The organism is Gordonia sp. IEGM753, from assembly GCF_050321825.1.
Classification (GTDB): domain Bacteria; phylum Pseudomonadota; class Gammaproteobacteria; order Pseudomonadales; family Pseudomonadaceae; genus Aquipseudomonas.
The window spans coordinates 2,378,158-2,491,638 of sequence record NZ_JBNQGB010000001.1; the positions used below are offsets into that span (position 1 = coordinate 2,378,158).

106 protein-coding genes and 2 pseudogenes (2 of these 108 cut by a window edge) are annotated in these 113,481 nt (G+C 58.9%); 48 read left to right on the plus strand and 60 right to left on the minus strand.

What is annotated here, in order from left to right; all coding sequences use genetic code 11:
- The 3 genes from ACQR3R_RS10645 to ACQR3R_RS10655 form a co-directional block, all read left to right on the plus strand.
- A protein-coding gene (locus ACQR3R_RS10645; protein ID WP_428272082.1) for an extracellular solute-binding protein crosses the window boundary here: on the plus strand, positions 1-173 show its 3' portion. It extends 931 nt beyond the left edge of the window; only the last 173 of its 1,104 coding nucleotides appear in the window; the start codon falls outside the window, past its left edge; the stop codon is at positions 171-173.
- 45 nt (positions 174-218) lie between these two features.
- The gene (locus tag ACQR3R_RS10650) at positions 219-1,334 is read left to right on the plus strand and encodes a P1 family peptidase (protein ID WP_428272083.1); all 1,116 of its coding nucleotides are present in this window, start codon (positions 219-221) and stop codon (positions 1,332-1,334) included.
- Between the two features lie 99 nt (positions 1,335-1,433).
- Positions 1,434-2,279 (plus strand): NAD-dependent protein deacetylase, encoded by an 846-nt coding sequence (locus tag ACQR3R_RS10655; protein ID WP_428272084.1) that lies wholly within the window; start codon positions 1,434-1,436, stop codon positions 2,277-2,279.
- On the opposite strand, the gene ACQR3R_RS10660 is transcribed toward ACQR3R_RS10655, so the two are convergent.
- Positions 2,265-3,164: a LysR substrate-binding domain-containing protein gene (locus ACQR3R_RS10660; protein WP_428272085.1), complete on the minus strand. Its 900-nt coding sequence runs from the start codon at positions 3,162-3,164 to the stop codon at positions 2,265-2,267. The genes ACQR3R_RS10655 and ACQR3R_RS10660 overlap by 15 nt on opposite strands.
- 150 nt (positions 3,165-3,314) lie before the next feature.
- On the opposite strand from ACQR3R_RS10660, the gene ACQR3R_RS10665 reads away from it, so the two are divergent.
- Genes ACQR3R_RS10665 through ACQR3R_RS10675 form a run of 3 tightly spaced genes read left to right on the plus strand, consistent with a single transcriptional unit; the run spans position 3,315 to position 5,905 of the window.
- Positions 3,315-4,013, plus strand: coding sequence for a 3-oxoacid CoA-transferase subunit A (locus ACQR3R_RS10665; protein ID WP_428272087.1), 699 nt, complete (start codon positions 3,315-3,317; stop codon positions 4,011-4,013).
- Between the two features lie 33 nt (positions 4,014-4,046).
- On the plus strand, positions 4,047-4,712 hold the full coding sequence (locus ACQR3R_RS10670; protein ID WP_428272088.1) for a 3-oxoacid CoA-transferase subunit B: 666 nt from the start codon (positions 4,047-4,049) through the stop codon (positions 4,710-4,712).
- An 11-nt stretch (positions 4,713-4,723) separates the two neighbouring features.
- Positions 4,724-5,905, plus strand: a complete 1,182-nt coding sequence (locus ACQR3R_RS10675) for an acetyl-CoA C-acetyltransferase (protein ID WP_428272089.1) — start codon at positions 4,724-4,726, stop codon at positions 5,903-5,905.
- 189 nt (positions 5,906-6,094) lie between these two features.
- On the opposite strand, the gene ACQR3R_RS10680 is transcribed toward ACQR3R_RS10675, so the two are convergent.
- The 3 genes from ACQR3R_RS10680 to ACQR3R_RS10690 all read right to left on the minus strand — a co-directional run bounded on the left by ACQR3R_RS10680 (position 6,095) and on the right by ACQR3R_RS10690 (position 8,562).
- The gene (locus ACQR3R_RS10680; protein WP_428272090.1) at positions 6,095-7,414 is read right to left on the minus strand and encodes an Nramp family divalent metal transporter; all 1,320 of its coding nucleotides are present in this window, start codon (positions 7,412-7,414) and stop codon (positions 6,095-6,097) included.
- Between the two features lie 76 nt (positions 7,415-7,490).
- On the minus strand, positions 7,491-8,018 hold the full coding sequence (locus tag ACQR3R_RS10685; RefSeq protein WP_428272091.1) for a DUF3833 family protein: 528 nt from the start codon (positions 8,016-8,018) through the stop codon (positions 7,491-7,493).
- Positions 8,019-8,028: 10 nt separating this feature from the next.
- On the minus strand, positions 8,029-8,562 hold the full coding sequence (locus ACQR3R_RS10690; protein ID WP_428272092.1) for a chalcone isomerase family protein: 534 nt from the start codon (positions 8,560-8,562) through the stop codon (positions 8,029-8,031).
- Between the two features lie 165 nt (positions 8,563-8,727).
- On the opposite strand from ACQR3R_RS10690, the gene ACQR3R_RS10695 reads away from it, so the two are divergent.
- Both ACQR3R_RS10695 and ACQR3R_RS10700 read left to right on the plus strand, forming a co-directional pair.
- On the plus strand, positions 8,728-9,498 hold the full coding sequence (locus tag ACQR3R_RS10695; RefSeq protein ID WP_428272094.1) for a hypothetical protein: 771 nt from the start codon (positions 8,728-8,730) through the stop codon (positions 9,496-9,498).
- Between the two features lie 109 nt (positions 9,499-9,607).
- The gene (locus tag ACQR3R_RS10700) at positions 9,608-10,198 is read left to right on the plus strand and encodes a hypothetical protein (protein WP_428272096.1); all 591 of its coding nucleotides are present in this window, start codon (positions 9,608-9,610) and stop codon (positions 10,196-10,198) included.
- A gap of 6 nt (positions 10,199-10,204) precedes the next feature.
- Here the strand turns inward: ACQR3R_RS10700 and ACQR3R_RS10705 are convergent, their stop codons facing one another.
- From ACQR3R_RS10705 to ACQR3R_RS10715, 3 genes are all read right to left on the minus strand, one after another.
- Positions 10,205-10,921, minus strand: a complete 717-nt coding sequence (locus ACQR3R_RS10705) for an alpha/beta hydrolase-fold protein (RefSeq protein ID WP_428272097.1) — start codon at positions 10,919-10,921, stop codon at positions 10,205-10,207.
- Between the two features lie 85 nt (positions 10,922-11,006).
- A complete protein-coding gene (locus tag ACQR3R_RS10710) occupies positions 11,007-12,119 on the minus strand; it encodes a succinylglutamate desuccinylase/aspartoacylase family protein (RefSeq protein ID WP_428272099.1) in 1,113 nt (370 codons plus the stop codon).
- Positions 12,120-12,293: 174 nt separating this feature from the next.
- Positions 12,294-13,073: a lysine/arginine/ornithine ABC transporter substrate-binding protein gene (locus tag ACQR3R_RS10715; protein ID WP_428272101.1), complete on the minus strand. Its 780-nt coding sequence runs from the start codon at positions 13,071-13,073 to the stop codon at positions 12,294-12,296.
- A gap of 162 nt (positions 13,074-13,235) precedes the next feature.
- Between ACQR3R_RS10715 and ACQR3R_RS10720 the strand changes: the two genes are divergently transcribed.
- Positions 13,236-13,895, plus strand: coding sequence for a glutamine amidotransferase-related protein (locus ACQR3R_RS10720; protein WP_428272102.1), 660 nt, complete (start codon positions 13,236-13,238; stop codon positions 13,893-13,895).
- Positions 13,896-13,946: 51 nt separating this feature from the next.
- Here ACQR3R_RS10720 and ACQR3R_RS10725 read toward each other — a convergent pair whose 3' ends face one another.
- Positions 13,947-14,381, minus strand: a complete 435-nt coding sequence (locus ACQR3R_RS10725) for a rhodanese-like domain-containing protein (RefSeq protein ID WP_428272103.1) — start codon at positions 14,379-14,381, stop codon at positions 13,947-13,949.
- Positions 14,382-14,481: 100 nt separating this feature from the next.
- Here ACQR3R_RS10725 and ftrA point away from each other — a divergent pair, with 100 nt between their 5' ends.
- On the plus strand, positions 14,482-15,456 hold the full coding sequence (gene ftrA / locus ACQR3R_RS10730) for a transcriptional regulator FtrA (RefSeq protein WP_428272104.1): 975 nt from the start codon (positions 14,482-14,484) through the stop codon (positions 15,454-15,456).
- Between the two features lie 6 nt (positions 15,457-15,462).
- Here ftrA and cobF read toward each other — a convergent pair whose 3' ends face one another.
- Complete coding sequence (gene cobF / locus ACQR3R_RS10735; RefSeq protein WP_428272106.1) at positions 15,463-16,218, minus strand: precorrin-6A synthase (deacetylating); 756 nt, start codon at positions 16,216-16,218, stop codon at positions 15,463-15,465.
- Entirely contained in the window at positions 16,215-16,790 is a 576-nt protein-coding gene (locus ACQR3R_RS10740; protein WP_428272108.1) for a histidine phosphatase family protein, read from the minus strand. Before ACQR3R_RS10740 ends, cobF begins: the two co-directional genes overlap by 4 nt.
- 467 nt (positions 16,791-17,257) lie before the next feature.
- On the opposite strand from ACQR3R_RS10740, the gene ACQR3R_RS10745 reads away from it, so the two are divergent.
- From ACQR3R_RS10745 to ACQR3R_RS10755, 3 genes are all read left to right on the plus strand, one after another.
- Positions 17,258-18,274, plus strand: coding sequence for an arginine N-succinyltransferase (locus ACQR3R_RS10745; RefSeq protein ID WP_428272109.1), 1,017 nt, complete (start codon positions 17,258-17,260; stop codon positions 18,272-18,274).
- 61 nt (positions 18,275-18,335) lie between these two features.
- A complete protein-coding gene (gene astA, locus ACQR3R_RS10750; protein ID WP_428272110.1) occupies positions 18,336-19,361 on the plus strand; it encodes an arginine N-succinyltransferase in 1,026 nt (341 codons plus the stop codon).
- Between the two features lie 158 nt (positions 19,362-19,519).
- Complete coding sequence (locus ACQR3R_RS10755) at positions 19,520-20,389, plus strand: isocitrate lyase/phosphoenolpyruvate mutase family protein (RefSeq protein ID WP_428272111.1); 870 nt, start codon at positions 19,520-19,522, stop codon at positions 20,387-20,389.
- A gap of 44 nt (positions 20,390-20,433) precedes the next feature.
- Here ACQR3R_RS10755 and ACQR3R_RS10760 read toward each other — a convergent pair whose 3' ends face one another.
- A complete protein-coding gene (locus ACQR3R_RS10760) occupies positions 20,434-21,507 on the minus strand; it encodes a diguanylate cyclase (RefSeq protein WP_428272113.1) in 1,074 nt (357 codons plus the stop codon).
- A 193-nt stretch (positions 21,508-21,700) separates the two neighbouring features.
- Here ACQR3R_RS10760 and ACQR3R_RS10765 point away from each other — a divergent pair, with 193 nt between their 5' ends.
- The 3 genes from ACQR3R_RS10765 to hglS all read left to right on the plus strand — a co-directional run bounded on the left by ACQR3R_RS10765 (position 21,701) and on the right by hglS (position 25,625).
- Positions 21,701-23,155: an NAD(P)-binding domain-containing protein gene (locus ACQR3R_RS10765; protein WP_428272115.1), complete on the plus strand. Its 1,455-nt coding sequence runs from the start codon at positions 21,701-21,703 to the stop codon at positions 23,153-23,155.
- A gap of 22 nt (positions 23,156-23,177) precedes the next feature.
- Entirely contained in the window at positions 23,178-24,134 is a 957-nt protein-coding gene (locus tag ACQR3R_RS10770; RefSeq protein WP_428272116.1) for an alpha/beta fold hydrolase, read from the plus strand.
- 111 nt (positions 24,135-24,245) lie between these two features.
- Positions 24,246-25,625: a 2-oxoadipate dioxygenase/decarboxylase HglS gene (gene hglS / locus ACQR3R_RS10775; RefSeq protein ID WP_428272117.1), complete on the plus strand. Its 1,380-nt coding sequence runs from the start codon at positions 24,246-24,248 to the stop codon at positions 25,623-25,625.
- 59 nt (positions 25,626-25,684) lie between these two features.
- Here hglS and ACQR3R_RS10780 read toward each other — a convergent pair whose 3' ends face one another.
- A complete protein-coding gene (locus ACQR3R_RS10780; protein ID WP_428272118.1) occupies positions 25,685-26,362 on the minus strand; it encodes a DJ-1/PfpI family protein in 678 nt (225 codons plus the stop codon).
- A 389-nt stretch (positions 26,363-26,751) separates the two neighbouring features.
- Between ACQR3R_RS10780 and ACQR3R_RS10785 the strand changes: the two genes are divergently transcribed.
- Positions 26,752-27,273 (plus strand): type VI secretion system tube protein TssD, encoded by a 522-nt coding sequence (locus ACQR3R_RS10785; protein ID WP_428272119.1) that lies wholly within the window; start codon positions 26,752-26,754, stop codon positions 27,271-27,273.
- A 371-nt stretch (positions 27,274-27,644) separates the two neighbouring features.
- On the opposite strand, the gene ACQR3R_RS10790 is transcribed toward ACQR3R_RS10785, so the two are convergent.
- From ACQR3R_RS10790 to ACQR3R_RS10815, 6 genes are all read right to left on the minus strand, one after another.
- The gene (locus ACQR3R_RS10790) at positions 27,645-28,223 is read right to left on the minus strand and encodes a hypothetical protein (protein ID WP_428272120.1); all 579 of its coding nucleotides are present in this window, start codon (positions 28,221-28,223) and stop codon (positions 27,645-27,647) included.
- A gap of 85 nt (positions 28,224-28,308) precedes the next feature.
- The gene (locus tag ACQR3R_RS10795; RefSeq protein ID WP_428272121.1) at positions 28,309-28,476 is read right to left on the minus strand and encodes a hypothetical protein; all 168 of its coding nucleotides are present in this window, start codon (positions 28,474-28,476) and stop codon (positions 28,309-28,311) included.
- A gap of 11 nt (positions 28,477-28,487) precedes the next feature.
- Positions 28,488-28,730: a hypothetical protein gene (locus tag ACQR3R_RS10800; RefSeq protein WP_428272122.1), complete on the minus strand. Its 243-nt coding sequence runs from the start codon at positions 28,728-28,730 to the stop codon at positions 28,488-28,490.
- Positions 28,731-28,792: 62 nt separating this feature from the next.
- Positions 28,793-29,860: a lipocalin-like domain-containing protein gene (locus ACQR3R_RS10805; protein ID WP_428272123.1), complete on the minus strand. Its 1,068-nt coding sequence runs from the start codon at positions 29,858-29,860 to the stop codon at positions 28,793-28,795.
- Positions 29,850-32,321 (minus strand): FtsX-like permease family protein, encoded by a 2,472-nt coding sequence (locus ACQR3R_RS10810; RefSeq protein WP_428272124.1) that lies wholly within the window; start codon positions 32,319-32,321, stop codon positions 29,850-29,852. Before ACQR3R_RS10810 ends, ACQR3R_RS10805 begins: the two co-directional genes overlap by 11 nt.
- Position 32,322: 1 nt before the next feature.
- On the minus strand, positions 32,323-32,991 hold the full coding sequence (locus ACQR3R_RS10815; RefSeq protein WP_428272125.1) for an ATP-binding cassette domain-containing protein: 669 nt from the start codon (positions 32,989-32,991) through the stop codon (positions 32,323-32,325).
- A gap of 445 nt (positions 32,992-33,436) precedes the next feature.
- Here ACQR3R_RS10815 and ACQR3R_RS10820 point away from each other — a divergent pair, with 445 nt between their 5' ends.
- Positions 33,437-34,438, plus strand: coding sequence for a polysaccharide deacetylase family protein (locus ACQR3R_RS10820; RefSeq protein ID WP_428272126.1), 1,002 nt, complete (start codon positions 33,437-33,439; stop codon positions 34,436-34,438).
- A 16-nt stretch (positions 34,439-34,454) separates the two neighbouring features.
- On the opposite strand, the gene ACQR3R_RS10825 is transcribed toward ACQR3R_RS10820, so the two are convergent.
- Together ACQR3R_RS10825 and ACQR3R_RS10830 are read right to left on the minus strand one after the other, a co-directional pair.
- Entirely contained in the window at positions 34,455-35,261 is an 807-nt protein-coding gene (locus ACQR3R_RS10825; RefSeq protein WP_428272127.1) for a methyltransferase domain-containing protein, read from the minus strand.
- Between the two features lie 96 nt (positions 35,262-35,357).
- Positions 35,358-36,254 (minus strand): LysR substrate-binding domain-containing protein, encoded by an 897-nt coding sequence (locus tag ACQR3R_RS10830; protein ID WP_428272128.1) that lies wholly within the window; start codon positions 36,252-36,254, stop codon positions 35,358-35,360.
- Positions 36,255-36,563: 309 nt separating this feature from the next.
- Here ACQR3R_RS10830 and ACQR3R_RS10835 point away from each other — a divergent pair, with 309 nt between their 5' ends.
- Entirely contained in the window at positions 36,564-36,686 is a 123-nt protein-coding gene (locus ACQR3R_RS10835; protein WP_428272129.1) for a hypothetical protein, read from the plus strand.
- 107 nt (positions 36,687-36,793) lie between these two features.
- On the opposite strand, the gene ycaC is transcribed toward ACQR3R_RS10835, so the two are convergent.
- The 4 genes from ycaC to ACQR3R_RS10855 all read right to left on the minus strand — a co-directional run bounded on the left by ycaC (position 36,794) and on the right by ACQR3R_RS10855 (position 41,270).
- Positions 36,794-37,420, minus strand: a complete 627-nt coding sequence (gene ycaC, locus ACQR3R_RS10840) for an isochorismate family cysteine hydrolase YcaC (protein WP_428272130.1) — start codon at positions 37,418-37,420, stop codon at positions 36,794-36,796.
- Positions 37,421-37,487: 67 nt separating this feature from the next.
- The gene (locus ACQR3R_RS10845; RefSeq protein WP_428272131.1) at positions 37,488-39,326 is read right to left on the minus strand and encodes an amidohydrolase family protein; all 1,839 of its coding nucleotides are present in this window, start codon (positions 39,324-39,326) and stop codon (positions 37,488-37,490) included.
- Positions 39,323-39,937 (minus strand): antibiotic biosynthesis monooxygenase, encoded by a 615-nt coding sequence (locus tag ACQR3R_RS10850; protein ID WP_428272132.1) that lies wholly within the window; start codon positions 39,935-39,937, stop codon positions 39,323-39,325. Before ACQR3R_RS10850 ends, ACQR3R_RS10845 begins: the two co-directional genes overlap by 4 nt.
- Positions 39,938-40,319: 382 nt before the next feature.
- The gene (locus ACQR3R_RS10855; RefSeq protein ID WP_428272133.1) at positions 40,320-41,270 is read right to left on the minus strand and encodes a DJ-1/PfpI family protein; all 951 of its coding nucleotides are present in this window, start codon (positions 41,268-41,270) and stop codon (positions 40,320-40,322) included.
- 211 nt (positions 41,271-41,481) lie between these two features.
- Here ACQR3R_RS10855 and ACQR3R_RS10860 point away from each other — a divergent pair.
- The 5 genes and pseudogenes from ACQR3R_RS10860 to ACQR3R_RS10880 form a co-directional block, all read left to right on the plus strand.
- Positions 41,482-41,777 (plus strand): annotated as a pseudogene (locus ACQR3R_RS10860) (pirin family protein); the annotation flags it as partial.
- Positions 41,757-42,203, plus strand: a complete 447-nt coding sequence (locus ACQR3R_RS10865) for a pirin family protein (protein WP_428272607.1) — start codon at positions 41,757-41,759, stop codon at positions 42,201-42,203. The pseudogene ACQR3R_RS10860 and the gene ACQR3R_RS10865, both read left to right, overlap by 21 nt.
- A 128-nt stretch (positions 42,204-42,331) precedes the next feature.
- Positions 42,332-43,330, plus strand: coding sequence for a zinc-binding dehydrogenase (locus ACQR3R_RS10870; protein WP_428272134.1), 999 nt, complete (start codon positions 42,332-42,334; stop codon positions 43,328-43,330).
- A 272-nt stretch (positions 43,331-43,602) separates the two neighbouring features.
- Positions 43,603-45,456, plus strand: coding sequence for an EAL domain-containing protein (locus tag ACQR3R_RS10875; protein ID WP_428272135.1), 1,854 nt, complete (start codon positions 43,603-43,605; stop codon positions 45,454-45,456).
- A 166-nt stretch (positions 45,457-45,622) separates the two neighbouring features.
- Positions 45,623-46,576, plus strand: a complete 954-nt coding sequence (locus ACQR3R_RS10880) for an alpha/beta fold hydrolase (protein ID WP_428272136.1) — start codon at positions 45,623-45,625, stop codon at positions 46,574-46,576.
- Here the strand turns inward: ACQR3R_RS10880 and ACQR3R_RS10885 are convergent.
- The 3 genes from ACQR3R_RS10885 to ACQR3R_RS10895 form a co-directional block, all read right to left on the minus strand.
- Positions 46,548-48,362, minus strand: coding sequence for an ATP-binding cassette domain-containing protein (locus ACQR3R_RS10885; protein WP_428272138.1), 1,815 nt, complete (start codon positions 48,360-48,362; stop codon positions 46,548-46,550). The genes ACQR3R_RS10880 and ACQR3R_RS10885 overlap by 29 nt on opposite strands.
- 76 nt (positions 48,363-48,438) lie before the next feature.
- Positions 48,439-49,554: a hypothetical protein gene (locus ACQR3R_RS10890; RefSeq protein ID WP_428272139.1), complete on the minus strand. Its 1,116-nt coding sequence runs from the start codon at positions 49,552-49,554 to the stop codon at positions 48,439-48,441.
- A 36-nt stretch (positions 49,555-49,590) separates the two neighbouring features.
- On the minus strand, positions 49,591-50,607 hold the full coding sequence (locus ACQR3R_RS10895; RefSeq protein ID WP_428272140.1) for an AraC family transcriptional regulator ligand-binding domain-containing protein: 1,017 nt from the start codon (positions 50,605-50,607) through the stop codon (positions 49,591-49,593).
- A 168-nt stretch (positions 50,608-50,775) separates the two neighbouring features.
- On the opposite strand from ACQR3R_RS10895, the gene ACQR3R_RS10900 reads away from it, so the two are divergent.
- From ACQR3R_RS10900 to ACQR3R_RS10910, 3 genes are all read left to right on the plus strand, one after another.
- The gene (locus ACQR3R_RS10900; protein ID WP_428272141.1) at positions 50,776-51,627 is read left to right on the plus strand and encodes a 3-hydroxybutyryl-CoA dehydrogenase; all 852 of its coding nucleotides are present in this window, start codon (positions 50,776-50,778) and stop codon (positions 51,625-51,627) included.
- Positions 51,614-52,273, plus strand: coding sequence for a TetR family transcriptional regulator (locus ACQR3R_RS10905; protein ID WP_428272142.1), 660 nt, complete (start codon positions 51,614-51,616; stop codon positions 52,271-52,273). The genes ACQR3R_RS10900 and ACQR3R_RS10905 overlap by 14 nt, the downstream gene beginning before the upstream one ends.
- A 91-nt stretch (positions 52,274-52,364) precedes the next feature.
- Positions 52,365-52,778: a VOC family protein gene (locus ACQR3R_RS10910; protein ID WP_428272143.1), complete on the plus strand. Its 414-nt coding sequence runs from the start codon at positions 52,365-52,367 to the stop codon at positions 52,776-52,778.
- A 424-nt stretch (positions 52,779-53,202) separates the two neighbouring features.
- On the opposite strand, the gene ACQR3R_RS10915 is transcribed toward ACQR3R_RS10910, so the two are convergent.
- The 6 genes from ACQR3R_RS10915 to ACQR3R_RS10940 form a co-directional block, all read right to left on the minus strand.
- Complete coding sequence (locus ACQR3R_RS10915) at positions 53,203-53,418, minus strand: TOBE domain-containing protein (protein ID WP_428272145.1); 216 nt, start codon at positions 53,416-53,418, stop codon at positions 53,203-53,205.
- A gap of 141 nt (positions 53,419-53,559) precedes the next feature.
- Positions 53,560-54,357, minus strand: a complete 798-nt coding sequence (locus ACQR3R_RS10920; RefSeq protein ID WP_428272147.1) for a TonB family protein — start codon at positions 54,355-54,357, stop codon at positions 53,560-53,562.
- Positions 54,358-54,368: 11 nt separating this feature from the next.
- Entirely contained in the window at positions 54,369-54,815 is a 447-nt protein-coding gene (tolR, locus tag ACQR3R_RS10925) for a protein TolR (protein WP_428272148.1), read from the minus strand.
- 13 nt (positions 54,816-54,828) lie between these two features.
- The gene (gene tolQ, locus ACQR3R_RS10930; protein ID WP_428272150.1) at positions 54,829-55,539 is read right to left on the minus strand and encodes a protein TolQ; all 711 of its coding nucleotides are present in this window, start codon (positions 55,537-55,539) and stop codon (positions 54,829-54,831) included.
- Positions 55,540-55,635: 96 nt separating this feature from the next.
- Complete coding sequence (locus tag ACQR3R_RS10935; protein ID WP_428272151.1) at positions 55,636-57,549, minus strand: phytase; 1,914 nt, start codon at positions 57,547-57,549, stop codon at positions 55,636-55,638.
- A 54-nt stretch (positions 57,550-57,603) separates the two neighbouring features.
- Entirely contained in the window at positions 57,604-60,132 is a 2,529-nt protein-coding gene (locus tag ACQR3R_RS10940) for a TonB-dependent receptor (protein WP_428272152.1), read from the minus strand.
- A gap of 369 nt (positions 60,133-60,501) precedes the next feature.
- On the opposite strand from ACQR3R_RS10940, the gene ACQR3R_RS10945 reads away from it, so the two are divergent.
- The 4 genes from ACQR3R_RS10945 (at position 60,502) to ACQR3R_RS10960 (ending at position 64,709) form a co-directional block, all read left to right on the plus strand.
- On the plus strand, positions 60,502-61,416 hold the full coding sequence (locus tag ACQR3R_RS10945; RefSeq protein ID WP_428272154.1) for a diguanylate cyclase domain-containing protein: 915 nt from the start codon (positions 60,502-60,504) through the stop codon (positions 61,414-61,416).
- A 9-nt stretch (positions 61,417-61,425) separates the two neighbouring features.
- Positions 61,426-62,463 (plus strand): AraC family transcriptional regulator ligand-binding domain-containing protein, encoded by a 1,038-nt coding sequence (locus ACQR3R_RS10950; RefSeq protein ID WP_428272155.1) that lies wholly within the window; start codon positions 61,426-61,428, stop codon positions 62,461-62,463.
- A gap of 131 nt (positions 62,464-62,594) precedes the next feature.
- A complete protein-coding gene (locus ACQR3R_RS10955; RefSeq protein WP_428272156.1) occupies positions 62,595-63,653 on the plus strand; it encodes a Rieske 2Fe-2S domain-containing protein in 1,059 nt (352 codons plus the stop codon).
- 105 nt (positions 63,654-63,758) lie between these two features.
- Positions 63,759-64,709 (plus strand): 2Fe-2S iron-sulfur cluster-binding protein, encoded by a 951-nt coding sequence (locus tag ACQR3R_RS10960; RefSeq protein ID WP_428272157.1) that lies wholly within the window; start codon positions 63,759-63,761, stop codon positions 64,707-64,709.
- Positions 64,710-64,721: 12 nt separating this feature from the next.
- On the opposite strand, the gene ACQR3R_RS10965 is transcribed toward ACQR3R_RS10960, so the two are convergent.
- From ACQR3R_RS10965 to ACQR3R_RS11025, 13 genes are all read right to left on the minus strand, one after another.
- Positions 64,722-65,468, minus strand: coding sequence for an FCD domain-containing protein (locus tag ACQR3R_RS10965; protein WP_428272158.1), 747 nt, complete (start codon positions 65,466-65,468; stop codon positions 64,722-64,724).
- Between the two features lie 96 nt (positions 65,469-65,564).
- Positions 65,565-66,818, minus strand: coding sequence for an OprD family outer membrane porin (locus ACQR3R_RS10970; RefSeq protein ID WP_428272159.1), 1,254 nt, complete (start codon positions 66,816-66,818; stop codon positions 65,565-65,567).
- Between the two features lie 151 nt (positions 66,819-66,969).
- Positions 66,970-68,301, minus strand: coding sequence for an MFS transporter (locus ACQR3R_RS10975; RefSeq protein WP_428272161.1), 1,332 nt, complete (start codon positions 68,299-68,301; stop codon positions 66,970-66,972).
- 1,135 nt (positions 68,302-69,436) lie between these two features.
- A complete protein-coding gene (locus tag ACQR3R_RS10980) occupies positions 69,437-70,819 on the minus strand; it encodes a DUF1329 domain-containing protein (RefSeq protein WP_428272162.1) in 1,383 nt (460 codons plus the stop codon).
- A gap of 92 nt (positions 70,820-70,911) precedes the next feature.
- Positions 70,912-72,594 (minus strand): AMP-binding protein, encoded by a 1,683-nt coding sequence (locus tag ACQR3R_RS10985; RefSeq protein ID WP_428272163.1) that lies wholly within the window; start codon positions 72,592-72,594, stop codon positions 70,912-70,914.
- A 57-nt stretch (positions 72,595-72,651) separates the two neighbouring features.
- A complete protein-coding gene (locus ACQR3R_RS10990; RefSeq protein WP_428272164.1) occupies positions 72,652-73,794 on the minus strand; it encodes an acyl-CoA dehydrogenase family protein in 1,143 nt (380 codons plus the stop codon).
- The gene (locus tag ACQR3R_RS10995) at positions 73,791-75,011 is read right to left on the minus strand and encodes an acyl-CoA dehydrogenase family protein (protein WP_428272165.1); all 1,221 of its coding nucleotides are present in this window, start codon (positions 75,009-75,011) and stop codon (positions 73,791-73,793) included. The genes ACQR3R_RS10990 and ACQR3R_RS10995 overlap by 4 nt, the downstream gene beginning before the upstream one ends.
- Before the next feature lie 63 nt (positions 75,012-75,074).
- Positions 75,075-76,244: an acyl-CoA dehydrogenase family protein gene (locus ACQR3R_RS11000; protein WP_428272166.1), complete on the minus strand. Its 1,170-nt coding sequence runs from the start codon at positions 76,242-76,244 to the stop codon at positions 75,075-75,077.
- Positions 76,245-76,254: 10 nt separating this feature from the next.
- Positions 76,255-77,433 (minus strand): thiolase C-terminal domain-containing protein, encoded by a 1,179-nt coding sequence (locus ACQR3R_RS11005; protein ID WP_428272167.1) that lies wholly within the window; start codon positions 77,431-77,433, stop codon positions 76,255-76,257.
- On the minus strand, positions 77,430-77,870 hold the full coding sequence (locus ACQR3R_RS11010; protein ID WP_428272168.1) for a MaoC family dehydratase: 441 nt from the start codon (positions 77,868-77,870) through the stop codon (positions 77,430-77,432). The genes ACQR3R_RS11005 and ACQR3R_RS11010 overlap by 4 nt, the downstream gene beginning before the upstream one ends.
- Positions 77,842-78,975, minus strand: a complete 1,134-nt coding sequence (locus ACQR3R_RS11015) for an acyl-CoA dehydrogenase family protein (RefSeq protein ID WP_428272169.1) — start codon at positions 78,973-78,975, stop codon at positions 77,842-77,844. Before ACQR3R_RS11015 ends, ACQR3R_RS11010 begins: the two co-directional genes overlap by 29 nt.
- Positions 78,976-78,983: 8 nt before the next feature.
- Positions 78,984-79,952, minus strand: a complete 969-nt coding sequence (locus ACQR3R_RS11020) for an OB-fold domain-containing protein (RefSeq protein ID WP_428272170.1) — start codon at positions 79,950-79,952, stop codon at positions 78,984-78,986.
- Between the two features lie 56 nt (positions 79,953-80,008).
- Entirely contained in the window at positions 80,009-80,794 is a 786-nt protein-coding gene (locus ACQR3R_RS11025) for an SDR family oxidoreductase (RefSeq protein WP_428272171.1), read from the minus strand.
- Between the two features lie 140 nt (positions 80,795-80,934).
- Between ACQR3R_RS11025 and ACQR3R_RS11030 the strand changes: the two genes are divergently transcribed.
- Positions 80,935-81,720, plus strand: coding sequence for an enoyl-CoA hydratase-related protein (locus ACQR3R_RS11030; RefSeq protein WP_428272172.1), 786 nt, complete (start codon positions 80,935-80,937; stop codon positions 81,718-81,720).
- A 254-nt stretch (positions 81,721-81,974) separates the two neighbouring features.
- On the opposite strand, the gene ACQR3R_RS11035 is transcribed toward ACQR3R_RS11030, so the two are convergent.
- The 5 genes from ACQR3R_RS11035 to ACQR3R_RS11055 form a co-directional block, all read right to left on the minus strand.
- Positions 81,975-83,702, minus strand: coding sequence for an FAD-binding protein (locus tag ACQR3R_RS11035; RefSeq protein ID WP_428272173.1), 1,728 nt, complete (start codon positions 83,700-83,702; stop codon positions 81,975-81,977).
- Positions 83,703-83,716: 14 nt separating this feature from the next.
- Complete coding sequence (locus ACQR3R_RS11040; RefSeq protein WP_428272174.1) at positions 83,717-85,426, minus strand: FAD-binding protein; 1,710 nt, start codon at positions 85,424-85,426, stop codon at positions 83,717-83,719.
- A 189-nt stretch (positions 85,427-85,615) separates the two neighbouring features.
- Positions 85,616-87,184, minus strand: coding sequence for an amidase family protein (locus ACQR3R_RS11045; RefSeq protein ID WP_428272175.1), 1,569 nt, complete (start codon positions 87,182-87,184; stop codon positions 85,616-85,618).
- A gap of 91 nt (positions 87,185-87,275) precedes the next feature.
- Positions 87,276-88,928 carry a methyl-accepting chemotaxis protein gene (locus ACQR3R_RS11050; RefSeq protein ID WP_428272176.1) on the minus strand — a complete coding sequence of 551 codons (1,653 nt, stop codon included), beginning with the start codon at positions 88,926-88,928 and terminating at the stop codon, positions 87,276-87,278.
- Between the two features lie 54 nt (positions 88,929-88,982).
- Positions 88,983-90,452 (minus strand): aldehyde dehydrogenase family protein, encoded by a 1,470-nt coding sequence (locus tag ACQR3R_RS11055; RefSeq protein ID WP_428272178.1) that lies wholly within the window; start codon positions 90,450-90,452, stop codon positions 88,983-88,985.
- Between the two features lie 163 nt (positions 90,453-90,615).
- On the opposite strand from ACQR3R_RS11055, the gene ACQR3R_RS11060 reads away from it, so the two are divergent.
- The 4 genes from ACQR3R_RS11060 (at position 90,616) to proP (ending at position 95,572) form a co-directional block, all read left to right on the plus strand.
- Positions 90,616-91,599, plus strand: a complete 984-nt coding sequence (locus tag ACQR3R_RS11060) for a flavin reductase (protein ID WP_428272179.1) — start codon at positions 90,616-90,618, stop codon at positions 91,597-91,599.
- A complete protein-coding gene (locus ACQR3R_RS11065) occupies positions 91,596-92,939 on the plus strand; it encodes an MFS transporter (protein ID WP_428272180.1) in 1,344 nt (447 codons plus the stop codon). The genes ACQR3R_RS11060 and ACQR3R_RS11065 overlap by 4 nt, the downstream gene beginning before the upstream one ends.
- Before the next feature lie 108 nt (positions 92,940-93,047).
- Entirely contained in the window at positions 93,048-93,938 is an 891-nt protein-coding gene (locus ACQR3R_RS11070) for a bestrophin family protein (RefSeq protein WP_428272181.1), read from the plus strand.
- Positions 93,939-94,069: 131 nt separating this feature from the next.
- Entirely contained in the window at positions 94,070-95,572 is a 1,503-nt protein-coding gene (gene proP, locus ACQR3R_RS11075; RefSeq protein ID WP_428272182.1) for a glycine betaine/L-proline transporter ProP, read from the plus strand.
- Between the two features lie 35 nt (positions 95,573-95,607).
- On the opposite strand, the gene ACQR3R_RS11080 is transcribed toward proP, so the two are convergent.
- Positions 95,608-95,796 carry a hypothetical protein gene (locus ACQR3R_RS11080; protein ID WP_428272183.1) on the minus strand — a complete coding sequence of 63 codons (189 nt, stop codon included), beginning with the start codon at positions 95,794-95,796 and terminating at the stop codon, positions 95,608-95,610.
- Positions 95,797-95,809: 13 nt separating this feature from the next.
- Here ACQR3R_RS11080 and ACQR3R_RS11085 point away from each other — a divergent pair, with 13 nt between their 5' ends.
- The 3 genes from ACQR3R_RS11085 to ACQR3R_RS11095 all read left to right on the plus strand — a co-directional run bounded on the left by ACQR3R_RS11085 (position 95,810) and on the right by ACQR3R_RS11095 (position 97,403).
- Positions 95,810-96,310 carry a GNAT family N-acetyltransferase gene (locus ACQR3R_RS11085; protein ID WP_428272184.1) on the plus strand — a complete coding sequence of 167 codons (501 nt, stop codon included), beginning with the start codon at positions 95,810-95,812 and terminating at the stop codon, positions 96,308-96,310.
- A gap of 101 nt (positions 96,311-96,411) precedes the next feature.
- Positions 96,412-97,122: a tRNA (adenine(22)-N(1))-methyltransferase TrmK gene (locus tag ACQR3R_RS11090; RefSeq protein WP_428272186.1), complete on the plus strand. Its 711-nt coding sequence runs from the start codon at positions 96,412-96,414 to the stop codon at positions 97,120-97,122.
- A 44-nt stretch (positions 97,123-97,166) separates the two neighbouring features.
- Positions 97,167-97,403 (plus strand): hypothetical protein, encoded by a 237-nt coding sequence (locus ACQR3R_RS11095; RefSeq protein WP_428272187.1) that lies wholly within the window; start codon positions 97,167-97,169, stop codon positions 97,401-97,403.
- A 64-nt stretch (positions 97,404-97,467) separates the two neighbouring features.
- Here the strand turns inward: ACQR3R_RS11095 and ACQR3R_RS11100 are convergent, their stop codons facing one another.
- Entirely contained in the window at positions 97,468-98,838 is a 1,371-nt protein-coding gene (locus tag ACQR3R_RS11100) for an aminotransferase class I/II-fold pyridoxal phosphate-dependent enzyme (RefSeq protein WP_428272188.1), read from the minus strand.
- A gap of 129 nt (positions 98,839-98,967) precedes the next feature.
- On the opposite strand from ACQR3R_RS11100, the pseudogene ACQR3R_RS11105 reads away from it, so the two are divergent.
- The 4 genes and pseudogenes from ACQR3R_RS11105 to ACQR3R_RS11120 form a co-directional block, all read left to right on the plus strand.
- Positions 98,968-100,263 (plus strand): annotated as a pseudogene (locus tag ACQR3R_RS11105) (hydroxymethylglutaryl-CoA reductase, degradative); the annotation flags it as partial.
- 89 nt (positions 100,264-100,352) lie between these two features.
- Positions 100,353-100,823, plus strand: coding sequence for a hypothetical protein (locus ACQR3R_RS11110; protein WP_428272189.1), 471 nt, complete (start codon positions 100,353-100,355; stop codon positions 100,821-100,823).
- A complete protein-coding gene (locus ACQR3R_RS11115) occupies positions 100,820-102,208 on the plus strand; it encodes a tripartite tricarboxylate transporter permease (protein ID WP_428272190.1) in 1,389 nt (462 codons plus the stop codon). Before ACQR3R_RS11110 ends, ACQR3R_RS11115 begins: the two co-directional genes overlap by 4 nt.
- A gap of 45 nt (positions 102,209-102,253) precedes the next feature.
- Positions 102,254-103,276, plus strand: a complete 1,023-nt coding sequence (locus tag ACQR3R_RS11120) for an SMP-30/gluconolactonase/LRE family protein (protein ID WP_428272191.1) — start codon at positions 102,254-102,256, stop codon at positions 103,274-103,276.
- A 27-nt stretch (positions 103,277-103,303) separates the two neighbouring features.
- Here ACQR3R_RS11120 and ACQR3R_RS11125 read toward each other — a convergent pair whose 3' ends face one another.
- Positions 103,304-104,002, minus strand: a complete 699-nt coding sequence (locus ACQR3R_RS11125) for an FCD domain-containing protein (protein WP_428272192.1) — start codon at positions 104,000-104,002, stop codon at positions 103,304-103,306.
- Between the two features lie 215 nt (positions 104,003-104,217).
- Between ACQR3R_RS11125 and ACQR3R_RS11130 the strand changes: the two genes are divergently transcribed.
- Positions 104,218-104,937 carry an RraA family protein gene (locus ACQR3R_RS11130; RefSeq protein WP_428272194.1) on the plus strand — a complete coding sequence of 240 codons (720 nt, stop codon included), beginning with the start codon at positions 104,218-104,220 and terminating at the stop codon, positions 104,935-104,937.
- Between the two features lie 63 nt (positions 104,938-105,000).
- Positions 105,001-106,401 (plus strand): D-galactonate transporter, encoded by a 1,401-nt coding sequence (locus ACQR3R_RS11135; RefSeq protein ID WP_428272195.1) that lies wholly within the window; start codon positions 105,001-105,003, stop codon positions 106,399-106,401.
- Between the two features lie 115 nt (positions 106,402-106,516).
- Here ACQR3R_RS11135 and ACQR3R_RS11140 read toward each other — a convergent pair whose 3' ends face one another.
- From ACQR3R_RS11140 to ACQR3R_RS11160, 5 genes are all read right to left on the minus strand, one after another.
- On the minus strand, positions 106,517-107,299 hold the full coding sequence (locus ACQR3R_RS11140) for a lysine/arginine/ornithine ABC transporter substrate-binding protein (protein WP_428272196.1): 783 nt from the start codon (positions 107,297-107,299) through the stop codon (positions 106,517-106,519).
- Positions 107,300-107,460: 161 nt separating this feature from the next.
- A complete protein-coding gene (locus tag ACQR3R_RS11145; protein WP_428272198.1) occupies positions 107,461-107,814 on the minus strand; it encodes a Rid family hydrolase in 354 nt (117 codons plus the stop codon).
- Positions 107,811-109,211 (minus strand): FAD-dependent oxidoreductase, encoded by a 1,401-nt coding sequence (locus tag ACQR3R_RS11150; RefSeq protein ID WP_428272199.1) that lies wholly within the window; start codon positions 109,209-109,211, stop codon positions 107,811-107,813. The genes ACQR3R_RS11145 and ACQR3R_RS11150 overlap by 4 nt, the downstream gene beginning before the upstream one ends.
- Positions 109,204-109,536: a 2Fe-2S iron-sulfur cluster-binding protein gene (locus ACQR3R_RS11155; RefSeq protein WP_428272200.1), complete on the minus strand. Its 333-nt coding sequence runs from the start codon at positions 109,534-109,536 to the stop codon at positions 109,204-109,206. Before ACQR3R_RS11155 ends, ACQR3R_RS11150 begins: the two co-directional genes overlap by 8 nt.
- Entirely contained in the window at positions 109,526-110,650 is a 1,125-nt protein-coding gene (locus tag ACQR3R_RS11160; protein WP_428272201.1) for an FAD-dependent oxidoreductase, read from the minus strand. Before ACQR3R_RS11160 ends, ACQR3R_RS11155 begins: the two co-directional genes overlap by 11 nt.
- Positions 110,651-110,816: 166 nt before the next feature.
- On the opposite strand from ACQR3R_RS11160, the gene ACQR3R_RS11165 reads away from it, so the two are divergent.
- Entirely contained in the window at positions 110,817-111,722 is a 906-nt protein-coding gene (locus ACQR3R_RS11165) for a LysR substrate-binding domain-containing protein (RefSeq protein ID WP_428272202.1), read from the plus strand.
- Between the two features lie 70 nt (positions 111,723-111,792).
- Complete coding sequence (locus tag ACQR3R_RS11170) at positions 111,793-112,416, plus strand: hypothetical protein (protein WP_428272203.1); 624 nt, start codon at positions 111,793-111,795, stop codon at positions 112,414-112,416.
- A 48-nt stretch (positions 112,417-112,464) separates the two neighbouring features.
- On the opposite strand, the gene ACQR3R_RS11175 is transcribed toward ACQR3R_RS11170, so the two are convergent.
- Entirely contained in the window at positions 112,465-113,073 is a 609-nt protein-coding gene (locus ACQR3R_RS11175; protein ID WP_428272204.1) for a LysE family transporter, read from the minus strand.
- 112 nt (positions 113,074-113,185) lie between these two features.
- Between ACQR3R_RS11175 and ACQR3R_RS11180 the strand changes: the two genes are divergently transcribed.
- Positions 113,186-113,481, plus strand: partial view of a LysR substrate-binding domain-containing protein gene (locus tag ACQR3R_RS11180; RefSeq protein WP_428272205.1) — the beginning only. 568 nt of this gene lie beyond the right edge of the window; only the first 296 of its 864 coding nucleotides appear in the window; it begins with the start codon at positions 113,186-113,188; its stop codon lies off the right edge, out of view.

The following is a 113,481-nucleotide window of genomic DNA, read 5'->3' on the forward strand; positions in this document are numbered from 1 at the left end:
CCGCCAATGCCAACAAGGATGCAACCGCATTGCTCTCGGATGAGGTGCACAAATTCACCAACATCTATCCCTCGCCCGAGGTAGTCGCCAAGGCGTTCACCCTGCAACCGCAGCCCCATGAGATCGAACGTGTGCGCACGCGCTCGTGGAGCAACATCAAGAACGGCAACTAAGCCGCACCCAGCCTTTTTCTGTTTAACCTGCCCGAGTATTTACCCATGCAACCACGTGCCCGCGACCTGAACATTCAGTTCGGCCAACTGCAACCTGGCCCCCTCAACGCCATCACTGACGTGCCCGGTGTGCGCGTCGGCCACAGCAACGTGCGAGGCCGCACCGATGGCGGCCGCGACATCCTGACCGGCGTCACGCTGATCGAACCGCGTGCCAGTTCTACCAGCCTGCACCCTTGTTTCGCCGGGGTGCACGTGCTCAACGGCAACGGCGACGCCACCGGTCTTGAGTGGATTCGCGAAGCCGGGTTGTTGACCAGTCCGATTGCCTTCACCAACACCCACAGCCTGGGTGTGGTGCGCGATGCGCTGATTGGTCTGGACCGTGCGCAACAACCGGACGACGGACGGCTTTATTGGAACATGCCGGTGGTACTGGAAACCTTTGACGGCCTGCTCAACGATATCAACGGCTTCCATGTGAAACCCGAGCATGTTGCCGAAGCGATGCGCGCAGCGACCGACGGCCCGGTAACAGAAGGCTCGGTCGGTGGTGGCAGCGGTATGATTTGTCATGAGTTCAAGGGCGGCATCGGCACCGCCTCACGTCGCCTGAGCAGCGCTGATGGCGGCTGGACAGTAGGCGCTATCGTCCAGGCCAACCATGGCATTCGCAACGAGTTGCGGGTCGACGGTTACCCGGTCGGCCGCTACATGGAGCAGGCTGATTCGCCGTTCCTCAAGGCGTCCTTGCCGCATCCGGGCATGGGTTCGATTGTCGTGTGCCTGGCCACCGACGCCCCTTTGCTACCCCATCAATGCACACGCCTGGCGCAGCGTGCCAGCCTTGGACTGGCCCGCACCGGTGGTGGCAATGAAGATCACAGCGGCGACATCTTCATCGCTTTCTCCACCGGCAATCATGTGCCTGCAGCCGCGTATGAAGGCAAAGGTGCGCCGACCAGCGATCACCTGAGAATGGTCAACAACGATCACATCAGCGAGTTGTTCCTGGCGGCAACCGAGGCTGTCGAAGAAGCCATCATCAATGCCCTGCTGGCAGGCGAAACCACTGAAGGCAATGGGCATGCGGTACCAGGGCTGGATGCCGATACGCTGCTGCAAGCCCTGCGCCGGGCCGGTTGGCCGGGCGCTGTGTAGGCACAGGCTTGCTCGCGGTGATGGGTCAGGTACAGTGATTGTGACTGACACATCCTCGTGAGCACGCGTGCTCCCACACACGTTTGCGGAGTGCCGAACATGCCGGGCAGCCTTATCCAGGAGCAACTCGAACAGCTGCGGCAATTAATGGCCGGGCAGCCATTTGTGGTGCTGACCGGCGCGGGCATCAGCACGCCGTCGGGCATTCCGGATTACCGCGACAACCAAGGCGTACGGCGTGGCCGGCAACCGATGATGTATCAGGAGTTCCTCGCCGCTGCCGACGCCCGGCGGCGCTACTGGGCACGAGCGATGCTCGGCTGGCCGCGAGTGCAACAGGCGCGGCCGAACGTGGCTCACCAAGCCTTGGCACAGCTGCAAGGCGCCCGACAGATCAGCGCGCTGATCACGCAGAACGTCGATACCCTGCACGATCAGGCCGGCAGTCATGACGTGATCGAGCTGCATGGCAGCCTGCATCGAGTGGTGTGCCTGGACTGCAAAAAGCACAGCACGCGCGATTCGATACAGCAGTTGATGGCGGCACAGAATCCGTACCTGGCGGGGGTCGATGCGGTGCAGGCACCCGATGGCGATACGCTGCTTGATCCGGCCTTCGAGGCACGTTTTCAAGTACCGCATTGCCCGTATTGCGCAGGCGACAGGCTGAAACCGGACGTGGTGTTTTTTGGCGAGAATGTGGCACAGGTCACGGCGGCCAAAGCAATGGCCGCCGTTGAACAGGCCTCAGGATTGTTGGTGGTTGGTTCGTCGTTGATGGCTTATTCGGCGTTTCGCTTGTGCCGGGCGATTGCCGATCAGGGCAAGCCTTTGATCGCGATCAATCTCGGAAAAACCCGCGCCGACGACATCCTCGATCTGAAAATCGAAGCCTCGTGCGAGGTGCTATTGCCGCTACTGGCACAACGTTTATCGGATGGATAACTGCTGCCCCAAATGGGCTTCCTTGAACACATCGAACAATGCTTGCGCCGCGGCCGACAACTCGACCCCAGGCTTGGTCAACACGCCAATTGACCTCTCTACCGGGTCGCGCAGGGTAATGCAGCGCGCACCCAACTCTTGCATCTGCCCCGCACACAACGCGGGTACCGCGCTGACACCCAGGCCACTGGCGACCATTCTGCCAACCGTCGCCAATTGATGACTTTCAAACTCCACCGGTAACTTCATGCCTCGCGCCTGCAAGTGTTCTTCGAGCATTACCCGCACCGTCGAAGGTCGTTGCAAGGTAATGAACGGTTCCTTGAGCAAGGTCTGCCAGTCAATGTCCTCCATGTCGGCGAACGCTGAGTCCTGCGGCACCACCGCCACAAACCGATCCATGTACAACGGTGTGAACGCCAGCGAAGTGCTCTGCGTGGGCTCGAACGCCACGCCCAGCTCAACCTGGCGGTCACGTACCATTTCCAGCACCTGCTCGTTGATTACGTCGTTCACCGTGACGTTGACTTTGGGGTAGCGCGCGCGGAAGGTCTTGAGAATCGGTGGCAGCAGGTTACCGGCGAACGACGGCATTGCCGCCAGCGTCACCCGGCCTCGCTGCAAGGTAAAACGCTGGCGCAGTTCATCCTCGGCATTGTCCCAATCGGCGATCAAGCGACGGGCCAGCGGCACCAGCGACTCGCCTTCAGGGGTCAGCGCCACGTTGCGTGTGTTGCGGGTAAACAGCCGTCCACCCAGGCCCTCTTCCAACGCCTTGATGGTCAGGCTCAACGCCGATTGCGACAGATGCAGGCGTTCGCAAGCGACAGCAAAACTCAGGCTTTGGGCCACGGCCAGAAATGCCCTGATCTGCTTGACTGTCATCACCGCTGCCTCCAACATTTTACGAATCATTGATTGGTGAGTTTTATCTATCAATCAACCTTAAAAATCAACTTAACAAATAAATCCACCAGCGCGACACTCTATTCCATACGGCTAGCCAGCCGCCCACAAAGAATAAAAGAGGTGCATATGGCAGGTTTCGACAAGCGCGTGAGTTCCTACGAGGAAGCACTGGCAGGTCTTGAAGACGGCATGACCGTGATCGCCGGTGGCTTCGGCCTGTGCGGGATCCCGGAAAACCTGATCGCTGAAATCAAACGCAAAGGCACGCGCGACCTCACCGTGGTTTCCAACAACTGCGGCGTCGATGGTTTCGGCCTCGGCGTGCTGCTGGAAGACCGGCAGATCAGCAAGGTGGTGGCTTCTTACGTCGGCGAAAACAAGATGTTCGAAGAACAACTGCTGAGCGGCGCCATCGAAGTGGTCCTGACCCCTCAAGGTACCCTCGCTGAAAAAATGCGCGCTGGCGGCGCCGGCATCCCGGCGTTCTTCACGGCCACCGGCGTCGGCACCCCAGTGGCCGATGGCAAGGAAGTTCGCGAATTCAATGGCCGCAAGTACCTGATGGAAGAGTCCATCACCGGTGACTTCGCCATCGTCAAAGGCTGGAAAGCCGACCACTTCGGCAACGTCATTTATCGTCATACCGCCCAGAACTTCAATCCGCTGGCCGCCACTGCCGGCAAGATTACCGTGGTTGAAGTCGAAGAAATCGTCGAACCCGGCGAGCTGGACCCGGCGCAGATCCACACCCCTGGCATCTACGTCGACCGGGTCATTTGCGGCACGTTCGAGAAGCGCATCGAACAGCGCACCGTGCGTAAGTGATCCCCTGCCCCCGGACCTGAAGGAAGAATAACAATGGCACTTTCCCGCGAACAAATGGCTCAACGCGTCGCCCGCGAAATGCAGGACGGCTTTTACGTGAACCTGGGCATCGGCATCCCGACCCTCGTTGCCAACTACATCCCCGAAGGCATGGAAGTCATGCTGCAGTCGGAAAACGGCTTGCTCGGCATGGGTCCTTTCCCGACCGAAGAAACCATCGATGCCGACATGATCAATGCCGGCAAACAAACGGTGACGGCCCGTATCGGCGCGTCGATTTTCTCCTCGGCCGAGTCGTTCGCGATGATCCGCGGCGGGCATGTCGACCTGACGGTACTGGGTGCCTTTGAAGTCGATGTGCAAGGCAACATTGCCTCGTGGATGATTCCCGGCAAACTGGTCAAAGGCATGGGCGGCGCCATGGACCTCGTGGCTGGCGCTGACAACATCATCGTGATCATGACCCACGCCTCCAAGGATGGTGAGTCCAAGCTGTTGGCCGAATGCAGCCTGCCGCTGACCGGTGCCGGGTGCATCAAGCGTGTGTTGACCGACCTCGCTTACCTTGAAATCAAGGACGGCGCGTTCATTCTCAAAGAACGTGCGCCAGGTGTCAGCGTCGAAGAAATCGTCGCCAAGACCGCCGGTAAACTGATCGTTCCCGATCACGTTCCAGAAATGCAGTTCGCTGCCCAGTGAGGAATCATTCCATGCAAGACGTCGTCATTGTTGCCGCTACCCGCACTGCCATCGGCAGCTTCCAAGGTGCGCTGGCGAGTGTTTCTGCGGTTGACCTGGGCGCGGCGGTGATCCGCCAGTTACTGGCACAAACCGGTCTGGACCCAGCATCAGTCGATGAAGTGATCATGGGCCAGGTGTTGACCGCCGGCGCCGGGCAAAACCCTGCACGCCAGTCTGCGATCAAGGCTGGCCTGCCGTTCACCGTGCCGGCCATGACCCTGAACAAAGTCTGCGGTTCGGGCTTGAAAGCACTGCACCTGGCCACCCAGGCCATTCGCTGCGGCGATGCCGAAGTGATCATCGCCGGCGGCCAGGAAAACATGAGCCTGTCCAACTACGTCATGCCAGGCGCGCGCACCGGCCTGCGAATGGGCCACGCGCAAATCGTCGACACCATGATCAGTGACGGGTTGTGGGATGCGTTCAACGATTACCACATGGGCATCACCGCCGAAAACCTGGCTGAAAAGTACAGCCTGACCCGTGAACAGCAGGATGCTTTCGCCGCCGCCTCGCAACAAAAGGCCACGGCTGCGATTGAGGCCGGGCGTTTCGTCGACGAGATCACGCCGATCCTGATTCCTCAGCGCAAGGGCGATCCGCTGTCCTTCGCCACCGATGAGCAACCACGCGCCGGGACCACGGCTGAAGCACTGGGTAAATTGAAACCGGCCTTCAAGAAGGACGGCTCGGTGACTGCCGGCAACGCGTCTTCGCTGAACGACGGCGCTGCCGCGGTGATCCTCATGAGCGCCGAAAAAGCCAAGGCCCTTGGTTTGCCGGTGCTGGCGAAAATCGCTGCTTACGCCAATGCCGGCGTCGATCCAGCGATCATGGGCATCGGTCCGGTGTCTGCAACCCGTCGTTGCCTGGACAAGGCCGGTTGGACTATTGATCAGCTCGATTTGATCGAAGCCAACGAAGCATTCGCCGCCCAATCGCTGGCGGTGGCCAAGGACCTGGAATGGGACTTGAACAAGGTCAACGTCAATGGCGGCGCGATTGCGCTGGGCCATCCGATTGGCGCATCGGGCTGCCGGGTGTTGGTCACCCTGCTGCATGAAATGATCAAGCGCGACGCCAAAAAAGGCCTCGCCACGTTGTGCATCGGTGGTGGTCAGGGCGTGGCACTGGCCATCGAGCGAGCGTAAAGCGTTCAACAGGCAGTGCGGGGACCCACGAAGAACCGTTCACTGCCTGGCAAAACACCCGGTGCGACTCACGTCGCACCGGGTTCTTTTTGCCTGTGTTTTTTGAGGCGACATCGAGGCTGAATGGGCCGCCCGCATCGCGAACAGGCTCGCTCCCACGTTTGGATCGTGGTTGGACACGACGTTGATTTACGTCAGGAACTGAACAATCAGCCAACTGTTCGCCGCACTGATGACCACGAACAATCCCCATGCCAGCACCCGGGTCGGTAACCGATTCACCAATGGCCCCATCAATCGATGATCGTTGGTCATACGAATCAGCGGGTACAACGCGAACGGCAATTGCAGGCTCAGCACCACCTGGCTCAGCACCAGCAACTTGCCGATGGCATTGTCACCCATCAGCCACACGCCGATGAACGCAGGGATCAGCGCCAGCCCGCGTGTGATGAGCCGTCGTTGCCAGCACGGAATCCGCAAGTTCAGGTAACCCTCCATGATCACCTGACCGGCGATGGTGCCGGTGAAGGTCGAACTCTGTCCCGAGGCCAGTAACGCGACACCAAACAGCACGCTGGCCAGCGCGCCACCCACCAACGGGTCGAGCAAATGATAGGCATCCTGGATGTCCACCACATCACTGTGCCCGGTCTTGTGAAACGCCGCTGCCGCGAGAATAAGGATCGCCGCGTTCACCAGCAGCGCCAACGCCAGCGAGCCGATGGTGTCGATGCGCGCCAGTTTCACCGCATCCTGCTTGCTCGCGAGGTCGGTGCCGATCATCCGCGTTTGCACAATCGAGGTGTGCAGGTACAAGTTGTGCGGCATCACGGTGGCGCCGAGAATCCCGATGGCCAGGTACAACGGCGCGGCATCGGTGATGGCTGTAAGCGAGGGCACAAAACCACGGGCCACGTCCGGCCAATAAGGTTTGATCAGCAACAGTTCGACAAAAAAACACACGCCGATGGTGCTCACCAGCCCCAGCATGATCGCTTCGAGCCTACGGAAACCCCGGTTTTGCAGGGCCAGGACCAGCAGTGTATCGAACGCTGTCAGCGCGATACCAACGGTCAGCGAACAGCCGAGCAATAGGTGAAACGCCAGCGCACACCCGAGCACTTCGGCGAGGTCGGTGGCGATGATTGATATTTCCGCCAACACCCATTGGGTTAGCGCTGCCGGTTTGCTGTAGCGCTCGCGCGACAACTGCGCCAGATCACGCCCGGTGGCAATGCCCAGCCGTGAACACAGGCACTGCACCGCCATCCCCGCCAGGCTTGCGAGTAGCACAACGAACAACAGGTCGTAGCCAAAACGCGAACCGGCTTCGATTGCAGTCGCCCAGTTTCCGGGGTCCATGTAGCCGATAGACACCAGCAAACCCGGCCCTGCGAAGCGCAACACCCGTTTGAAGAATGAAGCGCTGGGGTCGACGGCAACGCTGCCCGCCACTTCAGGGGGACAAAACGGCGCGGTGGCAACTGTGGGCAAACTGAATTTCACGCGATGTACCGTCAACAGAGGATGGGTCGCAGTTTAGACGTTTCAAATGACACGCCCAAGAAGCAGATGCCCGGTTTCAAGCACCCTGACGGCGGAAAAACAACGTGACCTGACCCAGTTCGACACCAAACTTGGTCATCGCGGAGCGATTGGCCATGGTGTTTTCGTCGAGCAGGTACATCCAGTCGTCAAAATGCACCTGATAAACCTTGTCATCCACAGGGAGGTTCAGCACGTAGCGCCAGTGCAAGGCATTGCCGGCGACCTCGCCCATCGACTCGCCCACCACGTCACCCGCCGTACCACGCCAGCGCCCGGCACCCTCGGGATGCAGCGTCCATACACGCGTCTGTTTGCTGCCGTCGCTGTAGGTGAAGTCTTCATGCATGATCAGGTTTTTGCCCTCCATGCGGCTGTTGATCAGCACATGAAAGCGCTTGATCACTTCGCCCGAACGCTTCTGAAAAATGCCCCAGCCATCCACTTTGCCAACGAAAAAACCCGGTAAATCGAGCTTCGGGTTTTCTGCACTGTAACGCTGCACATCGACCCCGCTGCAACCCGCCAGGCAGATGAACACGACGAGCAAAAGTCTTTTCAACATGACGGCATCCTTATGGCGTGACGGTGCCCAGCAATTGCTGACGCAGCTCTGGGTTGCGGGTGCGCGGATCCAGCCAGATATCGAAGAAGGCGCGGGCAAACAACGGGTCTTTCACTTCATGCTGCAATTGCTGCCCGACAAAAAAGCGTGCGCCCTGCCCCGGCAAATAGACACCCGTGATGCGGGTGCCGGGTTGCACATCGACAAACGACTGTTGCATCTGCGCCTGCCATGCCGCCAGTTGTTCGGCGCTGACGGCGTTACCGGACAAACGCTTGATTTCGTCGACACTGGCTTGCACCAGGTCGTCACGGGAAATCTTGCGTTGATAAATCAACTCGAGGGCAAACGGTTGGTCACGGGTCAACGGCCGCTGCGCGCTCCATAGTCGGGCGTTGTACACATCAAAACCGTACAGGCTGAACTCGCCAGCGCCGATGATTTGCGCGCCGGGCAGCGCTTCCTGCCAATTGGCGAATGCACTGCCGCCGAGAAATACCAGCAACCACAAGCCGTGCCGTAGCGGTGACCGTTGTCTGTTCATGGCGGTTTTGAGACTTCGTATGTGCCTGATAAAAACTTATACGCAAAAGGTTGTTTTGTACAATTATTTGATAGTTTAGTTTTGTATACAAAAACCATCAATCGGTAGAGCAATCCGTCGCTCGCATGCTAACGTTGGCCTCTAGTTCAGGTCGGAGGTGCGGGCGTGTTGATGCTCAAGTTGCTGGTGATTCCAGGATTTCTACTGCTGATTTCACTGGCAGGTAAACGTTGGGGCCCCAGCGTCGCCGGTTGGCTTTCGGGATTGCCGGTGGTGGTCGGACCGATTCTGTTGTTTCTCGCCATTGAACAAGGCCAGGTATTCGCCGCCCAATCGGCGACGGCAGCATTGTCGGCAATGTTTGCGATGATCGCTTTTTGTGTCACTTACGCGCAGCTCGCACAGCGCGCCCGATGGCCGTGGGCGCTGACGGTTTCGTTGCTGGTGTGGGCGACGGTCGCGGTTGTGCTGTCGTTGCTCCCTTCGTCCCTGGTGTTTTCAGTGATAGCTGCGGCCTCGGCGCTGCTGGCGGCACCCTATTTGTTTCCCGCCGTGCAGCCCGTCATTTCGGGTACCGCACCGAAGTCGGACAAACTGCTGCTGCGCATGATTGCCGGGGCCTTGCTGACCCTCGCGGTTACCTTGTTGGCCAGCACGGTCGGCGAACGCTGGAGTGGTTTGCTCGCGGTGTTCCCGGTCCTGGGCAGCGTAATGGCGGTGTTTTCCCAGCAAACCCGAGGGCCGGCATTCACCGCGGCGCTGTTGCGGGCCACTGCAACTGGCATGTACTCGTTCGCGTCGTTTTGCCTGGTGTTGGCGCTGGCATTGCCGGCCTTGGGCTGGAGCGCTTTTGTGTGGGCGGTACTGGTGTCAGTCGCCATGCTCGGCGTCACCAAACGCTTGCTGGCGAAACCCGCCCGGCCCGCAGCGTGCTGATCAACACCGCGCCAGGGTTGAATCTCAACTTCCGCCACCCGGCACTGGAATGCCGCGCAAACTCCATGGGATGATCGCCACAACGCGTGACCATCCCTGGAGAGTTCGAATGTCGTTAGTGAGTAAGAAAGCTGTTGTCCTGTTGCTGGCGGCAGCTGCAAGCCTGGGTGCCTTGAACGTACAAGCGGCCAAAGCCACGGCTGCCAGCAACAGCGGCTCGGTGCAGAAAGTCTCGATGCTGGGTGGCAAGTTCACCTTCACATTGCCTAAAGGGTTCACCGTCACCCAATTGCCAGCCGGCGACCCTGCCGCAGGCACGGCCGGTGCGACGGGTACCATGTACACCAATACCGAGACCAAAACCGTGGTCATCGCGGCGGAAAACACTATTCCCGGCGGCGCTAACGTCAAAGACAACGACGGTACGTTCCTGGATAACGCCTCGGGCGACTTCATCGCCCAGCAAGCCAAAGCCCTGCCGGACTTCAAGTTGGTGAACGAAAAAGCCTTCTCCAAGAAGAGCCCGGGCCTGGGCCTGCGCCAGATTGACAGCACCGCAACCCAAGGTGGCGGCCCGACGCTCGACACCACGTTGCTGACCGCGTCCGGGACGCGCATGGCACTGGTACAAGTGGTGTCACGCGCCAGCGACAAAACGGGTCACGAAGCGCTGGTCAAGCAGATCCTCGCCGAAAAGTAATCGCTATCAAGGATTGAGGCGCTGCAACCAGGCACTCAAATCCTGTACCTCGGCCGCACTGATGCTGTGGCCGAGGCCTTCATAACCATGAAACTCCGGTTTGAGCGCCAGCTTCTGCAGCAGGCTGTTGGCGTCAGTGCCGTCCTGGTAGGGCAAGCGTTGGTCTGCCGTACCATGGCCGATGAAAATCGCCAGCTGCTGACGTTTATCATCCGGTTTGAGTTCGGACTTGAGCACCGGCAGAATCCGCCCGCTGAGTGCAGCAATCCCGCCCACGGCTTCGGGATGACGTAATCCCACTTCGTAAGACATGATCGCGCCCTGGCTGAAGCCGACCAGGAATACCTTGTTGGCCTCGGTGTGATATTTCTTCGCGGCCTGCGCCACGAAATTCAGCAGCACCTGGCCGCTGCTCTTCAAATCATCGGTCTCGCCGTTATAGGCGCCTTCGCCTTTCTTGCGAAACCATTGATAACTGCCTTCTTCGAGTTTTACCGGTGCCTGAACCGACAGGTAGTTGTAGTTCGCTGGCAAATCATCCTTGATTCCAAACAGATCCGCCTCGTTACTGCCGTAACCGTGGAGGAAAATCACCAAGGGTTGTTGCTTCGAGTCAGGATTGGCCTGCTCCAGGTATTTGAGCGGCAGGTCGTTTTGCAGCGGGGTTTGAGCGTGGACAACGGTGGACGCCAGCAGCGTCAGCAGTGCGAGAAACTTCAGCATAAACCTTCCTTCACAGAGCGCAGGATTCGGGGAGAGCCTAACACTGTGTGAAGGTCGGGGCATTCGGCTGTGGCTGATGCCGACGTTAATCGTTGATCAGTTTGCCGACCCGAATCGGTTCACGTCCCGCGACTTTCGCCTGCCAGGTGCCGGGTTGGGTGTAACGACCACGGTCAATGGCAAACAACACGCCACAGGTCCCGGCGCGCACCGTCGTAACCCGGTCGTGCAACGGGTCTACCACTTCGAACAGCGCATCCCCCTGCTCCACCCATTCACCGGCGTCGCGCAGGAAACTGACTACACCGTGATGCGGCGCAAACAAATATTCGGTGCCTTCGAACGGCATGCCTTCGCAGCATTCGCTGGGCGCCGCAGGCCAGGTGCCGCTGATGAAGCCTTGCTCGGCCAGGAAACCGAGAATCGCCTCGCAGTTGGCTTGAGCCTGTTCGACACGCGTGTCGCCCATGCTGCCCAACTCCAGCGTCGTCGCCAGATTCGCCGGCGGTATCGCAGCGCCAGGGAACGCTCGGGCCAGGCGTAACCACGGTGAAGAACACGACTCATCAAACGAACTGCCGCCAGAATCCTCACAGAGCAACGCCACACCCGCCTTCAACCGCGCCGCCAACGACTGCCATTGAGGCCAGTGTTGCGGCAAGGCATAGAGGTGAATCGCAGCATCAAAGTCGCAGTGCAGGTCCAGCGTGATGTCGGCATCACAGGCGTGGCGCAACAGCAAACGGTGCATGGCTTCCAGTTGCGAGACCGGCGCTGGCAGGCCATCGAGAACCTGGCACATGGTTTGACGAATCAACGCGATGTTGGCGTGGGCATCTGCACCTAATTGATCACCGATCAACGCCGCGACTGGTGTGCTGAGTTCGACGAACGAGCGGTTGAAATTCTTGCCGCTGCCCAGTTCGAAGCGGCCCATGTGGCTGCCTTGAAGGTGCTGATCGAGACCGATCGGGTTGGCCACCGGGACCAGTTCGATCACGCCTTGCAACCGGCCTAGGGTTTCAAGTTCGCCCAGACGCTTCTTCAATTCCCAGGCAGTGCGCATGCCCGGCAGTTCGTCAGCGTGCAGGCTGGCCTGAATGTAGACTTTGCGAGCGCCGGTGCCGTAACGAAACACACTGAGTGTGCGTTCGGTCCCCAGGTGGCTCCAGGGCAATGAATGGTCGATGCGTTGCATGGGAACTCCTCAAAGCTTGAACCGCGAATTCACCCGTGGGAGGTCGACGTGCCGGCGATGGCGATTTTTCCGGACGCCATCGCCGGCAAGCCAGTCTGCTACGGATTGGGGGTAAATGAGCGTGCATAAAAAATGGCAACCGGTTCAATGGTTGCCATTTTCTGAACGACGGTGTTACTCGCCGTAAACGTCAAACTTGAAGTACTTGTCTTGCACTTGCTTGTACTTGCCGTTGGCGCGGATTTCAGTAATGGCCTTATTGAACTGGTCAGCCAGTGCAGTATCGCCTTTACGCACGGCAATGCCGGCGCCGCCACCGAAGTATTTCGGATCGTTGTATTCAGGGCCGACGAAAGCGAAACCCTTACCGGCGTCGGTTTTCAGGAAGCCATCGTCCAGGTTTACCGAGTCGGCCAGCAGCGCGTCTACGCGACCGGAGACCATGTCCAGGTTAGCTTCCTGCTGGGAACCGTAACGCACCAGGATGATACCGGCCGGTTGCAGCACTTCAGTGGCGAAACGGTCGTGGGTACTGGCGCGCAGCACGCCGACCTTCTTGCCTTTAAGATCGGTCAGCGGGTCTTTCACATCGGTGCCTTCCTTCATCACGAAGCGCGCCGGGGTGTGGTAGTACTTGATGGAGAAATCGACGTTCTTCTTGCGATCGTCAGTGATGGTCATGGACGACAAAATAGCGTCGATTTTCTTGACCTTCAGTGCCGGGATCAGGCCGTCGAACTCTTGCTCGACCCAAGTACATTTCACTTTCATCTGCTCGCACAGCGCGTCGCCGATGTCGACGTCGAAACCGGTAAGCTTGCCGTCAGGTGTTTTCATCGAAAATGGCGGGTAACCGGCTTCAATGCCGATGCGGATCGGCTTGGCGTCTTCGGCCACAGCGGTCAGGGACAACAGCGACAGTGCCAGGGCACCGAACATCACTAGCTTCTTCATTTATAACTCCTGTGTGCGGAGGCTTTTATTGGCAGCGTTCGATTGGTAGCTTTCGGCCGGTAGCTTTTTTCTGTGTAAAAGCCGAAGTGGCCGGCAGTCTAGAGCGGCTTCAGGCGGGTAAATTGTGTATAAGCGACAAATACTTACAGAAAGGTGGCGCATGTGACTAGCGTACTTAACAGGTTAAACCTGATCCAGCATCACCCTGCCGAAGGCCCAGGCGCAATTGGCGAATGGGCCGCATCGCGAGGCATCGCACTTGAGGTGTTTCGCGCCGACCTGGGTCAGTTGCCAGCGGTGAGCGCAACACCGCTGATCTTGCTCGGTGGCCCCTACGAATCCAACGCTGGGCCAGCATGGCTGGCGTCTGAACGACAATGGCTCGCGGGCAGCCTGAGCCAAGGCGCACCGGTATTTGCGATCTGCCTTGGGGCCCAGTTGCTCGCGCTGAGTCTGGGCGGAACAGTGCGCCGGATGGCGCGCTCTGAAACGGGTTGGACCACCGTCAGATTCGCCGATGGCCAACAATTGAAGGTGCTGCAATGGCACGAAGATGCAATCGGCCTGCCGCCCACTGCACGTTTACTTGCCAGCAGTGATCAATGTGAGCAGCAAATGTATTGCGTCGGGACGACACGGGTAGGCCTGCAGTTTCATCCCGAGTGGAACGCAGAATCAGTGGCAGTGCTCAATGCGCATTTTGCCGAGGAATCGCCGTTGCCGCGTGGTGAACACGACAGCGCCGCCTACACCGCCGTGTACCACTGGCTGCAGGCAACGCTGGACGAATGGTGGGCACACGCCGCGCCAATACCTGAATAAGCGCACCTGACAGCTGTCGAGGGGAGCGAGGCTGCGCCCCCTCAAATCCATTCAGCATTCACAGCCAATAGCGCCTCTTTCGCCGGATGTCAGCGCAACACTCAATTGGAATCCTTCATCCAGCCACCCCGTCACCCCGCCGATCATCTCCTTTACCGGGTAACCCAGCGCCGCCAGTTTCACCGCGGCCTTGTTGGCACCATTGCAGTGAGGGCCGGCGCAATAGACCACAAACAGGCTGGTTTTGGGGTATGCCGCCAGCGCCTCGCCCGTCAGTGATCGGGTGGGAATATTGATCGACCCCGGCACATGGCCACGCTCGAACGCCAACGGCCCGCGCACGTCAACCAGCACAAAATCAACCTCGCCCGCCGCTTGGCTGCCGTGAACGTCGGAGCAATCGGTTTCGAAGGTCAGGCGATTGCTGAAGTGCATAAGGGCAATGGCTGAGGGAGCGGCAGGGATTTCGCGAACCAGGCTGGTCATTGGCGGTACTCCGGACATCAGTGAATGTGCAAAGACTTTATCCGCCGAGCGCACACCGCTAAAGTGGCGCACAAGACACTTACCGGGAATTTTCCGCCAAATGCAGCCTAACCCTGGATTGGTCGCGATTCTGGCTTACGACGGCCTCTGTACGTTCGAGTTCGGCATTGCCGTGGAGATTTTTGGCCTGGCGCGACCGGAGTTCGACTTTGCGTGGTACACGCATCGAATTGTCGCCGTGGACAAGGGGCCGATGCGCGCCTCAGGTGGCATTCAAGTACTGGTCGACGGCGGCATGGAACTGCTGCAAGTCGCGCGCACCATCATCATTCCCGGCTGGCGCGACCGCAGCGCGCCAGTGCCCGAGGCGTTGCTTGTCGCGTTGCGCCAGGCGCATGCCAATGGCGCACGGTTGCTGTCGATCTGCTCCGGCGTATTTGTATTGGCCGCCAGCGGTTTACTCGACGGCCATGGCGCCACCACACATTGGCGTTACACCCGCGAATTGGCCGAACGCTTTCCCAGGATTCAGGTGGACCCGGACGTGTTGTATGTCGATTCCGGCCAACTCATCACGTCTGCAGGCAGTGCCGCCGGAATTGATGCCTGCCTGCATTTGGTGACGCGGGACTTTGGCACTCAGGTCGCCAACTCGGTAGCGCGACGGCTGGTGATGTCACCACAACGCACGGGCGGTCAGGCGCAGTTTATTCCGACGCCGGTCAGCCCCACGCCGCGCAGCGATCTTTCTCGTGTCATGCAATGGGCTCGCGAGCGCTTGCACCTGCCCCTGCAAGTGCGCGAACTGGCCAACGAAGCGGCCATGAGTGAACGAACGTTCCTGCGCCGTTTTACCGAAGCCAATGGCCAGTCGCCAAAAACCTGGTTGCAGCATGAACGCCTGGCCCGCGCGCGCGAACTGCTGGAAAGCACCCGCGAGCAGACCGAGCAGATTGCCCTGCGCTGTGGTTACAACTCGGTCGAGAGTTTCAGGGTGGCGTTTCGCAGCGTGGTCGGGGTGCCGCCGTCGGTGTACCGGGAGCGGTTCGGGCGTGCGGTAAACGTTATTTCCTGAAGGGCTTCAAGGTTTGCGTAACAGGTAGGTGTCCATGATCCAGCCATTGGCCAGTCGCGCGGCCTTGCGCACTCGCTCGATTTCATCCGCCACGTCCTTCAGTTTGCCGCTGATGAGAATCTCATCTGGCGTCCCCAAATAAGCGCCCCAGTAAATCTCGGTTTGCGGATCAGCCACCTGATGGTAGGAATCCTCGGCATCGAGCATGACCACCAAGGTGTCACTGTCGCTCACCTGCCCGGCCGCCAGGCGTCGGCCAGTGGTGATTTCAACCGAGCGGCCGATGCTGTTCAACGGCACTTTATGCTGCGCCGCCAGCGCTTGAACGCTGGTGATGCCGGGGATGACTTCAAACTCAAAAACGCAATGGCCTGACGCCAGAATCGCCTGCAGGATTCTGATGGTGCTGTCGTACAGCGCCGGATCGCCCCACACCAGAAAACCGCCGCACTGTTCGTCGGTCAACTCTTGGTTGATCAGGCGCTCGAAGGTCTGTTGCTTGGCATGGTTCAGGTCTTCGATGCTGGTGTGGTAGTCCACCTCTGCGCGTTGGCGCTCGGGGCTACGGGCTTCGACAAAACGGTAGTCGGGATCGGCAATGTAGCGTTCGCAAATCTCGCGGCGCAGGTCGATCAGCTTGTCTTTGCTGTGACCCTTGTCCATGAGAAAAAACACATCGACCAGGTTCAATGCCTTCACGGCTTGCATCGTAATGTAGTCGGGGTTGCCGGCACCGATGCCGATCACCAGAAGTTTTTTCATGAACGACGTCCTTCGGGATGAGTGCCGGGTAAGCGTAGCCGCCATCGGCCGTTGAATCGCAACTCGATGATCGCCAGCGGCTCGACGTCGATCTGGTTAAACGCTGAACCGTGCAAAACCTGCATCAGCGCCGCGCGAATAACAAATGGATGAGTGACAGCAACCACGTGGCCCGGCGTCGACGTCAGGGTTGCCAGCCACGCGGCCAGTCGCTCACTGAGGTGCGCCACCGACTCACCGCCGTGGGGCGCAGCGCTTGGGTCATCCAACCACGCACGGAGCGTTTCGGGTTCGGTTTTTTGCAATTCGTCGATCTGCGCGCCGTTCCAGCGGCCGAAATCGCAGTCCTTCAGCGCGCTGACAATTTCGACGTCACTGCCAAATAACGCAGCGGTTTGCAGACACCGCTGCTCCGGGCCGCACACCAGCCGCGGTGCACGCTTGAATTGATCGCTGCGCGACCCCCTGGCTGATTGCCAATCCATCTCCACCGGTTCATCTGTAGGGAAACGCGCGAGCTTTTGCGCGACGGTTCTCGCGTGGCAGATCAGGGTCAAACGGGTCGCCTGCACGGATAATCACTCGGTCAAAAGAAGCAAACGGCCCTGCGCCGTCAGTCAATGCGCAATTGTGCCGTAAGAAAGGTGAACCGGGTGGGTTTCGTTTCGGTTCACAGCGGTGCATTTCGCCCTGCAAATATGACTATTTCTGACACGTAATTCGGATGCGGCCTACAAGGTCGATCCGCATGGCTGTAGCCCAATACCCACGGGCAATTCCTCTGTTTTCAGGCCCCTTCTTGCCAGGCAAAAATTCGCTAGACAGGCTCTGCGCATTGAACAAATACTTGTTAAACGGTGCGTTGAGCCTAATTTTATTGACTCATCCAGCAGGGCGTCTGGAGGCCCTCTTCATCACCCAGAAGAACAAGCGTGGCGACTGATAAGTACTCAGCGAGCACTCGATTCATGCGTGGAAACCGACAGTGATTGTCAGGTTCAGTGTTTGGCGCTGGACCCTTTAATACAGGAGTTGATCCATGCTGGTCCTACGTCCAGTGACGTTAGCCGATTTGTCCCGGTTGCAAAGACTTGCCCGCGAGAGCCTGCCAGGCGTGACGTCTTTGCCAGACGACACCGAGAATTTGCACACGCGAATTCTTGACTCCATCGCCTCATTCAAAAAAGACGTGCAGCAACATGGCCCCGAGAATTACTGCTTTGTGCTGGAGGATTTAAGCAGCGCACGCCTGATCGGCTGCTCACAGATTCTCGCTACCGCAGGCCTTAGCGACCCGTTCTATAGCCTGCGCAATCGCCTCTTCACCAGCGCCTCACGCGAACTGAACATCGAACACGCTGTGCCAGCGCTGTCGCTGTGTCATGACCTCAACGGCCACACCCTGCTGCACGGGTTTCACATTGCCCCCGAATGGGCGGGCACGGAATATTGCGAACTGCTGTCGCGAGCTCGCTTGCTGTTCATCGCCGCACACGGTCATCGTTTTTCAGAGGCGGTGATCAGCGAAACTGCAGGCTTCAGCACCGACGAAGGGCAGTCGCCGTTTTGGGATGCCGTGGGCATGCATTTCTTCGACTTGCCCTACCTCGAGGCACAACGACTGTGCAGCCTGGGAAGCCGCACGTTCCTTGCCGAGTTGATGCCGCAATACCCGATCTACGTGCCGATGCTGCCTAAAGAAGCGCAGGACTGCATCGGCCGAATCCACCCCGATGGCCAGGACGCTTTCAATACCCTCGAACGCGAAGGGTTCGAGACCAATAGCTACATCGACCTGTTTGACGGCGGCCCGATGCTGTATGCACACCTTGCCAATGTCCGCTCTGTGGCGCAAAGCCGAACCGCGCGGGTCGTATCGAGCCCGCTTATCGATGCGCGAGGCCGCTATCTGGTCAGTAACGACTCGGTGGTCGATTACCGGGCGATCGTCGCCGATCTGGATTACAACGACGGGCAACCGGTGGCATTGAGTGCCGACATGTGCGCGGCGCTGAACCTGACGTACGCCAGCCATATCCGGCTGATCGCCCTGTGAGGCTCGACTCCGCAAGCGACAATCGACACTGCCCAACCAGGCGCGAACAGGGAGCGGCCGCATGATTGTCCGCCCGGTGAGCATCACCGACCTGCCGGCATTGTTGCCATTGCTGCAGCAGGCCGGTGCCGGTGCCGGCTCCAGCGCCGTACCTGACCGCGAAGAACGCCTGGCTTACCGGATACGCTGGGCACAGCGCACCTTCGCTGAACAAGTCGAACGCTCCGACGCCGATTACCTGTTCGTGCTTGAAGACGATGATCAGCAAGTGCTGGGAATCAGTGCGCTGGCCGGGGCTGTCGGCCTGCGCGAGCCTTGGTACAACTATCGGGTGGGACTTACGCAGGGGTCATCGATCGACCTGGGCATACGGCGGCAGATTCCGACGTTGTCGCTCAGCAATGAAATGACCGGGCAATCGCAACTGTGCTCACTGTACCTGCGACCGGATCAACGCCTGGGTGCAAACGGCCGCTTACTCTCGCTGGGACGTTTGCTGTTCGTCGCGCAGTACCCGCATCTGTTCGGTGACAAACTGATCGCCGAGTTGCGCGGCAGCACCGACGATAACGGTGGGTCGCCTTTTTGGGACAGTCTGGGCCGACACTTTTTCAAGATGGATTTCAGCCACGCGCAACACTTGTCGAGCCTGGGCAACAAATCATTTATTGCGGAATTGATGCCGCGTCAGCCGCTGTATACGTGCCTGCTTACCGAACAGGCGCAAGCCGTGATCGGCAAAGCACACATCAACACTGAAGCGGCACTGAAGATCCTCACCGCCGAAGGGTTTGCCCATCAAGGCTACATCGACATCTTTGACGCGGGGCCATTCATCGAAGCGTCGGTGGCGAACATCCGAACCGTGCGTGATAGCCAGTTGCTGATGCTGGCCATCGGCAAACCCGACGACCGGGCGCCACGATGGCTGATTCACAATCGACGCCTGGAAAACTGCCGTATCACCGTCGCTGCGGCACAGTTGAGGGGGGATGGCCTGATCGTCGACCGCCTGACAGCCAAACGCCTGCAGCTGCAACCGGGCGATTCGGTGCGCGCCGTGCCATTGCTCAATCAACACCCTTGATCGCGGGCCGGTTGAACGCGAGCGGCGTCCAATAACGGCTCCGTTCAGGCCCCGACTGCAAATTCGTCATCATTATTAAGCCGCTCGCGTGATAGCCTTTTGTTTCTTCGGCGTTGACACTTTTGTTCAGGCCTTTCCATTCCATTGGTGGAACTCATATGTCCAGGCTTTCTCATCAAGATTTGCGCCGTAACTTCCGTGAGCTGTTTGCTTCCAATACCTGCTACCACACCGCGTCGGTTTTCGACCCGATGTCGGCACGCATTGCCGCAGACCTGGGTTTTGAAGTGGGGATTCTTGGCGGCTCCGTTGCGTCGCTGCAAGTACTGGGGGCACCCGATTTTGCCCTGATCACCCTCAGCGAATTCGCCGAGCAGGCCACTCGCATTGGGCGTGTCGCGCAACTGCCGGTGATTGCCGACGCCGATCACGGCTACGGCAACGCGCTGAACGTAATGCGCACCATTGTCGAACTCGAACGCGCCGGCATTGCCGCGCTGACCATCGAAGACACTTTGCTGCCGGCACAATTCGGCCGTAAGTCCACTGACCTGATCGGTGTCGCCGAAGGCGTCGGCAAGATCAAAGCAGCGCTGGAAGCACGGGTCGATTCGGAAATGGCCATCATCGCCCGTACGAACGCGGGGATATTGCCGGTCCAGGAAATCATCAGCCGTACCCAACAGTACCAAAGCGCCGGTGCGGACGGCATTTGCATGGTGGGCGTGCAGGACTTCGACCAGCTAGAGAAAATTGCTGAACATTTGACCGTACCACTGATGCTGGTCACGTATGGCAACCCGGCACTGCGCGACGACAAACGCCTGGCCGAACTGGGCGTGCGGGTTACCATCGACGGCCACGGCGCCTATTTCGCGGCGATCAAAGCCACGTACGACAGCTTGCGCGAACAACGCCAGATCTTCACCCAAGCATCGGATTTGAGCGCCACAGAGCTGACGCATACTTATACGCAGCCTGAAGACTACATTCGTTGGGCTGAAGAGTTCATGCGGGTTAAAGAGTGAATCGGTGGCGAGAGGCACGCCTCTTGCCCTGCTGATTCCAGGCTCTACACCGGGTCCATCATGGATTGATAAGGCAGGCCGCCACCGCTGCAGATGACTCGGTTGCGCCCATTCGTCTTGGCTTCGTACAGCGCCTGATCCGCGTCGTTTAACCACAGGGTCGCGTCGACATGCACAGAGTTGAACGCGGCGAGCCCGATACTCAGGCTGACTTTCAAGGCCGGGCTGTGCTCGTAACCCAGCGTTGCGAAGCGATCACGCAGGGCATCCATGGCATCGGCCGCACTGTTGAGCGGCAGATCCCTGAGAATCACACAGAACTCATCACCACCGTAACGCCCGGCAACGTCCGCGGCCCGCAAGTTTTGCTTGAGTATCTTGCTTAGCTGACGCAGCACGATGTCCCCGGCAACATGGCCATAGGTATCGTTGATGATCTTGAAATGGTCGATGTCGATCAACGCAATCGCCCCGCCCTGGTTCTGCTGTTTGCAACGCTGGAATTCAACTTCCAGCTGATCTTTCCAGGCGCCATGGTTCAGCAGGCCGGTCAGGCTGTCGGTGCGGCTGAGCGCCAGCAGTTCCTTTTTATGCTGGCCCAAAGTGTGCGCCTGACGAAAGCAGATCCAGCCCAGCGCCAGCGGATACAGACATAGCAACGGCAAGCAGGCGTACAACTGCTGTGCACTGGTTTGCGGAATGAACGCCGGGGTGAAAATCAGCGCGCCGACGCCAATCCCCAGGACCTGCGCGACAGTGCCGGCCAGCAGGAACCGCAGGCCGCCGATGGCGACATTGTTCATCGCCATCATCGAAATGGTCGTGGCGCTCGGCAGCGGGTTGAAGTGCATGGCCGCCACCCAGAAGCCACCCAAAAATGCATCTATCAGCAGGTTGCGGTGTTCGGCGTGGTAGGGAACCTTCGACCGGCGCGCCCATTGATAAGCCAGATGCGGCCACACGAGCGCGTTAAGCAGCATCAACAGCCAGACCCAAGGCGCCGGATCCAGCGAATACATCGCCACACTCACGCACAACAACCCCAAAGCTAACCCCAGGGTTCGTGAGGTGTAGAGCCTCCTGGCCAGTGAAAGTCCTTTGCCGGACGCTTTTCCCATAGGGCCTCTGTGCCACTCGATAGAACCTGATAACACCCGGGTTGCGTGTGTGTTGGAAGTCTAACAGGGCAACGGCAAATAGCCATCACCGGCCGGCAGTCTGAATACCCGCACATACGCGTCACGCGGTGGCTAAATGTTTGGCTATACATGATGAGAGGATTGAATTCGCCACGGCAAAAAAAGGAGGCCCATGCAAACCTTTCAAGTGTTGATCATTGGTAGCGGGTTTGGCGGCCAGTGTGCGGCGGTCAATTTGCTCAAGGCCGGCATCGACGATTTCCGCCTGCTGGAACGGCGCGATTTCCTGGGTGGCACCTGGTGCCAGAACACGTACCCGGGCGCGGCAGTCGATGTGCCCTCGCCCCTTTATTCGTTGTCTTTCGCCCCCTATTCCTGGACGCAGATGTTCGCTGACCAGGCAGAGCTGCATCAGTACACCCAACACGTGGTGCAGCACTTCGGCCTGCGAGACAAAGTGCTGCTGGGGACCAATGTCGAGCGTGTCGAATGGGATGAAGATGCCAGGCATTGGGTGGTGCATACCGCCAGCCAAGGGACGCTCCATGCCCAGTTCCTGATCAACGCGACCGGGCCTCTCAGCCAGCCGGTCATCCCGCACTTCGAGGGGCAGGAGCGCTTTGAAGGCATGCATTTCCACACCAACAACTGGGATCACACCTACGATTACCGGGATAAACGCGTGGCCATCGTCGGCAGCGGCGCCAGTGCCGCGCAAGTCATTCCGGCCATTGCACCCGACGTCGAACACTTGCACGTCTTTCAGCGCACCCCGCACTGGGTTTTACCCCGGGCCGATCGCGTTTTTGGTCCTTTCCAGCGTTGGCTGCTGCGCTTCAAACCGGCTTATAAAATGCTGCGCTGGATGATTTACTGGCAATTCGAAACCCGGGTCATCGCTTTCAAATACTCGAAACCAGCCATTCGCCTGGTACAGCGACACGCCCTGCGCTTTCTCGAACGGCAAGTGCCCGACCCCGAAACCAGGCGAAAGCTGACGCCCGACTTCACCATCGGCTGCAAACGGGTGATTGTCTCGAGCACGCTGTACCCGGCATTGGGTCGCAGCAACGTGACATTGCACAGCCGTGAACACGCGATTGCCGCCATCGATGAAACCGGGATCGTTACCCGGGACGGGGAACACATCGACCTCGACCTGATCGTCTGGTCCACCGGTTACGACGCCACCGACGGGGTGATTTCCTATCCGGTCAGTGGCAAAAACGGCACCCTACTCAAAGATGTCTGGGCGCAATACCCACGCGCCTACCTCGGCACCAGCCTGCCGGACTTCCCCAACCTGTTCATCATCACCGGCCCCAACACGGGCATCGGTCACACGTCGGCGCTGTTTATCATCGAATCGCAGATGAATTACATCCTCGACTGCATTCGCACCGTGAAAAAACAAGGCTTGCGCAGCATCGAAGTGCGCCCTGAAGCGGAACGTATCTACACTGAGATGATTCATCGAGAGATGGAGCGCACCGTGTGGAAGTCCGGGGGTTGCCATAGTTGGTATCACAGCAAGAGTGGTCATGTGATTGCCATGTTCCCGGGGTTCAGTTTCAGCTACCACCGGTTGACCAGGGCGCTGAAACCTGAAGACCACATTCTGTCTTGAACACGAACAAGGAAGACATCTGATGCTGATCCTGGTTGTCGCAATCGCGGTTTTTGTCGCCTGGAGCTGGCTGAGTTACCCAGCCATCGGCCATTGGTTGTATGACCTGAGCATGGCCACCGAGGCCAAACTGTATCGGCTGCACAAAATTGTCGTGCCCATCGCCGAGATGACGGTCTCGACCTGGCAGGGCGGCCCGTATGAAGCCTCCAGCAGCGTGCTGATGCTGCATGGATACAGCGCCGACAAGAACATCTGGCTGCGCTTCGCCCGGCATTTTGTGGGGAGCTATCGAGTGATCATTCCTGATATTGCCGGCCATGGTGAAACGGGCTTCAAGGCTGGTGGGGGTTACGACATCGCCGTGCAGGCCAAGCGGATGATCCAGTTACTGGATGTCTGCGGCGTCGAAAAAGTGCATGTAATCGGCAATTCCATGGGCGGTTACATCGCAGCCTGGCTCGCGGCCACTTATCCGGAGCGCATTGCCTCGGTTGCCCTGATCGACCCGGCAGGCGTCACTGCGCCGGCGGCGAGTGACCTCGAGCGGCAATTGGCCAAGGGCCACAACCCTTTTCTAATCAACTCGAAGGAAGAATTTCGGCGTTTTTACGCCATGACCATGGCCGAGCCACCATGGGTGCCCGGCGTGGTGCTGGACGCCATCGCGCAACGTTACGAGCAACAACGCGATGAGCTGGAAGAAATATTCAGGGACTTTCGCGCCAGCCCGCCGATGGAGCCGAAACTGCCCGACATCAAGGCGCCCGCGCTGTTGCTGTGGGGCCGCAAGGATCGCCTGATCGATGTCAGCAGCGTGGCAATCTGGAGCAAAGGCATCGCCGATCTGCGCGTGGAAATCTGGGACGGTATCGGTCATATGCCCATGGTGGAGGAACCGTCGGGCACGGCGCGTTTGTATCGAGAGTTTTTGGCATCTCACCGCGCGCAAAGCCCTCAGGATGAACGCATGCATTGATCAATCAGTCCTTGGCAGACTGAAGTTCAGAAGATTCTTCGTTTGTCGGCGTCGTTAAAGGCTGCGATCTTTTCCCACATCCTTTTACGTCGCCGCGCCAGGAATTTTGCAATGAGCCAGCAACCCTTCGTCAGCCCTGACCTGATCCGCCAACGCTTCTCCAAAGCGATGTCCGACATGTACCGCGAAGAAGTGCCGCTGTATGGCGCGCTGATGACGTTGGTGGAAAACACCAACCGCCACGTGCTGGACAGCGATCCGCAAATAGCCAGGCAGCTGCACAGTACGGGCGAAATCGAGCGCCTGGACCTGGAGCGTCATGGCGCGATTCGCGTCGGCACCGCCACAGAGCTGGCAACCCTGGCCAGGCTGTTTGCGGTGATGGGCATGCAGCCGGTCGGCTACTACGACCTGACCCCGGCCGGTGTACCGGTGCATTCCACGGCGTTTCGCGCCGTGCACGAAACCGCGCTGCAGGTCAGCCCGTTCCGGGTGTTTACTTCGTTGCTGCGACTGGAATTGATCGAAGACCCGGAGCTGCAGGCTTTCGCGCAGTCAGTCTTGAATAAGCGCTCGATTTTTACCCCGATGGCGTTGACCCATATCGAACACGCAGAAAACGCTGGTGGCCTTACCGAACAACAAGCCGAAGACTTTGTAACTCAGGCACTTGAAACCTTCCGCTGGCACCACAGCGCCACCGTGACTGGCGAGCAATATCAGAAACTCAGCGCTCAGCATCGCCTGATTGCCGACGTGGTGGCCTTCAAGGGCCCGCACATCAATCACCTGACCCCGCGCACGCTGGACATTGATCTCGTGCAGGCACAAATGCCTGCACACGGCATAACCCCCAAAGCAGTGATCGAAGGTCCACCACGCCGTCAGTGCCCAATCTTGCTGCGTCAAACCAGTTTCAAGGCGCTGGAGGAGCCGATCGCCTTCACCGATCAAGCCGATATTCGTGGCAGTCACAGCGCTCGGTTCGGTGAAATAGAGCAGCGCGGCGCCGCACTGACGCCCAAGGGGCGAGCGCTGTACGACCGTTTGCTGAATGCTGCACGGGATGAACTGGGCGAATTCCCCAACGAGGCCAATGCGGCACGCTACAACGCGCTGATGACCCAACATTTCAGCCAATTCCCGGACACCTACGAAGGCATGCGCCAACAAGAGCTGGCGTACTTTCGTTACTTCGTTACCGAAAAAGGCCTCGCGGCGGACACACTGCGCGAAGCGTCACTGGAAGATTTGCTCGGCAATGGTTATCTGCGGGTCGAACCGTTGGTGTACGAGGACTTTTTACCCGTGAGTGCCGCGGGGATATTCCAGTCCAATCTGGGCGACGCGGCTCAAACTCACTACGGTGAACATTCCAACCAGAAGGCGTTCGAAAATGCCTTGGGGCGGCCAACGATCGATGAGTTGGCGTTGTATGCCGAGACACAACGGCGCTCGATTGAACACTGTTTCGGGCAACAGGCTCGATAAATCAACACTGACTGCAGGAGACAGGCTCGCCACCACGGCCAGCCTGTCTCCGCAGTTTTTTATTTCAACGCCGCCAACAGTGCTTCGGCGGCGGCTTGCGAGGACGCCGGATTTTGCCCGGTCAGTAGCAAGCCGTCCGCCACGACATAGCTCGCCCAATCATCGCCCTTCGAGTAAATACCGCCCTTCTCCTGCAGCATGTCTTCCACCAGGAAAGGCACAACCTTGGTCAGTTGCACCGCCTCTTCCTCGCTATTGGTGAAGCCAGTGACACGTTTGCCTTTGACCAGCGGCTGACCATCGGTGCCTTTGACGTGACGCAACACTCCCGGCGCATGACACACAGCCGCTACCGGTTTGCCTGCCTTGTTGAATGCCTCGATCAAAGCAATTGAAACCTTGTCCTCAGCCAGGTCCCACAGTGGCCCGTGACCGCCCGGGTAAAACACGCCGTCGTAATCTTCAGGCCTGACCGTGTTCAGCAGAGCGGTCGACGCCAACGCCGACTGCGCAGCCGAATCCTTGCGAAAGCGCTCGGTGGCTTCTGTTTGCGCATCCGGTTCGTCACTTTTCGGGTCCAGCGGTGGCTGGCCACCTTTAGGCGAAGCCAAGGTCAACTGTGCACCCGCGTCCTTGAAGACGTAATACGGTGCAGCGAACTCTTCCAGCCAGAAACCGGTTTTCTTGCCGGTATCACCCAATTGATCGTGGGACGTTAAAACCATCAGGATTTTCATGTCGCTCTCTCACCATTTTCGGTTTTTGGGGCGCTTGTTGCGCATGGACTGTTTGATTGACCGCTCGGTGCGGGTGTTCGTTTCACGCGGATCAGCGTTGGGCCGTTAGCTGCGCAATGTTGTGGCGCAAAACCTGCAGCCCTGCCCTGAGCTGAGTTTTTCAAGGTTGCCTGCCTGCTGCGCAAAAGCTTGCACAGTTCTACGCAGATTGCTGCTCATACGTGCTGTCACACGCGAGAAAAACGATGGGCCTTACGCCCAAAAAACTAATAACCAATTGATTTAAATCACTTTTAACAAGAGTGGCACACGCATTGATAACTGTTGAATACCACTGACGACAAAACCGTCTCAGCGGGAACCTCATCGATCAAGCAAGGAAAGCATTCATGGCCACACCTGCCTACATGTCTATCACCGGAAAACAGTCGGGCCTTATCACGGCCGGGGCATTCACTGCCGAATCCGTCGGGAACACCTATCAGGAGGGTCACGAAGATGAAATCCTGATCCAGGCTTTCGAGCACGAAATCATCATTCCGCGTGACCCGCAGTCCGGCCAGCCAACGGGCAGGAGTATTCACAAACCATTGGTCGTTACCAAAGTTGTCGATAAGGCCTCGCCGTTGTTACTGCAGGCTTTGGTCAATGGCGAGAAAATAACTTCAGCCGTCATAAAGTGGTACCGCACCTCGGCTGAAGGCAAGCAAGAGCACTACTTCACCACGACACTTGAAGACGCACTCATCGTTAACATCAAAGGCAAGATGCATCACTGCCAGGATGATGCAATGAAACACTTCACCCAGTTGGAGGAGGTGTATTTCAGCTATCGAAAAATTTCCTGGGATCATGTCGGCGCCAATACTGTGGGCAGTTATGACTGGAGGGATGAAGAAGGGAACAGCTGATGTAATATCAAACCGTTGATTATTTAAACAAAAAAAAGGACGACCCTGGGGTCGTCCTTTTTTGTTGCCTGCCGCACTGCTAAAACGCATCGACAGACCTGAATCAAGCGTTCGCCCAGTGTAATGGCCTGGCAATCCATGCACCGGTAAAGAGCCCTGACACTGAGCGAACGTTGCGTATATTAATGCAGACTGCAGAATATGTCCGCATCAACAATAATGAAATTTATCGACATAATGTTTAACAAAATGTCACTTGAAATACTATTGATGGAGAATTTGGCAAAACGTACTGACTCGACCATAAACTCGGGGTTGACCTTATACAAAAGCCCTACAAGAGCAACCCACTCGTAGAATTGACGACAAGTTTAATGGGCTGTTGTGACTTTCAAAATGTCGGTGTAGGTAACCACCACACTTTGGCCAACTTTCAAATCCTTCAGTTTCGCCTGAACTTCCGGCTTCACTACGTCGACAGTTTTTGATTGTCCGGCAGGATTTTCAAACGTCACTTGATGTTTTTTCAGATCAATATGGGTGATTTTCAGTTGCACCTGGACCTGACGGTACGCCTCGCCGCCCGGGTTGGGATTATCTTTGGTGGCACGGATGTCACCCGTACGCTCGGTGGTGCCGGGCAGGCCTTTGTCGACATCAGTGTCGAGGTACGCCGCCACTGAATGGGTAACCTGAACGCTGACTTTATCACCCACCTTAAGATTCCCAAGGTCCTTGGCCTGATCGCTCAGCTGCACATGAACCTGCCTTCCTTGCGCACCTTCCAGTACAACCTGATGCTTGTCGGCGTCGACCGCCAACACTTTCGTTGTGACCTGATCCGCCTCAACCACAGCAGACAATGGAATGTCCGCTGCCATGACGCTTAGGCTGGCGGTGGACAGCAGGGTCGCGAGGGTAACGGCTTTGGTCAGTTCGTGGAGTTTCATAGGCAGTACATTCCCTGTGATTGATGGCGGCGAACGGTCCTGAACCAGAATTCAAACCGTCCGTGCCTAGGAGCGTAGCTGCTGATCACGATTTTTTTGCGGTTTCTTGCGCAGTGGAATCGCCACTGCCGGTGCCTTTGCTGTTTTCCTTGCGCCGCTTGGGATCCGTGGGGCGAAGCGCATCGTTGTCGCGCTCGACTTCGCCGGGTGGACGCGGCTCGTCGGGGTGTTTTTCATCCGGCACAGTGTTCATGAAGCCTCTCCTCATGCACGTGGATCGTCGAGTTCCTGGGCGACATTCACGGCGGGTGAGTCGCGGTGGGATTGTTCGGCCTGGTCTTTCAAGCCCTGCCACTGTTGGAGATCAATGGCGCCCTGCCCTAACAAATCGTCGGCTACACGCAGCAATTCGCTGTAATGGGCATCAGGGGATTGTTGCCAATAAGCCTTGTCATCAAACAGGCGTTGCCATGACGCAAGGTCTGGCAGCTTGAGGTCATCGCTCATGACGAACTCCTAAACAGGGGCTGGTTAGCTTAGGAGAGCGCCGCGCAACCGAGAGTTCCGATTCAATAACCGGTCATTTCCAGATACCCCTGGCCGCCATGACTGCCGCTCAATTGCACCGGTCCTTCCCAATACGGGATGCGCAGATCCATCCAGGCATTCGGATTGAGTGCGGTGGTGGTGATATCCAGGTGCTTGCCCGGAATTTTAATCGACCAGCGCACCGGCATCGAACGCCCGGCCACCCGGGCAGTGTCTTGCGGAGTGAGGCTGATGTCGCCGGCACGCAACAACTGCGTTTGCCCGTCGGCGTCAATCCAGGTGCCAGTGAGGTAAGGCTCGCCATCCTTTTGTCGCATTCGATACAGCATCACGTTCTCGCCGCTGTCCAGGTGCAATGAAAACCAGTCCCAACCCGTTTGGTTGACGGTCAGCGGCTGGCTGCTCCACTCGCGGTCGAGCCACGCCGGGCCACTGACCTGCCAGGTTTTGCCGTCAATCTGCAGCGTACCGCTGGCCTGAAAAAAAGGCTGGCTGTAGTAATACGACGCCTGCCCTTGTTCGGATTTCTGGCTGAAACCTTGGTCGCCCTGCAGTACCAGAGGCCGGTTGGAGGTGAGGTGCAATTGGTAACTGAAATGCTGGTCGCGGGCGCTCAGTTGAAGATCGGTCAGCGCATCGGAGCCCTGGCTGGTGAAGTGCCAATCGTCGATCCATGCATTGAACGGCGTGAGGCTGACGCCGGCCTGCCCGACACCACCACGGGCATAACGCTCGGCGGCGTGGTGCACCGTGGCGGCAGTGACCGCCGCGTGCCCGAGCCAGATCGTCTGATTGCCCCAGCCCGGCACTTCAGGCCCTGCTTTCAACGCACTGCGAAACAACGTCCATTGCACACCGAACGCCTGCCCTTTGTCGTCCTTGAGGTTGGCGGTGACGTACCACCATTCAATGCGATAGCCCTCGTGGGCCGCGTGATCCGCCGGGAAGCTGAAGACGCGACCGGGCACCACCGGGGTAAAGGTCGATGCTTGACTGCCCAGTCCGGCGAAGCCTTTTTCGGCGGGTGGCGAATTATCGCAACCGCTGAGCAACCATACGATCAAGCACACGCCGAGTTCAATCTTCATGCGCAAACGTCCTCAGCAGATCGGCCGGTTGTGTGCGATACAGCGAATACAACGGCCACGCCGACGCCAGCAATGTTGCGAGCAAGGCCAATCCCGTCAACTGCAACAGTTGCATCGGGAAAACCCGTAAGGGCAAGCGCCAGCCGAAGGCTTGCACGTTGATCACCGTGTCCAGGCACCACGCCAATGCGATGCCCAAGGGCAACGCCAGCACCAAGGTCAGCACCGCCAACAGCCAGGTCTGGCCCAGGTTGAGCAGCATCAATTGGCGCCGTGTAACGCCTAGCGCCCAGAGCGGCGCGAGCTGTCCGAGACGGCTTTGGCTTTGCGTCAACAGGCTGATGAACAGTGCGACCCCGGCCACGCCCAGGGTCAGGCTGTTCAGCGCCGCCGTGGCGGCGAAGGTCCGTTCGAAGACTTGCGTCGACCAGCCTTTGAGCCGCGCCTGATCAACGATGCGGCTGTCATCCAGGGCAAAGCGAGATTGCAACGCAGTAAGGAATGCGGGAATCGAGGCCGGTTCGATTCGCAGGTTGAAACGGTTGGGCGTCAGTTGCGGCCAGATGCGCAGCAAATGGTTGGCATTCACCAAAACGTGGCCCCTTGGGTTGCCGTAGTCGGCATAGATCCCGACGATTCGCGGCGACCAGACTCCGTTCGCCACGGGAATGGTCAAGTGATCGCCAAGGTGCACCTTCAATCGCCGCGCCAACTGCTCGCTGAGCATCAGGGTGTTGTCCTTGGCGAGTCGGTCCCAAGGGTTACCGCCCACCGCTTCCAGTAACGGCCAATGTTGACGGTAAGTCGGGTGATCGATGACGCCAAAGACATCCGCCGGCCAGCCTTGCAATTCCACCGACACTTGCCAGTTAGGCAGCACCGCGGCGACCGAAGGCTGTTGTTTGAGCCAGGTATACAGCGCTCGCGCCTGCGTCGGGTTTTGTGGATTGAGGTACAGCTCGGCGGTCAGCCTTTGTTCGAGCCAATCGCTGAAAGTCTGACGAAAACCGGCAGTCATGCTACCGGCGCCGATGTTCGCCGCGAGGGCCAACAGCAACGCCATCAATGCCAGGCTCAATGCTGGCAGTTGCTGACGGCAGTCAGCGAGAAACCACTGGCCGAGCACCGAACGCCGACGCTGCAACAACAGGTTCAACAGCGCATTGAGCAGCACCGGCAGCGCCAATGCCGCGCCGATCAACAGCGCGGCCATCAGCACGAAACCGCTGGCCAGGCTGTCTCCCCAGGTCAACGCAAGCAGTGCGATAGCCAGCGCAATCGTGGCCACCCACCCCTGCCGCCGCAGCCAGCGTGCGTGTGCCTGGTGCCACGCTTGCGGGTCCGCCAACGCCAGCAACGGCAAACGTGCTGCCCGTAACAGGCTGTTGGCGCCCGCCAGCAACGCACCCAACACACTCAAACCCACGCCACTGAGCCACCACCCAGGGCTGAGGCTCAACTGCCCCGGCACTTCGGCGCCGTACAAACCGCGCAAACTGGCCGCGACGTCGGGCAACAGCACGCCGGCCAGCAGGTAACCGCTGGCAACGCCAGCCAGGCCACCGATCAGTGCCAACCCACCGAGTTCGACGGCCAGACAAGCAATCAGCATGCGTGCGCTGATCCCGCAAGCACGCAACGTGCGGAGCAAGCCTCGACGCTGCTCCAGCGCCAGACCGATCGCGGCGTGCACGATGAACAGGCCGACCACGAAAGACAAGAAACCCAACGCATCAAGGTTCAGGTGAAAGCTTTCGGTCAGGCGCGACAGGTTGTTTTCTTCGCCACTGGATTTGAACTGCAGCTGCGCCTTGAAGGCATCCGGCACTGGCGCACTGAAATCCTTGGGCAACAACAGCCGCGAAACCTGGCCTGGCAATTCGAGAACCTGCTGGGCAAAACCGATATCTACCAACAACACCCCAGGCGCCATGTCGGTTTGCACGTGCAATGGCGGAACGGTTTGCCCGTTCGCGGTGGTCGGCGTATCGCCCTCGTGCAACCCGAGTGCTTGCAGGGTCTGCGGTGAAATCCAGGTACTGCCCGGCGGGCTGAAAAATTCGACAATGCGCTCGATGGCCAATGCTTGGCCCGCGACGGCAGAACCGGGCGGCAGCGAAACCGGCTCGATCCCCATCAGTTGCAAACGCTGGTCGTCATGCCCCTTGAGCACCACTCGCCCCTGTAACACCGGCGACACCGGCCATCCGGCGCGCCGCAGGTCCACAAACAATTGCTGGGAGAACGTACCGCCGCCGGGCGCACCGAGGCTGGCTTGTGGCTCGCCGCCGATCAACTGGCTGGCCCGCGCGTAACTTTCCCGGGCCTGGCTGTTCAGCGCCTGCACCCCGGTCAGCAAACTGGTGGCCAGCCACAGTCCGGTCAACACACTGAAAAACTGTACCGGGTGCCGCCGCCAATGGCTGAGCAGCGCGCGCATCGCCTGAAGAAAAACCCGCACCTCAGCGCGCGTCCGTGTCGGTCAAGCGGCCACGGTGCAGCACCACTTTTTCTGCCAGGCGATCGGCGACCCGATGACTGTGCGTAACCATCAACAGTGTGGTCGGGCTGTCATCGAGCAATTCCAGCAACAGCTTCAACACCTCATCACTGGTCGCTTCATCAAGGCTGCCGGTAGGCTCGTCGGCCAACAACAATTGCGGTTGCGACGCCAGCGCACGGCCGAGTGCAACCCGCTGCTGCTGGCCGCCGGACAGCTGTTCCGGATAACGCCGCAGCAAGTCTTCCAACCCCAATCGATGCACCAGATGCGCCTGCCAGCGCGGATCATGCCGACCGGCCAGGCGCGCCTGAAACGCCAGGTTGTCTTCGACCCGCAAACTGCCAATCAGATTGAATTGCTGGAATACCAGACCGATTTCGGTCCGCCGCCAACTCGCCAACTGCGACTCGTTCATCAGGTCCAGCCGATGCTCGCCACTGCGGATAGTGCCGCTATCAACCTTGTCCAACCCGGCAATCAGGTGCAGCAAAGTGCTTTTGCCACTGCCTGACTCCCCCATCAACGCCAGGCTGCTACCGGGTTTCAGGCGCAAGTCGATGCCTTGCAGCACCGGTAATGGCCCTTGCGCGGTGGCAAAACTTTTGAAGACATCCTGGACTTCAAGCATGGGGCAACCTGCTAAAGGAAAGTGCGCGAAGAATAGCGGGCCAGACTGTTTTTTGTTGGTTGACGATTGCAGTCGGGTCCAATCACCAGTGCGCGGCGCTGCCGAAAAAAGTGTAAGAAATGCCTGAACCACCACTCAAAAGCCAAATAAATGCCGCCTAAAATATGACAGTGCGTCATCATTACTCTCCGATGGAAATCAGCACTAACAACCGTCTATCGCCTAATAGGACGGGCCAATCTCCCTGCTGAATCGGGTTATTTCATTAGCAGCAAACACTTGATGGCCATTAGCCCCAAGCCAACAAACGTGCCTATCACCGCAACATGTCAGTTTGCTGACACTTTCCACTCAATTTACGCTATACCCCTTTTGACAGTTTGGTTGTTCTGCGGTCGGGCATCACCTGTGATCGATACACCTGGAACCTTGAGAGGGCAGCGTCATGGCGATCAAGCAGTTGTTCAAACGCACCAGCGGCTGGCTCTACCTGAATTCGCCTGTGGGGCGTCATCAATTGCATGGCGCCGGGGTAATTTTGAAGTTGCACCGCGTGCTGGCCAACGACCGGGCGGCAGACTTGCCGCATCGCAACGAGCTCAATGTGGGGCCCAAAGCGTTCGAGCATTTGCTGGTTTGGCTCAGAAAGCACTTCGACTGCGTACCGCTGATGGAGATTCTGCAACCCGGGGCGTTGAAATCGGAACGGCCCAAAGTGGCGCTGACCTTCGACGATGGCTGGCGCGACAACGCTCTGAATGCGTTCCCGCTGCTGCAAAAACATCAAGTGCCGGCGAGCATTTTCCTGTCCACCGATGACATTGGCCGTCGCCAGCGCCTGTGGTGGGAGAGCCTTGGCGAAACGCTCTGGGAAAGCCACGGCGAAAAGGCTCGCAGGCACCTGATCGAATGCCTGCACAGTGTTGGCCGGCCACTGCCGGTGCTGATGGATGACCTGGACGCGCAACGGCGCAGCCTGACGTTATTGCGCTACCTGCAAAACCTGAAAACCCTGGCACCGGAGGTACTCGGCCGATTGATCGATGAGTGCCCACCAGAATCACTACCCCAGGCGCTGGACTGGCAGCAAGTGCGCTCGATGGAAGCGTCGGGACTGGTACGTTTTGGCGCTCGCGGCGCCAGCCATGCAGCGCTTGTTGACCTCGACAATCAGCGTTTGCACGAAGAACTCAGCCGCAGCCGCGATGCACTGTTGAACGGGTGTAACCGACCGCTGCCCGTTTACTGCTACCCCAACGGCGACCATGACGCCCGCGTGCGCCAGCAGGTCGCCGACCACGATTACCCGTTTGCACTCGGCACCGACACAGGCCTCTATCGCGGCGCCGCCGACCCGATGGCCCTGCCACGTTTCGCCGTCCGCCAACATACCGCGCGCAACCCGGAACTGCTGTCCTGGCGCATCCATCGCGGCGCCCGCCCGTGAGTGGGCAGCGCACGCTTCAGGACCTCACTGCCACCCACGTGAAGCACAGTGGCAATTGCGCCTTTTGCTGTTGGTACTGGTCGTAAAGCTCTTCGCGGTTGGAATGCGGGTATTCCTTGAAATGGCTGATCTGTAATCCAGCGTCGATGGCGCCGGTGAACATCGCGCCCAGCGTGTGCACGAACCAGTACGAAGGCGCGGACTTTTGCTCGACTTTGCCTTCATAGACAATCGGTTGATCCTGCACGAAAGGTTCGCTGCGAAAGTAAGCGCTTTGCAACGAAAACGGGTCGGCGGCCTCAGGGTCGAACATCTCCAGGAAAGGATGGGTTTCGTACACCACCAATGCGCCGCCGGGCTTGAGAATTTTCGCAACGTGGCGGAAAAATTCGCTGATGTCCGGCATCCAGTTCAAAACACCGATGGTAATCAGCGCAAGGTCAAACCGGTCGTGCAATTCAGACGGCAGGTGATGCACATCGGCCTCGATGAATTGCGGCGCATGCGGCGAACGGGACGCCAGCTCCCTCGCTTGATCTAGAAAGGCCCGGGATTGATCGATACCCACGACGCTGCGCGCTCCGAGTGCGAACAACGAAAGGCTTTCGCGGCCGTTATTACAACCCACTTGCACCGCGTCTTTACCCTGCACACCCACTTGTTCCAGCACTTGGCGCAGCGTGTCGTCGATGCAGCAAAAATCGCCGTGGCTGACAGCTTTTAGCCGGGCCTGCCATTCAGGGGTGTCTTTGTGGTGCCGGGCGGAGTCGTTCCATGCATCGCGATTGCTGGCGATGGCGTGTTCTTTTGTAGGCATATCCATTGCGCGCTCCAGAGCTCGAGGTCTTGATTGACGGGCACGAGTCTAAGTGAGCGTTTTGCAAAAACCCATTGGGTGTTTGTTTGAATGTTGTAAGCCTTACACGCCGTCCCCGGCCTGATCCAGCCGTTCACGCAAGAACTCGATCAGCGCTTGTACCGGTCGCGAACCCTGGCGATGCTGGGGATAGACTGCCGATAATGTCAGCGCCTCGGGTTGAAACGCTTCCAGCACCGGCAGCAGCCTGCCGTCCTTCAGCGCCTCAGCGACAATGAACGTCGGCAGGTACGTGATCCCCATTCCGGCAACCGCCGCATCGCGCAGCAACTCGCCGTTGTTCACCCGCATCCGTCCCGTGACGTGCACCACCAATGGCTTGCCCTTGCCAACGAAACGCCACTGCACCTGGCGCCCGTGGCCGTAGGGCAGGCAATCATGGTGCTGCAACGCTTCGGGCTGCAGCGGCGTGCCGCGCTCGGCGAGGTACGCCGGACTGGCACAATACACACGCTGGATCGACGCAATGCGACGGGCGATCAATGTCGAGTCTTCAAGCAGGCCGATGCGCAATGCCAGGTCATAACCTTCGCCGAGCAAGTCCACCGGGCGGTCGCTCAAATCCACTTCCACCGTCACGCCGCGATAACGCTGCAGGAACTCCGGCAGCAAACTGCCCAGATGCGCGACCGCAAACGACAACGGCGCACTCACCCTAAGGGTGCCGCGAGGCTCGGTGGTCTGGCCAGCGATGCCCTGCTCCACCTGTTCGATGTCGTTGAGCAGACGCAACGCCGACTCGTAATAACTCTGGCCCAGCGGCGTGACGTCCAGGCGTCGCGTGGAGCGATTGAGCAAGCGCACTCCCAAACGTTCTTCGAGCTGCATCAAGCGCCGACTGACGAATTGTTTGGACAGCCCCAATTGATCGGCTGCCGAAGTGAAACTGCCAGATTCCATCACCTGGCAAAAAATACGCATATCTTCGAACGGATTCATTGTCACAACCAGGTGGACAGTTCACCTGTTTATAGACGTTTTTTGTTTTACCGACACTATTATTCGTCGCTCCAGGACAGACGCCAAACGTTCTGGCGATGGCGATTCCAAAGACGCCATCGCTGGCAAGCCAGGCTCCTACGGTTCGGTGGTGCATGCCGAAATCCGACGGTGCATGCCGAAATCCAACGATTCGGTGGTGCATCCCGACATTAATGGCGGTAACGCAGACCCGTAGGAAACCGACTTGCCGGTGATGGCGATTCCGATGGCGCCATCGCTGGCAAGCCAGGCTCCTACGGATCGGTGGTGAATGCCGACATCCGACGGTTCGACGGTGCATGCCGAATTCCTACGGATGGGTGGTGCATGCCGAAATCCTACGGCTCGCTGACGCATGCCGACATTGATGGCGGTAACGCAGACCTGTAGGAAACCGGCTTGCCGGTGATGGCGATTCCGATGATGTTCCACCAGGCTGGGGGAACATCACGATGGCGCCATCGCTGGCAAGCCAGACTCCTGCAGTCGGTTGCTGATTACTTCGAGGTCAGTGCCGAGTAGCTGTTCATCAGATTGCGGTAATTGGGAATGCGTGGCGACAGCAGGTTGGCAAGGCCTTCCATGTCATTGCGCCAGTCACCCTGTAGCTCGCAGGCAACCGAGAACCAGTTCACCAGTTGTGCACCGGCTGCGGTCATACGGGCCCAGGCCGCTTGCTGCACGGTTTGGTTGAAGGTGCCGGAAGCATCGGTGACCACGAACACTTCAAAGCCTTCGGCCAGCGCCGACAATGTCGGAAAGGTCACGCAAACATCAGTCACTACACCGGCGATAATCAGTTGCTTGCGGCCAGTCGCCTTGACGGCCTTGACGAAGTCTTCGTTGTCCCAGGCGTTGATCTGGCCGGGACGTGGAATGTAGGGCGCATCCGGGAACAGTTCTTTCAACTCCGGAACCATCGGCCCGTTCGGCCCGTTTTCGAAACTGGTGGTGAGGATCGTTGGTAATTTGAAGAACTTGGCCAGATCCGCCAAGGCCAGCACGTTGTTCTTGAATTCGTTCGGCGAGAAATCCTGAACCAACGAGATCAGACCCGTTTGATGGTCGACCAGCAGGACCACTGCATCATCTTTGTTCAGACGTTTGTACGTAACGTTGCTCATGTGAAACTCCTCGGTGGATGGGTCGTACCACTGCGCCGATCAGGAGGCTGCCGGCGCTTTTTTTATGTCAGAAAGCGAAGCATGAGCAGCCAAAGGCGCCCCAGAAACCTGCGAAGTCGCTGACAGGAGCATTCGATAAACGTGCTTTTTCATGATGATGGGAATGCACGCCGCACGGCCCGCTGCAATGGTGAACCTGTGCCTGCATCGGCGACGTCGGACGAAAATGACCCGGCACCTTCACCACCGGCGACCAGTCCGGCAGTACTGGCACGCTGGCCGGCCCCAGTTTTTCGAAATCGCCAGCGGCGTAAACCACTTTGCCGCCGACCACCGTCAATACCGATTCGATCCACTTGATCGCTTCTTCGTCGACATTGAAAAAGTCTGCGCTCAGGGCCGCCACGTCCGCCAATTGGCCGACCTTGATCATGCCTTTCTTGCCTTGTTCGGAAGAGAACCAGGCACTGCCGTGAGTGAACAGCTCCAGCGCCGTCTGCCGCGACAGGCCTTCGGCGTGCAACTCAAGCCCACCCACGGTGCGCCCGCTGACCATCCAGTACAGCGAGGTCCATGGGTTGTAACTGGACACCCGCGTGGCATCGGTGCCGGCGCCCACCGGCACTCCCTCAGCCAGCATGCGCTTGATCGGCGGTGTCGCTTCGGCAGCTTTGGCGCCGTAACGCTCGACAAAATATTCACCCTGGAACGCCATCCGGTCCTGAATCGCGATACCGCCACCCAGCGCCCTAACCCGCTCGATGTTGTGCGGCGTGATGGTTTCGGCATGGTCGAAAAACCAAGGCAAACCGTTAAACGGAATATCGCGATTGACCTTCTCGAACACATCGAGCATGCGGCTGATGGACTCGTTGTAGGTGGCGTGCAATCGGAACGGCCAGCGCTGCTCGACCAAGTGCCGAACCACGGGTTCCAACTCGGCCTCCATGGTGTGCGGCAGGTCCGGACGCGGCTCCAGGAAGTCTTCGAAGTCAGCCGCCGAGAACACCAGCATTTCCCCGGCGCCGTTGTGTCGCAGGTAGTCGTCGCCCTGATGCAGGGTCACGCTGCTGGTCCAGTTCTTGAAGTCGGACAGCTCTTCCTTGGGCTTCTGGGTAAACAGGTTATAGGCGATGCGAATGGTCAATTGCTGGTCCTTGGCCAACTGCTCGATCACCTGATAATCGTCCGGGTAATTCTGGAAACCGCCGCCCGCATCGATGGCACTCGTGAGGCCGAGACGGTTGAGTTCACGCATGAACTGGCGGGTCGAATTGACCTGATACTCCAGCGGCAACTTCGGCCCCTTGGCCAGCGTCGAGTACAGAATCATGGCGTTCGGCCGTGCGACCAGCATGCCCGTCGGCTCGCCATTGGCATCGCGCACAATCTCGCCGCCCGGCGGGTTTGGCGTATTGCGGGTGTAACCGGCAACGCGCAACGCCGCGCGATTGAGCAAGGCACGATCATACAAATGCAGCACAAATACCGGCGTGTCCGGCGCGGCCTGATTCAATTCTTCAATCGTCGGCATGCGCTTTTCGGCGAACTGGAACTCGTTCCAGCCACCGACCACTCGCACCCATTGCGGAGTGGGCGTGCGGTCAGCCTGGTCCTTGAGCATGCGCAGCGCATCGGCAAGAGACGGTACGCCTTCCCAGCGCAATTCAAGGTTGTAGTTCAACCCGCCACGAATCAGGTGCAGGTGCGAGTCGTTGAGGCCGGGAATGACGCAGCGGCCCTTGAGGTCGATGACTTGAGTACCCGAACCTCGCAGGGCCATGGCCTCGGCATCGGTGCCGACCACGACAAAACGTCCGTCGCTGATGGCGACCGCGCTGGCGAGTGGGTTGGCACGGTCAACGGTATGGAATTGGCCATTGAACAAAATCAGATCAGCGTTCATCGCGTTTCCTTGGGCAAAGAGGCATGAGAAAGCCAAGGCGCGAACAGGCGAGTCGCCATCGGCATGAACAGGTACACCACCGACAACACGATGGTCAGCGTGATCAGGAAAGTGGCGACCACGTAATTCGAAAGCATCGCGTTGAGTCGCAGCAGCGGCCCCCAGATCAGCGGTACCAGCAAGGTATGCGGCAGAATCACCAGTAACGTGACGACAGCCTGTTTCCAGCGCGGCGGCGGTGGCGAGGCGGCATCGGCCTGTGGTGCGAACCAGAATTCATTGACCGGGTTGACCTCGGTTTGATCACCGTCCGCCAGCATCGGCATGGCTTCCTTGACCAGTGCCAGCCGTTGCGGCGAATCGAGCCAACGCTGCATCGCGTCAGTGGAGCAAAAACGCAGAACGCAGGTGTACAGGTCGAGCCCGGCGTTTTTACCGCGCATCACGTCCACACCCAAGTGGCCGTCCTGCTGGCCGGCAATGCTGACGATATTGCGCAGCCAGGCTTCGTAAGGCACCTCGAAACCCGACTTGACCCGGTGCTTGATCACCAGGGTCACGACCTCGTCGAAGCCTCGGGCAGGTGTGTCAACTAAGTTCGATTCAGGCATAACGCAACACTCCGGAAAAACACCGGTGACGATGCACCGGAACGTGATTGGATAGTGCTGGGGTAACTGCAGGGAAAATTGAATGTACGTGCTCTTTTTGGCGCAACAGCTTTCAACAGCACATACACCGCAGGTGATAAGCGTAGGGGCCGAATCGCAGCAGCGCATCGCTGTTTAAAAACTCAAGGCAGCTCATGCACATTCACGTGCTGAAAACCGGGCCCGACTCGCGGGGGCGACTCAGTCCCCGACACGAGTCCATCCAGGCTTGCGCAGCGCCATTGCAAAGCGTTCTCAACTATCTTGGCAGGCATTGGTGACGGTACAACTGCGACGGTGGGAGCGTCACGGCCATTGCGGTGCGCACAACGGACAATTTCACCTAACTGAACTGCTCGCGATACTGGGTTGGGGTCAACCCGAGCTTGTCACTGAACAAAAACCGCATGTGCCGAACACTGCCAAAACCACTTTTGAAAGCGACGGTCTTGAGTGGCAACTCACTGGTTTCCAGCAGGTTTCGAGCGTAGTCGATGCGTGCGCTTTGTAAAAACTCCATGGGCGTCATCTTCACTTCCCGTGCAAACACCCTGGCGAAGTGACGCGCACTCATGGTGGCCATACTGGCCATGCGTTCGATGCTGAAGGGTTCATCAATGCGTTCGAGCACCTGGTTTTGCACACGGGTTATAGCGGTTTCATGAGGCGACACTGCCGCCATCAAGGGACTGAATTGGGCCTGACCGCCCTGACGTTTCATTACCACCAGCAACACTTTGGCAACGTCCTGGGCGACTTTTTTGCCGTGGTCTTCGGCAACCACCGACAACGCCAGATCGATACCTGCCGTCACGCCACCGGAGGTAATCAGGTTGCGGTCCTGCACGTAAATCTGATCGGTTTCGACGGTCACCTTGGGGAAGGCTTCAATCAGCCGGTCGGTGTAATGCCAGTGTGTGGTCGCCCGGTAGCCGTCGAGTAGACCGGCGTGGCCCAGCACAAACGCGCCAGTGCAAATCGAGCCATGCCGCTCGGCCCGCGACACGGCACCCTGCAGCCACCGGAGCAACGGTGGATGCTTTTCGTTATAGGCGCCGGGCCCGCCAGGCACCAATAACAAGTCATACCCTTCAGAGGCCTGATCGATATGGCGATCTGTCTGAACGCACACCCCGTTGGAGGCGCGCAACGCGCCATGCTCGGTACCGATGGTCGACAATTCATAGCGCTGCTCAGCGGGTAAGTATCGGTTGGCGATGGAAAACACTTCCATCGGGCCGGCCATGTCGAGCAGAAGGAAGTCGGGAAACAGCACCATTGCCACGGTTTTCATGGGTTGAACGTCGCTGAAGTCATCAGAAAGTGGATACGTGCAGTATGGCCAATTACCACGCAATCGGCGGATGAGAATGCGTGATCAAGCACACAATATTGTCAACCTGATCAGGACAGTATTTCAATTTTCATCTACTTATTGCATCCAGCAGTAACCATTAACCTTCTCCTCAACCGGACGAATAAACGTCCCCATGGGAGATTTCATCATGCTTACCCTTCGTAAAGCTTCTGATCGTGGCGCGGCCAATCACGGTTGGTTGAAGTCGTACCACACCTTTTCTTTTGCCAACTATCGCAACCCGAAAGAGCAAGGGTTCTCTGACCTGTTGGTGATCAATGACGACCGCGTGGCGGCGGGCAAAGGTTTTGGGCAACACCCGCACCGTGACATGGAAATTTTCTCTTACGTGCTTGAAGGTGCTCTGGAACACAAGGAACGCTGGGCACTGGCTCGGTGATCCGCCCAGGCGATGTGCAACTGATGAGCGCCGGCAGCGGCGTGGCGCACAGCGAGTACAACCACTCAGCCACGCGGGCGGTGCACTTCCTGCAAATCTGGATCGTGCCCGACGCCAGTGGCGCCAAACCACGCTATCAGCAGGAGCACTTCAGTACGCAAAAGAAACGTGGGCGCCTGCAGCTGATTATCTCGCCAGATGGCGCTGAAGGTTCACTGTGTGTGCGTCAGGACGCCCGGGTGTATGCCTCGCTGATCGACGGCAAGGAAAGCGCCACGCTTGAACTGGCCAACGACCGCTACGCTTATGTGCACGTTGCCCAAGGCAGCGTCGAACTCAACGGCGTGCAGTTGGCCGAAGGCGATGGTGTGCGGGTTCGTCAAGAGCAAGTACTGACCCTCAATAACGGTGTCGACGCCGAGGTGCTGGTGTTTGATTTACGGCCGCAGGAGTTACCGCAAATGCCATGATCGACAACGGCCCGAGGACCTCAAAACGCTCGGGCCTGGTTCGTACTGGCGTAAGGCTTGTGTAGAACTGAATCACCGACACCTTGATGCGGTCCCATTGATTGAATGTTTCCACATAGGTAGATGAAATGAGCTTGCCCAACGAGATGACGCTGATTGAAATCACCCAACCCGGCGGACCTGAAGTGCTACAGCCACGCCAGGTACCCGTTCCTGCTGTGGCGGCCGGTGAAGTGCTGATTCGTGTGCACGCCGCCGGCGTCAATCGCCCGGATGTGATACAGCGCTCCGGCAAGTACCCGATGAAACCCGGCATGAGCCCGATTCCCGGGCTCGAAGTGTCGGGCGAAGTGGTGGCGATGGGGAATGGCGTCAGCGACTTCATCGTCGGTGACAAAGTGTGTGCCCTGACCAACGGCGGCGGGTATGCGCAGTACTGCGTCGCTCCGGCCGGCCAGACGTTGCCGATACCCGACGGGATGGACTGGGTACACGCGGCGGCAGTCCCGGAAACGTTTTTCACGGTGTGGGCCAATCTGTTCGAAATGGGAGGCGCCAGCAAGGGCCAGCGCGCATTGATCCATGGTGGCACCAGCGGCATCGGCACCACCGCGCTGATGCTGTGTCGCGAATTCGGGATCAAGGCGTTCGCCACCGCCGGCAGTGAAGAAAAATGTGCGGCGATCCGCAAGCTAGGGGCTGAAGCGATCAATTACCGCGATCAGGATTTTGTTCAGGTCATTCAGGAAAAAACCGCCGGCAAAGGGGTCAATGTGATCCTCGACATCATGGGCGGTTCTTACCTGAATCAGAACATCGCAGCCTTAGGTCTTGAGGGCCGGCTGGTGATGCTCGGTTTTCTGGGCGGTGCACGTGCCGATGACGTCGATTTGCTGGCAATCATGGCCAAACGCGCGACGATCACCGGCTCCCTGCTGCGCCCACGCACCACTGCAGAAAAAGCCTCGATCGCTGAACAGTTGCGTGAATACGTATGGCCAGTGCTAGCCGCCGGACGTTGCCTGCCGATGATCGACAAGGTTTACCCACTGGCGCACGCCTCGCAGGCTCATCAGCGGATGGAAGCAGGCGACCACATTGGCAAGATCGTATTGCAGGTCAGCTAACCTGCCCTTCCCTAAATTTGTGCAATGAACGCCCGGTTTCTCAAGAGGAGAGCCGGGCTTTTTCATGCAATTTTCTTGTACAGTTTGATCAGCAAACATTGCTAATAACTCAATAAATGCTGATATGTTTAAATAAATTCTTATACGTAAATTTTTTCATGTATAAGAAATGGCGTAGCAATAAAGCGGGATACATGTCATAAAGCCATCAGTCGAATTAAAAGCCTGAGCATCAGGCTTCGATTCGCTGCACCCGCTCCAGGAGGGCCACCATGCAAGAACATCAGTCGGAAACGAATCGCTTGGCCGCGGTACAAGCCCTGGAATGGCTGAAGACAGCTGAATCTGAAAACTTCGACCGTATCTGCCGTTTGGCGGCGGCCTATTTTAAAGTCCCGACGGTGTTGATTTCGCTGGTCGAGCGTGACCGCCAGTGGTTCAAGGCAAAGGTGGGTTTCGATCGCGACGAAACCCCTATCGAGCAATCCTTTTGTGCTCATGCCATTCACGAGCAAGGTGTGTTTCAGATCCGCGACGCAACGCGAGATGTGCGTTTTTGCGACAACCCGTTGGTGACGGCGTCCCAAGGTGTTCGGTTTTATGCCGGGGCCCCGTTACGAACACGTGCCGGGCACGCCATCGGCAGCTTCTGCATCATCGACAAAGAACCCAAAGAGCTGACCAACGATGAACGCGCGGTCTTGCAGGACCTGGCGGAAATGGTGATGGCGCAAATCGAACAGCGCCAACTCAACGATTGCCATGACTCGGTCAGCGGTCTACCCAACCAGCGCCAGTTTTTTGCCGACCTTAATGATTTGAGCCTGCAACCCGACTGCAAACCCCGGATGTTGGTGTTAATCAATGCGTTTGATTCAAACCTTGGGCAAGACCTGAGGCTGGCGCTGGGCGCCAGCGCAACGCAGTCGATGATCCTCGAAATCGCCCGGCAACTTAATAAAAATCTGGCCGGCGTCAGTTGCGCCTATCACATCAATGAACGGCAATTTTGTTTCATGCTGCCGACCGCAATGCTTGATTGCGAACGGTTCGTTCACCAATTGATCGACGGTCTGCGCCTGACCACTCAATCGGACAGCACCCTGACCAGCCCTTCACCGCGAGCCGGCATTGTGATTTTCGAGCACGATGCGTTCTCCCACGCCGACCTGCTGCGCAAAGCAATGCACGCGGTAAAATCAGCTTACGAAACCAATACGCCATGGGCGCTTTATGATGCGGTGCGCGACCTTGCCTGGCGCCGCGCGTTCACCCTGGCCGAAGATTTGGACCGGGCGCTGAACTCCGACCAGATGTTTTTGATGTTTCAGCCGCGCTTCAATGTGCTTGATGGGCGCCAGGTCAGTGCCGAAGCACTGCTGCGCTGGAATCACCCGGAACTGGGGGCAGTGTCGCCGGCCGAATTCATACCGGTGCTGGAACGTAACGGGCTGATCCATCGCGTGACGCAATGGGTGATCGTCAAAGCCTTGAGCGCCATGGCCTTGTGGGAAGACGAGGATTGCCGGATTTCGATCAACCTGTCCCCCAGGGATTTCGACGATAGAACAATTTGCAGCACACTCAACCTCGCCTGCCAGCGTTTCGGTATAAACCCCCAGCGGCTGGAAATCGAAATTACCGAAGGCGAATGGATACGGTCCAATCCCCAAGTCATTCAGCAGCTCCATGAGTTGCGCGACTTGGGAATGGATGTGGCGATTGATGACTTTGGCACTGGCTACAGCAACTTCGCTTACCTGCACGAAATTCCAGCCAATGTGATCAAGCTCGACCAGTCGATTGTCACCAACCTGCCCGACAGCCCGCGCAATCAGGTGATCGCCCGCTCGATTCTGCAACTGGCCAACGACCTGGGTTACCGAACCGTGGCCGAAGGCATCGAGAATGCACAATGCCTGGCGTTGATTGCCGAGTATGGTTGCGCCGAAGCCCAACGCTACTTTTTTGCCCGCCCGATGACGCATGAGCAGTTCACGGCGCACAGCAAAATCGGCCCCTTTGCCATGCCGCCGCTGCCAAGCCAGACATCGCTGAAAGTCGTGGTTGCAATCGATGCCGGTCCGCCGATTGAAAGCGGACAGCCATGGAGGGCGGCTCCATAAATGTGCGTTCGGCGCGGACTGCCCATCCGTTTCAATCAGAGGTCCGGGCACTTCGCTTTTGCAGTAATTTGCATCAATTACGCTTGCACGACCGTCGAAAAACTCACCCGATGCCCGGCGCATCTGTTAAAACGCGAACTTCATGTCTGTACCGGTGCCCCCTTCAATGCCCTCATCCTTGCTGAACCGCCTCGGCCGACGCTGGCTGCCACTGGCGTGCATGGCCGCACTCATAGTCGGCTTGCCGGTAGGTTGCGGCGTGCTCAAGTACAAGGAACGCGAATTGTTGTTTCGCATCGAGCCCGGAACCGCTGGCTGGTATCGAGGCCTGCCGAACGATGTTCAAGAGTTCGATATCAAGCCTTCGAGCTTCAAGGGAGGGCAAAACCTGCACGCCTGGTGGTGGCCGGCCGCCCGTCGTGATGCACCGTCCATTTTGTATTTGCACGGTGTGCGCTGGAACCTGACCGGACAGGCGTTCCGCATCGAGCAGTTACGGGCCATGGGCTATTCAGTGTTGGCCATCGATTACCGCGGGTTTGGCCAAAGCAAGGGCGACCTGCCGTCGGAGGCCAGCGTTTATGAAGATGCGCATGCCGCCTGGGACCGCTTCGTCGAGATGCAACCAGACCCGAAAAAGCGGCTGATCTACGGCCATTCGTTGGGCGGCGCGGTGGCCATCGACCTCGCGGTAGACCTGGCCACTCAGGCGAAAAAGGACCATGTAGCGGTGCCGGCTCGCGGCTTGGTGATCGAATCAACCTTCACCTCGCTGGGGGATGCCGTGGCGCAAGTGGCGGACAACAACCTGCCGGTGAAATGGCTGCCGGTGCGCTGGTTGTTGTCGCAGAAATTCGACTCCATCGACAAAATCGTCGACATCGACATGCCGCTGTTGGTGGTTCACGGTTTGGCAGATCCGTTCATGCCCTCGCGGTTCAGCCAGCAGCTGTTCAATGCCGCCAGCGAACCCAAGCGCCTGCTACTGGTGCCCGGTGGCACTCATAACAACAGCATGAGCCTGGGCGGTACTCAGTATCGCCAGGCACTCGACGGCCTGATGAAGTCCAAACCACCACAAGTCGCCGGGCCTAGCGGTACCCCTGGGCTTGCAGGTTGAATAACTGCGCATAGCGCCCGCCGGCAGCCACCAGACTGTCGTGATCACCGCGCTCCAGAACCGTCCCCTGATCCAGCACGATGATGTGATCGGCATTGCGTACGCTGGAAAACCGGTGGGAAATCAACAAGGTCATACGGCCCTCGGTGTGCTCGCTGAAATGCTCGAACACTGCCGCTTCCGCCGCCGGATCAAGGGCTGATGTCGGCTCATCGAGGATCAGGATGTCGGCATTGCGACGCATGTAAGCGCGGGACAAGGCGATTTTTTGCCACTGCCCGCCCGACAGCTCCTGGCCACCGGCAAACCAGCGCCCCAATTGCGTGGCATACCCTCGATCCAGGCGTTCGATGAAAGGCGCCGCCATGCCCTCGGTCGCCGCTTCCTGCCAACGCTGCTCGTCGCTGAACGCCAACGTATCGCCGACGCCGATGTTCTCGCCGACCGTGAACTGGTATCGGATGTAATCCTGGAAGATCACCCCGATACGCTGACGCAGTGCATTTTCTTCCCAGGTTTGCAGGTCGCTGCCGTCGAGCAGAATACGGCCCTGATCGGGACGGTAGAGCCGGGTCAGTAATTTGATCAACGTGGTCTTGCCCGAACCGTTTTCCCCCACCAGCGCCACGCTGTGACCCGGCACCAGGTGCAGGTCGATGCACTCCAGCGCAGCACGGCTCGAACCCGGATAACGAAAGCCCACGTTCTCGAAACGCAACCCATCGCCCGGCACCGCGCCCACGGTCAGGTGCCCGCTGTCGGCGACCACCGGTTCTGCCAGGTATTCATAAAGGCTCGACAGGTAGAGACCGTCCTCGTACAGGCCGCTGATGGCGCTCAAACTGCTGCTGACCGAGGTTTGCCCCTGTTTGAACAACACCAGGTACATGGTCATTTGCCCAAGGGTGATACTGCCGTGAACGGTGTCGACCACGACCCAGGCATAAGCCAGATAAAACGCACTGGTGCCCAGCAGCCCAAGCACAAAACCCCAGCCATCGCGGCGCAGCGTCAGGCGACGATCTTCGGCATACAAACGGGCAAAGGTTTCGCGGTAGCGCTTCAACAGCAGCGGCGCAAAACCGAACAGCTTGACCTCTTTGATATAGCCCTCGTGGGAGAGCAGCGTCTCGATATAGCTTTGCTGCCGACTCTCCGGCGCGCGACGGGTGAACAAGCGAAACGCATCCCCGGAAAAGTGCGCCTCGGCGAAGAACACCGGCAACGCGCCAATCACCAACAGCACCAGCGCCCACGGCGAAAAATGCACCAGCAACACGCCGAAGCTGATCAACACGATCAGGTTCTGAATCAGCCCCAGCGACTTCATCACCAATGCCAACGGCCGGGTCGACGCTTCTCGCCGAACCCGAACCAGTTTGTCGTAGAACTCGGAATTCTCGAATTGCACCAGCGATAACGTCTGGGCTTTCTCCAGAATCATCGTGTTGACCTTCTGCCCCAGCTGAACCCGCAACAACGATTGCTGGACTGACAGCGCACGCTGAGTGCCCGACAACAGCGCCAGCACACCGGCCTCAAACAACACGTAACGCACCACTGGCCACAACGGCGCACTGCCCTGCTGTGCGTGCAACTGCATGGCAAACACCACCGCATCGACGATGCGCTGGCCCAGCCACGCGGCGAGCGCAGGCAGCACGCCAGCGATCAGCGTCGCCAGTACCAGGCCCAGAAACAGGCCACGGGAAGTCCCCCATACCAGCAGCAAGGCGCGTCTGGCCTGGTCCAATAAGGAAGCGAAGCGATTGAGTGCCGCAGGCATAGGGGAAACTCGAAAATGTCGGTGAAACAACAAGGCGCCATATTACTGCAGTCGCAAGGCCTCTAGCCTGATGGGTTCAACCTGCCGCCGGCGTCTCGACCTTTTTCGGGGTCGGCGGGCACACATCGATCCCGGCCAGGCTGGCACGCGGTACGAATTGCACGGCTTTGGACTCGGCTTTCCACAGCCGCACAAAGTAAATCCCATCGGCCTCGGCGATAACGCGTAACGGGCGACTGAAGCCCGGCCTGCCGGGGTCCGTTATGCCGTCGAGCCCTTTACTCTCGGGGCCAAAATTCAGAATCGCGCAATGACGTGCACCGGACGCAGAGACCTGAAACGCAAACCCGCCCAACTTGGCGCCTGACGGTGGGTACAAGCCCAACCCGATCACCAGCAGCAGGACAGCGCACGCGATCAGCGCAACCGGATTTTCATGGCTGCGCATCTTCACCACCAACAAGGCGCCGAGGAGCTGGACGACCCATACGACCATCAGTTCCACCAACATCAGCGGCACGATCCACCCGATATTGTTGACGTACTGGCCAGCGATATCGATGACCACAATGGTCACCTGAAGAATCACTATCACCTGAACGAAGGCAGACATTACACAGGCGACACGAAAGTCCATCGACATCGGCCCCTCGACACCCAGCGTCATCAGCCAGCAGTAGCAGGCGATGGTCAGCACCGTCCCGACTGCGGCCGCGCTTGCCCACCAGACGTTGGCGGAGACCTCGGCGCCAATCACGCTAAGCAATGCGCAAAATGTTCCCAGGATCACCAGGCCGCCCGCCCAGCGAGCCAGCAATCGCAGGTGGCCTGCTTTGCGCTCAGGGTCTTGATGATCGAAGCTGAAGTCGTCGCTCAGGCGCCTGCCCGAATCATTCAAGCGGTGAAACAGGACGAATATCGGCATCAGCACAAACGCCACCAACATCGTGATGATGAACACCAATAATGCGGACATGACCGGCAACGCGGTGATCACCGCAGAGGACGTGACGCTGAGCGGGATTTTCTCCTCCTGGATGTACTGGTACAGATACACCCCGGCCATCAGCAACACACCGACGCTCAAGGGCCAGGCGCGCTCGTTGAGCCACAACAGATGGCTGCTTAATTGGGCAAAACGGTCGGGCGAAGTACGCTTGGATGGTGCAGTGATGGGTTCAAAATCAGTCACCTCAACGGCTCCTTTAGTGGGTAAAGCGTCCTTTTCTCAAGCATGTTCACCTTGGAACCGCGCCCGATAGCGCCCCGGGCTCTCCCCGGTCCACTTCTTGAACGCGCGATGAAACGCACTGGGCTCCTGAAAACCCAAACGCTCGGCAATGTCGCCGATGCTGGCCTTGCTCTCGCGCAATTGCTCAAAGGCGACACCGCGCCTGACTTCATCTTTGATTTCCTGGTACGAACAGCCTTCACGCTCAAGTTTGCGGCGGAAAGTGCTTGGGCTCAGGTGTTGCTCCAGGGCAAAGGCCTGCAAGGTCGGCCATTCGCTGTAATGGCTGTTGCGCAAGCGTTGATGAACCTGTGACGCCAAGCCGTGTTGATTGCGAAAGCGGATGACCAGCCATTGCGGCGCGGTGCGCAGGAATACTTTCAGCGATGCCAGGTCCTGAACCATCGGCAGTCGCAGGTAATGGCTGGCAAATTCGATTTCGGTACGCTCGGCGCCAAACGTCAGGTTGGGGCCCCACAGCAAGCGGTCATCGCTCAGCGGCACACGTTGGTGACGGAAGTCTGCGCGGTCGATGGGAATGCGTCGTCCGCCGAGCCAGCACATCAGGCTGATCATCAGTACCAGGAAGGTTTCTTCGCCAAAGCGGCTGATGTGCTCGTCCTGCGCGCAACTCTCAAGACTGATGACCGCACGTTTGCCGCGAACGGTCAGCGTGCCGCGAAAATCTCGCAGGAACAACCCGAAATTGGCCAGGCACTGGCGCATGGCTTTGTGCAGGTCAGGCTCTTGAATCAACGCGCGACAGATCAGCGCGAAGCTGCCCGGCAGCATGCCATGGGAGTCGAGCGCGAAAAACTCGTCGTTCAGCTCCTGGATCAGAATCAACCACAACGCAGCAAACTCACTCGCCGGAACCCGCGCCGTTGGCTGCTCGATCAGCACCGGGTCGATGCCGGCCTTTTCCAGTACAGCCCTCAAACGCTGCGGGTTTCCCCGCAGCCCATGGATCATGGCCTGTACGAAGTAGACGGCTACTGAGTCCTTTTCCCGCATATGAACGCTTCTCCCCCCCATCACCTGAAATGGCAAAAAACACCAGCGCCGTTGAACAGTTTCGGCATAGGACAACCGCCCGGCCAGCTCTAGACTCGGCGCCAATAGTACGCTTTCGGCCGCAGTCTCGGCCAAGGTATCGCACGGCTGGATCGGAAGGATCGGAACATGAATCTGCAAAACATCGGCGTGATCGGCGCGGGCACCATGGGCAACGGCATTGCACAGGTCTGTGCAGTGGCGGGTTTCAACGTGACCCTGATCGACATTTCCGAGAGCGCTCTGCAAAAGGCTATCGCCACCGTCGGCAAAAACCTGGATCGACAAGTGGCCAAGGAAACGCTGAGCGAACAGCAAAAACTGGCCGCCCTCGACAAAATCCGCACCAGCACCGATTACAGCAGTTTGCACAATGTGCAGATGGTCATCGAGGCCGCCACCGAAAACCTCGACCTGAAACTGCGGGTATTGCAGCAAATCGCCGCGCAAGTCAGCGCTGAGTGCGTGATTGCGTCCAACACCTCGTCGCTGTCCATTACCCAACTGGCGGCCAGCGTCAGCTCACCTGAGCGGTTCATCGGCCTGCACTTTTTCAACCCGGTGCCGGTGATGGGCCTGATTGAAGTGATTCGCGGCCTGCAAACCAGTGACGCGACGCATGCGCTGGCGCTGGACATGGCCACCACACTCGGTAAAACCGCGATCACCGCCGGTAACCGTCCGGGGTTTGTCGTGAACCGGATTCTGGTGCCGATGATCAACGAAGCGATCCTGGTGTTTCAGGAAGGCCTGGCCAGCGCCGAAGACATCGACGCCGGTATGCGCCTGGGTTGCAACCAGCCCATCGGTCCGCTGGCGCTGGCAGACTTGATCGGTCTGGACACGTTGTTGTCGATCATCGAGGCGTTTCACGACGGGTTTAACGACAGCAAGTACCGCCCTGCGCCACTGCTCAAGGAAATGGTCGCCGCCGGCTACCTGGGACGCAAATCGGGGCGCGGTTTCCATGCCTATGCCTGAGCGTTGCACGCGTTTTGCCGAGTACCGGGACAAGGTGCTGGAGTTGTTTGCCAGCAAGGGGTTCGGGCAGGTCGGCATGCGCGAGCTCGCGACGTGCCTGGGGCTTTCCCCGGGCTCGCTGTATCACCATTACCCAAGCAAGCAGCACTTGCTGCTCGACCTGATCGAAGAGTTTTACGAAGAGCTGCTGGCATCGCTGGGGCGCATTGCGCAAAAGGCCCCGGCCAAGCGTGACAGGTTGCAGGCTTTGATTCAGGCACATTTGACGCTGCATCAGGAAATGCCCTGGCATTTTCGGCTGGTGGAGCGTGACAGCAGTTGCCTGAATGAAGAGCAGCAAGAGCGCGTTCGAAAGCTGCGCGAACAGTACGAACGCGTGTTGCTGAAGATGGTCGGTGTGCGCTCGCGTTTCAGTGAAACAGGCCAACTGGCGGCCGGTCACGCCATTGCGTCGCTGCTCAATAGCGCTCCGAGCTGGCTGGCGCAGCACACGCTGGACGAAGCAGAGCGCAATGAGCTGCTGGAAAACCTGGTTTGTGGCGCCATCGAGCGGCTGCTGGCCCCGCGGCGCTCTGTGGAAGCGATAAGCCTCGCCCGCCCTATAGAAAAAACATCTAAAAAATCAGCGACGCTCGCCCCGTTTTAGGTCTTTGCTACCCGGGCCAATGTCCATCGGAACTCGCAGGCAAACCTGACGTTCAACCGATGTGTGCCTTTCAATGACCGGGAGCGCAATCATGAAAATCAATCCCTACCTGATCTTCAACGGTGACTGCAAAGCGGCCTTCACCTTTTACGCCAACAGCCTGCAAGGGCAAATCGAAGCCATGATGACCTTCGGTGAGAGCCCGGCGCGGGAACACGTGCCGGCGGACCTGCACAACCTGATCATCCACACCCGGCTGGTGGTGGGCGATCAAGCGATCATAGGCTCGGACACTACGCCGGATCGTCCCACGGACGAGATGGCGGGTTGTTCCATCTCGCTGAACGTCGAGAGCATTGCCGAAGCTGAACGGATTTTTAGCGCATTGGCAGAGGACGGCACTGTGCAAATGCCGCTGGAAGCGACGTTCTGGGCCGCGCGATTCGGCATGTTGACCGACCGGTTCGGCGTGGCATGGATGGTTAACTGCGAAAAAGACCAGTGAGTTTTTTTACCGGTGATGCCTGGAAGCGAACCAGAAACCGCAGGAACGAGCCTGCTCGCGATGACCGTTAACGATACTGCGTGACCTGAATAAACGCGTCGTATCGGAGTCCATCGCGAGCAGGCTTGCTCCCACACGGGACGTTGTTACGGGCAAAATGTGCGTTGGTCACGGTCAATACTGTGGGAGCGAGCCTGCTCGCGAAAGGGTTGTGCCAGGCGATATCAAGGGTGAATGCCAGTCAGCCTTCGCCAGCAGGCTGGCTCCCACCGTTGTATTTTTGCCGGACTCGGAATTGGTGTGCGACGCCGATCCAATGTGGGAGCGAGCCTGCTCGCGAAAAGTGTCAGGGCAACGCGTTGATTCAGTCACTGCGCGTGATCGTTGCCGACCATCGCGAGCAGGCCGGCTCCGTCATGCTGCGTCAGAGCTTGGCGATCGAGACTTCGGTGGATTTTACGAAGGCGATTACTTCACTGCCAATCTTCAACTCCAAGTCGCGCACCGAGCGCGAGGTAATCACCGAGGTGACAATTCCGGAAGCGGTTTGCACATCGATTTCGGAAACCACTTCGCCGTGCACAATTTCCTTGATGACGCCCTTGAACTGGTTACGGACGTTGATCGCTTTGATGGTCATGATGAGGCTTCCTGTTTGATGTCGAGCCGATGCGCACGGGTGTGCAGGCCTTCAAAATGCACGTCGCGAGCAAACATTAAAAGGAATATATAATTATCTATTTATACCTTTCAGGAATATAAAAGCCTGACCGTTATCCGACTACTTGATCCGATAGTGGAACGTATTGCGCACGGCAGGGACCGCCACCGCTCGGCCATCGATTATTCGGGGCTGATAACGAAAGGTGTTGGCAGCGGCCAGTGACGGTCGCATGAACATCGGATGGCAGCCTTCGAGCACGGTGGGGTGCTCGATCAACCCTTGTGGGTTAACGGTGTATTCCACGGTGCAATCGCCTTCGATGTTTTTATCCAGCGCACGCTGCGGATAGTCCGGCGCCTCTTTGCTCAAGGGCAAGTATTGACGACTGTCGGCGACGGCCTGAGCCGCTTGCTGACGAGCGCGCTCGGCGGCCAATCGCGCCTGCTCAGCGTGCTGCGCCTGTTGTGCCTGTTCATTCGCCAGACGCTGCTCCTGCGCCTCGCGCTGGCTTTTTTCTGACGCCAGGCGCTGGCGTTGCTGCTCCGCCTGAACGGCTTGTTTTTTGTCTTCGACCCGTTTGCGTGCAAGTGCCGCCTGTTCAAGCTTTTGCGCCTGGACCTGCGGATCGGCCAACGGTTTTACTGGCGCCGCCACAGTGGGCTCGGGCGGTGTCGGCGCCCCTGCAGCGGGCACCGGCAGCGGTTCGGATACTTGAGGCGGCGCTGCCGGTGACACCACCACCAGACGGGTTGTCAGCACCTTGGGCGGCTCGACGGCTGGCTTCTCGACTGACCAGCCGTGAACCAACAATGCGAGGGCAAGCGCATGCAGGGCCACCGCCAGGCTAGCAGCCAGGCCGTTGCGCCAGAACTCGCTGCGATTAACACTCTGCCATTTCAAGGACGGGGTGTCCATGATCATCGCCGTCATTGCGGGGCCTCGGTCACCAGCCCAAGGTTGCTGACCCCGCCCTGCTGCAGAGCGGCCATGGCGGCGACAACGCTGCCATAACCGGCGTCTTTGTCGGCACGGATGTACACCTGCGTGTCATGCCGCTCGGCAACGATCTGCGCCACCTTGGCCTGCATATCGTCAAGCGAAACGGCGCTGTCGGTCTGGTGTTGCGTGTCGAGTTCGCCGCCAAGATTCCAGTAATAACCACCCTCGGCTTTGACCGACAAGGTCAGAATTTGCTGGCGATTATCGGTGGCCAGCGCTTCACTCGCGACCTTGGGCAGTTCGATCTTCACGCCTTGGGTGAGCATTGGCGCGGTGACCATGAAAATCACCAGCAGCACCAACATCACGTCGATGTAAGGCACCACGTTCATTTCGGCCTTGGGCCCGTGTTTGCGTTGCGGTCTGACGAGCATGCTCACTCTCCTCTCAGGCGGCAGCCGCCAGGTTCAACGGCGCGCCGTGTAACGTGCGATGCAGACGTACTTGCAGCTCGTTACCGAAGGCGTAATAACGCGTCAGCAAGGTTTGGCTGCGGGACGAAAAACGGTTGTAGGCAATCACCGCTGGAATCGCCGCGAACAATCCAATGGCGGTCGCGATCAAGGCCTCGGCGATACCCGGTGCCACCGTGGAGAGCGTCGCCTGCTGCACTTGAGACAAACCGAGGAAGGAATTCATGATGCCCCACACCGTGCCGAACAGGCCGATGTACGGGCTGACCGAACCCACGGTGGCGAGAAACTGCAACCCCTTCTCCAGCTGGATTTCCTGCTCGCTGATCGCCACATAAAGCGAACGCTCGACCCCTTCGAGCACCACCTCGGCGGTGTTTGCGGAATGCTGTTTGAGGTGGCTGAATTCCTGATAACCCGCCTGGAAAATCGGCTCTACGCCGGCCTCGTTATCAGCGCTTCTCGCCGTCTCCCGGTACAACGGCAACAGCTCCGGCGCAGTACGAAAACGCTGCACGAAAGCGTTCATCTGCCGCTCGCGGCGCTGCAGGACACTGCCGCGCTGGATGATCAGATACCAACTGGCGATCGATGCCAGCAACAGGATAAGCATCACCGCTTTGACCAACAGGCTCGCGTCGCTGATCAGCCCCCAAATCGTCATGTGTTCCAGAGTGGCCTGCATGGTGAAACTCCTTGTTTGGCGCTCGCAGGCCGTCGATGCGCGACGGCCATTGAGCTATTCGATGAAAAAGTGATGACAGGGTGATGACTGAACGGGTCAGGGCAACTTCAGTGTTTTGGTGACCTCGGCCCAGGGCACGAATTTGAAATTCTGGGTCTGCTCGGGCATGCGTTTTCGGCCGTCCTGCACCACCATCATGCCCGCGCTCCAGGCACCGCCAAGGTTGACCGAAGTGACTTCCAGGCCATCGGTTTCGGAGGCGCCATCGATACCGGCCTCAGCGTTGAGGCCCACTCGGAACGCGCCTCGAGAAGCGAACGGTGGCTCGGCATCCAGCACCAGATAGCTGTCATTGCCCTGGCTTGAGATCACCAGGTAGTCGTGATCGGGACTTTGGTACAGCGCCAAGCCTTCGATATCGGCATGCAGCTGCGGTCCGACCTTGATCACGCTGCTCAACGTCGCCGGCTGATCGGCGCGGGCGTCAACCGCCCACACGCCCACATCCTCCTCACCCAGAAACAAGCGTTGACGCTGATCGTCGGCGACGCAGCCCTCAGGCTGGCTATCGACTTTGAACTGGCGCACCAACTCACCTTGCACCGCGCCATTCGGCGCACTCAGGCGGTATTGCAGGAAGGTGCCGTCCTTGTCATTGGCAATCGCGTAGATTTCACCGCTGGCAGGCTGGAACAGGCAGATGCCGTAGATTTCCTTGAGCGGTGTGGGGATTTCTCCTGCTTCACGCAGCTCGCCGCTTTGGCGATCAATGCTGAACACGCTAAGGCTGTTGTGATCGCGATTACTGGCCACGGCAAGGTCGACAGTGTGCTGGCCGAGCTTGAAGTTTGGTCGCACGTCGACGTTGTTCAATCGTCCTACCGACAATTCCTGCTGCAATTTGCCTTGCAGGTCGTACACCAGCAGACCCTGTTTTTTATTGGTGCCCAGCACGCGACTCAGGGCTGGCTGCTGCGGATGAATCCAGATGGCCGGGTCGTCCGCCGCATCGCCCTGGCGTCCCACCGGATCACTCTGGACTATCGCCGGCACAGTCGGCAGCACGGGCGCCAGGGGCACCGGCGTTGGCTGCCAATTCAGCTCGCCCTGATACAGACGACCGCTGTCATCGTCGCGCACCACGACTTGCAGGCCTTTAGCCGTCGGGCGCACGGCCAGGTTTTGCGGTTCTTTCAAACCTGTCAGCGCCACGGTGGCTTGGGCAATCCAGCGCTCACCTTGCTGCTGATAGAGGTGCAGTTGCGCGGCTTTGGGGTCGAGTGCGACAACGCCACCGGGCACCAGTGCCATGGCTCCCGCCATCTGCTTGATCTCGCCATAAGGGGCACGCATGGCCACTGGCGAACGCTTCACATCGGCTTCCGGATGCGCGGAGTAAGCCCACCAACCGACGTTTTCTTCATTGACCACCAATAGATGGGCGCCGTCATCGACCTGGCAATCGGTGGCCGACGGTGGCAACGGCAGACCGCGGACCTTTTGCGGTTGTGAATTTATTGTCGCGCCATTGCCGACCAACCACTGCTCGCCCTTACCCTCCTCGCCCACCAGAAACACGAACAGGTTGCTCGCTTCATCGCGGTACAGGCACACGCCATTCACCGGGTAATCACGTGCCGGCAAATACACCGGTTGGCCCCAACTGCGTTTGCCGGGGTCAAGGTTGATCAACACGGCTTGCTGGCGCTCGTTGTCGAGACTTGCCACAAGCACCTGCTGCCCGGCGGCACGGCTGTCCACGCTGCTGAACGAGCCTTTGAGTCGCGCCAGTTCGGCACCTTGTGGATCAAGCAACAGCAAGCCATCACGCAGGCTTGCAGCCAGACGCTCGGGCCCCAGATTTGCTGGCATAAAAGCGACTGCATCGACCGCAAGGCTGGGCGCCCACGGCTTAAGTGCGAGGCTCGGCGCGGCCGCCAAAACCTGACCTGCGGCGAGGGTGATCAGTGCGGCGAGAATGCTGCGTTTGGGTAATAACGAAAGGCTCATCAACGGGCAAAGTCCATGTCATGGGGTGGCAGCATCTGGCTGCCACCGCGAAATTTAGAAGTGGGTGAAGGTCAAGCCGAGCTTGTAGGTCGGGCCGTATTCTTCGTACTGGCCGTTGTAGGAGCGGTTGCCGGTGTAGACGAAGTACGGCTGATCGGTAAGGTTCTGCGCCTCGAAACTCACCTGCAGGTTTTTGCTCAGCGAGTAGCGCGCGCTGAAGTCGACGAAGGTTTGCGAATCGACGTGCAGGTCGTGGGCTTTGTCGTTGATAGAGGCCAGCTCGAACAGGTAATCCGACTTGTAGTTGGCCGACAGTCGCAGGCTCACTGTGTCGTTCTCCCAACCGAGCATCAGGTTGCCGACAGTGTCGGACTGATTGGGCAAATCGATGCCGCGCTTACGGTGGGTGCCACTGGCCGCGTCGAACCCCTTGATCTCGGCGTCGGATCGGCTGAACGTGGTATTGGCGCCCACCAGCAAGCCATTCCACGGCGCGGGCAGCCAATCGAATTTCTGCGAGTACGCCAGTTCCAACCCGTAAAGCTTGGCGCTGTCGCCGTTGGCAAACGTGTGGGCTTCGGTGAAATCAACCCACTGCCCCGTGCCGGCCAGGTCGGTGTTGTAGACGAAGTTCTTGATGTCCTTGTAGAACACGAACGCCGAAACGGTGCCGGCACGTCCCATGAAGTGCTCGATACCAAGGTCGAGGTTGCTCGACTCCAGTGGTTTGAGTTCCGGGTTGCCGAAGGTTGCTTCGTCATCGTCAATGATAAAACCTGGCGCCAGTTGACCGAAGGTCGGGCGCACCACGGATTTGGTCCAGGCGGCGCGAACCTGGGTGTTCTTGTCCAGCTGATAGCGAGCATGCAAGCCTGGTAACCAGTGGTGATAACGGCGTTTGGTGTCGGTTGCCTGGAACTCGCCGTCCGTGGCGCCGGTGCCCTTGGCCTGGAACTCGGTACCCTCGTAACGCAGGCCGGCAATGAAGCGCCAGTCGTCGATGTCGAGGGTGTTCATCAAATAGCCGGCGTTAATGTCCTCACGGATTTTGAAGTCGTTGACCCGCGACTCGGTCTCGTCATAAAAGTCCGCCCGGTTCAACCCGCCGATCAACTGCTTGATGCCACTGCCGCTGATGCCCGGCCCGAACTGCCCGAGGCGGTAATCGACGTTGCCTTTCTGGAACCGCGTGAGGTTGAGTTGTTCGTCACTGAAACCCAGGTCATCAAAGTCTTCATAAACCCAGGCATCCAGATCATTGTCCTTGTTGCGTCGGCTGACCTTGCCGCCGAACTTGACCTGTGATGCATAGCCTTTGAAATCGTAATCCCGGGCCAGATCCAGGCGCAGGTTCTTCTCGGTGTCGGTGGTTCGCTGTTTTTCCCAGTCAACTTTATCGAGGCTGAAATTCTCGGGGTTGTAGAAGCCCTGCCCAATCACCGGGCGGGGCTTTTCGTTGTCGTAAAAGCCGCTGTCGGCAAAGTCATCGGCGCCGTCGAAAGCAGCATTGGCGATATGGCCAGGGCTGTCTTCGCTGGAACGGCTGTAACCGGCCTGACCGCTCAAGGTCCACAGACCGAACATGCGTTCGCCACCGAGTACGTAGGACTGAATTTCCTGGGTTTCTTCACGCTGTTTGAGTTTGCGCGAACCCTCGGTATCACCTGCTTCACCTGCCGCCAGTGGATCGGCAAACTCAAAACTGGTGGAGTTGCGGGTTTCGCTGTCCTTGTAGCGGCTGTACAAGGTGCGCAGGTAGTAGCTGCTGAGGTCGTCGGGTTTGTAATCGAAGTTCAGGCCACCGCCGGTTCGCTCGCGGCTGATGTCGTAGTCGCGCTGCTCGAATTCCTCAAGTTTGGCACCTTGCTGAAAATCCCAGGCGCCGCCGGTTTCAACGTTGTCCGAACCAAAATCGCGTTTCTGCCAGCTCAGTGCCGCCGCCACACCGAAGTTGTCGATACCGTCGCCAAGACTGAAACGATTACTCGCCGCGCCGGAAAACTTGGGACTGGTCTGACGGGTGTTCTTGTCGTAACTGGCCTCACTGCTGCCGGTGTAGAACAGGCCTTTGTGATCGAAGGCCGAGAGGCTTTTGACATCGACGGTGCCGCCCAGGGAGTTGGCATCCATGTCCGGCGTCAGCGTCTTGATCACCGATAACGACTGCACCAGCTCTGACGGCAATACATCCAGCGCGACGGCGCGGCGCTCGCTTTCCGGCGAGGGCACCAATGTACCGTTGATGGTCACGCTGTTGAGGTCCGGGCCCAAACCGCGAACGCTGACAAAGCGCCCTTCACCCTGATCACGCTCAACACTGATCCCCGGCAAGCGCTGCGCCGCTTCGGCAACGTTTTCATCGGGCAACTGCGCCATGCCATCGGCATGCACCACACTCTTGATGCTGTCGGAACTGCGTTGCTCCTTCAGCGCTTTATCGATGCTCGCGGCTTGCCCCACCACTTCGACGTGCTCGGTATTCGTCGAGCTTTCGGCAGCGCTCAGGCGTTCACTGGTCATGGCCATGGCTAACGCTGTGAGGGTAAAGCCGAATAACCCGGCGGTGCTGCTGCGCTTGTACATGAATGTCCTCCCCCAAGAGCCCGATAACGCCAGGCAACAGGCCCGGCAACTGAGAGCGCAAGCTAGGGTTGGGGGATGACGGTTCTGTGACAGCGGTCGGCCGTGAGTCCTGTAAACCGGTGTTTCAATGGCCATCGGGAGCTGAACTGAGCTGATATGACCCACACCCGTATTCGGCCCGCTCGGCCACCACTGCGTAAACGTTGCGCAGAGGTCGCCCGCACCTTCACGCCAGCGCACCCGAGGTAAAAAAAACCATGGGCCGGGTGAGCTGATTCGACCCATAGCGATCTTTCAACCCGGTCACCCCGCTGTCATAAACATCTGCTGTGCTGACGCGCATCGCCTCTACTTCAAAGGATCAAGGCCATGTTCTCTGTGCTCAAGCCTCACCGCTGGAAGCTCTTCTCGCTGCTGCTGGCGGCGAACCTCGGTTTGCTTCTGTACCTGGCATGCGGCGAGTTGAAAAGCATCAGCGAATGGGTATGGCTGGACATCGTTGGCGAAGGCGGAACGGCATTGTTGGTTCTGCTGTGGCTGGGGTTGGTGCTGAAAAGTCGCCCCGCTGGACGCGTCACCAATTACCTGGCACTGGGCCTGAGCTTCATCTTTTTTTCATGGTGGATCGACAGCCTCGACGAGTTCATCCGTCTGCCCGATAGCATTACCTGGGATCACTGGCTCGAGTCCGGTCCGATGCCGGTGGGGATGATTCTGCTGACCATCGGCATCTATCACTGGCATCGCGAACAACTGGCGATAAGCGCCCAGATGGAGAAGCGCGAAAAGCTGTTCCGTGAACACCGTCTGTTCGACAAATTGACGCCGCTGGGTGGCGCCGATTACCTCAAGCGGCAACTGGTTGCCAGCCTTGAAGAGAGCCATCGGCAACAACAGCCGTTGTCACTGCTGGCGCTGGACATCGACAATTTTGCCGCAATCAATCAAACGTTCGGGCATGCCGAGGGCGATGCGGTGTTACAGGCCCTCAGTCATCTGCTGTTGCTGAATCTGCGCCGCCAGGACTTGCTCTGCCGCTTGGCCGGCGACCGTTTTGTGGTGCTGCTGCCCAACACGGGCGAAAGTCAGGCACGGCTATTGGCGCTTGAACTGCAACACGCCGTTCAGGGACTGGCGCATAAAACCCGCCAGCACAGCGAGCGCGTGCATTTGTCGGCAGGCACTGCGGTGGTCATGGCCATGAACGAGGAGCCGGATGCCCTCCTCAAGCGCCTCAACCTCGCTTTGGCCCGAGCCAAGCAGCCACTGGCAAGAACGGCCTGAGGCTCGGCCATGACCTTAAAAACCACGTGGTATGAAAACGACAGCCGTTTTATTCCGGCGCATTACCAACCGGCGACCCTGATTGATCTTGCCCTGTCGCGAGACATCGACAGTCATCGCCTGCTGCGTGGCACCGGACTTTTTCATGACGACATCCTTGCCGGCCAGACCCGGCTAAGCCCGCAGCAGTTTTTTGCACTGATCGCCAACAGCCGACGCTTGCTGGATGCCGACGACAGCAGCTTCCTGTTTGGGCAACGCTTGCTGCCGGGGCATTACGGCCCGGCCAGCCACGCGCTGCGCCACGCACAAAACCTGCACCAGGCGCTCGAGACGCTGGTACGGCAGCAGACGCTGCTCAGCCCACTGGTGACTCCGCGACTGCTGCTGGATGAAAAACACGCCTATTTCTATTGGCTCGACAGCTGCGGCGCGAATGAACAATGGCGCTTTTTGCTGGAAGCGAGCATGACCTCAATCGTCGCCATGAGCCGCTCCCAGAGTGGCCAACGCTTGCCGTGGGAATGCAGTTTTAGCCACGCTGAACCGCGATACGTCGAGCAGTATTGGGTGCATCTGGGCGAACACACGCAGTTCAACCGGCCCTTGGACATGATGCGTATTCCACGCGAGCACCTCGCACAACCCTGGCCAAATGCATCGACCACCGTCGGCCAGGTCGCTCGCCAGGAAGCCCAGCAGCAGATCCACCAGTTGGGCTTTGCCTCAAGCTTCGTCGACTGCCTGTATCACTACCTGCAAACCCACGTTCGAGAAACGCCCAACCTCGAACAAGCGGCCCAGGCCTTCGCCATGAGCCCGGCCACGCTCAAACGCAAACTGCAAAAACATGACACCGGGTTTCAACAGCAGGTTGATCTGGTGCGCAAGCACGTGGCGTTGTACCTGTATCAGATCAAGGGTTTCAGCAACGAACAGGTCGCCGACTACTTGAGCTTCAACGACGCGGCAAACTTTCGTCGCTCATTCAAGCGCTGGACGGGCAGCACGCCGAATCTAGTTCGGCAGTTGTTTGGTACGGGTTGACGTCAAAAGCCAACCAATGGATCCACTGAATGAATATTTCCTGAAAGTACAGCGTGAAAGTTGACTTAATGGATCCATATAACGCCTAATGGATCCATAAGATCAAAAAAAGCCCTGACCCGGAGATTTTCATGTATCCAAAAAACACGTGGTACGTTGCCTGCACGCCTGATGAAATTGCTGAAAAGCCACTTGGGCGGCAGATTTGCGGTGAAAAAATAGTGTTCTATCGGGGCCCGGAAAACAGGGTCGCTGCCGTAGAAGACTTTTGCCCTCACCGCGGTGCACCGCTGTCGTTGGGCTACGTCGAAAATGGCAATCTGGTGTGCGGTTACCACGGCCTGGTGATGGGATGCGATGGCAAAACCGTCGAGATGCCAGGGCAACGCGTTCGCGGCTTCCCGTGCAACAAGTCTTACGCGGTGGTCGAGCGTTATGGCTTTATCTGGGTTTGGCCGGGCGAGCAGGACAAAGCCGATCCGGCATTGATCCATCATCTGGAATGGGCCGTGAGCGATGAATGGGCTTACGGCGGCGGACTGTTTCACATCGGTTGCGACTATCGCTTGATGATCGACAACCTGATGGACCTGACGCACGAAACTTACGTGCATGCTTCCAGCATCGGCCAGAAAGAAATTGATGAAGTGCCTCCGACCACCACGGTCGAGGGTGATCAAGTGGTGACTGCGCGTCACATGGAAAACATCATGGCCCCGCCGTTCTGGCGCATGGCGTTGCGCGGCAACAATCTGGCCGATGACGTGCCTGTGGATCGCTGGCAGATCTGCCGCTTCTCGCCACCCAGCCACGTGCTGATCGAAGTCGGCGTGGCCCATGCCGGAAAAGGTGGCTACCACGCTGCGCCCGAGTTCAAGGCATCGAGCATTGTGGTTGATTTCATCACCCCGGAAACCGACACCTCCATCTGGTATTTCTGGGGCATGGCCCGCAACTTCAATCCACAGGACGAGGCGCTGACGGCAACCATTCGCGAGGGCCAGGGCAAGATTTTCAGTGAAGACCTGGAAATGCTCGAACGCCAGCAGCAAAACCTTCTGGACCATCCTCATCGCAATGTTCTGAAGCTCAATATTGACGCGGGCGGCGTGCAGTCGCGACGCGTCCTCGACCGGATCATTGCCGGCGAGCGCGCCCCCGAACCGCAACTGATCGCTAGCGCCCAATAGCTGAAAACGGCGCGGCAACGATTGCCGCGCCAGCCTTCGTGCGTATCAACATTTTAAGAATAATGAGCAGCGACCACTGCGATGGTAACGCTGCGAGGATGAAGCATGATTGATGTGGTAGTGGTATCGCGCAAAGACGAAGCGCAAGGTATTTGCAGCTATGAGCTGGCCAGCATTGATCAAGGACCCCTGCCCGCTTTCAGCGCTGGCGCACACATCGACGTGCACCTGCCGGGTGGCCTGATCCGGCAATATTCACTGTGCAACCATCCTGAAGAACAGCACCGCTATGTGATCGGCGTACTCAGGGACCCCGCCTCACGCGGCGGCTCGCAAAGGCTGCACGAATTGATCAACGCCGGGGATCGCTTGCGCATCAGCGAGCCGCGCAATTTGTTCCCGCTGGCTCACCAGGCAAAACGCAGCCTGTTGTTTGCAGGCGGCATCGGGATCACCCCGATTCTGTGCATGGCCGAACGACTGGCCCACAGTGGCGCCGATTTCGAAATGCATTACTGCGCCCGCTCCAGTGAGCGCGCTGCGTTTGTCGATCGAATTCGCCACTCGGCATTCGCCGACCGGGTGTTTCTGCACTTTGACGAGCAACCCGACACCGCGCTGAACGCCGCTCAAGTATTGGCCAACCCGCAAGACAATGTTCACGTGTACGTCTGTGGCCCCGGCGGTTTTATGCAGCACGTACTGGACAGCGCTCGCGCTCAAGGCTGGCAGGAAGAATTGCTGCACCGCGAGTATTTCGCCGCAACACCAACCGACACCAGCCAGGACGGGAGCTTTTCGGTCAAGGTCAGCAGCACCGGCCAGGTGTTCGAGATCCCGGCCGACAAGACAGTGGTGCAGGTGCTGGAAAGCCATGGCATCGACATTGCCATGTCCTGCGAACAAGGTATTTGCGGCACTTGCCTGACCCGCGTGCTGGACGGCGTGCCGGAACACCGCGACCTGTTCCTGAGCGAGGAGGAACAAGCGCTCAACGATCAATTCACTCCGTGCTGCTCGCGCTCGAAATCACCGTTGCTGGTGCTGGACATCTGACGCCACGCCCTTTCACTCCGAGCGGTGAATAACCTTCATCCGCTCGTCTGCTGTCGCCGAACCGAATATTTCGGCGTAGCGCAGAGTAGCGTTGGCGTGCTCGCGCATAATGGCTTCAGCACGGGCGCCCTGACGACTGATCAGCGCATCAAACACGGAATGGTGCTGCATATGGGCGTAGTTGAAACGCCGATACTCGCGGACCATGTCTTTGCGATCCACTGCCAGCGCCGTCACCGATGCAAACGGCAAGTGATCGTTGCGTGCCAACGCATCAGCGATGGCCGGGTTGTGGCTGCCTTCGACAATCACCTGATGGAAGCGCATGTTGAGGTCGTGATACACCTCAAGATCATCCTCGGTCACAAATCCTTTATCGAACAGCTCATCGCCTTGCTGCAGGCATCGCTCCAGAATCACTCGCCCTTCTGGCGACAGCCCGCGCTCGGCAGTTTGCCGCGCCGCCAGGCCTTCGAGCACACCGCGCACTTCGACGGCACCCGCAATGTCATCGGCGCTGACCGAGCGCACTTGAAAGCCTCGACCACCAAACCGCACCAGCAGGCCTTCCTGCTCCAGCGTGCGGAACGCCATGCGTACCGGCATCCGTGATACCCCGAACAGCTCTGCCGTGGGTATCTCCATCAACCGCTCGCCAGCCGCCAGTTCGCCAGAGGCAATCATCTTGCGCAGCGCTATCAGCACCAATTGGCCAGGCTTGCTCATCCAGGCAACTTCCAGAAAAACGTGGGCCGCCATAGTAACGCATGCATTGCACCCGCTGCAGCCAACTGATCGTCAGGCACAGAAAGCCCCGCGCCTGATTCAGGCGCGGGGCTGTGGCCCTACCGGTGTTCAGAGCGACAGCGGGTAACTGACGATCAACCGCGTCTGGTCGAAATCGCTGTTGAAGCTGCGACGGTTGGTGGCGTTGTTCAGCCGCACGCTCAGGTTTTTAAGCGAACCGCTTTGCACGGTGTAGCCAAGTTCGGTGTCACGCTCCCACTCCTTGCCGCCGCTGCCGACCTTGGTCGTGGCATTGTCGCCATGACCGTAACGCACCATCGCCAGCAGACCGGGTACGCCCATCGCCGCGAAGTTATAGTCGTAACGTGCCTGCCATGAGCGCTCGTCGGCGTTGCTGAAGTTACCGTTGTACATGTCGTTGCCCAAGGTCCGGCCACTGCTGCCGTAAACCGACATCCATGGGCTGTCGCCACTGACTTTCTGCAGCCCCAGGTAGAGCGTATGGCCGCCCGTTGCCGCCGAAAACAAGGCATAGGCGGTGCGGCTCTGGATGTTGCCGATGCGCGCACTGCCGTCATCCTTGTCAATGAAATAGCCAAGGTTCGCGCCCAGCACCCAATCACCAACCGGCTGTTTATGCAGCAGGTTGAAGTAGCTTTGCTGATAGATATCTTGCAGCTGTGAATGCCAAATCCCCATCAAGGTACGTTGCTGATTGAAGCGATATTCGGCCCCGGCGTAGTTGAACTTATCCGAGGTCACGCCCGGTGCAGCCCACGCCGACAAGTCCTGCATGTCGGAAGAATTGCGCAAGCTGACCGATGAATATTGACCCGCCTGCACGCCCAGCCCTTCGATCTCTTTGGAGACCAGCATCGCGCCGCGAAAGGTCTGCGGCAACAGGCGACCGTCGTCGTAGCGCAGCAGCGGAATATCGGGCATCAATTCGCCGACTTTCAGCTCGGTCGCGGAGAAACGCATTTTCGCCGCCACCCCGGCCCGACCGTAATTGTCGGCGGCCCGACCATCGTCATGCACCGGCAACAGTTCCGAACCACTGGCCAGGCGACTGCTGTCGAGCTTGACCCCGAACATGGCGATACCTTCGGCACCGAAACCAATGATGCCTGGTGTGTAACCAGAGCTGAACTTGAGAATAAAGCCTTGGGCCCATTCATCGACCTTGCTTTTACTCGCGCCGGGGTCGCGAAAATCACGATTGAAGTAGTAGTTGCGCAGCGTGAGGTCGGTGGTCGAATCCTCGAAAAAACCATTCTCCTGCGCCATGACAGGCGCGCAAAGTGCCAACGACAACGAGGCACCCACCATCGACGAAGGGCGTACACAGGCAGTCATCTTCATTCTTATTGTTCTCCGTTTTTTGAGCGCAGCCGCTCCCCGCAGCTGATAAGCCCGCCCATTGAGTGCGTGAGGAATGTGCCCGCCAGCGACGGGCATAAATCAGTGGGTTACAACATCGAGGGAGAATCAGCCGCCACAGGGGCGGCCAGATTCAGGCTTGCGCCAGCGCCGCCTGCGGTTGCGCCCTGCCCGGTTTGAGCAACAACAGGCAACCGGCGGCGATCACAAACACACTGGCAAATACGCCGTACAAGTGCAGCGGTTGCCAGCCACCGTCGAGCAGGAAGCCTGCGACTATCGGTGACAGGATGGCGCCGATACGGCCAATCCCGATGCCCCAACCGACGCCGGTGGCACGCACCGAAGCGTCGTACACCACCGGCGATAGCGCGTAGAGACCCGCCACGCAGCCATTGGCAAACAGCCCGATCAACAGCCCAAGCCCCAGCGCCGCCATCACCGAAGACGCGGAACCCACAAACAGTACGAGCAAGCCTGCGGTGATCAGCATAAACAGCGACAACACCCTGGCCAGCGGCCAACGCGATGACAAGCCACCGATCAACGCCGCACCGAAGATCCCGCCGACACTGAGCAACACTCCGCCGGTAATGCCTTGCTGAGCGGACAGCCCAGCCGACACCAACAATTTAGGGGTCCAGCTCATGACGAAATAGAAGCCGAACATCACCAGGAAAAACAGCAGCCAGATCACCAGTGTGGTGCGGCGCATCGATGGCGACAGCAGTTGTGTAAAGCTTGCGGTAACGCCAGGCTGGCGAGCCGTTATCGGTGGCAGTTGATTCAACGTCGGTTGCCCCATGCGCAGCGCCAGCCGATTGATTCGTTGCAAGGCTGTGGCCGGACGACGCGCGAGCAGGAAATCCAGAGACTCAGGCAGCCAGAGCAGCACCAACGGTATGACGGCCAGGGTCACGATACCGCCAAACAGGAACACTGAACGCCAGCCCCAATGCGTGAGCAGCCACACCGCCAACAAGCCGCCCAGCGTTGCGCCAAGGGCATAACCTGTGGACTGCAAACTGACCGCCAGCCCGCGCCAACGCTTGCTGGAATACTCGCTGGCAATCACGTTGCTACTCGCCAGGATGCCGCCAATCCCAAGACCGGTCAGCCCCCGAAGCAGCGCCAGTTGCAGCGGTGTCTGGCTCAGCGAAGACAGGAGCATGCCAATACCGGAGATCACCAGGCAGAGCAGAATCAATGGGCGACGACCGAAACGGTCAGCCCATGGCGCGATAAACAAAGAACCCGCGGCCATGCCAAACAATCCGGCACTGAGCAGCATCCCGATTTGCGCACCACTCAGGCTCCATTCAGCGGACACCGAAGCCGCCGTGAACGCCATCACCAGCACATCGAAACCATCGATCATGTTCAGGACGATGCAGATGCCCACGGCGAGCCACTGGAAAGTCACCATCGGGCCGTTATCCACGGCGGCTTTCAGGTCAATACTCATGACAAGCACTCCGCACCGGGGAGGCGCGAAGGCGCGTGGCAAAACACGCTGTTTGAAGTGGTGCACGCAGACATGCAGCGAGCAGAACCCAGGCAGTTCTGCACCCTTGAAGAGCCATTCATGACGAAACCCTTTTTGTAGTTTTTATGAGGGACGGCCAGGATGGGCTCCTACCGTGCCAGGGCGCTAATCAACCAGCTAATGGATCCATAGACAAGAGGGCTGAGCCTCATTTCTGCAGGAGAATGGCGGAAAAATCACTTCAAAAAAGAATTGAAACTATATTTTTTGTTTATTTTTCAGATAGTTAATAGATAGACACGGACAGATTATTATTGGGCGATTATCGGCCAACATCCGTCAACACAAGGGTGAAAAGATCATTTGCAAGGGGTAAACCGCAACGGACCGCGCCTATTGGATCCACTGAATAAAATTTTGCACCCGTAGGAGCCTGGCTTGCCAGCGATGGCATCATCGAAATCGCCATCACCAGCAAGCCGGTTTCCTACGGGGCTGCGTTAACGGCATAAATCCAGGATTCACCACCGAACCGTAGGAGCCTGGCTTGCCAGCGATGGCATCTTCGAAATCGCCATCACCGGCAAGCCGGTTTCCTACGGGTTTGTGTTGGAACCATGAATGGCGGCATTCACCACCGAACCGTAGGAGTCTGGCTTGCCAGCGATGGCGCCTTCGAAATCGCCATCACCGGCAAGCCGGTTTCCTACGGGGCTGCGTTAACGGCATAAATCCAAGATTCACCACCGAACCGTAGGAGCCTGGCTTGCCAGCGATGGCGTCTTCACAATCGCCATCACCGGCAAGCCGGTTTCCTACGGGGCTGCGTTAACGGCATAGATCCAGGATTCACCACCGAACCGTAGGAGTCTGGCTTGCCAGCGATGGCGTCTTCGGAATCGCCATCACCGGCAAGCCGGTTTCCTACGGGGGCCGCGTTAACGGCATAAATCCAGGATTCACCACCGAACCGTAGGAGCCTGGCTTGCCAGCGATGGCGATTCTTCTTCAGATTTTCGCAAAGCGCTCAATCCGCGCCCCACACAATCCGTGATTTTTGGACGTAAAAAAGCCGCGAGTGAATGCGGCTTTTTTGTACCTCGACTACCTGAGATTAGCGTCCGATAGCCCTCGCCGCGTCGGCGGTGTACTGGTCGGCCGTGAATTTACCTTCGTTGAGAACGGGGCCTTTTTTCGCTTCGTTAGACATGCCGTAGCCGGTGTATTGGCCGGAGTTCAGGTCCATGAAAAACTGCGAGCCCGCCTGCCATCCGCTCATATCAGGGTGATAGTAGTAGTTGACCATGGCGTGCTTCCAGAGCTGCCCGCGAGCGTCGTAGTTGTCGGCCATGACGGCGTTCCACGTGTCTTCGTCCAGAAACAGCACTCGCTTGCCATAGACATGGCGATAGCCTTCTTTCAAGTCAGCTTCCAGCACCCAGACTCGACGCAACTCATAACGCATGACATCCGGGTTGGGATGATTAGGGGTCAAGATGTCAGCGTACTTGAGAGTCCCCGCATTAGGCTTGAACGCGTTGGCCGGGGAATAGATCTCACGCTTGCCGATGAGTTTCCAGGTGAATCGCTCCGGTGACCCGTTGAACAAGCGATCCTCGTCGACAGTCATGGTGCCGTTGGTGCCGATCATTGGCTGATCGTAACCGTAGCCCGGCAGTTGCCGCACACGCCGGGTCGACGGGCTGTAGGACCAGGCTTGACGGGAGTCGGTGACGAAGTTGTAGGGTTCGTGGGAAATGCTCAGCGTACCGTTGTCTCGAGCCGGTTTGAGCGTCATGTTGTTGCTCATCGCCTGAATCTTGCCGTCGGTACTCGGTTCTACTGTGGGCGAGTTGGCTTGAGACAGGTTACGTGCGTAGGCGCGCCCCCAACCGATGCTGCCGTTGGGCAAGACCGAGGCCAGATCGGTGGTTTTTTCTTCGGTGTATGCACGTGCTGGCAGTTGATGGTTCCACAGCAATTCCATGCCACTTTTCGGAATAGGGAAAGGCACCTGACCCAGCCCTGTGAAACCTCCTCCATCGTTGACCAGTTTTGCGTGCAGCGCATTGTCCATCACGCGGCGGCAGACGTAATCCGGATAGCGAAAATCGCGGTGGCCCGGATAGATGTTCATCTTGTAGGTGGTCGGGTATTTCTTCAGCAGTGCCTTCTGCCCTTCGGTCAGGTGCGCCTCGTACTGGCTCATGTTCTGCGCAGTGATCACCAGGATAGGCTTCTCCGCTGCGTAGGGATCTACAGGCTGGTCGCCTGAGAATTTCACATGGTTCCAGCCCGGCACTTCGCCCAGGTATTTGCCGGTATAAGGCGGTATGGTGCCCTCGGCGTTACCGGCCTGCTCGGCGCCAACGCACGTCAGCTCCTTGCCCAATTTGGCGGCTTCTTGAGGCGACACCTCGGCCTGCGCATAACCAATCAACCCGCAATTGGATGTGAACGCGACCGCGAGCATGAGACCTGTTCTTGTTATTTTCATGTATTGCCTCCTTCGCTGATAAGGCTGTTTGGTAGGGGCCCATTGTTCTTGTTCTGCCGGCCCCAACATCGTCCGGAAAGACTACGAAGGCGTTATGCGCCTAACTTTTCTTGCAGTTGCGCCTTGAGTACCTTGCCGGTGGCATTACGTGGCAAAGGCTCCAGCATCCGATAAACCTGAGCCGGCACTTTGTAGGCGGCCAGGCGCTCGCCGATGAAGGCGCGGATTTGAAGTTCCTGAGGCAGCGTTGCTGACTGACCATGCACAGCCAGCCCCACGGCCTCGCCCAGCAACGGATCGGCAATCGCGAACGCAGCAGCTTCCAGAACACCTGGCATGTCGAGGATGCAGGTCTCGATTTCAGCGGCAGATATCTTCTCGCCACCCCGGTTGATCAGCTCCTTTACACGACCAGTGATGGTGAGAAAGTCCTCGTCGTCGAGGTAGCCGATGTCGCCCGTGTCGAGCCAGCCGTCACGCAGGCTTTGCACGGTAGCTTCGGGTAAATTCCAGTAGGCGCTCATCAAGGTTGGCGAACGCAGCCAGATCAACCCACGGCGGCCCTTCGGCTCCGGAAGGTCCGGGCTGGCGCCGATCCGGATATCGACAATCGGCAGCGCCCAACCGGCTGTCGCGGGCTTGTAAACGAACGGATCGCCACCAATCGCCGCGCCGATGCCGTTGCTTTCAGTCAGGCCGTAGCCAGCGCCGCCAATACTGTCAGGCTTGAGCTTGAGCATGTTGTCGAGCACCGACCCGGACGATGCGCCACCGCCCAGCCCCAGACCGAACAGACTGGCGGTGTGCTCACCGCCAAAGCGCGGCGATGCCAGCAATTGCTGCATCATGACCGGCGCCCCATTGAACTGAGTGCAGCGCTCCTCGCGAATCAGGTCGAGCGCCTGCTCCACGTCCCATTTGTACATCAGCAACAAGCGCCGCCCGCTGCGTAATGCCGACAAAAACTGCGCATGCAGGCCGCTGACGTGAAACAGCGGTACTGCCATCAACGTAGTCGGCGGATAACCGCTGTTGATCACCACGCTGATACGCTCGGGCGAACTCATGGCGCAAAATGCGCCTTGGAAATCCAGAGCGAAAAGCGCTTGGCAGATCGCTCGATGGCTAGACACTGCACCCTTTGCACGGCTGGTGGTACCAGAGGTGTAGAGGATCAGCGCTGGTGCGTCGGGGTCGATTGCAAACGCCGGCAGTGGCAATGCCGGGCTACCGATCAAATCTTCGAAACGCAGGCAATGGTCGGGCAACGATCCGTCTTGGTTGCCGACTACAATCGTCGCTCGACGCTCGCGGCCCAGGTCTTCTCGCAGGGTCTCAAGGCGCGCTTCATCGCACACCAACACGCGCGAGCCACTGTCCTGCAGCGCGTATTGCAACTCATCGCGCAAGCCCCAACTGTTGAGTGGCACACACACCGCACCGCAACGCTGGATGGCGGCAAAAGCCACCAGCCACGCCGGCTGGTTACGCATCGCGATGGCGACTCGCTCGCCCGGTTGCAGGTCAAACCGGGCAACCATCTGCCCGGCGAGCCGATCAACCTGCTCGAAAAACTGGTTAAAGGTCAGACGTTGCGACTGCCAGATCAGGAACTCGCGATCACCGTGCACACGACCGGCGTCCAATACCTGAAGCAGGTCGTGTGCGGCGTGGCGAAAGTAGCGCGGTGCACCGTCATCCGGCGTTACCACTTCAAACGGCGCACCGGGGGCGATCAGTTGCTGCCACGCGGTTTGCCAACGTTCAATGCTCATCTGTGTGTTTCTCCAGGACAGCCAGGTTCGCACGCGCCAAGGCATGCACCACAGGTCCTACGCGTTAGCCAAATACCGTTCGCAATGGAAGTCGCGATCACCCAGGCAACTTTGGGCAACGCGGACGCGCTTGAGATACAGGCCTACATCCAGTTCGTCGGTAACGCCGATACCGCCGTGCATTTGCACGGCTTCGTTGGCAACCTTGATGGCCGTATCGCCAGCCTTCCATTTCGCCAGGCTGACCAGTCGCGCGCGCTCGGTGAGATCGACGGTAGCGTCGTCCAAAGTCGCCAGCGCGGCCATCAGGGCGCTGCGGCTGAGCGCCAGGTCGACGTACAGCTGCGCAGCACGGTGCTGCAGGACCTGGAAGGTGCCGATCTGGGTATCAAACTGCACCCGGGTCTTGAGGTATTCAAGCGTGGTGTCGAACAGTTGCTCGGCCATTCCCAGCAGCTCCGCCGCGAGACAGGCACGGCCTCGGTCCAGCGCGGTTTCCAGAGCGGGCCAACCCTCACCCACATTGCCCAGCAATGCTTCACTGCCCAGTAGCACGTGCTCCAGCTGCAAACGAGCGCTGTTGCGCGAATCAATCAGCGGCAATGCACTGACGGTCAAACCCGGTGTATCGGCCGGCACCAGGAACAGGCTGATGCCCTGCGTTTCGCCAGGCTGCCCGTCGGTGCGTGCCGCCAGCACATAGGCGTCAGCACCAAGGCCATCGACCACCCAGAACTTCTCACCGTGCAAGCGATAACCATCGCCTTCGGCTTTCGCTTCAAAGGCAATGTGCTTCGGGGCGTGGCGCGAGCGTTCGTCCACGGCCAGGGCCAGGCGTTGTTCGCCGCCTACCACTGCTTGCAACCAGTGCGTCTGTTGCGCCGAGTTACCCGCCAGATGCATGAGCGAACCGCCAAGCACTACGCTGGACAACAGTGGCGTGGCGGACAGATTGCGGCCCAAGGATTCGAAGATCGGCCCCAGTCCTTTGCAGCCAAAATCCAGGCCGCCAAATTCTTCAGGAAAAGGAATCGCGCTCCAGCCCAATTCAACTGCCTCGCGCCACAGCTGCGGCTCGAAACCCGTCGTCACGGCATCATCGCGCAAGCGGCGCTGGGCGCTGACCGGGCTGCGAGCAGCGAGAAAGTCGCGGGCACTGTCGGCCAGCAAACGCTGTTCGTCGCTATAACGCAGGCTCATGACGGTGCTCCTGTTTTCACGGAAGGTCTCTTCACTTCAGGCAAACCAAGCACACGCTTGGCGATGACGTTGAGTTGAATCTCCGAAGCCCCACCAGAGATGGTCAGCGCGTAGCTGTTCAGCCAAGCACGGGTGATTGCCATTTGCTGTTCACTGAACGCGGTGCTCTGCCAACCAAAAGCATGCCCGGCCATGGCATCCAGCAGCACTTCGAATTTGTCCCGCTCCTGCTCGGTGTGTACCAGCTTCATGATCGACATCAGGCCGCCGATGTCATCACCGGCCCTCGCCTCTTCACCCATCCGGCGCACGGTCAGGTTGTAGGCGTGCTCGTTCATTGCACACGCAGTGGCGCGTGCCTGCAGCGCGTGTTCACTTTGGCTCTGCGGCGACGCCACGTATTCGCGCATCAACGCCAACAAGTCAAAGTGCGACGGCAGACTGAACTCGCCGAATTTCGACATCGCTTTGCGTTCGTGTTGCAGCAGGTACTTGGCCAGGTTCCAGCCACCGTTCAGTGGCCCGATCAGCTGGCTCTTGGGTACTTTCACGCCATCAAAGAACACCTGGCAGAATGCTGATTTGCCGCTGATCAAATCGATTGGCTGCGCCTTGACGCCAGGGCTGCGCATGTCCAGTACGATCAGGCTGATGCCTTCGTGTTTCGGCGCACTGAAGTCGGTACGCACCAGGGCATACATCCAGTCGGATTTGTCACCGTAGGAAGTCCAGATCTTGCTGCCATCCACCACAAAGTGGTCGCCGGCATCGCGTGCGGCCATTTTCAGGCTGGCCAGGTCAGAACCGGCGTTCGGCTCGGAAAAACCCTGGCACCAGCGCACTTCTCCGCGAGCAATAGGCGGCAGCAGATCGCGTTTCTGCTCGTCGCTGCCGTACGCCAACAACACTGGCCCGAGCATCCATATGCCCAGATTGATCTGCGGCGGTCGGCATTTCAGTTTGCGCATTTCGCTTTCGAGAACTGCCAGTTCTTCGTCATTCAGGCCGGCGCCGCCGTACTCAACAGGCCACTCAGGGCAAAACCAGCGCTTGTCGCGCATGCGCTCGAACCACACACGTGCGTCTTCGTTGGGAAATTGCGGGCTCTGGCTGCCCCACACCACATCGCCCTCGGCCATGCCAGTGCGCATCGATGGCGGGCAGTTGGCCTCCAGCCAGGCACGGGTGTCGTGCCGGAATTGTTCGATAGTGCTCATGAAAGTCCCCTCGACACGCCCCGAATCGGGCGTGTACGGATTTTTGTTGTGGTGGACGAGCGATTAACGTTGCGTGCGCGGCATGCCGAGGCCGAACTGGGCGATCAGCTCACGCTGGATTTCATTGGTGCCACCGCCAAACGTCAGCGTCACCGAACTGCGCAACTCGTATTCCAGATCCCCCTGCAACAGCGTCGCTGCCGAGCCGCTGCGCATCGAACCGTTAGCGCCAAGGATCGCCGCCAGTTTGCGCAGGATTTCGATGGCCGATTCCGAACCAAACACCTTGGTGGTCGAGCTCAGCGCCACGTCCATGCGATCACGCTCCAGGTCGGCGGCGATGCGCATGTTGATCAAACGCATCGCCTCCAGGCGCGCATAGCACTCAGCCATGGAACTGCGTACCCATGCCTTGTCCATGGCCCGATGGCCCTGTTCATCGCGGGCTCGAGCCCACTGATAAACCCGGCTGAACAGCGCCACCACTTTGTCCGACCATGCGCCCAGCCCCAGACGCTCATGGTTCAACTGCGAGGTAATCAGCTTCCAGCCCCCGTGTAATTCGCCCACCAGCATTTCATTTGGCACCCGCACGTTGTCGTAGTAGGTGGCCGTGGTGGGAATGCTGGTGGTAGGAATCAAGGTGTGCGAGAAACCGGGTGTGTGGGTGTCTACGATCAGCAGCGAGATACCTTTGTGACGCGCCTGCGACGGGTCTGTGCGCGCTGCCAACCAGATGAAATCGGCAGACTCTGCGCCTGAAGTCCACAGCTTGTTGCCATTGACCACGAAGCCCTCGTCGTCCTGGCGGGCACTGGTTTTGAGTACCGCCAGATCGCTGCCCGCTGCCGGCTCGGAGTAGCCGATGGCGAACATGATTTCGCCCGCAGCAATGCCGGGTAGAAAACGTTCCTTCTGCAGGTCGCTGCCGTGGGCCATCAGGGAAGGCCCTACCGTGCTGATCGTCACGAACGGCAGCGGTGCACCGGCGATGTTGGCTTCTTCAAAGAAGATCAACTGTTCGGTGGCGCTGTAACCCTGGCCGCCATGGACCTTGGGCCAACCCACCGCGAGCCAGCCATCGCGGCCCATCTGGCGAATGGTCTGGCGAAACAGCTCGCCGCCCTCCTTGCCACGTAACTGAGCGCGCATGTCCGCAGTCATCAGGGACTGGAAATAGTCCCGCACCTTGAGGCGCAGGGAATGTTGTTCGGGAGTGAGGTCGACGAACATCTGCTGCTCCTTAAGCTGTGCCGAGAATCAGGCCGCTGGTGGGTACGCCGGTACCGGCGGTGACCAACACGTTCTGCACATCCGCCACTTGGTTGACCGCGGTGCCACGCACTTGGCGCACGGCTTCGGCAATACCGTTCATACCGTGGATATAGGCTTCGCCAAGTTGCCCACCGTGGGTGTTGATGGGCAATTTTCCGCCTCGGGCGTGATGCCCGGCGCGAATAAACTCCTTGGCTTCACCGCGTTTGACGAAGCCGAATTCTTCCAACTGTGGCAATACGAACGGGGTGAAATGGTCGTAAATCACTGCGGTCTGAAAAGACTCTGGACCGAGGCCGGACTGGCGGTACAGCTCGCGAGCGACGACCCCCATTTCCGGCAGCCCCGTAATGTCTTCACGGTAGAACGAGGTCATGCTTTGCTGACCATGGCTGATACCTTGGGAACCGGCCTTGATGGTCACCGGTTTCTGCTGCAGGTCACGGGCGCGCTCTGCCGATGTGATGACCATCGCAACGGCGCCATCCGACTCCTGGCAGCAATCGAGCAGGTGCAGCGGTTCGCAGATCCAACGCGAGGCCTGGTGTTCTTCCAGGGTAATCGGCTTGCCGTGAAAAAATGCCTGGGGGTTGGTCGCAGCAAAATCCCGCGCTGCAACCGCAATTCGGCCAAAGTCTTCGGAGGTCGCGCCATAGGTGTGCATGTAGCGCTGGGCGAACATCCCGACCCACGCCGCAGGCGTATGAAAACCTTGGGGCATGTACCAGCCGTAGTTGACGTTGTCGAAGGTCGGTGCCGCCGCGAAGCCATAGTTGCCGGTGCCAAAGCGATACCAGGAACGTTCGTTCATGGCCCGATACACCACCACCACTTTCGCCATTCCGGTGGCCACGGCCATCGCCGCGTGCATCACGGGTCCGCACGCCGCGCCGCCACCATGAGGCACTTGGGAGAAGAACTTGACGTCCTTGCAACCCAATAGACGGGCGATTTCGTATTCTGGAACCTTGTCTACCGAGTAGGAACTGAAGCCCTCGACCTCGCTTGGGTCGATGCCGGCGTCCTTGAGCGCACTCAAGGTTGCCTCCATGGCCAGGCGCAATTCGGTGCGTCCGGAGTTTTTGGAAAATTCGGTCGCGCCGAGGCCTACGATCGCAGCGCGTCCGGAAATCGATGAATCAGTCATCTGTGTCTCTCCGACTGCCAGGGCAAGACCAATGCGACCGTACCGGTCACATGGTTGCCCATTGAATTTTTGCCGTTCAGGGTGATTTCCACCGCGCGGGTATCGGCGTCGATATGGGAAACGCTGCCGCTGAACGTCATGCAATCACCGGGATAATTCGGCGCGCCGAGCTTGATTTTCAGCGAGGAAAATTGCGCCAACGGCCCGGCCCACTGCTCAATGAATCGCTGCACCAGTCCGTTGGTGGTCAATATATTCATGAACACATGAGGCGACCCCAGGGCACGCGCCGCCTCGGCGTCGTGATGGCCTGGAAAGTAGTCACGCGTGGCAATCGCCCCGCCGTTGATCAGGGTCACCGTGATAGGCACCATCAGTTCCGGCAACAACTCACCGGGGTGCACGTCTTCAAAGCGCTTGGTGTTCTTCGAGGTCATATTTCCATCCCAGCTTGTCGTTATCGTTGAGCCAGTCACCCAGGCGTTCCAGGCTTGCCGCCGAGCCGCCTAAGGCAAGACAGAGGCCGCGGCTCCAATAGAGAAAACGGTGAATCGGGTACGTCAGATCAACGCCGATGCCGCCATGTACGTGCTGCGCGACATGGCCGATGCGGTGCCCCGCCTCAGACGCCAGCCAAGCGGTCGCCAATGCTTCACAGGGCGCCGGCAAACCAGCATCGAGGCGATACACCAGTTGCCACAGCACCGTACGCAGTGCTTCGACGGCGATGTGGGTATCGGCCATGCTCATCTGCACCGCCTGGAAACTGCCGATGACCCGTTCGAACTGTCGGCGTTCGCTGACATACGCCACGGTGCGGCGGACCTGCTCTTCACTGACGCCTAATTGCAAGGCTGCCAATGCCGCCACACTGCGCGTTTCCAGCCACGCGACGGCCTCGACCGGCAAAATCTGCGCTGCGCTCACAAACAAATCTTTGATGTGCAGGTCAGCCACAGCCTCGCCGTGGGTCAGTACGGCTGAAACCCGTCGTACTTCGGGTAGCGACAGGTCCAACAGCAACAGCCGCGCTTGTCCCTCGACGTCCACCAATACCAGTGCAGCCTGTGATTGATCGCCCGATGCCAGGGCTGCGACCCGACCGCTGATCGACCAGCCATCGGCGCAATTTCGTGCGTGCAACTCGATGCCCAAAGCGCTGCTCAATGCATCGATGGACAGACTCAACAATGCCTCGCCGGAGGCCGCTCTAGCGACCCAGCCCGCACTGTCGAGAGGGTCGAAACGGGCCAATGTGGCGGCGGCCAATTGATGACGCCATAACGGCACCTGGGCCAAAGCCTTGCCTTGTGCTTGCAACACCAGCATCAGCTCCGTCATGCCCAAGCCACTGCCGCCGTACGCCTCTGGAATGGCCAAGGCATGCAGCCCCGTCTCGATGCAGAGCGTCCAAAGCGACGCCATCATCGGCTCGCCACTGGTGTCCCACTGGCGCATGAAATCGTCATGGCAATGATCGACAAACAGGCCGTCGGCCATTTGTGCGATGGCGCGCTGGTCTTCGCTTAATTCGAAATCCATGGTGGCTCCTATGCCTCTACTGGCCGGAACAACGGCAGGGTCAACTGGTCGTCGAAGGTCTGGAACTCAACCTTCAAACGCTGGCCGATCTGTATTTGCTCGCGCTCGATACCCACCAGGCCGGCGATCAGGCGCACACCTTCGTCAAGCTCGATCAGACCAATAGGGTTGGGGTAATCGAACGGCGGCACTTCGGGGTAATGCATCACCACAAACGAATACAGCGTGGCGCGTCCACTGGCCTCAAGCGTGTCCCACTCAAAGCTGTGGCACTCGATGCACACCGGTGCCGGTGGGTGGCGCAGAGTTTGGCAGGCACTGCAGCGCTGGATCAGTAACTGGCCCTTTTCGCAACCTTCCCAGAAGAACCGGGTGTCATCACTGATACCCGGCAACGGACGCTTGGGCTTAGCCGGTGCTGAATCAACACTGGCAGGCACTTGAACCTTGGCCGCGCGAAATTTGAATACGCGAAACAGCAACTCGCCCACTGGTTCGTCGCCACCGGCCTTTTCGACGAAGTGACTCATGACCAGGGTGACGAAAAAGCCGATACCCAAGCCGGTAGTTTTCTCGTCGCTGACCGAGTCAAGACGCGTGGTGTAGTACAGCTTTTCACCGAGCCGCACAGCACGGGTAAAGCTCAGCTCTGAATTCACCGCCACCGTGGAGGCGTAGCCGTAGGCTTCCATTTCCTTGAGCACTTCGTACGGGTTCTCGTCGGTAGAGCCCGGCGGGTAGTTGTTGGCGTGCAGACCTTCCATGGTCCACACCTGCAACATCGCGGGTGGAGCAATCAGTCCCTCATGCTCAGTGTCCAGCGCAAAGGCTGGATCGACGTACAACGGGTTGTCCACACCCATGACCTCGCACCACTGGCGAATCATCGGTGCGTTAACGTCGTCCCAGGCGTACACACGCCCGTACTGGCGGCCCACCAGGGCGCGCACATTGGATAGCAATTGTGGATCAGCCAAAGTCGTCTCCTTCACATTGAAGGCGGCCACCGAACCCGGTCGCCGCAATAGGTCGATCAGGTGGGCAGAACCTGCGCGGCACCGAGAAATGCCGGACGCTCGCCACCGCCATGCAGCAGCAGGTTGCAACCGCTGGCGTAACTGGCCAGCGGTGAAGAGATGTACAGGCAGGCGTTGGCGATGTCTTCGGCCACTGCCATGCGCGCTGCCGGGATACCGGCAGCAACGGCAGCAATACCGGCCTCGGAGCCGTAGTGCAGATGTGCCTGTTCGGTCAGTACCAGTCCCGGGCTCACCGCAACCACTCGCACCTTGGGGCCCCACTCCACCGCCAACGATTGCACCAACGCCAGCACGCCGGCCTTGGCCGCGCCGTAAGCAGCAGTGCCTGGTGAGGACCGCAGTGCGCTGATGCTGCCGATAAACACGATGCAACCACCCTGCGCCTGTGCCTGCATCAGCCGGTTGGCGTGCTGGGCCACATTGAGCGGGGCGATCAGATTCAGCCCGATGATGCTTTCATGAAACCTGGGCGACGCCGTGGCTGCGTCGGTGGCGGGACTGCCGCCCGCATTGTTGATTACCACGTCGAGGCGACCAAAATCGCGCTCGATGGTGGTGAACAGTCTTTGCAGGGAATCGTGGTCCCGCACATCGGCGGCAATGAACGTAGCGCGCTTGCCGCCCAGCATGGGTAACTGTTCAGGTTCACGCCGGGCACACACGATCACCCGTGCGTTCGCGGCCAGATACCCCAGCGCAATACCGGCGCCGATACCTTTGGTACCACCGGTGACCAGCACCACCTTGGCGCTGTAATCAAGACCCGAGTGCAGCTCCATCATGTGCTCCTTTTCTACTGACAAGGGTCACTCTATGGACGAATCCGGGACCAAACTACGTCTGAACGGACGATGAAAATTTAGCCTCGCCAACAGGACACTGGCCTTCATTCACACGTTGATGGTCTTTGAGGATGCCCATGTCCGACTCAAGTGCTGCACCGGTTTTGCTCGAACGCCCCTTGCCCGGCGTTGCTTTGCTGCGGCTTAACCGCCCCTTGGCGAGCAATGCCTTGAGCCTTGAATTGCAGGCGTTACTGTCACGCCACTTCAGCGACCTGGCGGTCGACCCCCAGGTGCGTTGCATTGTGATGACGGGCGGTGACAAGGTGTTCGCAGCCGGAGGTGACATCAACAGCATGGCCGGCGTCGGCGCCATCGATATCTACAAGCGCCACACTGAACGAGTCTGGGGTCCAATCCAGCATTGCCCGAAACCGGTGATCGCGGCGGTATGCGGTTACGCTTACGGAGGTGGCTGTGAGCTGGCGATGCACGCAGACCTGATCGTCGCCGGGCGCAGTGCACGCTTCTGCCAACCGGAAATCCGCATCGGCATCATGCCTGGCATCGGCGGCACCCAACGGTTGGTGCGTGCGGTGGGCAAAGTCAAGGCAATGCGCATGGCACTCACAGGGCAACCGATCACGGCTGAAGAAGCCTGGGTTGCGGGGTTGGTCAGCGACCTGGTGGATGACGACCAGGTACAAGCGTTCGCACTGGAGTTGGCGCGAGTCATCGCGGCAATGCCGACCCTCGCCGCCGAGCAGATCAAGGAAGTGATCCTCGCCGGAATGGACGCCCCGCTGGAGGCGGGTCTGGCCCTGGAACGCAAGGCCAATGCCCTGCTATTCGCTTCAAGGGATCAGAAGGAAGGGATGCAAGCATTTATCGACAAACGAACCGCGCAGTTTGAAGGGCATTAATCGCCGATTTCACGAACGCCATCGCTGGCAAGCCAGGCGCCTACGGATCGCGGTGTATGCCGCAATTGATAGCGTGACACATACCCGTAGGAAACCGGCTTGCCGGTGATGGCGATTCCGAAGACGCCATCGCTGGCAAGCCAGGCGCCTACGGATCGCGGAGGATGCCGCAATTGATGGCGTGACACATACCCCTAGGAAACCGGCTTGCCGGTGATGGCGATTTTGGTGGTGAGTGCTGTGATCAAGAGCGTTTACGCAAACCCGCCGACATCGTTGCGCAGGGTGGCTGCAGCCAACCCGATTTCAACAGTTGCCTGGGGCAAGTGGCTGTTTGAGCAGGCGACTGCGGCGCCGGCACGACGACCGGAAAATACGCAATCGGCCAGCGACAGTCCGCTGATGTACAAGTGCGAAGGAATGCCCAAGGCGCTGCGCCCGGCGGCGTACAGACCACTAATCGCAAGGCCTTGCTTGTCCAGTACCGCGCCGCTGCGTTCATCCACGCGCAAACCGCCCAAGGTCAAGGCACCCAAAGGAAATACCGGGTTTGTGACGGAAATATCACAGGCATAGAACGGCCCCTTTTCAAGCACCTGACGCCCGCCTTGGGATTTGCCGAAGGGTTCTGGCGCCTCGCCACGAGCACCGGCGTTGGCGGCCAATACCGAGGCACGCAACACGGCGGGGTCCATCGCGGTTTCACCCGCCAACTCACTCAGGGTCTTGCCTTTACGAACCTTCAACAGCATCAGCGCCAAGGCAGGAAAGCTTTGGAACCACCAATAGCCACCAAACAATGCCTCACGAATCGCCTTCTTGCGCAACGGCGCATCCAGCACCAGCCACGCTTTGCCCCCCTGCTCTTCCATCAACGGCTGGCCGAGGGTGGCACCGTAGACTTCTTCGTTGCAAAAGCGCTGACCTTCAGAATTGACGACGATACCTTTGTGCCAGCTATACGGCGGGTTGATAAAGCGCCACGCCGACACTCGCTCAAGTCTCGAACCCTGACCACCGACACTGACACCCAGACGCAAACCACTGCCGTCACAGCCCGTGGCGCCGACCTTGAAGTTGCGTCGAAATTTCGGCGCATGCTGTTCAACCATCTGGCGATTGAAGATGAAGCCGCCAGTGCTCAGGATCACTCCTTTGCGTGCCTGAACTCGCCGAGGCTGGGCGAAATCGCGTTCGAGCTGGCTGACCTTCTGGCGTAGCTTCTTGCAATAGCCGGCGGCGAAATTCTGTAGCCTTTCAGCACGGGCAGCCAGACGCGCATGCAGTTCGGCCTCCTTGCTGCCTTCGGGCAAGCACCATAACTCCATGCCCAACACCCGCCCCTGGAAATCGATCACCAACCGCCGCGCCGCTGCTTGCAACAGCGTTCGCGCCCCGGCTTTCAGGCACGCCGCCTTGAGGTGTGCGTACAGCACCGCGCCGCACTGCCCTTTGCCCACGGTGCGATGGCCACGAGGTGCCGGCGGCAAGGGACCGGCATGATCCGGCACCAATTCGTTGCCCGAGTAATAGAGAAAATAGCCATCGGGCGGGTATGAAGTTTTACCACCCGGTGGCATCTGATGGGCATACGGCGCACCGTGGCTTTCCAACCAGTCAAGGTTGCTCACGCTATCAGCACAAAAGCGTCGCAAGGTGTCGTCGCTGACAACGCCCTGGGTCTCATGCTTGAGATAGTCGAACATGGCTTCGGGGCTATCGTTGAAGCCCGCAGCCTGCTGATGCCGAGTGCCACCACCGGCGTACACCACGCCACCACTCTTGGCGCTGGCGCCGCCGCCGGTGAAACGGTCGGCAATCAGCACATCGACGCCTTGGTCAAGAGCCTCCAGAGCAGCACACGCACCCGCCGCTCCCCAGCCGACGACCAGCACATCGCAGTGTTCATCCCAGGCCACGCTGTTGCTATCCGCCACCTGCAACGGCGGCAGCACTTCGGTGCTCGGAATGTTATCGGACATTGACATAATGGCTCCTAGCGCTGGCTGGCGAGATGATTGGCGGCGACATAGCCGAAGGTCATTGCAGGCCCCAAAGTGCCGCCCGCTCCTGGATAACTGGTGCCCATCACCGAAGCTGAACAGTTGCCGATGGCGTACAAGCCGGCGATTGCCGTGCCGTCATCGCGCACCACCTGTGCATGCTCGTTGGTCAACAGGCCACCCTTGGTCCCGATGTCACCGGCATCCAGGCGCATGGCGTAGTACGGCCCTTTGCGCAGAGGAGCCAGGCAGGGATTCGGCTTGACGTTACAGTCGCCGTAATAGCGGTCGAAAACGTTCCCGCCTCGAGCAAAATCGAGGTCAATGCCGGTGCCCGCATACGTGTTGACCTTGGCCACAGTGGCCTCCAGACCCGCACTGTCAACGCCGATTTGCCGGGCCAGACTGGCCAGGGTGTCGGCCTTCCAGTACAGATTGTTCAGCCACTCTTTGCGCAGGCGGCTATCGGGCATGACCTGCCCCGGCATCAACGGGCCCATGGCGTAGTTGAAACGGAAATGAGCGTCGAAAATGACCCAGGCTGGCACCGATTTGCCACCCGATATCTGATTGTCCTGGTGCATGGCGTCGACAAACTCCAGATACGGCGCCGCCTCGTTGACAAAGCGCTGGCCCTGACCGTTGACCACGATGGCGCCGGGGAACGCCCGTTCGGCAAAAATCCCTCGTGGCTTATCCTCACCCGGCACAGCAATGGTCGGCGCCCACCAGGCCCAATCCATCAATGCAGTGGCGGCACCTTGGGCCAATCCGGCTTCGAGCGCTGCACCCGTGTTGTTGCCTGGCGGCGTCGCGCTCCAGGCCCTGCGGGTTGGTTTGGGCAAATACTGGTCTCGCAGGGTTTGATTCTGTTCAAAGCCACCTGAAGCCAGGATCACCCCATGGCGCGCATACAGTTGAACCTCAGCGCCGCCGCGCAACACGCTGACACCGCTGACCCGACCATTTTCGGTAATCAACCCGCAGAAGTCGGTGTTGAGCCACAGCGGCACATCGCGATCCATCAGCGAGCGACGCAAGGACGCCACCAGCGAACTGCCCAAGGAAGCGCGGCGATCCATTTTGCTTTTGCGTCGCCATTTGAAGTCCAGTTTGTAGCGCAGCATGAGTTTCATGATCAGCAGGCGCCAACCAAAGCTGCGAGCCATGGCCTTGTGCGCATCGCGAGCGGTCCAGGCGATACGCCCCATCAGCAGCGTCGAAGGCGAAGGCTTGCGCAAGTTCACCAGCTCCTCTCCCAACAGGCTGGTGTCAAAAAACTCCGGGTCCAGGGTCCGTCCACCGTCCAGCGAGCCCGGCAAATGAGGGTAGTAGTCGGGGTATTTCGCCGCCACCGCGTAGCGCACTCGGCTGATACGGGTGAGCTGCTCGATCATCTTCGGCGCGTTGTCCAGGTAAGCGCGCAGGCGCGTTTCACTGACATGCTCGCCCGCCGCTGCTTTCAGGTAGGTCAGCGCCGTGGCGTAGCTGTCGTTGCCGTTGATGCGAGCGAAGTAATGATTATTGGGTATCCAGATGCCGCCCCCGGAGATCGCCGAGGTGCCGCCGTACTGGTTGCTTTTCTCCACCAGCAGCACGCTAAAACCCTGGTCGGCGAGGAACACCGCCGAAGTCATTGCACCTGCTCCCGAACCAACGACAATCACGTCGTAGTGGGTCTGAGACTGAACTTGAGCCGTCATTGTTGTTATGCCATTAGCTGAGGTCAGAAAGAACCGCCGACGACGCAGCGGGTGCGTTGGCGGATTGCAGCCCATGATCAGGGTTGCGAGGAGCCAGGTTCATCGTCAAAGCGGACTAGGGCGATAACGATCAACCCCCGTATGAGCCAGGCTTGCCAAGGATCAAGCCTGGCTCATACGGGATGAGGGTTACACGGTGGCGCGCCTGGCCGCCCACGGATGGGCTTGTTCCAATTGGCTGGAAAGTCGCAGCAGCACATCCTCACCGCCTAACCGTGCGGTAAACATCATGCCCACCGGCAAGCCGTCAGCACTTTCACCCAGAGGCAGTGAAATGGCCGGTTGGCCGCTGACGTTGGCCAGCACCGTAAAACCGGCACTGCCCATGGCATGCTGCGCATAACTGTCCCAGGGTTGATCCAGGGACAACAGGCCCAGTTTCGGAGTCAGGCTGCCGGTGACTGGCGATAAAATCACATCGTAGCGATCAAAGTACTGGTCCATCGTTGCGCCGATGCTCTCGAACGATTGGCGGGCACGGTACAAATCCTCTGCACTGGAGTCTTTCGAGCGCTCCAGGTTGACCATGGTGATTTTCTCAAGGTCCTGGGCGGTCGCAGCCCTCCCCAGTTCTTGTTCGCGGTCGTGGATCTGAGTGCGAAGTGCGGTGCCGATCACCCTGCCATGGGCACCGAACAACTGCCGCGGGTCCACGTTGAGCGTTAGCTCGTCGAGTTCATGCCCGAGCGCCAACAGTTGCTTGATCGTCTGTTCCAGCGTCGCGGCAATCGCCGGTTCCAGAGGGGCTCCAGTTAGCGACTGACGTACTACCGCCACGCGCAATTTGCCGGGGTCGCGCTGCAGCTCATCGACATAGGGCCTCACCAGCGGCAAACACCAATAAGGGCTGCCCTTTTCATGGCCCTGACCGGCATCGAGGAAAAGTGCGGTATCGCGTACGGTGCGCGATACCACGTTGGCCACGCTTGCACCAAACCATCCCTCGAAATGCAGTGGTCCGCTAGGGGTGCGGTAGCGGCTGGGTTTAAGCCCGACCACCCCGCAATATGATGCTGGAATGCGGATCGAACCGCCGCCGTCGGTAGCATGTGCCACAGGCACGATCCCCGCCGCCACCGCCGCCGCTGCGCCACCGGACGAACCGCCGGCGCTCATGGCCAGGTTCCAGGGGTTATGGGTTTGGCCCCAAGCAAGCGATTCGGTGGTGGTGGTCAAACCAAACTCAGGGCACGCGGTCTTGCCAAACGGCACCGCGCCGGCCTGCTCGTAACGGGTAATCAGGGTGCTGGTGCGAGTGGCCGGTGGCGAATCCTTGAACAGCCGGCAACCATTACTGGTAATCGTGCCTTGCACGGCGGTGTTGAGATCTTTGATCAGGAGAGGCACGCCGGCCAGTGCGCCCTGGTTTTGCGTACCGGCCGCGCGACGCTGGGCGAGCAAGGTGCGGGCGTAGTTTTCATGCAGCATGTTCACTGCGTTGACCTTGGAATGAACCTCGTTGTAGCGGGCCAGCGCCGCCGCCAACAGATCCTCTGCACTCAGCGTGCCGCTACGAATCGCCGTGCTCATCGCCCAGGCATCCATGGCTTGGTAGTCACTGGCCGAAAGCCCTTCAGCGCGAGCGTCGGCAAAGCGCCCCAACAGCCCGACGCCAACCGCCACGCCAGCGGCCTTGAGCACGCTACGGCGGGGCCAGCCGGTGGTGGTATCCAGTGGAGAATTGTCGTGATTATCCATAGTGATGATCGAGCCCTCATTGATGATTATTGTTTTTAATGTCTGTTGTCGGATCGCGTCATTGTGCTTCGCCGGTACCGAGCGCCTGTGTTCAAGCGACCTTGAAGCGTGCGGACAACTGATCCAGCTCCCTTGCCAATTGTTCCAGATCCGAGGCCGCCATCGCGCTGCGCTCTGCATTGGCCGACAACGCACCCGTGCCATTGGAAATACTCTCGACACGAGTGACAATTTCCCGCGTTACGCGCACCTGCTCCGTGATCACCGTCGCGATGGTGTCCACGCTGCGAATAACGTCATCGGTGCCGCTGCGAATCTGCGCCACCGAATCCCCGGCCTCATGGGCGAGACTCACGCCGTCACGCACCCGGCTGACCACGCGGCCCATGCCATCGACTACCGCCAAGGTTCCGTCTTGAATACGCTGCACGGTAAGGTCGATTTCGCCGATGGAACTCGCGGTGCGCTGGGCCAACAGGCGTACCTCGTCGGCGACTACGGCAAACCCTCGACCGGCCTCGCCAGCCCGCGCGGCCTCGATGGCAGCGTTCAGCGCCAGCAGGTTGGTCTGCTCGGCAATGCTGCGGATGACGTTGAGCACGTGACTGATCTCGCCGGAATACCCTTCCAGCTCGCGAATATGCACGGTGGTGTCACTGATCACATCGCTGATGCGATTCATTTCCTGGGCCATGTCACGAATAAATGCCTCGCTTTTTCCCGAGCGTACCGCTGAATGCTGAGTGATGCTGTGCGAGACCTCGACATGGTTTTCCACTTGGTCAATTGCCCCCGAGAGGTTCTCGACCGTCCGGGAAATGCCGCGCACCGAATCCGCCTGCTGCTGGGTGGCCAGGGAAGAAAGCTCCGCCGATTCTGCCATGTGCACCGCTTCGCGACTGACACGCTGCACCAGTTCGCGCATCTGCGAGATCAAACCGTGCAAGCCGTCACGCATCAGGGCGATATCGCGAAGCATCATGGCGAATTCGTCACCGCCCTTGATCTCGATGGGTTGCAGCAAATCGCCGCTGGCGATGGCCCGCACGCTGGCAGCCGCTTGGGCAAAAGCGCGTTTGAGACGGCGCAAAGTGGAAAGTGCCGTCAAACTGCCCGCCAAACCGCCCACCATCGCCAGCACGAGGTAAGCCAACAGGGTCGAGCGATAACGACGCTGCGCCGTCTCATAGGCGCGCGCAGCGTCAGCCTTCTGTAATGCCTGCAATTTGCCCAGCTCGGCGACAGCAGCGTTGCCTTCAGGCTCGGCCATGCGCAGAAAGGACAAGATGCCAGACAATCGAAAATCGCCTGCACGCAACGATTCCAACAGGATGGCCAGCTCTTCGCTCCAGGCCTGATAGTGCTTGTCGAACGCATCCGCAGCCTGCTGCTCTGCGTCGCTCAATGACCGTTGGCGATAGCTCGCCCACACCTCGCCCAGCGATCTGTCGTTGCTCTCGATAGCGCCAAGAGTGACTTCCACCGGACGGTCGAACGCAGACATCAGTGGGCCTTCCGGGTCGTGCTGGATCGCCAGCAGCACCAGCCGCCGGCTTTCATCAAGGCGATGTTCGATGTCGCCAAACATCAACAGCGTCGCCAAATTATCCTCGTTGATGGCCCGCAGACTATCGCGGGCCTGATGCAAGCCATAGGCGCCCAACACGACTGCCATGACAAACAACAACGTCGCCAAGAGCGCCCAGAGCCAAAGCCGCTGGGCGATAGTAATTGCCTTGAACATATTGGATGGCCTGTCTCATCGGGTGCAGGGCGCGCGAAGGCACCCGGCTGCGTATTAGTCGCAAGTTACGCCGGCCAGCATGGCCGCCAGATAGTGCTCGCCATACGGCGGCAACAGGCCCCACTCGCGACGTGGATCATGAGTTGAAGCCTTGAACACCGTGCGCATATGGCTGAATTCGAGGAAACCTTCGCGGCCGTGGTAATGGCCCATACCGGATGCGCCAACACCCCCGAAGGGTGCGTCGTGTAACGCCGCATGCATCATCACTTCGTTGAGGGTGACCCCTCCGGACACTGTGTTTTCCAGCACATGACGTTGCTCCTGCGCGTCTTCGCCAAAGTAGTACAGCGCCAGCGGACGTGGCCGTCCGTTGATCTCGGTAATGACCTGATCGAGGTCGTCATAACTCAGCACTACCAGCGCCGGGCCGAAGATTTCCTCCTGCATGATCAAACTGTCCGAAGCCGGATTCACCACCACTCGCAACGGACGCCGACGGTCCTGCGAGTTCACTGCCAATGGTTCGGGCAGACATTCGATGCGCGCCCCCCGTAACTCTGCGTCCTGGACCATGCCTTCGACGCGGTCCAGATGACGCTGATTGACCACCGCCACCACGTCCGGGTTGCCCAACACGCTCGGATTGAGCTCACTGTAGCTATTGCGGAGCGCATCGAGGAAAGGTTCAAGCGACGCCTTCGGTACGTACACAACATCCGGATTGATACAAATTTGTCCGCCGTTGCAGGCTTTGCCCGCGGCAATGCTGAACGCTGCTTTGTTCAAGTCGGCGCTACGCGAGATGATCACCGGCGACTTGCCGCCCAGTTCCAGGGTCACGGGCACCAGGTTTAGCGCGGCATTGGCCATCACCCGCCGGCCAACCGCTGTGCTGCCGGTAAACACCAAGTGATCAAAAGGCTGGCGGCTGAACGCTTCGCCCAGATCGGGGCCGCCATTCACCACCGCCACGACCAGTGGGTCGAGATGTTCGGCACACAAACGCGCCACCAGCGCGGCGGTACGCGGCACCACTTCAGAAGGTTTGAGGATGGCCCGGTTACCTGCCGCCAGGACCGAGGCCAATGGGCTGAACAACGTGAACAATGGCGCATTCCATGTACCGAGAATGCCGACCGTGCCTTTGGGCTGATACATGACCCAGGCTGCAGCGCCGAGTTGATCGTACGGGCTGAACATTTGGCGCGGTTCATCCTGCATCCACGTCTGCAAATGGTCGCGGGCATATTTGAGCGAGGCCAATGCGCCCAAAATATCGTTCATCAGAGAAAACCCCGCAGGCCGCCCTCCGAAATCCTGGTCGATAGCCGTGGTCAACGCTGCGTGGTTGTGCACCAACAGGTCGATCACTTGCTGGAGTCGCTTCCGACGCGTATCGGCACTGACGCTGCCAGCGCTGGCAAAGGCATGCTTTTGTCCCGCCAGCAGGCTGGAAAGCTCTTGGGAGGTAGACGTGGCAGAACTCATTGTTATCCCCTTGCAGGTTGGCTCGATGGCCATTGAGCGCCCGATGCGCCTGACGCCACCCTAGCCTCGGGTCTGCCTGCGCCGCCTCGTCCAATCGGACGAGGCCCTGCATTAGTGTTAGTCCGTTGAGACGATGTTGGACGGATGCAAACGCCCAATACTGGCCATACGAAAACCCCCACCCATGAGGCCAGTCATGGCAACGCAAAACATCAGCTTCGATCCCCAGGCATTTCGTGCAGCCCTCGGCACATTCACCACCGGGGTAACGATCATCACCACACAGACCGAAGACGGCTCGCCCGTGGGCATCACCGCCAACAGCTTCAACTCGGTTTCGCTCAACCCGCCGCTGGTGCTCTGGAGCCTGTCCAAACAAGCCCGAAGCCTGCCTGTGTTCAGCAGTGGCAAGCACTGGAACGTGCATGTTTTGTCCACGGAGCAGGAAACGCTGTCGGGGCGTTTTGCGACCCAGGGTGAAGACAAGTTCGCCGAGATCGCCCTCGACGATGGCGTCAGCGAAGCCCCCTTGCTGCAAGATTGCACGGCACGCTTCCAGTGCCGCACCGCGTTTCAGTATGAAGGCGGCGATCACGTTATCTTCGTCGGCGAAGTGCTTGCCTTCGATCACAGCGACCGGGCGCCGCTGGCCTTCCAGAGCGGCCAATATGCCTTGGCTACCCGCAAACCACGCAGCGAGTTGCGCCTGGCTACCACACCGCCACCGCCAGAGTGCAGCTACACCGAAGACCTGCTGGGCTACTTGCTGGGGCGCGGGCATTACCAGGTTCTGAATGAGCTGCGGCAGTTATTGAATAGCCAGCAGTTGGATGAACAGACATTTTTCGTGCTGTCGATTTTGTGTATCCGCGACAATCTCACGCTGGAAGAAATCAATACCTTTGTCAGCTACACAGGCCGCGTAGTGACGCTGGCCAGCATGCGTTTCCTGGAGCGACAGCGCCTGGTGGCATTCGAGGGCCCGGCAGATTCCCTGCGGTTTGTACTGACGGCCGAGGGCCGGGAGGTATCGGTGCATCAGCTGGCGCTGGCAAAAGCCGTGGAGGAAGACCTGTCGGCCAAGCTTGGCGCTGCCGATGCGCAAGCCTTGAAGGTGTTGCTCAAGCGGCTGATCGTGGTCAGTGACCCAGGCTTGCCAGACCTGTGGGCACCGCGATGACAGTCGCCGCAGGGGTCTTGCCACCGGTCAGGGTTGGCTGGGGCAGCCACGGCTTGTTGCTGCTGCTGGCCATGGTATTTGCCGACAATTTCGTCGGCCGCCAAATACTCGCCGTCATGGTTGAACCGATCAAATCGGAGTTCGGCGTCGGCGATACCGCCATCGGGCTGATCTCGGGCCTGGCATTCGCGGCAGTCTATGCATTGATGGGTCTGCCAGCAGGCAGGCTGGTGGACCGCATGCCGCGTATCCGTTTGCTGGCAATGTCCTGCCTGCTGTGGGCGGTGGCGACCATGGCTTGCGGGCTGGCGGGTAGCTTCCTGGCGCTGGCCGTTGCGCGAATGTTGGTGGCGGTCAGTGAGTCGCCGACCACCTCGGCTTCGTTGTCGTTGATCGCTGACCTGTACCCGCCACAACGTCGTTCATTTGCCATCAGTTGTTTTACTGCAGCGCCTACGTTTTCTTCGATCATCGGTTTGAGTATCGGGGCCTGGGTGGTGGAGCACTATGGCTGGCGCAGTGCTTTTATAGCCCTTGGAGTTCCCGCCCTGGTGTTTTGTGCCATTTTGGCCTTTTTCGTGCGTGATCCGCAGCGCGGCCGGTGGGACCTTGCACCCCACGCTCATCCGCAGCCAGCACTGCTTGGCATGGGTGCCGAAGCGCGCAAACTCTGGGCGCTACCGGCCTACCGTTGCCTGATCCTCGCGGGCGGTCTGACCACGCTCAGTTCCTACGCCATCGGCATGTGGAACACCAGTTTCCTGGTGCGCTCCCACGGTTTGTCGCTGCAGCATGCAGGCTTGTTGGCGGGCGTGATCTGCGGGACGTCGGCCGGCATCGGCGGCCTCTTCAGTGGCTGGTTGAGTGACCATCTGTGCCGTCGCAATCCACACTGGCAAGTGTCCATTCCGGTGCTTGGCCATCTGGCGGCGATCAGCGCGCTGATTCCGTATCTGCTGTGGTCCGACGCCTTGTTGGTACGCTTGGGTGACGTACCGATTCCAACCGCGATGCTCTGGTGTGCCCTGTATTCCTTCTTTGCCGTGTGGTGGGTCGCCCCGTCCTACAACCTCGTCACCCAATTGGTACCTCCCGGTAGACGCGGAACTGCCATGGCGTTGCAAACCATTGTCAGCACGCTGCTCGGGGTGGGTGTAGGACCGCTACTGACGGGTTTGTTGAGCGATATGTTGCTACCAATGCTGGGACAGGAATCACTGCGATACGCGCTGTTACTTGTTAATTTACCGATCATCGGCGCGGTGTTGTTGCTGATGTGTGTGGCCAGCCACGCCTCCAAGACGGGCTATCGTCACACTCCAGAAGCTCAATCCGCCTGAAACGATTCACCACTCGTGATCATTGATCGCGACCACTGTCGAACCTTAGCCGGACACCAGCGTCGGAGTTAGTGCATCATTGCCAAAACTCCCCCCCGAGGTGCCCGTTTGAAAGCTGCCATCATCAAAAAATACCGTCTGATCATCAAGACCATGGGTTATGTAGGCTGGGCGTTGTTCTGGTTGCTGCTGTGGGACATAGCCGTCACCGTGGATTTCATGTTGATTCTCAACACCAAGATCAACCTGCCGCTGATGCCCCTCACGTTGCTGGGCTCAGCGTTGGTGGTGTTGATCAGCTTTCGTAACAGCAGTGCCTATAACCGCTGGTGGGAAGCACGCACGTTGTGGGGGGCGATGGTGAATAACTCCCGCAGCTTTGCGCGGCAGGTATTGACCCTGCTGGATGACCCGGGCCATGAGGTCAACCCGATGAAGGCGACCCTGCTGCGCCGTCACGTGGCGTATGTGAATTGCCTGGCGGCGCACCTGCGTGGCCAGCCGTGCCCGGATGAAATCCGGGGCTTTATCCCGGACGTGGAATTCGCGCGCAGCGGCACCACCAATAACTTTGCCAACGATATTCTCAACGGTTCTGCGGCCCTGCTGGTCCAGGAATACAAGGCCGGGCGACTGGACAGTATTCGCCTGACGCGGCTTGAATCGACCCTGGTCGATTTGTCCAACAGCCAGGGCGGGATGGAACGGATCGCCAACACACCGCTGCCCTATCCTTATGTGTACTTCCCTCGGCTGTTTATTTCTCTGTTCTGCCTGATCGTGCCGGTAGGACTGGTGGAATCCCTGGGCTGGTTCACCCCGCTCGCGTCGACCGTGGTGGGCTTCATGTTGCTGGCCATCGAACGCATCGGCACCGATCTGCAAAGTCCGTTCCGCGATAGCGAACACCAGATCCAGATGGAAGCCCTGTGCGAAACCATCGAGAAAAACCTGCACTCCATGCAACGTGATTCGCTGGGAAGCGATCGCGTCAACTAAGCTCAAGACGCAAGGCGCTAACAAAAAAAACCGGGAAGCGGTGAATTATTCCGTGACTTCTTGTATCTGACCCAAAGAACGCGTGCCAGTAAAACGATGGCATCGAAATGGACAGCGACAGAGTAATTGGCATGAAATCACGTAAGAAAGCCGTCAGCCCCATCGGACTGCAAGACATCACCATTGTCGACGACGCCAAGATGCGCAAGGCAATTACTGCCGCCGCGCTGGGCAATGCCATGGAATGGTTCGACTTCGGCGTCTATGGTTTTGTCGCCTACGTGCTCGGCAAAGTGTTCTTCCCCGACGCATCGCCCAGCGTGCAGATGATTGCCGCGCTGGCTACCTTCTCGGTGCCCTTCCTGATCCGGCCGCTGGGCGGTCTGTTTTTTGGTGCGCTGGGCGATAAATACGGCCGACAGAAAGTCCTGGCGGCAACCATCGTGATCATGTCTCTGAGCACTTTTGCCATTGGCCTGATTCCCTCCTATGCCTCGATTGGTATCTGGGCACCCATCCTGTTGTTGCTGGCGAAGATGGCCCAGGGCTTTTCGGTGGGCGGTGAATACACCGGAGCTTCGATCTTCGTCGCCGAGTACGCGCCGGATCGCAAACGTGGCTTCCTCGGCAGTTGGCTCGACTTCGGCTCAATCGCAGGCTTCGTGCTTGGCGCAGGTTTGGTGGTGATGATTTCTTCGGTGATCGGTGAAGAAAAATTCCAGGAGTGGGGCTGGCGCCTACCCTTCTTCCTGGCACTGCCGCTGGGCATGATCGGGCTGTACTTGCGTAACGCTCTGGAGGAAACCCCAGCCTTCCAGCAGCACGTTGAAAAACTCGAGCAAGGTGATCGCGAAGGCTTGGCGCGCGGCCCGAAAGTATCTTTCAAGGAGGTTGCCACCAAGCACTGGCGCAGCCTGATGACGTGCATCGGCGTGGTGGCGGTTACCAACGTCACCTATTACATGCTGCTCACCTACATGCCGAGTTACCTCTCGCACAACCTGCACTACAGCGAAAACCGTGGGGTGCTGATCATCGTCGCGATCATGGTCGGCATGTTGTTCGTACAGCCGCTGATCGGTTTCGTCAGCGACAAAATTGGCCGCCGGCCCTTCATCCTGTTTGGCAGCATCGCGCTGTTTTGCCTTTCGATTCCGGCCTTCATGCTGATCAACAGCGGCAAGCTCGGGCTGATTTTCTCGGGCCTGTTGATCATTGCCGTCATCCTCAACTTCTTCATTGGCGTGATGGCCTCGACGCTGCCGGCGATGTTCCCCACCCACATCCGCTACAGCGCGCTGGCCAGTGCCTTCAACGTCTCGGTGCTGATCGCAGGCCTGACCCCCACCGTTGTAGCCTGGCTGGTGGAAAGCACCAACGACCTCTACATGCCCGCCTATTACCTGATGGTGATTGCCGTGGTGGGCCTGGTGACCGGCATCACCATGAAGGAAACAGCAAACAAACCCTTGCGCGGCGCGGCCCCGGCGGCGTCCGACCTTGAGGAGGCGCGCGAGTTGTTGCAGGAGCATGAAGACAACATCGAACAGAAAATCGAAGACATCGACGCGCAAATCGCCGAACTGGAAGCCAAGCGCGAGAACCTGGTGCAACAGCATCCGCGTATCAACTGACTGGGCATCAGTGGCGGCTGAGCCCGCCACTGATCTCAACGATTCGCCAGTCGATACATCAAGGCCCCCACGACTTCCCCTTCGGCTTTCAGAACATAGATCTTCATGCGTTCGTTAGCGCTCAGGCCTGCGAAAGACGCCTGATTGATTTCGCGATACTCAGGTTTGGATGGAAACCCGGTGATTTGCAGAAACAGCAACGATGCAGGTACAAATGCCAGCAAAAGGAGCGACGTTATGAACCCGGTCAACATTCGAACCCTGCAACGCAGCGATGCCGAGGCATTGCTGCGTTTTGAAATTGACAATCGTGAATGGTTCGAGCGCCACATTGACTCACGTGGGTCGCAGTTCTATTCGGCGCAAGGCGTCAACGAGCACATTTTGGCGTGTTTATCCGATTTTGCCGCCGGTATCTGGCACCCGTTTGTCATCGAGGAACCGGGCGGCAAAATAGTCGGCCGGGCGAACCTGAAAGGCATCGACAGTGCCGGGGGTTCGGCGCAAGTCGGCTACCGGATTGCTCAGCGCGCGTGTGGTCAAGGGCTGGCCACGCTGGCGGTGCAGCACCTGATCCAGCAAGCGCAAACGGTCTGGAGCCTCAAGCAATTGGTGGCTGAGGTGTACGTCGCCAATATCGCCTCGGCCAAGGTTCTCAAGCGCTGCGGTTTCTTGATCGATCACGTGACGCATAAGGACGGCACAGAGCATGGCTATCGGTTTGGCCTTTCGATATAGCGCGCCTCTGGGCGATATTTGAAATGCACGGCATTGCTCGATAGAGTCGCACCCCAACCCGGCCAACGGTGCCGCAGGTTCGTAGTGAAAAGGGGTTGCAGTTGAACCAACAGACATTGTCCCAACGCCTGGAGCGCGTGGCCGCCCAAGTGCCGGCAGGCGCACGGCTGGCCGATATCGGCTCTGATCATGCGTACTTGCCTGTAGCCCTGATGCGCCGTGGCGGCATCGCCTCGGCCATTGCCGGTGAAGTGGCATTGACGCCGTTTCGCGCGGCTGAACGCACGGTGCGCGAAAACGATCTTGAGCAGCGCATTACCGTGCGCCTGGCCAGTGGCCTGGCAGCAATCGAGGCGCACGATGCGATCACCGCAATTACTATTTGCGGCATGGGCGGCGAGACGATCCGCGACATCCTCGACAGCGGCAAGTCGCGCTTGAACGGTGGCGAGCGCCTGATCCTGCAGCCCAACGGCGGCGAGCAGCCCTTGCGTCAATGGCTGATGGAAAATGACTACCGCATCCTGTGCGAAGAACTGCTGCGGGAAAACCGCTTCGACTACGAAATAATCGTCGCCGAGCGCACCGGACCCGTCACGTACAGCGCAGAGCAGCTATATTTTGGCCCAATGCAGATGCAGGCCCGCAGCCCGACGTTCCTCGCCAAGTGGCAGCGTATGCTGCGTCAGAAGCAAAAGACCCTGAACAGTTTCGCCCGCGCCCGACAAGCCATCCCTGACGAAAAAGTGCAGGAAACCGCTCGCCAGGCCCAATGGATCACCGACCTGCTCGCCCCGCTCCCCGCAGTCTGATACAGACTCAATAACAACCAGAAAAAATTGGTGAGGACCTGACCTTGAGAACGTTTGACCTGATCCGCGACGCAGTTTTGCCGGACTTCCGTGACCGGGTGGCCGAATACCTGGTCCAGTACGAAACCGTACTGCTGAGCGAAAAGCCAGCCGACCCGGAGTTGGCTAGAGCCACCGCCAATCAGTTACGCGGTTACCTGCGCGGCTTGAACACCACACGGGTGCTGGGCATGGCGGACTGGGAAGAGCTGGATCGGCGGGTAGTGGATACCTGGCTTTAACGCGTTGCGTCGTCGCGGGACGTCTTGATGCCGGTATTGCGCCAATAAATAACCCGTGCACGCTTCACTCAGCCAACACTTGCTTGAGCAAAGGATCATTCAGGTACGCCACATTCAGTCGGGTCCAAGGGTTCACGGTCGATTGCACCGGGGAGAAAATATGCCCCGGTGCGATCATGAATCCCTTGGGCAGCAGCCTGCGCGTCAGCTCCCGGGCATCGTCGACTTGTGGGAACCTGGCCCACAGGTAAAGGCTTTGTTCAGGGCGGGAAAACACTTCGGCTCCGATGTCGTCGAGTAACTGCAAACCCTGCGCGGTCGCTACTTTGGCGCGTTCCTGCAACCGGACCAGGTGCCGTAGGAAATGCCCCTCCTGAAGAATCACATCCACCACGCGCTCGCAGAACTCGGACGAACTGGTGTGCAACAGCATCTTCAGATCGCCCAGTTCATCGATGACTTCTTTGTTGCCGGCAATGAAACCGACCCGCAGTGCCGCCGATATCGATTTCGAAAAACTGCCCACGTACAGCGTGCGTTTCAGTTGGTCCAGCGCCGACACCCGAATCGCCGAGGTCGGTTTGAAGTCTGCGAGGGCGTCATCGTCGACCAGGATCAATTGATGCTCTTCGGCGATTTGCACCAGTTGATGCGCCTTGCTCGGCGAGATGTCAGAACCGGTCGGGTTATGCCCCACCGACTGGATGAAAAACAGCTTGGGCCGCTCGGTTTTCAGCAGTTGCTTGAGTACTTCCATGTCCGGCCCGTCAACCCTGCGCGGTACCGCCAGCATGCGCGCACCTTGTAATTGCAGCTTGCCGAACAGCGGATAGTAACCCGGGTTTTCCACCAGAACGCAGTCGCCAGGGGCAACGAATCGGCGAATGATCAGGTCCAGCGCATGATTGGCGCCGTGGGTGGTCACGATCTGGCGTGGCGTGGCGGCAATCGTGTAACCGGCAAGCTTTTGAGCCAAATGCTGGCGCAGGGCGGCGTTACCCAATCGATTGCCGTAGCGGAACAGGGTGGTGACACCGGTGCGCATGATCTGCCGGGTAAAACGGTCCAAGCGCATGTCCATCAGCCACTCGACCGGGGGGAAACCCTCACCCAACGGCGAATGCCCAGGCTCGCGGACAAACTGCTGGCGCATCAGCCAAATGGTGTCCATGGCACGCGCATAGGGTAGCGGCTCTTCCGGTTCGGAACTTTTCGCCGCCCCGGTTTTGACAAAAAAACCCTGCCCGTGTCGCGCCTCTACATAGCCTTGGGTAGCTAGCAGCTCGTAGGCGTTGATCACTGTATTTTTCGAGTAGCCATGCAGGCGCATGCATTCGCGCAGCGACGGCAAGCGGTCGCCGACACGGTAACTTCCGTTGACGATCTGCTCGACAAGTGTCGCGGAAAATCGTTGAGCGAGGGTTTGATGCGCCATGAAAGAGGTCTCACCGGTGGCCAGACAGTTGAGGGTACAGTTTAGGTACTGTCTGTCAAAACTGTACCTTCTTTGTCGGCGATGCGCGGTTTAAGTTAGGCCCATCAATGACAAGAACTTGAAAACAGGACCTCCTTCATGAGTATCGACTCACGCCTCCCCATGTTCCGGGGCATGTCCCCTTCTGCTCGCCTCGAACACTTGCAAACAGTGCTTGGCCTGCCTGAAGCCGACGTCGCGTTACTGCGCGATCCGGGCGCGCTGTCACTGGACATCGCCAATGGCATGATCGAAAACGTGATCGGTACATTCGAATTGCCGTACGCGGTGGCCAGCAATTTTCAAATCAATGGCCGGGACGTCATCGTGCCGCTGGTGGTCGAGGAACCGTCGGTGGTAGCGGCGGCGTCGTTCATGGCCAAACTGGCGCGTGAAGCGGGCGGCTTCCACACCTCAAGCAGCTTGCCGCTGATGCGCGCTCAGGTGCAGATCGTCGAGGTCTCGGACCCTTACAACGCAAGGTTGAGCCTGTTGCGCCGCAAGGACGAGATCATTGAGCTGGCGAACCGCAAGGATCAATTGCTGAACAAACTCGGTGGTGGTTGCCGGGACATCGAAGTACACACGTTCGCCCAAAGCCCTCGCGGCCCGATGCTGGTGGCGCATTTGATTGTCGACGTGCGTGACGCCATGGGCGCCAATACGGTGAACACCATGGCCGAAGCGGTAGCGCCGCTGATAGAAGAAATCAGCGGTGGCAAAGTGCGTTTGCGGATTCTTTCCAACCTTGCCGACCTGCGCCTGGCGCGCGCGCAAATTCGGATTGCTCCAGCCTTGCTCACCACGCCTGAGTTCAAGGGTGAGGATGTGATTGAAGGCATTCTCGACGCCTACAACTTTGCCGTGGTCGACCCCTACCGCGCCGCCACTCACAACAAAGGCATCATGAACGGCATCGATCCGCTGATCGTCGCCACTGGCAACGACTGGCGCGCGGTAGAGGCCGGCGCGCATGCCTATGCCTGTCGCGACGGTCACTACGGCTCACTCACCACGTGGGAAAAGGATGCGCAAGGCAACCTGGTGGGCACCCTGGAAATGCCGATGCCGGTCGGCCTGGTCGGCGGCGCTACCAAGACCCATCCGCTGGCTCAATTGTCGTTGCGCATTCTGGGCGTCAAAACCGCTCAGGAACTGGCAGAAATCGCGGTCGCGGTGGGCCTCGCACAAAATCTGGGAGCGTTGCGGGCACTGTCCACCGAAGGCATTCAGCGCGGGCACATGGCGCTGCACGCACGCAACGTCGCACTGTCTGCCGGCGCACACGGTGATGAAGTGGACTGGGTAGTGAAACGCATGGTCGAAGCACGCGATGTTCGTGCGGATCATGCCAGCCAACTGCTGGAAGATAAGCGCGCACAGTGATGAATGCGCGCTACTTGCACCTGTAAACGGGACTGATCTCTTCACGTCTATAACAACAACAGCCTATCAAGGGCAGTGGGAGAAACACATTGAAGGCCGATCTCTATGAAGTGTGGGGCGACACGGTCAACAGTCGCCATCTGATCGGCGCCATCGTGATTGGCGCCGTCATCAGCCTGAGCGCGTTTTTCCTGGCGCAGCATATTCTGCTGGGCCTGGTCGAGTCGGCGCAGATGGCGCGGGCCTACGCGATGCTGGTCGGTATTCTGGGTTGCCTGGCGGGCGGCGCGGTCAGTGCCGCGTTGTTCAAACCCAAGCGCATTGTGGTTGAGCATCATGCTGACCCGGCCCTGCGCGCCGAGGTGCTGATGGACCTGCAACGTGAATTCGGTGACCTTGGCCAGATCGCGGATCTGCCGCCGGCCGTGATCGAAGAGCTGCGCGAAATGGACTTGCTGGACCTGTTTGCCAATCACGAAAAAGCGCAACGCGAAGTGTCGGATCTACCGCACACACAAGCACGCGAAGCGCAGTTGATCGGCAAAGGAGCCCGATCATGATCGAGCCTCTGATGGATACCGTCCTGATCGCATTAGGCATGGGGATTGTCGGCGCGGTTATTTTTGCCGGCATCGGCCTGATCTCGGGCAGTGACGAAACCACCACGCTGGCCCCGCTCACCTTACTGGTGGTGTTGCTGGGTGTACCCGCGGCGGGCGTGCTGACGTTTTTCCTGGCCGGCGCGGTCGCCAAGCACATGACACATGCTGTCCCCACGGCGCTGCTGGGCATCCCTGGCGACACCATGGCGACGCCGCTGATGCGTGAAGCAAACTTCCTGCGCAACCTGGGCGTGCCGCACATTGCACTGCGCAAGATGATCTCCGGCGCAGTGATCGCGGCGCTGATTGCCGTGCCGATGGCCGTATTGTTCGCGGTGTTGCTGGCGCCTTTCGGTGATGTAATCAAACACGCTGCACCGTGGGTTTTTCTCGCCGCTGCCATCGCCATCGCTTACTTCTCTGCCGGTCGCTGGGCCGCTGTACTGACGCTGATTCCGTTTGTCATGGTGATCGTCGGTTTGCAAAGCCTGACCGGGCAATACGGGGTCAAGCTCAGCGTCAGCTACTTCCTCGGCATCGCCATCGGCCCATTGATTGCCGCATTGTTTTCGATGCTGGCGCCAGCGGAACGGGAAAAAATGCGCCGCGACCAGGTGCGTACGTTCTCGCTATCGCCAGACGTTAAAAGCTGGGGCGGTTTTTTTCCTAACCCGCTCAAAGTGCTGGACCGCCAGCAAAGCGGTTGGACGGCCATCACCGCCGTGGTGTCCAGCGCGACGTTTGTGTTCAGCCCGGTGGCGATGACCGTGATCATGGGCGAGATTGTCGGCGCCCGGATCAAGCATGTTTATCACCGCCTGACGACTGTGATCACCGCGCGTAACGGGGTGACCGAATCCACCTACATCGCTGAAGCACTGATCCCGTTGATTGCCTTCGGCCTGCCGCTCAGCCCGGTTGCCGCAGGCCCGGCAGCGCCGTTGTTCAACGCCCCGCCGCGCTTCACCGTCGACGCCGCAACAGGCCAGGTGCACAACCTGCATTCGCTGCTCAGTACCTGGGAGTTTCTGGGCTACGGCATGCTGGCGGTGGTGATCGCGATTCTGATCGCCTACCCCTTCACCATGAATTATGCCCACCGCGCAGCGTCCTACGTGTCGCGCAAAATCAGTCATGAAGCGGTGATAGCCACCTTCGTCGGGCTGATCCTGGTGATCGGCATCTGGGAAGGAGGTGCGCTCGGCCTGCTGGTGATCATCACCGTGGGGCTGCTGGGAGGTTTTCTGTCGCGTTTTCTCGGGTTCAACATCGGTGTGCAATTCATGGGTTTCTATACCGCGGTGCTTACCGTACCGGCACTGGTTGCGCTACTGGGTGCCTGAAACATCGAACACAAAAACAACAATCACGATTACCAGGACCTCATCATGCACAAAAACATCATTGCCTTTTTAGGGCTGGCACTCAGCGCCGGCATGGCGCTGGCAGAGGACGCATCGCCCCTGCCCGCCTTGAGTTACGCCGCTGCGGGCCAGCAACTGCAAGCGATACCTGCGGCGGAAAAGGACCTGCCCACCGTCACCGCTCAAACCTGGTTCAAGGTGTCGGATAAAGGCCTGCAGCTGGAAGGCCCCTCATTCGACCGTCAAGGCAACCTGTTGTTTGTGGAGGTGTTCGGCGGGCAAGTGCTGAAGGTCGATACCCAAGGCAAACTGAGTGTGGTGGTGGCAAAAAATGCACTGGGCTCAGCGGGACTCGCGGTGCACAAAGACGGCCGGCTATTTGTCGCAGGCCTGGGCAATTTCAAGGACAGCGGCAACCTCACAGCCTACGATGCGGACGGTTCCAACCCGCAAACCCTGATTGCCGCCGATAAAGGGTTTCTGGTCGACGACCTGGTGTTCGATGCCAGCGGCGGGTTCTATTTCACCGATTTCAAAGGCACATCGACCGAACCCACCGGCGGCGTTTACTACGTCAGCCCGGACTACAAAAAAATCGTGCCGATTCTGCCCAAACTGGCAATCGCCAACGGCATCGCCCTGTCGCCAGATGGCAAAACCCTGTGGGTCACTGAGTTCGCCACTGGCCTGCTGCACCGCATCGAGCTGAAAGACGCGACCACCATTGCTCCGTTTGGCGAAGCGGTGGTCTATCGCTTCAACGGGCCGTCGCCAGATTCGATGCGTGTCGATCACGATGGCAATCTCTATGTCGCGCAATACAGCCAGGGCCGGGTATTGGTGCTAAACCCGAACGGCTTGCCGATTGGGCAAATCCTGATTCCCGGCCGTGAAAACGGGCACTTCCTGCGCTCGACCAGCCTGGCGATCAAACCTGGAACCAACGAGGTGTACCTGGTCGCGAGCGATGGTGACCTCGGCCAAGGTTCAGCCATTTTCCGCGCCCGCGGATTTGCGAATGCCCTCAAGCTGTATTCTCATCAGTAGCCAATCGCGCCCTATCGAGCACTCGCTTCAGGTGCCGAACAAGCGCTGAATCACTCGCTGCAAGTGAGTGTGCATTGCCTGGCGCGCGCCCTCTGGGTCGCCCGCCACGATGGCCTTGACCACGGCGTCGTGTTCGCGATAAATCGTCTCGAAACGCTCCGCCACCGGCTGATCATTGAGTTCGCGCAACGTGCGAATACTGAACTGGATCGGCTGGATGGCGGCGGAGTAAGTGGTCAGGAAAAAACGATTGCCGGTGGCGCGGGCAATCGCCAGATGAAAAGCAATGTCCTCATCGATGGCCACCTTACCGGTCTTGATAGCTTCAGCGAACTCACGATGCCGGCGCTCGATCTCCTCGATCGCCTCGGGAATTTGCTGGCGTGCGGCCTGGCTGGCCAGCTCGCTTTCGAGCACGCAACGAAATTCGAGAAACTGCCGCACGTCCGGCAAGTTGCGCAGCGCACCGAAGCCGAAAGCCACGCTGGGTGCGTTATCCCTCACAAAATGACCCGAACCTTTGCGCGAATGAATGCGGCCTTCTGCCCGCAGCCGCGCCAACGCCTGACGCAACACGGGGCGCGAAACACTGTAGCGCTGTGCCAATTCGGTTTCGCTGGGCAGTCGCTCATCGACCCCCCATGTGCCCTGCTCCAATGTTGCGAGGAGCTGACGATAGACGTCTTCGCTCATCGATTCAGGCGGATTCTTAGCGTTTGTTTCCATGTGTTTTTCTTCAAAGCTGTAAACCAGGTTGGTTACCGCGAACGCTAACACATGGCGCAGGCAATGCAAATTTTCGGGCAGATCATGGTTGACAGGTAAAATATCGGTCGATATGTTGGCTAACAGCTTTTACAACCTGTAACTTCTATAAACCACGCTTAACCGTTCGGCTGCCACCGAGCGGAACCGCGCCATAACGACAAGAGACCCTGAGCATGAGTGTTTTAACCCCGCAAATTCGCACGGCACTGATGGCGATCAGCACCGCGACATTGGCGACAGCCCTGTACAAACGGGGTCTGCGCCAACAGTTCGTGCACAACGTACATCCCCTGCGCCCACTGACCCAAAGCATGGTCGGCGAGGCATTTACCTTGCGCTACATGCCCGCTCGTGAAGACTTGAATGGACTGGAAGCCTTCCGTGACCGCGAGCATCCACAGCGCAAGGCCATCGAAACCTGTCCGCCAGGTGCCGTGTTGGTGATTGACAGCCGTAAAGATGCGCGCGCCGCATCCGCCGGCGGCATCCTGCTGACACGCCTGATGCAGCGAGGCGCGGCCGGGGTCGTCACCGATGGCGGATTTCGCGACTCCAGCGAAATAGCCACCCTGCCAATGCCGGCGTTTCACCACTGCCCCAGCGCACCGACCAACCTGACGCTGCATCAGGCCATCGACATCAACGTGCCCATCGGTTGTGGCGATGCACCGGTGTTCCCGGGCGACGTGGTGGTGGGCGACAACGATGGCGTCATCATCATCCCGGCGCACCTGGTGGCGCAGATCACTGCCGAGGCGGTGGAGATGACCGCTTTCGAAGACTTCGTGACCGAGGAGGTTCGCGCGGGCGCCTGCATCTTCGGCTTGTACCCCGCCACCGACGCTGAGACCTCCGTACGTTTCGCCGCCTGGCGCCAGGCAAACGGTCGCTGAGTCCACGCCCACGCACCCCATCGTGTTCAGACGTCGACCCGACAACAACTATAAGAGGTCACCATGAAACTATTCGGCCGCCGCCCTCAGGGCGACAGCAGTGATCGACCTGCAACTCATGCTCGCTACTGGATATTGGCAGTGCTGTTTTTGGTCACGGCGCTTAACTACGCAGACCGCGCGACATTGTCGATTGCAGGCTCCGCGCTCTCGAAGGAACTGAGCATCGGCCCGGTTGCCCTGGGTTATCTGTTTTCGGCATTCGGCTGGTCATATGTCATCGGACAGATCCCCGCCGGTTGGCTACTTGATCGCTACGGGTCGAAGTTGATCTATGGCGTGAGCCTGTTCGGTTGGTCGGTGTTCACTTTGCTGCAGGGCAGCGTCGGCGTGTTCCATCCAGAGCATGCATTTTTTGCGCTGTTCTTCATTCGTTTCATGCTGGGTTTGCTCGAGTCTGCAGCGTTTCCCGCCAACAACCGCATCGTCGCGGCATGGTTCCCGACCTCGGAGCGCGGCACAGCCACCTCGATCTTCAACTCGGCGCAATACGCTGCGGTGGCGTTCTTTGGACCGCTGATGGGGTTGATCGCCGCCCACTTTGGCTGGCAATACATCTTTTTCTTCATGGGCGGCCTCGGCATTTTGCTGAGCCTGGTGTGGCCGAAGATGATGTACGACCCCAGCCGTCACCCTCGGGTGAGTAAAAGCGAGCTCAACTACATCAGCACCGGTGGCGCGTTGGTGGACATGGACCGCAACCTGGACCGTCGCCGCACCCACACCCGCATCGATAGAAAACAACTGTACAAACTGCTTTCGCATCGGCTGTTCCTTGCGGCATATGTGGGCCAGTACGCGATCGTGGCGCTGACCTATTTCTTTATCACCTGGTTTCCGATGTACCTGGTGCAAGAGCGCGGGATGTCGATCATCAAGGTCGGTTTCGTGGCGGCCTTACCGGCCATCTGCGGTTTTGTTGGCGGGCTGACCTGCGGCGTGCTGTCTGACACGCTGTTGCGCAAGGGCCGCACAGTGACCACCGCACGCAAAACCCCTTTTGTGTTCGGGATGCTGTTGGCAACGTCGATGGTGGCCTGCAACTACGCCACCGAGGAATGGCAGATCATTGCGATCATGGGCCTGGCGTTCTTCGGCAAAGGCCTGGCAGCCATCGGCTGGGCCGTGATCTCCGATGCAGCGCCCAAGCAAATCACCGGCCTGGCCGGCGGTGTTTTCAACGCAGTGGGCGCGGTTGCCGGCATCATCACGCCGATTGCCAGTGGCTACATCATTGCCATCACCGGCTCGTACGCCGGGGTGTTGGTGTTCGTCGCGGCACATGCCTTGATCGCGGTACTGGCTTATCTGTTCCTGATGGGGAAAATCGAGCGCCAGCAGTTGGGAGAGGGAGATGCAACGCAGGAGCGTTTGCCGGCCGAGGCCTTGAATAACCGGGCGTAACTCAATATCGGGCTGGCATTGAGCGCTGGAACTGGCATTTGCCAAGGCCCCAGGCACGGCTCGGTGCCGTGCCTGGTTCACGTTCGACGATAGGCGTGTCGAAGGCGTTCAGCGCTTACTCGCCATAGATATCGAAGTCGAAGTACTTCTTACGAAGGGTGTCGTAGGTGCCGTTGGCGCGAATCGTGGCTAATGCCTGATTGAACCGCTCAGCCAACGGGTCGCTTTTGCGCACGGCAATGCCGATACCGCTGCCGAAGTATTTTTCTTCGGTGAAATTGGGGCCGACGAACTCAAAGTCTTGCCCTTCGGGACGTTTCAACAGGCTCTCATCAATCACCACTGAACTGGCCATGGTTGCATCGAGGCGCCCGCCCAACAGGTCGAGAAACACTTCGTTCTGCGAGCCGTAGCGAATGATCTCAGCGCCGGCCGGGGCAAATTTTTCGGTGACGTAGCGATCGAAATTGGTGGCCCGTTGCACGCCGATCCGCTTGCCTTTGAGCTGAGCGGGAATGTCGGTGATGCCGCTGCCCTTCTTGAACACCAGGCGTGCCGGAATCCGGTAATAACGGTTACTGAAATCAACCGACTTCATTCGTTCCGGGGTCATGGACATCGACGAAATGATTGCATCGACTTTTTTCACTTTGAGCGCCGGAATCAAGCCGTCGAACTCTTGTTCCTGCCACACGCACTGCACTTTCATTTCAGCGCACAGGGCCTGGCCGATGTCGTAGTCAAAACCGACGATCTTGTTGTCCGGGGTTTTTGATGCAAACGGTGGGTATGCCGCCTCGATGCCCAGGCGCAGGGGTTGCTCAGCCGCCTGCACGCTGGCGCCCAACGCCAGTAAGGAAACCAACCCGACTTTCAAAAAAACGCTTTTCAGCTTCATTCATAGCTCCAGATGCGATGTTATTAAGATCGGGCGCTCCGCGATGGAAGACGTCCGTTATGGCAGCGGCAATGTGAGCGTGCGGGAGTGGCGACTCTACGGGTCACCTGCTCCATGGCTGCACGAGGCGTGAACCCGCGCAGCGGTTACAGCGAGTTCGTTCAGACGGCGGCGGTGACGATCAACTCCAGCAGGATCTGCGGGTCGTCGAACATCACTTGTGCGGTGGCACGGGCCGGTGTTTGTGCGGCATCGACCCAAGCGCTCCAGGTTTCATTCATGCCGGCGAAATCGGCGCTCATGTCTTTCATCCAGATCTGCACGCTAAGCAGTCGGCTCTTGTCGCTGCCGGACGCAGCCAACAACTCATCGACCCGTTGCAATACCTGGCGCGTCTGCCCGCGAATGTCCTGGTTGCAATCGGCAGCGACGATCCCGCTTAGCCAGGCCACGCCGTTATGCACCACGCTGCGGCTCAGACGTGGGTTGCTTTCGATGCGTTGAATGGTGCTCATAAATGCTCCTGGGTGTGGGGTGTCTCGGTGGACAATTGGGCCAGCGTGATAGGTTTGAGCGGCGACCGGATGCGGTAGTAACCGACCTCAGCCGGTGAGACCTGACGCTGTTCGGCGATGATTTCGGTGACACTTAAACCGCACAGGCGGCCCTGACAAGGGCCCATGCCACAACGGCCGAAAGCCTTGGTCTGATTGGGTCCGAGGCAACCGAGCGCCACGTGATCGCGGATCGCGCCGGCGCTGACTTCTTCGCAACGGCAGACAATGACCTCGTCGGCGGGCACGCGGTTTTGCAGCAGTGGCCGGTACAACGCATCGATCAATGGCCGCGCCGCACGTTGGCGACGCAGGGCTTTTCGATAGGGCTCGGCCAGTCGCGGCAGTTGCTGCGCATCGAGGGCTGCGCACTTCGCGGCAATCGCCAGGCCCGCCAGACGCCCTTCCAGACGCGCGACCTGAGCGCCGCCGATAGCACCGCCATCACCGGCGATAAAAATCCCCGGCAGGCTGGTTTCACCCCACGTGTCGCGGCGTGCGACCCAGCACAATTGTTGTTCGCACCAATCGTGTTCAAGGCGTAACGACCTACTGATTTGAGTATTGGGCACCACGCCTTGGTGCAGCAGAATCAATGCGGCGCGAATGCTGAAATGCTGGCCGCCACTGTCGAAATTGAGAGCGCTGGCGCAGGTCTCTCCTTCAATGCGCAGATCACGGGCATTGCGATAATGGCGGACCCCGGCGCGTTTCAATTCGGCGAGCAATTGCAAGCCCTTGAGCAAGTCGCGCCAGCCGCGTAAAGCACCGGGAACCTGGCGCCAGGCACGCAGCACGTCGCCCTGGCCACTGGTGTCGACCAGCGCTTGGATAGCAATGCCGGCGCGCAGGTATTGCACGGCAAGCAAGTACAACAGCGGGCCGCAGCCCGCCAGCACCACCGGCCCTGCTGGCACCAGCGCCGCACTTTTCAGCAAAATCTGCCCCGCTCCGGCCGTCATCACGCCGGGCAAGGTCCAACCACGAATCGGCATCGGACGTTCGAATGCACCGGTGGCGATCAGCATATGACGCCCCTGAAGGACCTCGGCACGGCCATCAACCAGGTAATGCACGTGACGTTGCGGCGTCACTTGCCAGATCGACGCATTGGCCAGGTAATGCGCTCCACACGCGAGAAATGCAGCAGCAAGTTCGGCGCCCGCCTGATAGTCAGGGCCCAACACCGTGCGACTACGCGCATCGGCCTGCACGATGTTGCGATAAATTTGTCCGCCGGGAGTGCCCTGTTCATCCAGCACCACCACGGTGAGCCCGTGTCGAGTGGCTTCAAGTGCCGCACTCATTCCCGCAGGGCCGGCGCCGATCACCACCAGGTCAAACACGTGATTATTCATGCGTGTCTTCCTCGATACCGTGTAGAAGATCCCGAGCACCGCACTGCCTGAAAACGCGCATGCCCGCGCTGACCTGCAGCAAGCACGCCTGACAATTGGCTTGGCCGTCGACTTCGACCAGGCATTCAAAGCACACGCCCATCATGCAATACGGCGCACCGGGTCTGCCGCTGATAGCACTTTCACGGGTATGCGTGACGCCACTTTGCAACAATGCCGCAGCCAGTGAGATGCCGGCAGGCACGTTGAGTGGCGCGCCTTCGAATTGAATTTGTACGGTGTTTTGCGCGGGGCCCAAGGCCCGAAACAAGCTGTCAGCCGGCATGCTTCACCTCCGGTTTGAGACTGAAACGCTGCAGACTGAAGGGCCTGACAGCAGGATCGTCGAACTCACCACCAATCCATGGCGCCAAGCGCAGTGCGTGGATTGCCGCCAGCGTCACACCGCTGTGGCAACTGACCACAAACGCTCCAGGGCAACGCTGCGACGCTTCGTAAATGGGGAAACCGTCGGCACTCATCACCCGCAATGCACCCCACGCTCGAACCATTCGCACCTGTGCCAACTGCGGAAAACACTGCACCGCGCGACGTGCGATGCTCGCCATCACTTCACTGCCGGTACCGTCGTCCAAACCGACAGACTCGTGGGAGTCGCCTAATTGCACCGTGCCTTCGTCGGTCTGACGCACGTAAGTGGTGGGGTAATGCAGAAAGGGTTTAAGGCGCTCGGTGACCAGAATCTGCCCGCGATTGGGGCTCACCGGTACGTCCAGACCCAACGCAGCGCCCAACGCGCGATTGCCTAGCCCCGCCGCCAATACCAGTTGATCGGCCTGCCAGCATTGGTCAGCGGCCCGCAACTCGAAACCCGAACCTCGCTGGTCGATGGCGCTTACACGGTGCCCGTTGATGATTTTGACGCCGCGCTTCCTGCAGGCAGCGTACAGCGCTCGCAGCAATTTCAGCGGATTGACGTGGCCGTCCATAGGCGAGTAGCAGCCACCGACAACGTCCGGCCCCACACCCGGCAAACGGCTGCGCAGTTGCGCCGGATCCAGCAGCTCGAATGGGTAATCACCGTTCAGCGCATCGCGAAGCCAGAGCAGGCGACGACTTTCTTCGGCCATTTCTTCATCGCTCAAACACAGCTGAAAACCGCCGGGCTGGCGCAGATGGATATCGATGCCGGTGTCGGCATGTAGCGCTGCGGCAAACCTTGGCCACAGCGCCACCGAGTCGCGCGTCCACTGCGCATACGGGCTCATCCCGTAACCCTTGCCTTGCACCCACAACAAACCGAAGTTGCCACGCGCCGCCCGAATCGCGTCATCGCCCTCATCCAGGACGCTGACCTGGCGACCGAGCATGGCCAGCCCATAGGCAATGGACAAGCCCACCAAACCGCCGCCAACGACAACCACATCAGTTTTTTGCATGAGTACTAAAATCGCTCTATTGACGTTGAATAAACACCTTCAACGCAGGGTTCTGGCCTTTAAAAACTCGATAGAGAAGATCCTAGACAGCTGACAGCGCATTGAAAAATGCTTTATTTTGGCAAGCCCATGTCTTTTGGTTATGGGCTATTTATAGGGAATCGCCATGAACCTTCGTCAGTTGGAAGCGTTTCGCGCCGTCATTCTGGGCCAAACGGTAACCCGCGCCGCCGAGATGCTGCACATCTCGCAGCCTGCAGCGACGCGCCTGATTGCCAGCCTTGAGGAAGACATCGGTTTCAGTTTGTTCAACCGCATCAAAGGTCGCCTGCAGCCCACCGCCGAAGCGATGACGCTGTATCAGGAAGTGCAGCGCTCACTGATTGGCGTCGACCGTATTGCCCGCACCGCACAGGACATCCTCAGCCTCAAACGCGGCTCGCTGCACATCGCCTGCGCGCCGGCCATGGGCTTGTCGTTCCTGCCGCGCGCCATCGCGGCGTTCATGGCCGAGCATGGTCAGGTGCAAATTTCGCTGATGGTGCTGTCATCGCGTGAAGTGGTAGACCTGGTGGTGGGTCAGCGGTGCGACCTGGGCATCATCGTGTTGCCCAATACCTACCCGAGCCCGCGTGCCGAAAAACTGCTGGCGACGCGGATGCTCTGCGCCCTGCCCGCCGGCCATCGCCTGCAGGACAAAACCACAATCAGGCCAGAAGACCTGCAAGGCGAGGCGTTTATTTCCTATCCGCAATCGATCGGTTCGCGCCAACACATCGATTCGATATTTGCCGCACACGGCGTCGAACGTGAGCTGCGCCTGGAAACCCAATTGTCGCTACCGATGTGTGCCTTCGTCGAACAAGGCCTGGGCGTCGCGCTGGTCGACGCCATCAGTGCCGTGGAATATCGCGGTAGCGGCATCGAGTTCAGGGCATTTGAACCGGCGATAGAAATGGACTTCAACATGCTGCTGCCGATTCAAGGCTCCGCGTCAAAGCTGCACATCAGCTTTCTGGAGCATATGCAGCGTTTTATCGCGCGTGAGGTGCCTGAGGAGTATCGGTTTTAGAGTGATGTAAAAAATAATGGTAGCCTGAGACTGCGTCGCAAAAAAACCAATTGTTAAGCGAACGAACCATATGAAAAACAAAAGCGAATTAAGAAAGGCTTACGCTTTCTCCATCAAAGGACCCATGGCGAAGATTACTCTGCTAATGTCGGTCGTGTCGTTGGTACGGTTTTCAATTGATGTATTCAGTCTTCCCATGACCCAACTAATCAACAATATAATTAAAACGTACAAAGTCGTCTTCCATACGTGCTTCGATTTGATTTTTGCTTGGGTACCCTTCTCTATACCCGATGCAGCCAAAGACCTCCTAATTTTCTATTTCCTTTTTGGTTTTATATATCAGAAAATAATTTTCAATAAGTTGTATTTCGACTACAAACACCCTTGGATCATCCTGCACAACTATAACAACAGTAAAATAAAATACTTTGCGAAGTCGTTTTTACTAGCAATCAAGGCTGTATTTTTATGGCCTATTGAATTACCCACATTACTTCACAAACCTTACCTGATTGTTTTCTACGGGGCTCATGGACCTTCAGCCTTGTCGTTTACACATCAAAAACCAGACCTGACTAGTTTCCGTGGAATGTATTACGGGGACGGCAGAATCATGATGCTGTTTCGGTTAGCTTCCATACTCTTGGGTGCAGCAGGTATTTTAGTGCTCAACTATGCCTTCAGCATTTAAAGGACACTAAATCGGCGAAGCCCGTAGACGCAAAAATGGTCCTTGTCTTCAGCTATGAATGGGCAGCGCCAAGCCAAACAGCACAAAAAATCCACCGCAGACTTTATTGAACCGGCGCCCGGTTCGGGCCAGCCAGGGCCTGACCCGGTGCGCGGCGCTGGCGACCATGTATTCAACGACAAACTCCACCACGGCGTAAGTCAGCGCGATGGCGATGGTCTGCGCAACGATGCTCCTGTGCGGGTCCAGGAAAGGTGGAATAAACGCGGTGAACAGCAGCAGCGCTTTGGGGTTGGAAATGGCCGATACCAGCCCTTGGCGGAACAGCGACCACTGTCGAAAATTTGTGCTGCCAGGCGTATCGAGCGTGACGGGTGGAGACCGCCACAACCCGAAGCCCAACCAGATCAGGTACAGCCCGCCAACGACTTTCAGCACGGTGAACCAGGTGGCCGATGCCTGAATCAGTGCCCCCAATCCCAAGGCGCAAAGCGACAGCACGATTGCAAAGCCAAGCACGCCGCCGGAGATAGTGAACAGCGTTTTACGACTGCCGTGAATGGCGCCATGGGTCAGCGCCAATAACGCATTGGGCCCTGGCACCACGGCTATGCCGCAGCAGGTCAACAGATAGAGCAACCAGGTCTCAAAGGGCATGATCAGATCCAGATGTATTGATTCAGGCCAGTATCTTGCGTATTAACAAAGGTCATGAAAAGCGCATAATTCACGTCTTAGCCATTCGATTAGCGAATAGAGGTAAACCCCCATGCCAGCGAGCGATTTGCAGATCGATTGGCTCAAGTGCTTCGTGGCCGTGGTGGATGCAGGTTCGCTGTCTGGCGCCGCCCACGAGGTCAACCGGTCGCAGTCCGCCGTCAGCATGCAGATGAAAAAACTGGAGGCCGCATTGGGTCGGCAGTTATTGAGCCGTGGCCCGAGGCACCTTCATCTGACCGCTGATGGCCAGACCCTGCTGAGCTACGCCCGGCGCATGCTTGCACTTCATGCTGAAACCCAAGCGGCTTTTCACGGTGAAGAGCTAACCGGACGCATCCGTCTCGG

Excerpts from the sequence above, each read along its gene's own strand:
- ACQR3R_RS10805 (WP_428272123.1), bottom strand. The coding sequence starts at position 29,860 with ATGAAGATTGAACTCGGCGTGTGCTTGATCGTATGGTTGCTCAGCGGT.
- ACQR3R_RS10710 (WP_428272099.1), bottom strand. The coding sequence starts at position 12,119 with ATGCAACGCATCGACCATTCATTGCCCTGGAGCCACCTGGGGACCGAA.
- ACQR3R_RS10945 (WP_428272154.1), top strand. The coding sequence starts at position 60,502 with ATGTTCTCTGTGCTCAAGCCTCACCGCTGGAAGCTCTTCTCGCTGCTG.
- ACQR3R_RS10960 (WP_428272157.1), top strand. The coding sequence starts at position 63,759 with ATGATTGATGTGGTAGTGGTATCGCGCAAAGACGAAGCGCAAGGTATT.
- ACQR3R_RS11015 (WP_428272169.1), bottom strand. The coding sequence starts at position 78,975 with ATGGATTTCGAATTAAGCGAAGACCAGCGCGCCATCGCACAAATGGCC.
- ACQR3R_RS11160 (WP_428272201.1), bottom strand. The coding sequence starts at position 110,650 with ATGCAAAAAACTGATGTGGTTGTCGTTGGCGGCGGTTTGGTGGGCTTG.
- ACQR3R_RS10970 (WP_428272159.1), bottom strand. The coding sequence starts at position 66,818 with ATGAAGATGACTGCCTGTGTACGCCCTTCGTCGATGGTGGGTGCCTCG.
- ACQR3R_RS10965 (WP_428272158.1), bottom strand. The coding sequence starts at position 65,468 with ATGGCGGCCCACGTTTTTCTGGAAGTTGCCTGGATGAGCAAGCCTGGC.
- ACQR3R_RS11150 (WP_428272199.1), bottom strand. The coding sequence starts at position 109,211 with ATGAATAATCACGTGTTTGACCTGGTGGTGATCGGCGCCGGCCCTGCG.
- ACQR3R_RS11120 (WP_428272191.1), top strand. The coding sequence starts at position 102,254 with ATGCACAAAAACATCATTGCCTTTTTAGGGCTGGCACTCAGCGCCGGC.
- ACQR3R_RS11135 (WP_428272195.1), top strand. The coding sequence starts at position 105,001 with ATGAAACTATTCGGCCGCCGCCCTCAGGGCGACAGCAGTGATCGACCT.
- ACQR3R_RS10820 (WP_428272126.1), top strand. The coding sequence starts at position 33,437 with ATGGCGATCAAGCAGTTGTTCAAACGCACCAGCGGCTGGCTCTACCTG.
- ACQR3R_RS11030 (WP_428272172.1), top strand. The coding sequence starts at position 80,935 with ATGTCCGACTCAAGTGCTGCACCGGTTTTGCTCGAACGCCCCTTGCCC.
- astA (WP_428272110.1), top strand. The coding sequence starts at position 18,336 with ATGATTGTCCGCCCGGTGAGCATCACCGACCTGCCGGCATTGTTGCCA.
- ACQR3R_RS11035 (WP_428272173.1), bottom strand. The coding sequence starts at position 83,702 with ATGTCCGATAACATTCCGAGCACCGAAGTGCTGCCGCCGTTGCAGGTG.
- ACQR3R_RS10885 (WP_428272138.1), bottom strand. The coding sequence starts at position 48,362 with ATGCCTGCGGCACTCAATCGCTTCGCTTCCTTATTGGACCAGGCCAGA.
- ACQR3R_RS11040 (WP_428272174.1), bottom strand. The coding sequence starts at position 85,426 with ATGACGGCTCAAGTTCAGTCTCAGACCCACTACGACGTGATTGTCGTT.
- ACQR3R_RS10760 (WP_428272113.1), bottom strand. The coding sequence starts at position 21,507 with ATGGGAAAAGCGTCCGGCAAAGGACTTTCACTGGCCAGGAGGCTCTAC.
- ACQR3R_RS11115 (WP_428272190.1), top strand. The coding sequence starts at position 100,820 with ATGATCGAGCCTCTGATGGATACCGTCCTGATCGCATTAGGCATGGGG.
- ACQR3R_RS10690 (WP_428272092.1), bottom strand. The coding sequence starts at position 8,562 with ATGAACAGACAACGGTCACCGCTACGGCACGGCTTGTGGTTGCTGGTA.
- ACQR3R_RS10800 (WP_428272122.1), bottom strand. The coding sequence starts at position 28,730 with ATGAGCGATGACCTCAAGCTGCCAGACCTTGCGTCATGGCAACGCCTG.
- ACQR3R_RS10985 (WP_428272163.1), bottom strand. The coding sequence starts at position 72,594 with ATGAGCATTGAACGTTGGCAAACCGCGTGGCAGCAACTGATCGCCCCC.
- ACQR3R_RS10685 (WP_428272091.1), bottom strand. The coding sequence starts at position 8,018 with ATGTTGAAAAGACTTTTGCTCGTCGTGTTCATCTGCCTGGCGGGTTGC.
- ACQR3R_RS10815 (WP_428272125.1), bottom strand. The coding sequence starts at position 32,991 with ATGCTTGAAGTCCAGGATGTCTTCAAAAGTTTTGCCACCGCGCAAGGG.
- ACQR3R_RS10670 (WP_428272088.1), top strand. The coding sequence starts at position 4,047 with ATGGCACTTTCCCGCGAACAAATGGCTCAACGCGTCGCCCGCGAAATG.
- ACQR3R_RS11050 (WP_428272176.1), bottom strand. The coding sequence starts at position 88,928 with ATGTTCAAGGCAATTACTATCGCCCAGCGGCTTTGGCTCTGGGCGCTC.
- ACQR3R_RS11010 (WP_428272168.1), bottom strand. The coding sequence starts at position 77,870 with ATGACCTCGAAGAACACCAAGCGCTTTGAAGACGTGCACCCCGGTGAG.
- ACQR3R_RS10910 (WP_428272143.1), top strand. The coding sequence starts at position 52,365 with ATGAAAATCAATCCCTACCTGATCTTCAACGGTGACTGCAAAGCGGCC.
- ACQR3R_RS10940 (WP_428272152.1), bottom strand. The coding sequence starts at position 60,132 with ATGTACAAGCGCAGCAGCACCGCCGGGTTATTCGGCTTTACCCTCACA.
- ACQR3R_RS11155 (WP_428272200.1), bottom strand. The coding sequence starts at position 109,536 with ATGCCGGCTGACAGCTTGTTTCGGGCCTTGGGCCCCGCGCAAAACACC.
- ACQR3R_RS10920 (WP_428272147.1), bottom strand. The coding sequence starts at position 54,357 with ATGGACACCCCGTCCTTGAAATGGCAGAGTGTTAATCGCAGCGAGTTC.
- ACQR3R_RS11170 (WP_428272203.1), top strand. The coding sequence starts at position 111,793 with ATGAAAAACAAAAGCGAATTAAGAAAGGCTTACGCTTTCTCCATCAAA.
- ACQR3R_RS10785 (WP_428272119.1), top strand. The coding sequence starts at position 26,752 with ATGGCCACACCTGCCTACATGTCTATCACCGGAAAACAGTCGGGCCTT.
- ACQR3R_RS10675 (WP_428272089.1), top strand. The coding sequence starts at position 4,724 with ATGCAAGACGTCGTCATTGTTGCCGCTACCCGCACTGCCATCGGCAGC.
- ACQR3R_RS10715 (WP_428272101.1), bottom strand. The coding sequence starts at position 13,073 with ATGAAGAAGCTAGTGATGTTCGGTGCCCTGGCACTGTCGCTGTTGTCC.
- ACQR3R_RS10990 (WP_428272164.1), bottom strand. The coding sequence starts at position 73,794 with ATGAGCCTGCGTTATAGCGACGAACAGCGTTTGCTGGCCGACAGTGCC.
- ACQR3R_RS11005 (WP_428272167.1), bottom strand. The coding sequence starts at position 77,433 with ATGACTGATTCATCGATTTCCGGACGCGCTGCGATCGTAGGCCTCGGC.
- ACQR3R_RS10770 (WP_428272116.1), top strand. The coding sequence starts at position 23,178 with ATGCTGATCCTGGTTGTCGCAATCGCGGTTTTTGTCGCCTGGAGCTGG.
- tolR (WP_428272148.1), bottom strand. The coding sequence starts at position 54,815 with ATGCTCGTCAGACCGCAACGCAAACACGGGCCCAAGGCCGAAATGAAC.
- ACQR3R_RS10950 (WP_428272155.1), top strand. The coding sequence starts at position 61,426 with ATGACCTTAAAAACCACGTGGTATGAAAACGACAGCCGTTTTATTCCG.
- ACQR3R_RS11045 (WP_428272175.1), bottom strand. The coding sequence starts at position 87,184 with ATGGATAATCACGACAATTCTCCACTGGATACCACCACCGGCTGGCCC.
- ACQR3R_RS10900 (WP_428272141.1), top strand. The coding sequence starts at position 50,776 with ATGAATCTGCAAAACATCGGCGTGATCGGCGCGGGCACCATGGGCAAC.
- ACQR3R_RS11060 (WP_428272179.1), top strand. The coding sequence starts at position 90,616 with ATGGCAACGCAAAACATCAGCTTCGATCCCCAGGCATTTCGTGCAGCC.
- proP (WP_428272182.1), top strand. The coding sequence starts at position 94,070 with ATGAAATCACGTAAGAAAGCCGTCAGCCCCATCGGACTGCAAGACATC.
- ACQR3R_RS10935 (WP_428272151.1), bottom strand. The coding sequence starts at position 57,549 with ATGAGCCTTTCGTTATTACCCAAACGCAGCATTCTCGCCGCACTGATC.
- ACQR3R_RS11025 (WP_428272171.1), bottom strand. The coding sequence starts at position 80,794 with ATGGAGCTGCACTCGGGTCTTGATTACAGCGCCAAGGTGGTGCTGGTC.
- ftrA (WP_428272104.1), top strand. The coding sequence starts at position 14,482 with ATGCAGCCTAACCCTGGATTGGTCGCGATTCTGGCTTACGACGGCCTC.
- hglS (WP_428272117.1), top strand. The coding sequence starts at position 24,246 with ATGAGCCAGCAACCCTTCGTCAGCCCTGACCTGATCCGCCAACGCTTC.
- ACQR3R_RS10650 (WP_428272083.1), top strand. The coding sequence starts at position 219 with ATGCAACCACGTGCCCGCGACCTGAACATTCAGTTCGGCCAACTGCAA.
- ACQR3R_RS10895 (WP_428272140.1), bottom strand. The coding sequence starts at position 50,607 with ATGCGGGAAAAGGACTCAGTAGCCGTCTACTTCGTACAGGCCATGATC.
- ACQR3R_RS10745 (WP_428272109.1), top strand. The coding sequence starts at position 17,258 with ATGCTGGTCCTACGTCCAGTGACGTTAGCCGATTTGTCCCGGTTGCAA.
- ACQR3R_RS10875 (WP_428272135.1), top strand. The coding sequence starts at position 43,603 with ATGCAAGAACATCAGTCGGAAACGAATCGCTTGGCCGCGGTACAAGCC.
- ACQR3R_RS10825 (WP_428272127.1), bottom strand. The coding sequence starts at position 35,261 with ATGGATATGCCTACAAAAGAACACGCCATCGCCAGCAATCGCGATGCA.
- ACQR3R_RS10995 (WP_428272165.1), bottom strand. The coding sequence starts at position 75,011 with ATGAGCACTATCGAACAATTCCGGCACGACACCCGTGCCTGGCTGGAG.
- ACQR3R_RS11130 (WP_428272194.1), top strand. The coding sequence starts at position 104,218 with ATGAGTGTTTTAACCCCGCAAATTCGCACGGCACTGATGGCGATCAGC.
- ACQR3R_RS10665 (WP_428272087.1), top strand. The coding sequence starts at position 3,315 with ATGGCAGGTTTCGACAAGCGCGTGAGTTCCTACGAGGAAGCACTGGCA.
- ACQR3R_RS11140 (WP_428272196.1), bottom strand. The coding sequence starts at position 107,299 with ATGAAGCTGAAAAGCGTTTTTTTGAAAGTCGGGTTGGTTTCCTTACTG.
- ACQR3R_RS11000 (WP_428272166.1), bottom strand. The coding sequence starts at position 76,244 with ATGTTCGTCGACCTCACTCCCGAACAACATTCCCTGCGCCTCAAGGTG.
- ACQR3R_RS11145 (WP_428272198.1), bottom strand. The coding sequence starts at position 107,814 with ATGAGCACCATTCAACGCATCGAAAGCAACCCACGTCTGAGCCGCAGC.
- ACQR3R_RS10955 (WP_428272156.1), top strand. The coding sequence starts at position 62,595 with ATGTATCCAAAAAACACGTGGTACGTTGCCTGCACGCCTGATGAAATT.
- ACQR3R_RS10705 (WP_428272097.1), bottom strand. The coding sequence starts at position 10,921 with ATGCTGAAGTTTCTCGCACTGCTGACGCTGCTGGCGTCCACCGTTGTC.
- ACQR3R_RS10790 (WP_428272120.1), bottom strand. The coding sequence starts at position 28,223 with ATGAAACTCCACGAACTGACCAAAGCCGTTACCCTCGCGACCCTGCTG.
- ACQR3R_RS11165 (WP_428272202.1), top strand. The coding sequence starts at position 110,817 with ATGAACCTTCGTCAGTTGGAAGCGTTTCGCGCCGTCATTCTGGGCCAA.
- ACQR3R_RS10850 (WP_428272132.1), bottom strand. The coding sequence starts at position 39,937 with ATGCCTGAATCGAACTTAGTTGACACACCTGCCCGAGGCTTCGACGAG.
- ACQR3R_RS10660 (WP_428272085.1), bottom strand. The coding sequence starts at position 3,164 with ATGACAGTCAAGCAGATCAGGGCATTTCTGGCCGTGGCCCAAAGCCTG.
- ACQR3R_RS11100 (WP_428272188.1), bottom strand. The coding sequence starts at position 98,838 with ATGGCGCATCAAACCCTCGCTCAACGATTTTCCGCGACACTTGTCGAG.
- ACQR3R_RS10880 (WP_428272136.1), top strand. The coding sequence starts at position 45,623 with ATGCCCTCATCCTTGCTGAACCGCCTCGGCCGACGCTGGCTGCCACTG.
- ACQR3R_RS10975 (WP_428272161.1), bottom strand. The coding sequence starts at position 68,301 with ATGAGTATTGACCTGAAAGCCGCCGTGGATAACGGCCCGATGGTGACT.
- ACQR3R_RS10700 (WP_428272096.1), top strand. The coding sequence starts at position 9,608 with ATGTCGTTAGTGAGTAAGAAAGCTGTTGTCCTGTTGCTGGCGGCAGCT.
- ACQR3R_RS11085 (WP_428272184.1), top strand. The coding sequence starts at position 95,810 with ATGAACCCGGTCAACATTCGAACCCTGCAACGCAGCGATGCCGAGGCA.
- ACQR3R_RS10780 (WP_428272118.1), bottom strand. The coding sequence starts at position 26,362 with ATGAAAATCCTGATGGTTTTAACGTCCCACGATCAATTGGGTGATACC.
- ACQR3R_RS11175 (WP_428272204.1), bottom strand. The coding sequence starts at position 113,073 with ATGCCCTTTGAGACCTGGTTGCTCTATCTGTTGACCTGCTGCGGCATA.
- ACQR3R_RS10865 (WP_428272607.1), top strand. The coding sequence starts at position 41,757 with ATGAGCGCCGGCAGCGGCGTGGCGCACAGCGAGTACAACCACTCAGCC.
- ACQR3R_RS11065 (WP_428272180.1), top strand. The coding sequence starts at position 91,596 with ATGACAGTCGCCGCAGGGGTCTTGCCACCGGTCAGGGTTGGCTGGGGC.
- ACQR3R_RS10765 (WP_428272115.1), top strand. The coding sequence starts at position 21,701 with ATGCAAACCTTTCAAGTGTTGATCATTGGTAGCGGGTTTGGCGGCCAG.
- ACQR3R_RS10655 (WP_428272084.1), top strand. The coding sequence starts at position 1,434 with ATGCCGGGCAGCCTTATCCAGGAGCAACTCGAACAGCTGCGGCAATTA.
- ACQR3R_RS10855 (WP_428272133.1), bottom strand. The coding sequence starts at position 41,270 with ATGAAAACCGTGGCAATGGTGCTGTTTCCCGACTTCCTTCTGCTCGAC.
- ACQR3R_RS10905 (WP_428272142.1), top strand. The coding sequence starts at position 51,614 with ATGCCTATGCCTGAGCGTTGCACGCGTTTTGCCGAGTACCGGGACAAG.
- ACQR3R_RS10870 (WP_428272134.1), top strand. The coding sequence starts at position 42,332 with ATGAGCTTGCCCAACGAGATGACGCTGATTGAAATCACCCAACCCGGC.
- ACQR3R_RS10845 (WP_428272131.1), bottom strand. The coding sequence starts at position 39,326 with ATGAACGCTGATCTGATTTTGTTCAATGGCCAATTCCATACCGTTGAC.
- ACQR3R_RS11055 (WP_428272178.1), bottom strand. The coding sequence starts at position 90,452 with ATGGCCATCGAGCCAACCTGCAAGGGGATAACAATGAGTTCTGCCACG.
- ACQR3R_RS11125 (WP_428272192.1), bottom strand. The coding sequence starts at position 104,002 with ATGGAAACAAACGCTAAGAATCCGCCTGAATCGATGAGCGAAGACGTC.
- ACQR3R_RS10795 (WP_428272121.1), bottom strand. The coding sequence starts at position 28,476 with ATGAACACTGTGCCGGATGAAAAACACCCCGACGAGCCGCGTCCACCC.
- ACQR3R_RS10915 (WP_428272145.1), bottom strand. The coding sequence starts at position 53,418 with ATGACCATCAAAGCGATCAACGTCCGTAACCAGTTCAAGGGCGTCATC.
- ACQR3R_RS10725 (WP_428272103.1), bottom strand. The coding sequence starts at position 14,381 with ATGACCAGCCTGGTTCGCGAAATCCCTGCCGCTCCCTCAGCCATTGCC.
- ACQR3R_RS10755 (WP_428272111.1), top strand. The coding sequence starts at position 19,520 with ATGTCCAGGCTTTCTCATCAAGATTTGCGCCGTAACTTCCGTGAGCTG.
- tolQ (WP_428272150.1), bottom strand. The coding sequence starts at position 55,539 with ATGCAGGCCACTCTGGAACACATGACGATTTGGGGGCTGATCAGCGAC.
- cobF (WP_428272106.1), bottom strand. The coding sequence starts at position 16,218 with ATGAAAAAACTTCTGGTGATCGGCATCGGTGCCGGCAACCCCGACTAC.
- ycaC (WP_428272130.1), bottom strand. The coding sequence starts at position 37,420 with ATGAGCAACGTTACGTACAAACGTCTGAACAAAGATGATGCAGTGGTC.
- ACQR3R_RS10980 (WP_428272162.1), bottom strand. The coding sequence starts at position 70,819 with ATGAAAATAACAAGAACAGGTCTCATGCTCGCGGTCGCGTTCACATCC.
- ACQR3R_RS10830 (WP_428272128.1), bottom strand. The coding sequence starts at position 36,254 with ATGAATCCGTTCGAAGATATGCGTATTTTTTGCCAGGTGATGGAATCT.